Below are 113,383 nucleotides of genomic sequence, written 5' to 3' on the forward strand. Positions count from 1 at the left end.
TGTCGGAGGCGTGGAGCACTCCGTCCAGGACGTGCGGGTCGCTGAAGGCGCTGAAATCGCTCGCCGCGAGGGACCAGCTCTCCTTGCCGTCGGCCGGCGCGAACGCGCCGTCGCCGGTCAGGTCGCTGTTCGCCGCGTTCTGCTGCCACAGCGGCTCGGGTGCGGTGCCCGGCGGCGGAGTCGTGAAGGGGTCACCGTTCTCGCCCCCGCCCGGCGTCGGACTGCCTCCCGGCTAGACCGCCTCCCCCTCGGGACCGCAACCGACGACCCCGGCCAGGCCCGTCCCCGTCCCCGTCCGCCTGAGCAGTACGGAATCGGGACAGGGCCGTGAAGCTCCCGTCGCCCCGTCACAGAACGGCCGCCGGGCCGTCCGCCCAGTGGTCGCCGCGGCCGGTCAGCCAGTTGCCTCAGCCGGTCGCCTCGGCAGCCGCCCGGCCCGCCGCGCGGCCCGAGAAGATGCAGCCGCCGAGGAACGTGCCCTCCAGCGAGCGGTAGCCGTGGACTCCCCCACCGCCGAAGCCGGCCGCCTCTCCCGCCGCGTACACACCGGACAGCGGGGTACCGTCCGCCGTCAGGACGCGGGAGGACAGATCCGTCTCCAGGCCCCCCAGGGACTTGCGGGTGAGGATGTTGAGCCGGACGGCGATCAGCGGCCCCGCCCCGGGGTCGAGGATGCGGTGCGGCTTGGCCGTACGGATGAGCCTGTCGCCCAGGTAGGCGCGGGCGCCGTTGATCGCCGTGATCTGGAGGTCCTTGGTGAAGGGGTTGGCGACCTCTCGGTCGCGGGCGGTGATCTCGCGGCGCAGGTCGTCCTCGTCGATCAGCGGCTCGTCGGTCAGTGCGTTCATCCCGCGGACCAGCGCGCCGAGGTCCTTCTCGACGACGAAGTCGACGCCCTTGTCCATGAACGCCCTGACCGGTGCGGGGATGTCGGCGCGCGCCCTGCCGATCACGTCCCGGACCGACTTTCCGGTCAGGTCGGGGTTCTGCTCGGAGCCGGAGAGCGCGAACTCCTTCCCGATGATCTTCTGGTCGAGGACGAACCAGGTGTACCCGTACCCGGACTTCATGATGTGTTCGAGGGTGCCCAGCGTGTCGAAGCCGGGAAAGAGCGGGACCGGCAGCCGCTTCCCGCGGGCGTCCAGCCAGAGCGAGGACGGGCCGGGCAGGATGCGGATGCCGTGCTTGGCCCAGATCGGGTTCCAGTTCTCGATGCCCTCGGTGTAGTGCCACATCCGGTCGCGGTTGATGTGATGGGCGCCGGCCTCCTCGGTGATGCCCAGCATCAGCCCGTCGACATGGGCGGGCACCCCGGAGAGCAGCTTCTCGGGCGGGGTGCCGAGCCGCTCGGGCCACTGGGCGCGTACGAGGTCGTGGTTGCCGCCGATGCCGCCCGAGGTGACGATCACTGCCTGCGCCTTCAGCTCGAAGGCTCCCGTGACCTCGCGGCTGCTGGCCGTGCCCCGCTCGGCGCCGCTCGCGTCGAGGAGTTCGCCGGTGACCGTGTCGATGGCCCCGGCCGAGCCCCCGAGGCCGGTGACCCGGTGGCGGAACCGCAGCTGGACGAGGCCCTTCGCGACGCCTTCGCGCACCCGCCGCTCGAAGGGGGCGACGACACCGGGCCCGGTGCCCCAGGTGATGTGGAAGCGCGGGACGGAGTTGCCGTGGCCGTTCGCGTCGTACCCGCCCCGTTCGGCCCAGCCGACGACGGGGAAGAACCGCATCCCCTGAGCGTGCAGCCAGGACCGCTTCTCACCGGCCGCGAAGTCGACGTACGCCTCGGCCCACTTGCGCGGCCAGTGGTCCTCCTTGCGGTCGAAGCCCGCCGTGCCGTACCAGTCCTGGAGGGCCAGCTCGTGGCTGTCCTTGATGCGCAGTCGGCGCTGCTCGGGCGAGTCGACGAGGAAGAGGCCGCCGAAGGACCAGTGCGCCTGGCCGCCTATGGACTGTTCGGGCTCCTGGTCCAGCAGGATCACCGTCCGGCCCGCCTCGACGAGCTCGGCGGTGGCCACCAGGCCCGCGAGTCCGGCCCCGATCACGATCACATCAGCGTCGTACGCCATGGTTCCATCCTTCGGGGCGATGCCGTGCGGTGCACGAAGTTACTTGTGCGTCAGATCTTCGGTACCGGCCGCTTCCACGTCAACCGCCCGGTCGGCGCCGCCCTCACCGCTCCCGCGGGTCCGCGGGGCTATCGTCGGATCCGTGTCGGTGCTGGTTCTCCTGCTCTCCGTGGGCGCCGCGTGCTGTCTGGGCTTCGGGTTCGTCCTCCAGCAGGACGCCGCCCGACGTGCGCCCCTGAGCGACTTCCTGTCGCCCCGGCTGCTGCTCGACCTGATGCGGGTGCCGAGCTGGCTCGCCGGGATCGGCCTGATGGTCTGCGGCATGGTCCTCGGCGCGCTCGCGCTCGGCCAGGGCGAGGTGTCGCTCGTCGAGCCGCTGCTGGCGACGAATCTGGTCTTCGCGATGGCACTGTCGCGCCACCGCACCGGTCAGTCACTCGGCCGGCAGGGCTGGGGCGGGCTCTGTCTGCTGGCGGGCGGCGTCACCGCGTTCCTGCTGGCCGGCCAGCCGGAAGGCGGGGAGGCGACCGCGGATCCGCTGCGGCAGTGGCTGGTGATCGGCACGGTCGCGGGGCTCGCGGTGGTCCTGACCGCCTCTGCCAGGCACCCGCGGACCCCCGGAACCCCCGTGCTGCTCGGGCTGGCGGCGGGGCTGCTGTACGGACTGCAGGATGCCCTGACCAGACTCTGCGGGGAGCGGCTGGACGACGGCGGCTGGGCGGCACTGATGACGGGCTGGCATCCGTACGCGGTCGTCGTGATCGGGGTGACCGGTCTGATCCTGGTCCAGAGCGCGTTCGAGGCGGGGCCGCTGCGGATGTCGCTGCCCGCGCTGACGGCCGCGCAGCCGCTGGCCGGGATCGCGTGCGGAATCGGGTTCCTGGGCGACCAGGTGCGCACCGACACGGGTGCCCTGGCCTGGCAGGCTGCCGGACTCGCGGCGATCGTGGCGGGGATCGTGCTGCTCGGGCTCCATCCGGCGATGCCGGAGGGGAAGGACAGGCACGGGTCCACTGCTGCCGACCGGGTGATGTTGGATGAGCAGCATGACTCCGGATGACGAGATCCTGGACATCGTCGATGAGAACGACAAGGTCGTCGGGCAGGCGCCGCGTGGCGAGGCGACCGCGCGGAACCTGCGCCACCGCTGTGTCTTCATCGAGGCCAGGGACGCCGGGGGGCGGCTCTTCGTGCACCGCAGGACGGCGACGAAGCTGGTCTTCCCCTCGCACTACGACATGTTCGTCGGCGGGGTCGTGGGCGCGGGCGAGTCCTACGACGAGGCTGCGCTGCGGGAGGCCGGTGAGGAGCTGGGGGTGCCGGACCTGCCCCGCCCCGAGCCCCTGTTCAAGTTCCTCTACACGAGCGCCGAGCACAGCTGGTGGTCCTACGTGTACCGGGTGCGGTGCGAGCTGCCGGTGAATCCGCAGGTGGAGGAGGTCGCCTGGCACACGTTCCTGACCGATGCGGAACTGGAGCGGCGGCTCGGCGACCGGCTGTGGGTTCCGGACGGGCTGGAGACCTACCACCGCCTGCGGGAGTTCAGGGCCGGGGAAGCGGGGTTCACCTCGTGAGCCGGCGCGGCGACGTCATGCAGAGCCTGCGGCTGTGGTTCGCGCCGCAGCAGATCCGCGCGGAGGGCGACACCCCGGACTACCGCTTCTCGCTCGCCAACGAGCGCACGTTCCTCGCGTGGCTCCGGACGGCTCTCGCGCTGATCGGCGGTGGTTTCGCCGTCGACCAGTTCCTGCCCGGTCTGAGCTGGGGCCTCCGGGCGGGCCTGGCCCTCGGCCTGCTCGTGGCCGGTGTCCTGTGTGCCCTGCGCGCGGTGAATCACTGGGTGCGGTGCGAGCGGGCGATGCGGCGCGGTGAGGATCTGCCGGTGTCCCGCTTCCCGGCGATCCTGAGCATGGTCGTCGCCGTGGTCGCCCTCGCGATGGTGGTGGTGGTCCTGTTCGGCTGGGAGGGCCGGTGACCACGGCGGAGCGCGATCCGGGTCTGCAGCCGGAACGGACGAGGCTGGCCTGGCGGCGTACGACGTTGTCCTGCACGGTGGTGGCCCTGCTCGCGGTCAGGCAGGCCCTGCACGGCGGGGCCGACGCGGCGGGGGTGGTCGCCGTGGCGCTGAGCCTGCTGGCCTGGCTGGGATTCCTGCGGGTGACGCACCGCCGGGTGGTGGGCCTGGGATCCTCCGCGCCGCCGGCGCTGTCGCCGCGCGACGCGGCGACGGCAGCGGCGTGCACGGTCGCGATCGCGGCGTTCGCCGCAGCCATGCTGTTCTGAGCCGACAGCCGGTCTCAGTTCTCCCAGTCCACGGTGACGACGATCTTGCCGCGGGTGCGCCCCTGCTCGTTGAGGCGGTAGGCGTCCGCTGCCTGCTCCAGGGTGAAGACCTGGTCGACGTGGACGGTGAGGACGCCCTGCTCGGCCAGCTCCGCGATCTGTGCGAGGTCCTGGGCGTCGGGGCGCACGAAGGCGTAGCGGCCGCCGTAGGAGAAGACCTCCGCGTCCGCGATGGAGGCGAGCCTGCCGTCGGGGGCGAGCGTCTCCGCGGAGACCTGCAGGGCTTCCCCGCCGACGGTGTCGAACGCGGCGTCGATGCCCTCGGGGGCCAGGGCCCTCAGCCGGTCGGCGAGCCCCTCGCCGTACTCCACGGGCTCGGCGCCCAGCTGACGCACGTACTCGTGGTTGTGGGGGCCCGCCGTGCCGATGACCCGGCAGCCCGCGTGCCGGGCGAGCTGGACGGCGAACGAGCCGACTCCTCCGGCGGCGGCGTGGACGAGGACCGTCTCGCCGTCCCGGACCTCCAGGGTGCGGTGGAGCACCTGGTAGGCGGTGAGTCCGCACAGGGGGAGGCCCGCGGCCTCCTCGAAGCTCAGGTTCAGGGGCTTGCGGGCGAGGGTCCGCACGGGCGCGGCGACGTATTCGGCGAGGGTCCCGCGCGAGAGGAAGTCCTCGCGCACGTAGCCGATGACCTCGTCGCCCACGGAGAACTCGTCGACGGCGGCACCGGGTTGGACGACGACCCCGGAGACGTCCCAGCCGGGAATGACCGGGAAGACGGCTTCCAGCGCCGACTGGAGGTAGCCCTCGCGCGCCTTCCAGTCGACGGGGTTGACGGCCGCGGCCCGCACCTTCACCAGGACCGAGTCCGGGCCGACCTTGGGGTCGGGCCGGTCGCCGTACTCCAGGACATCGGCCGGACCGTAGCTGCTGTAGCTGATCGCCTTCATCCTCCGACGATCGGCGCAGGTCAGGGTCCCCGCAACTCAGGCTGTGGCGGCGTGGAAGGGCGGCAGCAGTGTGCGCGGGTCATGACCGCGGTGCCGGAGCCCGATGAGAAAGGCGGTCGCCGTCTCGAGATACCCGGCCCGGTCGAGCCCGCCCACGGCCAGCGGTACGCATCCCAGGGCCCGCACCAGGACCCGTACCGCCTCCAGGGCCTGCTCGTCGTCCCCGCGCAGCGGGACGGTGACCGGCCCGTCGACGAAGGCGGGCGGGGTGCGCCGCCACACGGAGTCCGGGAGGTGGTTGAACACCTTGACGACCCGTGCGCCGGTGGAGTCGGCGATCGTACGGGCGGCGCCCGGGCCCCCGTTCGTGGTGAGCCTGAATCCGGGTCCGACGGCGTTGGTGCAGTCGATCAGCAGCCGGTCCCGCAGGGCGCCGTCCGCGGCCCCGAGGCCGCCGAGGACACCGGCCACGGCGTCGTACGGCAGGGCGAGCAGGATCGCGTCGCCGAAGGCCGCCGCCTCGGTGACCGTGCCCGCGCTCTGGCCGTGCGGCCGGCGAGGGCACGGGTGCGGTCGGGTGACCGGCCGCCGAAGAGGACGTCGTGCCCGGCTCTCCCCCACTGGGTGCCGAGGGCTTCCGCTGTGTTGCCCGTACCGATGATGCCGATCCGCATGTCCGTCCCCCGTGGCCGCTGTTCGCGTAGCGTCGTCCTGTCGGAACGCTAGGAGATCCGTTGCGCACCGTTCGGTGCCCGACGGGCCGGGGGGAACCGTGGACCGGCTGCTCGCGGACTGCGGGGCCAGGCTCGGCTTCGATCTGCTGGCGTACGCCTGGAATCCCGTCATCCTGTACGCACTGGCCGAGGGCCCGTGCCGGCCCGGTGAGCCGCGGGCGGAGATCGGTGGCATCAGCGCCGAGGTGCTGACCGAGACGCTGCGCCGACTGGAGGGGTACGGACTGGTCGAGCGGTGCGCGTCCGCCGAGGCGCCGCCGCGCGTGGAGTACGCGCTGACGGCGCCCCGCCGGACGCTGCTCGAACCGATCGAGGCACTGGGCCGCTGGTCGGCCCGTTACGGGGACGCGTTCGTGGCGGCGCAGGGCTGGGAGGAGTAGAGCTCCTCGCCCTGGAGCCTCACCGGCCTCACCGGCCTCACCAGCGCGGGATCGGCGGGGTCACCCACTCCGGGTCGGCCGTGCGCATCGCCGCCGCGTCGTCGCGTGCGCGCATCGTGCCGTCGTCGTCGAGCCAGCGCCGGTGGAGCACGGCCAGCCGGTCGCGGTCGAGTTCGACACCGAGTCCGGGGGCGTCGGAGACGGCGAGGTGTCCGCCCTCGAAGGTGTGGCGTGCCGTGATGACGTCCTCGGTCTGCCAGGGGTAGTGGCTGTCGCAGGCGTAGTCGAGGTTGGGCACCGTGGCGGCGACGTGGGTCATCGCGGCGAGGCTGATGCCGAGGTGGGTGTTGGAGTGCATGGAGAGTCCCACGCCGAAGGTGCGGCAGATCCCGGCCAGTTCACGGGTGCGGTGCAGGCCGCCCCAGTAGTGGTGGTCGGAGAGGATCACCTGGACCGCGTCACGGGCGAAGGCCTCGGGGACTTCCGCGAGGGTGGTGACACACATGTTCGTGGCGAGCGGGAGGTCCGTGCCGGCGGAGACCTCCGCCATCGCCGCTGTGCCGCTCGCCGGGTCCTCCAGGTATTCGAGTACGCCCTTGAGCTGATCGGCGACGTACAGCGAGGTCTCGACGGACCAGGCCCCGTTGGGGTCCAGCCTCAGCGGCTGTCCCGGGAAGGCCTCGGCGAGCGCGCGGACGGCGGCGATCTCCTGGTCGGGCTCGAAGACTCCGCCCTTGAGCTTGAAGGAGGTGAACCCGTGCTCGCGGGAGAAGCGCCGGGCCTGCGCGACGACTCCGGCGGGGTCCAGGGCCGCGCCCCAGTCGTCCTGTTCACCGCCTGCGGGATGGGCTGCCCAGCGGTAGAAGAGGTACGCGCTGTACTCGACGCTGTCGCGGACCTTGCCGCCGAGCAGTGCGTGCACGGGCAGGCCGAGGGTCTTGCCGAGCGCGTCCAGGCAGGCGACCTCGAACCCGGAGACGACGGAGAGCCGCAGCTTGTCGGCGGTCTGCACGCCACGCAGCCCACCCGCGTCGACCCGCCCGTCGGTGGCACGTGAGTCGCCGCACACCTCGTCGGCCAGGGCGAAGAGGCCGTTCAGGTCGCTGACCGAGCGGCCGGGGAGAGCATGGGCCAGCGGTTCGGCCAGTTCGAGGTAGGTGCCGTCGCCGTAGGTCTCCCCGACTCCGGTCACCCCGCCGCGTGTGACGACCTCCACGATGAGCCGCGGGGTGTACGGCTGGTGGACGCCCTGGGTGTTCAGCAACGGCGGATCGGCGATGAGGATCGGGGTCAGCCGGACGTCGTCGATCAACAATGCTGTATCCATACGTGAACCTTATTCAGGGATACGACTGAACGCCAGACCGAGGGCCGAGATCATCCACTTGATTCCGGGAGTTCACTGGACGACATACCGACTGGTCGGCATCATGGTCCCGATCGTTCAACCGTCCCGGAGGTGCGCCCATGAGCCCAGTCCATCCGCCAGGTCTCGACCTCGGCCTGCTGCGTGGGTTCCTCGACCGCGAGCGGCCCGGGCTGGTGAACGGACCGCTCGAAGGCCGGCTGATCGAGGGCGGACGCTCCAACCTGACCTACATCGTCACCGACGGCACGGGCCAGTGGGTCGTCCGCAGACCGCCGCTGGGCCACGTGCTGGCCACCGCGCACGACATGAAGCGCGAGCACCGGGTGATCAGCGCCCTGCATCCGACCGCCGTGCCGGTGCCCGAGCCGGTACTGCTGTGCGAGGACGAGTCGGTCATCGGCGCGTCGTTCTACGTCATGGAGTACGTCGCGGGAACCCCGTACCGCACCGCCGAGCAGCTCGCTCCCCTCGGCCCCGAGCGCACCCGCGCCGCCGTCCTCGGACTCGTCGACACGCTCGTCGATCTGCACGCCGTCGACCCCGAGGCCGTCGGCCTCGGCGACTTCGGGCGTCCCGAGGGCTTCCTGGACCGCCAGCTGCGGCGCTGGGGGAAGCAGCTGGACGCCTCCCGCAACCGTGAGCTGGCCGGCATCGACGAACTGCACGCCGCGCTCGGCCGGGCGCTGCCCGTCTCCCCCGCACCCACCGTCGTGCACGGCGACTACCGCCTGGACAACGTGCTGATCGGGGAGGACGACCGGATCAAGGCCGTCCTGGACTGGGAGATGTCCACGCTGGGCGACCCACTGACCGACCTCGGCCTGCTCGTGATGTACAGCTCCGACCTCGATCTGCCCGCCTCCCCGGTGTCCACCACCAGCGGCGCGGCCGGTCACCCCACTCCCGCCGAGCTGATCGAGCGCTACGCCGCACGCTCCGGCCGGGACACCTCCGGCATCTCCTGGTACACGGCCTTCGCGTGGTTCAAGCTCGCCGTGATCCTCGAGGGCATCCACTACCGCTACACCCTCGGCCAGACCGTCGGCCCGGGCTTCGACCGCATCGGCGACCTCGTCCCCGTCTTCATCGCGCACGGCCTCACCACCCTCCAGGAAGGCTGATCACTTATGGACTTCGCATTCGACGCCCGTACCGAAGAGCTGCGCACCAAGCTGCTGGCCTTCATGGACGAGCACGTGTACCCGGCCGAGGCGGTCGCGGAGGAGCAGCGCGCCCTGCTCGCCTCGCCGTGGGACACCCCGCAGATCGTGGAGGACCTCAAGGCGGAGGCGCGCAGGCAGGGTCTGTGGAACCTCTTCCTCCCGGACGCGGAGTACGGCGCCGGACTGACGAACCTCCAGTACGCCCCGCTCGCCGAGATCACCGGCCGCAGCCCGCATCTGGCGCCGACCGCGCTGAACTGCGCGGCCCCGGACACCGGGAACATGGAGGTGCTCTTCCAGTTCGCCACGGACGAGCAGAAGAAGCAGTGGCTGGAGCCGCTGCTCGCCGGCGAGATCCGCTCGGCGTTCGCGATGACGGAGCCCGAGGTGGCCTCGTCGGACGCGACGAACATCGAGACGCGGATCGTGCGGGACGGCGATGACTACGTCATCAACGGGCGCAAGTGGTACATCTCCGGGGCGATGAACCCGGACTGCGCCGTCTTCATCGTGATGGGCAAGACCGACCCGGACGGCGAGGACATCCGCCGCCAGCAGTCCATGATCCTCGTCCCGCGCGACACCCCCGGCCTGGAGGTGCGCCGTGCGATGCAGGTGTACGGCTACGAGGACCACTCCCACGGCGGCCACGCCGAGGTCGTGTTCACCGATGTGCGGGTGCCCGCCGCGAATCTGATCGGCGAGGAGGGCGGCGGCTTCGCCATCGCCCAGGCGCGGCTGGGCCCGGGCCGGATCCACCACTGCATGCGGCTGATCGGGATGGCCGAGCGTGCGATCGAGCTGATGTGCAGGCGGGCCGTGTCCCGTACGGCCTTCGGCAAGCCGCTCGCCCAGCAGGGTGTCGTGCAGAACTGGATCGCGGACGCCCGGGTGACGGTGGAGCAGCTGAGGCTGCTCGTCCTGAAGACGGCCTGGCTGATGGACACGGTGGGCAACCGCGGGGCGCACACCGAGATCCAGTCGATCAAGATCGCCACGCCGCGCGCGGTCGTCGGCATTCTCGACCAGGCGGTGCAGCTGTACGGCGCCGGCGGCGTGAGCCAGGACTTCCCGCTGGCCGAACTGTGGTCCTCGGCACGGACGCTGCGGCTTGCGGACGGGCCGGACGAGGTGCACCAGCGGTCGCTCGCCCGGCGCGAGATCAAGAAGTACCTCTGAGTTCTGAGTCCTGGGCTCCGGCCTCTGACCGACGACGGTGCGGCCCGCTCCTACTGGCCGCACCGCCGAAGGGGATCAGAAGGTGAGCTTCCAGCTGTCGATGTAGCCGGTGTCCTGCGAGGCCGTGTCCCGCACCTGGAGCTTCCAGGTGCCGTTCGCGGTCTCGCTCGACGCGTTGACGGTGTAGGTCGCGATCACGTTGTCGGCCGAGTCGCTGCTGCTCGCGCTCTTCAGCCGGTACGCGGTGCCGTCCGGCGCGAGCAGATCGACGACGAGGTCACCGCGCCAGGTGTGCTTGATGTCCACGCCCACCTGAAGTGCGGTGGGAGCGTTGCCGGTCCGGCCGGTGACCGCGATGGAGGAGGTCACGGCGGCCCCCGCGTCCGGTACGGCGACATCGGTGGTGCTGGTGAACACGCCCTCGCCCGTGGGCGGTTCGACGGTGCCTGCGGACAGGGTCCAGATCGCGTGGGCCACCGCGTCGCTGTTGCGGTCCAGGGCCGTGTCGTTGATGTTGGCCGTGGTGTCGCAGGACGAGTGGTAGCAGCGGTCGAAGGACTGCCCCGCGGTGCCGCCCCACTTCGTGGCCTGGGCGCTGCTCTTCGTGTTGCTCGCCCCGGTGAACAGGCCGCCGACGGGCACGCCCGCGCTCTTGAACGGGGCGTGGTCGGAGCGGCCGTCGCCCTCGGTCTCTATCTCGGTGGGCACCGAAAGACCGGCGAAGTAGCTCTTGAAGGTCTGCTCGATGACCGGGTCGTCGTCGTAGACGAAGTAGCCGGCGTTGGGCGAGCCGATCATGTCGAAGTTGAGATATCCGTCGAGCTTGGCACGCTCGGTGGTGGCGAGGTTGTTCACGTAGTACTTCGAGCCGACGAGCCCCAGCTCCTCGGCACCCCACCAGGCGAAGCGCAGGTGCTTGTCGGGTGCGAGCTGCGCCCGGGAGACGGCGAGGGCGGTTTCGAGTACGGCCGCCGAGCCGGAGCCGTTGTCGTTGATCCCCGCGCCCGAGGTCACCGAGTCGAGGTGGGAGCCGGCCATGAGTACCTGGTTCGGATCCCCTCCCGGCCAGTCGGCGACGAGGTTGTACCCGGTGGCTCCGCCGGAGGTGAACTGCTGGAGTGCCGTGGTGTATCCGGCCGCGTCCAGCTTGGCCTTCACGTAGTCGATGGACGCCTTGTAGCCGGTCCGGCCGTGGGCCCGGTTGCCGCCGTTGGCGGTGGCGATCGACTGGAGCTGGGTGAGGTGCGCCTTGACGTTGGCGAGGGGTATGTCGGGCGCCGCGGCCACCGCGGTGGAGGTGGCCGGCGCGGAGGAGGCGGGCGCCGCCTGTGCCGCGGGGGCGGCTGTCGCGAGCAGGGCCACGACGGCGAGGGCGGATGCGGACACGGGTCTGTATCTGGTTGGGCTCATCGAAGGCTCCGATTCCGTTCGGGGACTGACGGAACGTGCGGGGGGTACCCGGCCGTGCACGGCCGGGGCCTGGAGCTGGTGGTGCGATATGCGTGACCGATGGTCAGCGAGATGGCCGCGTACCGTCAAGAGCTGAATCCGGACAGCCCCGTTCGCTCAGCGGACAGGGATGGCGGGGACGGCCGTACGGGAGCAGGAGAACACCGTCGCACCGCGCAACGGACCGCAACCACCGCGCACAGGAACGGAGTTGGCGTAGGGGTCGCGGCAATCCCGCTTGCCCGCCCGATGATCACGGGATAAGGTCCCCGGGCACATATGGGGTGATCATGACAGGCGGGGGACATGGCAGACGTAACAGGCGCGCCCACGAAGGGCGCGGGCGCATGGGGGCAGGCCGTCACGGCCGTCGTGATGGTGGGGGCACTGGGGGTCGGACTGTGGACGGTCCAGGAGACGTCGTCCGCGGACAGCGTCCCGCCGCCTGTCAGATGCTCGGGCGGGGAGCCCGAGAAGGCCACGGGAAAGCCCGGGAAGGCACCCTGGCGCGTCTCCGGGGCGCAGCTGTGCGAGGCACTGAACCGTCCCGGCCTGGCCGAAGTGCTGGGTACGCCCGGCGAGACCGTGAAGTCGGCCGGCGGCAACGGCGGCTCCCTGGACTTCTCCGGCGCCGAGGAGATCGACACCCCCTCGGCCCAGGTCGAGTTCGGGACCTACACCGTGACGTTGTCGGCCACCTACGACGGTCTCCCGGTGGACGGGTCCGCGGCGCTCCTGGGCGCCGATGCCCGGCAGGAGACGTTTCTGGGCCGCCCGGCGGTCCTCTACTCGCAGCGCACCATCAGCATCAGCTTCCGCCTCGATGGCAGCGACTCCGACAGCGGTCCCGGTGTTCCGGCCCGCGTCCTGAGCGTGGCCCAGGACGCGAAGGACAGCGGCGGGTCCTACGAGGTGGCCGTGTGGCGTGCGGACGGCATGACGCCGGACGACGGGGTGCTGCTCGGCGTCGCCGAGAAGGTCCTGCCGACGGTCCCGCGGTGGGCCGCCGCCGGCTGACGGCCTCCAGCAGTGTTCTGTCGCACGGCAAGGCGCGTCCGGTGGCTCCGGCCGTCAGGGGCGCAGTGCCCTCAGCAGCAGGTCGGCCAGGTGGTCGGCGACCTCCTGCTGGCTGAGGGGGCCGTCCGGGCTGTACCACGTGGACAGGTGGTGGACCGAACCGAAGTGGTAGTCGACCACCAGGTCGGCCGGGGTCGCCGAGGAGAACACCCCGCTGCGCTGCCCCTCCTCGACGAGCGCCCGGAAGCCCTCGTGGTAGCGGCGCCTCTCCATCCGCACCTGCTTGTTCTTCTCCGGGCTCAGGTGGTGCATCGAGCGGAAGAAGATCGCGGCGTCGTCGAGGTTCTCGATGGTCGTGACGACCACGTCCGCCGCCGCGTCGCGCAGCCGCTGCTCGATCGGCGCCTCGGCGTTCGCGTACGCGTCGAGCCGCTCCTGCTGGAGCCGCAGCACCCTGGCGTAGACCTCCTGGAGGAGGTCCTCCTTGGATCCGAAGTAGTGGTAGAGGGCGCCCTTGGTGACGCCCGCCGCCTCGACGATCTCCTGGACCGAGGTGCGGTCGTAGCCGCGCTCGGCGAAGAGCCGGGTGGCGGCGGCCAGCAGCCGTTGAGGAACGGGCGTACCGTCCCCGTCCGTCGCCTTGGCCATTGCCGCCACCTGCCCTTTCGTCTGTGCGTGAGGTGTTCTACCGGGGGGAACGCAGTTCCCGCCTGAGGATCTTCCCACTTGCGGTCTTCGGGAGTTCCGTCAGGATCTCCACTTCGCGCGGGTACTTGTACGCGGCGAGCCTTTCCTTGCAGTACGCGCTCAGTTCGCCGGGCTCCGTCTCGGCCCCCGGACGCAGGCTGACGTAGGCCCGGACGGTCTCCCCGCGGTAGGTGTCGGGGACGCCCACGACGGCCGCCTCTCGTACCGCGGGGTGGGTGTAGAGGACGTCCTCCACCTCACGGGGCCAGACCTTGAAGCCGGAGGCGTTGATCATGTCCTTCTTGCGGTCGACGACGTAGAGCCAGCCGGCCGCGTCCATGAAGCCGATGTCGCCGGTGCGCAGTTCCCCGCCGGGGAAGGCGGCCTCGGTCGCCTCGGGGAGGTTCCAGTAGCCGGAGACGACCTGCGGCCCGCGTACGGCTATCTCGCCCTGTTCGCCGAGGGGGACGTCGTCGCCGTTCTCGTCGATGATCCTGACCAGCGTGTCGGGTCCGGGAACACCGACGGACAGGGTCCCGGACACCGGATCGACGGGTGCCTCGTGCTCCGGCGGTACGGCGGCGCAGGGCGCCGTGCACTCGGTGAGGCCGTAGCCGTTGCGGATGTACGGGCCGAAGCCGTCGCGGAACTTCTCCACGAGCGCGGGCGGCAGCGGCGCACCGCCCGAGGAGATCACCTTGAAGGAGGCGAAGTGCTCGCGGGTGGCCCCGGGGTGCGCGGCGAGTGCCATGAAGGCGGTCGAGGGGCCGACGGTGTAGGCGGGGCGGTGCTCGGCGAAGGCCTCCAGGACGACGCTCGCCTCGAAGCGGTAGGCGAGGACCAGGGTGCCCGCGTTGGCGACGCAGGCGGCGAGCTGGCACACCATGCCGGTGATGTGGAAGAGCGGAGCCAGCGCGAAGTAGGCGGCGCCCTCGGCGATGGGGTGGCCGGTCCGCTGCCGCTCCGCGTTGACCATGATGTTGCCGTGGGAGTTCATGGCGCCCTTGGGGGTGCCGCTCGTCCCGGAGGTGTAGCTGATCAGCGCCACGTCGGCGGCGGTGAGCTCGCGGCCCTCGGGGGCGGCGAGGCCCCGGCGGGCCACGGCCACCAGGTCCGCCGCCCAGTCGTCGGGGCCGGGGGCGGGGAGCCGCTCGAAGCCGAGCACCCGGGGGTCGTCGGCCGTCTGCAGGTCGCGCTCGCAGGCGGTGACGGCGATCTTCACGTCGGGCGCGGCCTCGGCGGCGTCCCGCAGGTAGGACTCCCAGGCCCGGTCCGAGCAGATCAGCGCGGTCACCGCCGCGTCCTTCAGTACGTGGCCGACCTCGCCGGACTTGTACATCGGGTTCAGCGGGACGACGGTCGCGCCGGCCTTCCAGGCGCCCAGCAGCGCGAGGACGAAGTGCGGGGTGTTCTGCAGCATGATCGCCACACGGTCGCCGCGCCGCAGCCCTTCGGCGGCGAGGTGTCCGGCCACGGAGTCGGAGAGCTCATCGGTCTCGCGGTAGCCGAGCCGGCCGTCGAAGTAGGCGAGGGCCGGGTGCTCCGGAGCCCGCCCGACAGCGGCGCGGAAGGCGTGCACCAGGGTCTCGGCCGGGTGGACGGGGGCCCGCTGGGCCTCGCTGAGCAGGGCGGTCCAGGGCTTTGCCGCGTAGATCGACTCGGTCATGCGCCGGCCTCCTCCCACTTCTGCTGCAGGTGGTTCATGCTGCCGATCCAGTGGTCGGGGTCCTTGGCGCGGGCGCGGTAGTACCCGGCCACCTCCGGGTGCGGCAGGACCAGGAAGCGGTCCTGCTCCATGGCGTCGAACAGGGCCTCGGCGACGGCCTCCGGCTCGATCGCGGTGGGGGCGAGTACGAGATCGCCCGCGGAGCCCGCGGCGGTGAGCATGTCCGTGCGCACGCCCTGCGGGCAGATCGTGTGGACCTTGATGCCGCGGTGGCGGTAGGTGAGCGCGAGCCACTCGGCGAAGGCCACCGCGCCGTGCTTGGTGACGCTGTACGGGGCCGCGCCGATCATCGTGAGCAGACCGGCCGCGGAGGCGGTGGAGACGAAACGGCCGCTGCCGCGCTCCAGCCAGTCCGGCAGCAGCGCCTTTGCCGCGCGGACGTGGGACATCACGTTGACGTCCCAGGCCGCCGCCCAGACGTCCTCGTCGGCGAAGACGTCGCCGCCGGATGCCAGGCCCGCGTTGGCGCAGTAGATGTCCACCGTGCCGTCCAGTGCGTCCCGGGCCGCGTCCACGATCCCCGAGGCGTCACCTGCGACGGCGGTCGCGCCGATCTCTTCGGCGAGCGCCTTGATCCGGTCGATGTCGAGATCGTTGACGACGACCCGTGCACCCTCCGCGGCGAATCTGCGGGCCAGAGCGGCTCCGATGCCGCCTCCGGCTCCGGTCACCACTACGCCAGCGCCCTGCACCGTACTCATCGGTCCCGCCTCTCTCAGCCGTCTTCCCCGGCAGACTAACCAGTCGGTATGTGATCAGGGAAGGGGTCCCGGGCAGGACTGGGAATCTGCCCAGTCAGAGCCGTTCCGAGCGGCCCGCGCCCGCGCTAGCGTGCGTGGCCATGACAGTCGGCGCGATCATGGAGGTAGCGGAATGACCCTGTCCAGACGTGGTTTGCTCGCCGTCGGCGGAGCGATGGGTGCCGTCGCGGCCACCGCGGCGGGGCCCGGCACGGCCTCGGCCGCAGGCCGGGGGCACGGTGCCGGGCGCGCCGGGGTCCGTACCGGCTTCGAACGGCTGGCCGCCGACGGGTACCGGCTTCTGGCGGGCGAGAAGGTCGGTGTCGTCACCAATCCGACCGGGATCACAGCGGACGTACGGCACATCGTCGATGTGATGCACCCGGACGAGCGGGTGAATCTGACCGCTGTCTTCGGACCGGAGCACGGCTTCCGGGGGACCGCGCAGGCCGGTGGCTCCGAGGGACGCTACGACGACCCGGCGACGGGGCTGCCGGTCTACGACACCTACCTCAAGAGCGGGCAACCGCTCGCGGACGTCTTCACGGCTTCCGGCGTGGACACGGTCGTCTTCGACATCCAGGACGCGGGCGCCCGCTTCTACACCTACATCTGGACCCTGTACGACTGCATGGAGGCGGCGGCCCTCGCCGGCAAGCGGTTCGTGGTCCTCGACCGGCCGAACCCGGTGACCGGGCGGGCGGCGCTGGGGCCTGTGCTCGACCCGGCCTTCGCGACGTTCGTGGGGCGCAGGGAGATCTCGCAGGCGCACGGGATGACGGTCGCCGAGCTGGCGCTGCTCTTCAACGGGGAGTTCCTGGCGGCGCGGCCGGCGGAGCTGGACATCGTGAAGATGTCGGGGTGGCGGCGTTCGGACTTCTTCGACGTGACGGGGCTGCCGTGGGTGCCGCCGAGCCCCAACATGCCGACGCCGGAGACGGCGCTGGTCTACTCGGGGACGTGCCTGTTCGAGGGCACGAACCTGTCCGAGGGCCGCGGCACGACCCGGCCGTTCGAACTGCTCGGGGCGGAGGGGATCGACTACCGGTGGGCGGCGGCGGCGAACGCGCTGGAGCTGCCCGGGGTGGCCTTCCGTGAGGCCTACTTCGCGCCGACGTTCTCCAAGTTCCAGGGGAAGACGGTGGGCGGGGTCCAGGTGCACGTCCAGGACCGGGAGGTCTTCGACCCGGTGCGTACCGGCATCGCGCTGCTGGTGACGGCGAAGCGGACGTGGAGCGGGTTCGCGTGGCGCCCGGACAACTGGATCGACAAGCTCACGGGCAACACCCGGGTCCGCACGATGATCGACGCCGGTGCGGACACCGATGAGGTGGTGGGGGCGTGGAACGCCGATCTGGCGGCGTTCCGGGCCAAGCGCAAGAGGTACCTCCAGTACCGGTGAGTGCCGAAGGCACCTGCCTCGTCCTCGACCGCCGGACGGGCTCGACATGCCCGTCCGGCGTTCGAGGAGTCCAGGTCAGCGGTGGGAGGGGAACTCCACGACCTGCTGGTACGTCGGCCGGTTCTGCCAGTGGATCGTCTTGTGCGTGATCCCGCCGAGCGCGCGGTGGACGATCGCGTCGGTGCACCACTGCTCGCCCGCCCCGCAGCTGTCGTCCCCGGGGTAGACCGCCGTCGCGGGCTCGGCAGCCGCCTGCTTCAGCGTGGCGAGCAGCGCCTGGCGGCAGGTGCTCAGGTCGCCGTTGCCGCAGTACGTCTTCGCCAGCGGTCCCTTGACGGGCTGTCCGAGGACCTGTCGCAGGTCCTTGTCGGCGAAGCCCCACCAGCCGTACTGGAACGCGGAACCGCTGTGCGCCCCGCTCGGCCCGTGGCTCGCGGCCGGCGACTCGTCCGTGGCCAGGTTCGCGGTGAGCGCCGTGTAGAGGCCGTCACCCAGACCGGGCCGGAATTCCGCCTCGATGAGTTTCGGCCACCAGGCATCCATGATCCGTACCGCGTCCGCGTGCGTGTAGGTGTGCGATCCCGGACCGGTCTCCTTGCGCTGCGATCCCGCCGCGCGCCATGAGTCCAGCTGCTGCACCACCGCGTTGAGCGCGGGATCGGTGACCGGCTGGGAGCGCAGCACCTTCAGGAGCTCGGGCAGCAGCTGCTCGCCCCGCAGGTCCGTGACGGCGGCCTCCGCCATGGCGCGGGTGAGGGAGGCGCGGGTCACTCCGCCGTCGTCGACCAGTTCCGCCACCCGGTCGTCGAGCAGGTCGCCCCGGTGCACCGCGCCGAAGCCGAACGCGGCGGTGGCGTAGTCCTTGGCCTGGCGGTTGTTCCAGGAGATGTAGTAGTCCTGGCCGCTGGACTGCGGGTGCTCGGCGAACGGCGTGTAGTCGGTGGTGTTGGCGGCCGGGTCGTAGCCCTGCCACTCGTACGCCTTCTCGGCCTTGACCGGCAGCGCCGGGTCGACTCCGGCCGCGCGCACGGGGTTCATACCGCTGTTGTAGAAGGCCGCGGTGCGCGAGTCCGCGTAGAACCAGTTGAAGGCGTAGTCGATGTGACTGGCCGCCTGCTGGAACGAGGCCGCGTCGGTGATGTACGCCGGGTCGTTGAAGAGCTGGAAGCCGATGATCGAGTCGGCTTCGTGGCGGTAGGTGGTGCGCAGCGAGGTGTACGCGACCGGTTTTCCGCCCACCGTGGCGCGGTGGGTGACGATGCCGTAGTCCGTGCGCCACACCTGCATCCGGTAGGAGCCCTTGGCGGTGGAGTCGGCGACCGTGGGCTTCCAGGAGTTGGTGCGCTCCAGCTTCTCCATGGGGGTGCAGGCGCCGTCGTTGCGGTAGTGCGTGGAGTCCTTGGAGGGCGTGGAGCCGTCCGGTTCGCAGAGCTCGACGGCGTACGTGTCGGTGATGTCCTGGGCGGCCGATGTGGCGCTCCAGGCGTAGTCCTGGCCGCGGCCCATCTGGATGTACATGCCGACGCCGGCGAACGAGACGCCGCGGGCGCTGATGCCGGGCCCCTGGAGCTCCTGGAGCATCATCAGCTGGGGGGCGAAGTAGCCGGTCTGGGGGCCCATGACGGCGATCGGGTTGCCGCTCGCGGTGTGCTTGCCGGACACGAGGAGGGCGTTGGACATGCCGCGCTTCTGGGCGCCGCCGCCGGTTCCGGGGAGCGATCCCTCCGGGATGACGCCGTCGTCGTACATGCCCTGCAGCGGCTTGAGGGCGGCCGGCGCCTTGACCGGGGCCTTCGCGCCGGTGCCCGCCGAGCCCGTGCGGTCGTGGATCAGGGGTTCGGGTGTGACGGAGCCCGCATCGGGAAGGGCGGCGCCGCGGGCCTGGTCGGGCTTGCCCGCGTACGGGAACGAGGTGCCGTCGTGGACGGTGAGGACGGCCTCGGGGTCGTTGCGCTGGCGGAACGACTCCCAGACCCTGGTCCCCTCCTCGACGCCGTACTTCTGCTGGGCGGCGAGCAGCGAGAGCGCGGCCTGCACCTCGCCGCCTCCTCCCCCGCCGAACTGTCCGCCGACGACCGACGCGATGGAGATCAGGTCGGTCAGTTTGAACGGCTGGATCTCGCCTATGTTGGTGATCGAGTCGATCTTTCCGGTGAGGACGTACTCGCCCGGGAAGTAGCGGCCGTTCTTCGACTTCACCCGGTAGGCGTTGATGCCGTCGACGTAGGCCTGGGCATCGGCCATCGCCTGCTCACCGTGTGGGCCCTCGGTGGTCCTGATCCATTCGACCTGGGCTTCGAGGTCCGCTTCGGTGTACGGGGCCTGCGGCCAGAACTGCTGTTCCAGGCCCTGGTTGGCGAGCGCTCCCCCGGCGAACGAGGTCAGCTCACCGCGCCCGATGTGCCGGAAGAGGTCCATCAGCCAGAGGCGGTCCTGCCCCGCCGCGAACCCGGCGCCGAACTCGGTGCCGTAGCGGGTGGTTCCCTTGATGTGCGGAACGCCGCTCTTCTTGTCGCGGGTGATGGTGACGTCCTCGCGCGGCTTCGTGACGGACTCGACCTGGTCCGCGGCGACCCCGAAGGAGGCGTCGTTGAAGAAGTCGGTCAGTTTCTGGTCGGTGAGGCTCGTATGCCCCGCCACCAGGCCGTCGTAGCGGTCGAGCTGGTCGTCGCTGTGAGCCGGGTGGGTGCCGAACGCCTTGTTGCCGAGGATCTCGACGAGGGTGGCGTTGCCGTTCTCGCCGGGTGGCAGGATGTCCGCGCACTGTCCCTGGCAGTGATCGGTGACAGCGACGGGTTCCGGCTGGGCCGCGCCGGCCTGGGGGGCCGAGGCGAGCAGGGACGTACCGAGGGCGAGAACGGCCGCGACTGTGGCGGCTCTGAGCGTGCGGGTGCGTGGGGGCATGCGTGCTCCTCCGGATGGCCGATGCGCCGGAGGTTACTGGCGGTACACCCCGTCAGTAAGATGAACATCAGTCACTTTTTCCGAATCACCACACCCGTCGCCACGCCGCCCCACATGGGCCATCTCAGGTAGTGGACACTTTTCACCTTTCGATGGAGCCGAAACGGGCAGTCGTACGTCCATCCCTTGACGCCGAAGTACGACCGACGGAGGTGGCAGTGTCATGGCCGGTTTCCGGAGTCTTGCGAGACAGGTCCGCGATCCGCGGGGCGATCTGGCATTGCGGAGGTACTCGCTGCGCAAATGCCTGGAGCGATTCGCCCCTTACGGCCACCGGGCCACCTGGGATCACCTGTGTGCCCGGCACGGGATCGAACCCGAGGACCGGGCTCCCGACCCGGTGCGCCTGATCGGTGCGCTGGAGGAGCTGGAGGAGGCGCGGGACGTCTGGCTCGCGTACGAGACGGGGTTCGCCGAACGGCGGCGACGTGAGAAGCACGACGGACTGCGTCGGCCGGGCGCGTTCGACGACTGGCACCGCAGGACCTGGGGCGGCAACGGCATCGCCCCGTGCGACAACCCGGGGGTCCATCCCGCCGCACCGCTCGCCGACGTACTGGGGCGCCTGATCGCCGCCCTGAGCGCGGAGCCGGGCGTGGCCTGCCCGGTCTGCACGGCGACCGGCATCGTCTGGCGGCAGGACCTGGACCGGGAACCCTGGTCGGGCCCGGTCTGCACGGGGTGCGGCATCGTCGTCCCCCGCCCCGTCCTGACCCCGGGAGCACTGGCCAGGGCCAGGGGGATGCGGCCGAGGGATCTGGCGTCGGTGGCCTGAAGCGCGCGGGGGGGCGCTCGCCTGCGCGCACCCCGCGTCGTCCGTGTCCGGAGCCGGCAGGGCCAGGGTCTTTCGTTTGGATCAGGCCGGATCAGGGAGCGGGGTCCGGCCTGATCCGAACGAGAGGCACTAGGACGCCTTGGAGCCGTCCGCCGCCTTGCGCTCGGGCATCAGGCGCGACCCCGTGATCCGTTCGCCGGACACGTCGTCGGGGTTGGACAGCACACACGTCTCCAGCGACAGGCATCCGCAGCCGATGCAGTCGGTGAGATGGTCCCGCAGCCGCCCCAGCTGCTTGATGCGTTCATCCAGCTCCGAGCGCCACGCCTCGGACAGCCGCGCCCAGTCCTCCCGGTTCGGCGTGCGCTCCTGCGGGAGCTCGGCGAGCGCCTGCCTGATGGTGGCGAGCGGGATACCGACCCGCTGCGCCGCGCGTACGAACGCGACCCGGCGCAGGGCGTCCCTGGTGTAGCGACGCTGGTTGCCGCTGGTACGACTGCTGGTGATCAGGCCCTTGGACTCGTAGAAGTGCAGGGCCGATACGGCGGCGCCGCTGCGTGCGGAAAGCTGGCCGACCGTGAGTTCGTGAAGTGTCTGCGGGATCTGTGGCACTCCCCGAACCCTACTGGTCCCGCCTCGAACCCTGCCGCCCGCTTCGAAAACCTGGCCGGTCCGTCGTTGACAGGGACGCACCGCCCAACCATGCTGAGCAAGCGCTTAGACATTCGTTCGGGGACGACGGCAGACAGCCGGAAGGCAGGGACCAGGAACATGGCAGAGCCGAAGATCTTCACGTCCGCACAGGAGCTGCGGGACGGGGTGGGCGAGGAGCTCGGGCACAGCGAGTGGCTGGAGATCGAGCAGAAGAGGATCGACCAGTTCGCCGAGGCCACCGGCGACCACCAGTGGATCCATGTGGATCCGGAGCGCGCCGCCGCCGGCCCCTTCGGCACGACGATCGCCCACGGCTATCTGACGCTCTCGCTGCTGCCCGCATTCGTACCGCAGATCATGCGGGTCGAGGGAGTGAAGATGGGCATCAACTACGGCAGCAACAAGGTCCGCTTCCCTTCGACCGTTCCGGTGGGCTCGCGGCTGCGCGCCACGGGTGTGCTCAAGAACGTCGAGGAGGTGGGCGGCGGTGTGCAGGTGACCACCCTCGTCACCATCGAGCGCGAGGGCGGCGACAAGCCGGCCTGTGTCGCCGAAGCGGTTTCGCGCTTCTACTTCTGAGCCGTGCGCACGTGTGCGGGGCTGGCCCGAGGCCCGCCCCGCACACGTGCGCTACTTCTGCGCCCCGACCATCCGCAGGACGAGGTCGGCGTAGAGCGTGCCGACCTCGTCGGGCGTCCGGCTCCCCTGCGCGTTGAACCAGCGGGCCACATCGATGCAGAGCGAGAGCACGGCCAGCGTGGTGCCCGGGACGTCGGGGACGTCGAACTCCCCCGCCCGAACGCCCTCGCTGATGATCCGGCGCACCGCGGCGTCGCTCTTCCTGCGCAGCTCGACGATCTCCACGCGGTGCTCGTCGCCGAGGGCCTCGAGTTCGTACTGGACGACCCGGGCCGTGGTGTGCCGCTCGGCGTGCCAGCGGACGAAGGCCTGTACGGCGCCGGCGAGCCTCTCGGTCGCCGTGCCGTCCCTGTCGGCGGCCGTCTCCAGGAGGAGCAGGGCCCGGTCGTGACCGATCCTGCTGATCCGGTGGAGCAGCTCTTCCTTCGTCTTGTAGTGGATGTACAGCGCGGCCGGACTCATCCCGGCCCGCCCCGCGATGTCCCGGGTGGTGGTCGCGTGATACCCACGTTCGGCGAAGGCCTCGACGGCGGCGACGAGCAGTCGCCGGGCCGCCTCGGGCGTGACCTCACTCCACGGCGTCTCGTCACCGTCGGTCTGCTCCGCCGTGCTCATGGTCACGTGCCCCTCTCCCTCTGCAGGACGAACACCATACCGCGATCCTGAGCAAGCGCTTAGGGGTCGCCGGTGACCGAGACCGTCAGAGCTTCTGGAAGGGGTCGTGCTCGGCGAGGATCTTCTCCAGCCTGGCCTGGTCGACGCGGCTGATGATCTGCCCCGCCTCCTGACGGTCCCTGATGACCTTGGCCAGAGTGAAGCACGAAGTGACGAGGTAGAGGACGCCGATGGCGAGGAAGGCCCGCACCCAGGCGTCGGCGTCGAGGAAGAAGATGCCGAGGGCCACCGCGCCCATGGCCACTCCGAAGGAGAGGACGGCCTGGCCGTAGAAGGCGGCGGTGCTCTGCTGCTTGACCGATGTTGTCTCACTCATGTCGCACAGCATCCGGCGCGGCGGCGTCCGGCACATCCGTCCTCGTACTCAGTCCGGCACTCAGAAGGCGGAGACCCCCGTCAGCGCGCGGCCGATGATCAGCTTCTGGATCTGGCTGGTGCCCTCGTAGAGGGTCATCACGCGGGCGTCCCTGACCAGCTTGCCGACCGGGTACTCGTCGATGTACCCGTAGCCGCCGAACACCTGGAGGGCGTTGTTGGCTGCGCGGACGGCCGCCTCGGAGGCGAAGAGCTTCGCCGTGGACGCGGCCGTGGCGAAGTCCTGGCCGCGGTCGACGAGGTCGGCCACGCGCCAGGTCAGCATGCGCGCCGCGTCGACGTCCACGGAGATGTCGCTGATCAGCTCCTGGACGAGCTGGTAGCTCGCGATGGACTTGCCGAACTGCTCGCGCTCGCCCGCGTACCGTACGGCGGCGTCGAGGGCGGCCTGCGCGATGCCGACACAGCCGGCCGCGACCGACATCCGGCCCTTCGCGAGGGCGGACATGGCGATGGAGAAGCCCTTGCCCTCCGGCCCCAGGAGCGTGTCGGCGGGAACGCGGACGTCCTCCAGCACGATCTCGGCCGTCGCCTGGCCGCGCAGGCCGAGTTTGCCGTGGACGGTGCGCCGGGTCAGGCCGGGGCTGTCGGCCGGCACCAGGAAGGCGGAGACGCCCCGGTGGCCGGGGGCGTCCCCGGTACGGGCGAAGAGCAGCACCACATCGGCCCAGGTGCCGTTGGTGATGAACATCTTGGAGCCGTTGACGACGTAGTCGCCCCCGTCGCGCACGGCCTTCGTCGTGAGGTTCCCCGCGTCGGATCCGGTGCCCGGCTCGGTGAGGCCGAAGCATCCGACGGCCTCGCCGGCGGTGAGCCTCGGCAGCCACTGCCGCTTCTGCTCCTCGCTGCCCCAGGAGGCGATGGTCTTGGCCACCAGGCCGAGCGAGACGGACACGATGCCGCGCACGGACGAGTCGCCGCGCCCGAGCTCCTCGGTCACCAGGCAGTACGCGAGGTGGTCACCGCCCGAGCCGCCGTACTCCTCGGGAACGGTCAGTCCGAGGAAGCCGAGGGAGCCCAGCTTCTTCACGATCGACTTGTCGACGCTCTCGGCACGGTCCCACTCGACGACATGCGGGGTGATCTCCCGTGCGACGAAGTTCTCGGCGAGCTCCCGGACGGCTGCCTGCTCCTCGCTCAGCTCCAGGTTCATCCTGCGACACCCCACTTTTAATTAGCACTGCTAGTTTTATGTTTGCAGGCCTACTATGTGCCGCATGGCCCGACCGCGCAAGCCCCTCCTGAGTAGAGACCGCATCGTCGAGGCGGCGAGCGCGCTCGTGGACGCCGAGGGACTCGACGCCGTCTCGACCCGTCGGCTCGCGGCGGAGCTGGGGGTCAGCGGGCCCTCGCTCTACAACCACTTCCGCAACAAGGACGAGATCCTCGACGCGGTGGCCGACGCCGTGTCCGCGAAGGTCGACCTGTCGATGTTCGAGGAGGCCGACCCCCGCGACTGGCCGGCCGCCCTGCACGACTGGGCCGTCTCCTACCGTGCGGCACTCGCCGCGCACCCGCACATCGTCCCCGTGCTGGCCCAGGGCCCCGGGCGCAGACCGGCCGGCCTGCGGGTCGCCGACGCCGTCTTCGGCGCGATGGTCCGGGCCGGCTGGCCCCCCGCCCAGGCGACCTACATCGGCGCGCTGATGCGCTACTTCATCACCGGCTCGGCGCTCGGCTCCTTCGCCCGCGGATTCGTCGACGACGAAACGGCGTACGACCCCGCCGACTACCCCCACCTCGGTCAGGCCCACCTGCTGGCCGACCGTCGCCAGCAGGTCGACGAGGGAGCCTTCGAGACAGGCCTGCGGGCCCTGCTGGACGGGCTCGCGCTGCAGTACGAGCAGACCGCGCCGAGCGGCACTCTTCGGCACTCGCCGAACGGTCGCTGACGCATCCTGGACCGTATGGCTCGCAAGACCCCGCACGGTCCGGCCGCGTCCCACCTCGCCGCCCTGGCCTCGCTGCTCGCCGACGAGACCCGCGCCGCCTTCTGTCTCGTCCTGCTCGACGGCCGCGCCTGGACGGCGGGCGAGCCGACCCGGCATGCCGCAGTGGCCCCTTCGACGGCGAGCGAGCACCTGGGGAAGCTGGTCGCGGGCGGTCTGCTGACGCAGGAGCGCCAAGGCCGCCACCGCTACGTGCGGCTCGCCGGCAGCCGCAACGCTCGCCTCGTCGAGGAGCTGGCCGCCCACTCCCTTCCCGAGCGTGACGAGGAGCGTCCACGCACCCTGCGCGCGGCAGGCATCAGCAGCGCCCTGGCCAGGGGACGCACCTGCTACGACCATCTCGCGGGGCGGCTCGGCATCACGGTCACGGACGCGATGACCGCACGGGGGCCGCTGCGCCAGGACACCGGGTTCGCCCTCACCGACGACGGACTCGACTGGTTCGCGGCGCCGGGAATCGTCCTGGAACCCGACGGACGACGGCCGCTCGTACGGGGGTGCCTGGACTGGACGGAGCGCCGCCCGCACCTCGCGGGGGCCGCCGGGGCCGTGCTGTGCGGTCACGCAACGGAGGCGGGATGGTGCGTTCGCATCGGGTCCGGCCGCGCGGTGAAGGCGACGCCGGCCGGGGAGCGCGCCCTGTCGGAACTGCTCGGAATCGAAGCGGAAACCATTCGGTAGGTTGCCGAAGCGTCCCCGGGCTCAATGGCAGGCCCCGGGCGGAGCCGGTGGCCCCGGTTCCCTGACCCGGGCCACCGGCCGGGAGCTCCTAGAAGACGACGAGCGCGCGGCCGCCCTTGCCCGCGATCATGTTCTCGAAGGCCGCCGGAATGCCGTCCAGCGCGATCCGCTCCGTCACCAGCATGGAGAGGTCGAACCGTCCGGCGCGGATGTGTTCGGCGAGCACCGGAAGGTCTCGGGCCGGGTCACTGTTCCCGTACACACAGCCCGTGAGCGAGCGGCCCCAGTGGAAGATCTCCAGGGCGTTGAAGGACACCACCTGGTCCTTGCCGCCGATACCGACGACCGTGGTGCGGCCGCCGCGGCGGGTGGACTCCCAGGCCCCGCGGATCGTGGCGGGCCGCCCCACGCACTCCACGGCTACGTCCGCGCCCTGGCCGCCGGTGAGCTTGCGGATCTCGCGCGGGGTGGTGTCGGAGGCGATGACGTAGTCGGTGGCACCCGCCTTGCGGGCGAGCTCCTCCTTCTGCGGTGAGACATCGACCGCGATGATCTTCGATGCCCCGGCGATCCGCGCGGCCTGCAGGACGGCGAGGCCGACCCCGCCGACCCCGAAGACGACGACGCTCTCGCCCTCACGGACCCGGGCGGAGTGGTGCACCGCGCCGTATCCGGTCAGGACCGCGCAGCCGAGCAGCGCGGCGTCGGTGAGCGGGATGCCGGCCGGGGCGGGCAGCACGCAGTTCGCGGCGACGACGGTCTCCTGCGCGAACGCCGCGACGTTCAGCCCCGGGTGGAGCTCCGTGCCGTCGGCCGTGCGGGCGTGGACGTTGGCCGCGCCCTTCAGCGCGTCGGCGCAGAGCCAGACCTCACCGATGCCGCAGTGGAAGCAGTTCCCGCAGGACGGCGCCCAGTTGAGGACGACCGCGTCACCGGGGGCGATGTCGGTCACCCCTTCACCGACGGACAGGACGGTACCGGCGCCCTCGTGGCCGAGGACGGCGGGGACGGGCAGCCGCATGGTGCCGTTCGTCAGGGACAGGTCCGAGTGGCAGACGCCTGCGGCGGCGAGCGAGATGTTCACCTGGCCGGGGCCGGGCTCGGGGAGTTCGATGTCGGTGATCTCCAGGGGAGCTCCGACGGCGGGCAGTACAGCGGCGCGGACCACGAACAGACTCCTTGACGGTCGGTGGGGCGGTGCGTGTCCTGGAAGCAGTCCCGCCCGCGGGCGGTGCAGGCGGGACGTGCAGGACACGCCCTAGAACTGGAGGGACTTGGTCTGCAGGTACTCGGCGAGGCCGTGCGGGCCGAGCTCGCGCCCCACTCCGGACTGCTTGTAACCGCCGAACGGCGCCAGCGGGTTGAAGCGGCCGCCGTTGATGTCCACCTGCCCGGTGTCCATGCGGCGGGCGAAGGCGACGGCCTCGGCGTCGTCGGCGGCCCAGACCGCCCCGGCCAGCCCGTACACGGTGTCGTTGGCGATCCGCAGGGCGTCGTCCACGTCCTCGTACCGCAGGATCGAGAGCACCGGGCCGAAGATCTCCTCGCGCGCGATGGTCATACCGGGGGTGACGTCGGCGAACACGGTGGGGCTGACGTAGTACCCCCGCTCCTTGGGCGCCTCGGGTCCTCCTGCGACGAGGCGGGCGCCTTCCTCGATGCCCTTCTCGATGTATCCGCGCACCCGGGCCTGCTGCTTGGCGTTGACGACGGGGCCGACCCGCTCCCCGGGTACGTACTTCGCCACGGCCGCCACGGCGAGAGCCACGGCCTCCTCGTACCGCTCGCCGTCGACCAGCATCCGGGTCCACGCGCTGCACGTCTGGCCCGAGTTGGACATCACGTTGGCGACGCCGACGTTGACCGCCTTGGCGAGATCGGCGCCGGGGAGGATGACGTTGGCGGACTTGCCGCCGAGTTCCAGGGCGACGCGCTTGACCGCCGCTCCCGCCGTGGCGCCGATCCGCCTGCCGACGGCCGTGGACCCGGTGAAGGAGACGAGGTCGACGTCCGCGTGCTCGGCGAGTGCCTGTCCTGCGACCGGGCCGAGACCGGTGACCAGGTTGAAGACGCCTGCGGGCAGTCCCGCCTCCTGGGTGACCTCGGCGAAGAGCTGGGCGGTGAGCGGGGTGTCCTCGGCCGGCTTGAGCACGACGGTGCAGCCGGCCGCGAGCGCGGGGGCCACCTTGGCGACGATCTGGTGGAGCGGGTAGTTCCAGGGGGTGATCGCCCCGACCACGCCGACGGGCTCCAGCAGGACGGTGGAGTTGCCCAGCTTATCCTCGAAGGAGTAGGAGGCGGCCAGTTCGGCGTACGAGCCGGCGACCAGCACCGGTACGCCCGCGTGCACCATCTGGGACAGCGGCAGCGGCGAGCCCAGTTCCGCGGTGACGGTCTCGGCGATCTCGTCCTTGCGGGCGGCCAGCGCGTCGCGCAGGGCGGCGATCCGTGCGGCGCGCTCGGCGGGCGGGGTGGCCGCCCAGCCGGGGAACGCGGCGCGTGCGGCGCGTACCGCGGCGTCGACGTCCTCGGCGGTGCCCGCCGGGACGTGACCGATGACCTGCTCGTCCGCCGGATTCACGACCGCGATCGTGTCCCGGCCCGCGGCGGGCCGCCACTCCCCGCCGATGTACATCCCGTCATGCGCCTTCATGGCTGTTCCTCCCGGGCTTGCTGTGCCTGCCGCCGTAGCCGTGCGTCGTACGGACGGATGCCGTCCCGGCCCCAAACTAGCGCTGTTAGTTTTTCGGCGCCAGGGAACGGCTGGAGACACAGGTCACGCACGGCCGCGGCCGGCAGTCACACGTCGAGCCCCGGAATGACCTTGGGCAGGGGGCAGATCCGGCGCCCCGAGTGGTCGAAGACGTACAGATGCGCCAGGTCGACGAGGAGCGGAACCTGCCCGCCGGCCCGCAGCCGCATGTCGGGGCCGGTGCGCACCACGAGGTCGCTCGCCGTGACGGCCGGCCGGTCGGGGCTGCGCACGGCGTACGGTTCCGCGTCCGGCTCGTCGAGTACGGCGACGGATCCCGTGGCGCGCTGCTTCAGGCGTTCCAGTACTCCGATCCCGCCACCGGGTGCGCGACGGCGGCGTTGCGGCGCCTGCCGGCTGGCCGACTCCAGGTCGGGCACGACCGCGGGCTGTGAACCCGTGTTGAGGTGGACGAGCGCCTCGTGCCCCTGGTACTCGACGTGCTCGACGATGCCGCTGAGCGCGACCTCGCCGCGGCGGGCATGGCTGGGCGGGGCGATCCGGACGGCCTCGGAGCGCAGGCCGACGATGATCCGGCGTCCCTGCTGGATGCGGAGCAGCTGGTGGTCGGGGCTGAGCGGTTCGGCCAGCGGCAGGCGCTGGCGCCCGAGGTCGATGGACATGCGCCCATCGAGCGGGGCGTGCACGACGGCCTGGAGCAGATTGATCCTGGGGGTGCCGATGAACGCGGCGACGAACACGTTCTCGGGTGTCGCGTAGACCTCACGCGGCGTGCTGACCTGCTGGAGCACCCCGCCGCGCATCACCGCAACCCGGTCGCCGAGCGACATCGCCTCGGCCTGGTCGTGCGTGACGTACACGGTGGTGACGCCCAGCTCCCGGGTGAGCTGGGAGATCTCGGCCCGCAGGTGGTTGCGTAGCTTCGCGTCCAGGTTGGACAGGGGCTCGTCCATCAGGAAGGCGGAGGGATGGCGCGAGATGGCCCGGCCCATCGCGACCCGCTGACGTTCGCCGCCGGAGAGCTGGCCCGGATAGCGGTCGAGCACGCTTTCGATGCCGAGCATCCTGGCCGTGGCCTCGACGCGCTCGCTGTTGTCCCTGCGCGGGTTCTCCAGCTTCAGCGGGAAGCCGATGTTGGCGCGATTGGTCATGTTCGGGTAGAGCGCGAAGTTCTGGAAGACCATCGCCATGCCGCGTTCGCGCGGCGACACGTGGTTCGCGGGCTCGCCGTCGAGCAGCAGCTCCCCCTCGGAGATCTCCTCCAGGCCCGCGATCATGCGGAGCACGGTCGACTTGCCGCAGCCGGAGGGCCCCAGCAGCACGACGAACTCGCCCGGGTCGACGGACAGCGAGAAGTTGTCGACGGCACGCGGAGCCCGTCCGTACGTCTTACTGACGCTGTGCAAGGAGATGGCACGAGTCATGGTTCCGCCCGGGGAGGTGGGTGGGCTGCACGTGGGGAGCGGCTGCGTGGCCGAAGTTAGCCCACCGGGCGGGGTGTGGGAATGACTCGTGCGCAGGTTAAGCAGTTAAGTCGGCGAAGTTGCGGAGCAGGCCGGATGTGTCAGGTGGGGTTCCGGTTTGCGCAGGGGTGTCCGGTCACTGGGACGGGTGGGACAGGTGAGGTGGAAGGGACGGGAGGTACGTCTGACGCCTGCGTCCGGCCGCCGCGCAGACCGAGCCCCGCGGCCCCGACGAGCAGCACGCCCAGCATCACGAACGGTGCGGCGCTGCCCGCGACTCCCGCGGTGAGGCCCGCCGTCGCGGGGGCGGCCACCTGGCCGAGGCGGTTCCCGGTCAGCCGGAGGGCCAGCGCGGTGGAGCGCGCCTTCGCAGGCGCGGCGCGGACGACGGTGGTCATCGACAGGGGCTGGCCCACTCCCAGGCAGAAGCCGAGCAGGGCGAGCATCACGGCGAGCACCGGAACGGGCACGGGCAGCGCGATGCCCGCGCAGATCAGGCCCCCGAGCAGGCAGGTCGTGGTGAGCAGCGCGTTCCGGCCGAGGATCCGCAGCATCGGTGTCATCGCCAGCCGACAGGCGATGGTCGCGGCGGCCCGGAGACTCAGCAGCAGTCCGACCGTGGCGGGTGCGATGCCGCGTTGTTCGCCGACGACCGGCAGGTAGGCGGTGAGGATGTCGGTGGCGGAGAGCACGGCAAGGCTGATGAAGATGCCGGCCGGGACGCCACGGGTGCGCAGGATCCGGCCGACCGGCACCTTCTGTGCCGCCTCCGAGGGGGAGTCGACGGCCGTCCGGTGCTCGATGCGCCACAGCGCGGTGAAGGACAGGACCGCGACGGCTGCGGAGACGAGGAGGGCGAGGGCGCTGGTACGGGCCAGGGCGCCGTCCCGCTCCGAGATGAGGTAGCCGGCGACGATCGGGCCGATGAGCTGGCCGAGGGAGGCGCCGATCGTGAAGTGGCCGAAGTTGCGGTCCTGTTCGGCGGGCGCCGACTGCCGTGCGACGAGTGACTGCGCGCCGATCACGAAGCAGAGGTGTCCGAGGCCCATGAGTCCGCTCCAGGCCGCCAGGGCCGGGAGGGAGCCGGCCGTGCCGCTGAGTGCGCAACCCCCGCCGATCAGTACGACCCCGAGCGGCAGCAGGGGGCCGCAGCGGCCGTGGTCGGTCCTGCGGCCCAGCGGTACGGCGGCGAAGAGCGGCAGGAGCGCGTACACACCGGCGATGACGCCGATCGCGCTCTCGTCCGCGCCGAGCGAGAGGGCCCGGTAGGAGACGGCGGGCCGCGCCATCGACACCGCTCCCTGGGCGAAGGCGAAGGCGATGACGAGGCGCAGCAGCCAGCCCCTGCCGGGCCGTGGTTCCGCAGGCATCAGATGATGCCGAAGAGGATTCCGGCGCCGAGGACCACCAGCGAGGTGAGCACGGCCCACTTGACGGTGAACCTGGTGTGGTCGCCGAACTCGACCTTCGCCATGCCGACCAGGACGTAGACCGCGGGCACGAGCGGGGACGACATGTGCAGGGGCTGGCCCACCAGGGAGGCCCGGGCGATCTCCAGCGAGGAGACGCCGTGGGCGGCACCGGCCTCGGCGAGCACGGGCAGGACGCCGAAGTAGAAGCCGTCGTTGGACATGAAGTAGGTGAGAGGGAGGCTCAGTACGCCGGTGACGACGGCCATGTGCGGGCCCATCGCCTCGGGGATGGCCCCGACCAGCCAGTCGGCCATGTGATCGACCATGCCGGTGCCGGTGAGCACCCCGGTGAAGACGGCGGCCGCGAAGACCATGCCGGAGACGTTGAGCACGTTGTCGGCGTGGGCGGCGATGCGGGCCCGCTGGTCGGGCATGTGGGGGAAGTTGACCGTGAGGGCGAGGGCCGCGCCGAGGAGGAAGAGCACCGGGATCGGCATCATTTCCAGGATCATCGACGCCAGCAGGGCGACGGTGAGGCCAGCGTTGAACCAGTAGAGCCTGGGGCGCAGGGTCGGCCTGTCGGGGTCGAGCCCCTTGAGGTCCTGGTCGCTGTCACCGGCCGCGTGGTCCTCGGCGCCGTCACCGCCGCCCGCGGAGGGCGTGCCCTTCACCGGCCGGTCGTCGCTGCCGCCCGCGCCGACGAGAACGGTCTCGGGTTCCCGCACGAGCACCTCGTCGAGAGTGAGTGTGCCGAGGCGCTTGCGCTCTCGACGGCCCAGGACGCACGCCAGGAGGATGACGGCGAGCAGTCCGACGGCGAGGGCCGGGATCATCGGGACGAAGATGTCGGCCGCGTCCAGCTTGAGCGCGGTGGCCGCGCGGGCGGTGGGACCGCCCCAGGGCAGGGTGTTCATGACACCGTTCGCCGTGGCGGCGACACCGGTCATCACGACCAGGCTCATCTTCAGCCGCTTGTAGAGCGGGTACATGGCCGAGACGGTGATCATGAAGGTGGTGGAGCCGTCGCCGTCCAGCGAGACGATCGCGGCGAGCACCGCCGTGCCGATGACGATCCGCATCGGGTCGGCCTTGCAGAAGCGCAGGATGCCCCGGACGACGGGATCGAAGAGACCGACGTCGATCATCACGCCGAAGTAGACGATGGCGAACATCAGCATCGCCGCGGTCGGCGCGAGGGTGCCGACGCCTTCGATGACGAAGTCGCCGAGCTTCGCGCCCTGCCCGACGGCTACGCAGAAGAGTGCGGGGATCAGGACCAGCGCCGCGATCGGCGACATCTTCTTCATCATGATCAGGACCAGGAAGGTCGCGATCATGGCAAATCCGAGGATTGTCAGCATGGGGGTTACCTAACGTTCACCTTTGAACTCTCACCGGTCTCGGCGGTTCGGATGACGTTAGGTGTCCCGTCGGGCTGTTAACAAGACGTTGACGTGTGAGCAATACGAGCAAAACCCCAGGTCAGAGCGTTGGCGTTACGGAGACCGGGACGGCGTTGAGCACAGCGGTGCCGGACAGCGGGTCCAGGAGGGTGCCGTCGAGCAGCTGGTTCACGTTGACTCCCGGCCCGGTCTCGGCGACGGACATGCGCGTGCCCGGACGGCTGTGCCCCCAGCCGTGCGGAAGGCTCACGACTCCGGTCCGTACCGCGTCGGTGACCTCGGCGGGCGCCTCGACCTCGCCGCCCGCCGCGGTGATGCGTGCCGTGGCACCGTCGGCGAGCCCGATGCGGGCGGCGTCGTCGGGGTGGATCTGCAGGGTGCAGACGTTCGAGCCGCCGCGGAGGGAGGAGACGTTGTGCATCCAGCTGTTGTTGGAGCGCAGATGGCGGCGGCCGACGAGGACGAGGCCCGTGGGCCGTTCGTCCAGCGCCTCCCGCAGCCGTGGCAGGTCGGCGGCGATGGGGGCCGGCAACAGCTCGATGCGGCCGCTGCGGGTCCTGAGCAACTGCGGGACGCGGGGCTTCAGCGGACCGAGGTCGATGCCGTGCGGGTGCGCGAGGAGCCCTTCCAGCGTGAGGTCGTACGGGCCGAGGCGCAGCATCAGGTCGAGGCGACGCTCCGCGCCGGTACGGCCCGTGAGCTCGGCGGCGAACTCCTCCGGGAGGCCGGCCCGGGTGAGGGCGGCGGCGATGGCCATGTCGTCGACCGTCTCGGGCGGTGCGCCGTGCATACCGCCGACGGCGAGGACGAGCCGGGCGAGGATCTCGCTCTCGGCCATGCGGTCGTCCTCCAGCGGGACGGCCGCGCGGGTGTAGCGGACCTGGTTGTGCACGGCGAGGGAGTTGAGGGCGAAGTCGAAGTGGGCGCTCTGCGAGGGCGGTGGCGGCGGCAGCACGACGTCCGCGTGGCGTGAGGTCTCGTTGAGGTACGGGTCGACGCTGACCATGAAGTCGAGGCCCTCGGCGAGCGCCCGGTCGAGCCGGTCACCGTCGGGCGCGGAGAGCACCGGGTTGCCCGCGACGACGATGAGTGCACGGATCCGCCCCTCCCCCGGGGTCTCGATCTCCTCGGCGAGCGCGACGACGGGGAGTTCACCCTTGGCCTCGGGGTGCCCGGAGACACGGCTCGCCCAGCGGCCGAGCGCGAAGCCCTTGCCGGGGGCGGCGGCACGGGGTGCGCGGGCGGTGGCGGAGAGCGGGAAGAGTGCGCCGCCCGGGCGGTCGAGATTCCCCGTGAGGATGTTGAGCACGTCGACCAGCCAGCTCGCCAGGGTGCCGTGTTCGACGGTGCAGCTGCCGATGCGCCCGTAGACGGCCGCGGCGGGGGCGGCTGCCAGTTCGCGGGCGATCGCACGAATGGTGCCGGCGTCGATGTCGCAGGCGGCTGCCACCGCTTCGGGCGTGAAGTCCTCGATGGCCTCCGCGAGTTCGTCGTAGCCGTCGAGATGCTCGGCCAGCGCGCCGGGGTCCGCGAGCTTCTCCTCGAGCAGGACCTGAGTGAGCGCGGCGAGCAGCAGGGCGTCGGCCCCGGGGCGGATCGCGACGTGCCGGTCCGCGAGGCGGGCGGTGCGGGTGCGGCGCGGGTCGATGACGGTGAGGGTGCCGCCGCGTTTGCGCAGCGCCTTGAGCTTGCCCGGGAAGTCGGGGGCGGTGCACAGGCTCCCGTTGGACTCGAGCGGATTGGCGCCGATCAGCAGCAGATGCGCGGTGCGGTCCAGGTCGGGTACGGCGATGGCGTTGGCATCGCCGAAGAGCAGGCCGCTGGAGACGTGCTTGGGCATCTGGTCGAGGGTGCTCGCGGTGAAGACGTTGCGGGTGCCGAGCGTGGAGAGCAGCAGTTGCGGATAGAGCCCGCCGGCCATCGTGTGCACGTTGGGGTTGCCGAGGACGACACCGACCGACTGCTTGCCGTGCTCCTCGGTCAGGGCCGGGATCCTCGCGGCGATCATGTCGAAGGCCTCGCTCCAGGTCGCCTCCCGCAGGACGCCGTCCGTGCGCACGAGTGGGGTGCGCAGCCGGTCGGGGTCGGCGTCCAGACCTCCGAAGGACGCGCCCTTGGGGCAGATGAAGCCCTGACTCAGGACGTCGTCACGGTCGCCGCGGGCGCCGGTGACCGTCGTTCCCTCGATGGTGAGGGTGAGTCCGCAGGTGGCTTCGCAGAGCGGGCAGATACGCAGAGCGGTGCGGGAATCGTGGGACATGGGCCCTCCCCGGGGCGGCGACAGCGGTGGCGCACGGGCATGCGCCGTCGGGCCGCGGACCGCACATCGGGTGCGAGCTCCCGGCCGGATCGAGCATACCGACCGGTACGGATGCTGGCGAGGTGTTGGCGCCACCTGTCATTCGAGGACCCGCGCGAGATAGGCCTGGATCAGCACGCGGGTCTCCTTTATCAGGGCCGGGTCGCCCGACGGATCGGCGTGGAAGGCGAGTTGGAGCACCGCGTCGGCGGCCTCGACGCAGACCAGTACCGTCCGTAGCAGATCGGTGTCGGGGTCGCGGCCGAGGTGGCCGGAGAGCAGGGTGGCCAGCCGGCCCGCGACCCTGCGGTTCGATTCGCCGAGCGGGTCGCCGGCCGGCGCGGGGGGGCCGAAGTCGACGAGGGCGAAGCCGGGGACCGAGCGCTTCATCGCCAGGTACTCGTCGAGTACGGCGTCGATGGCGCTCCGCCAGTCCTCGGTGGGGATGTCCGCGAGGCGCGCCACGATGCGCTCGGCGTAGAGGTCCAGATTGCGCTCGGCCAGTGCGTCGACCAGCCCCCGCTTGTTGGAGAAGAACCGGTAGACGGATCCGATGGGCACACCGGCACGGTCGGCCACCGCCCGGGTGGAGAGCTGTTCGTAGCCGGTCTCGTCGAGGAGCCCGGCGCAGGCGTCGAGGATCCGGGCGAGGCGGTCGGCACTGCGCTGCTGCACGGGGACGCGCCGGAGGTTCGTGTTCGCATGGGGCACGGCTCCATGATGCCGTGGGTCCGGCCGGGTGTTCATCCACCGTGCGTGCCCCCGGGGACCCGCCGAGCCGGTCCCGCCCGGCCGCAGCACCCTGGCCGCACCCGGTCCCACCGCGTCGCCGCGTCGGCCGTCACGGACACGGCACAGCGGTCCCCGTATGCCGTTGACGGGCGGCGTTTCGATTCCTACGGTTGTCCATAGGATTCTTCGTCAGGGGATCCATGGGATTCCTCTTCCAACGGGAGCGCATGATGAGTGGCACCGAACAGGCCAGGAAGACGGCGGAGACTCTCACGTACAGCGCCGGTTTCGGCAACGAGCACGGCTCGGAGGCCGTCCCGGGAGCGCTTCCGCACGGCCGGAACTCACCGCAGCGCGCACCCCTCGGGCTGTACGCGGAGCAGCTGAGCGGCTCGGCCTTCACCGAACCCCGCGCACACAACCGCCGCTCCTGGCTCTACCGGATCCGCCCCTCGGCGGCCCATCCCCCGTTCGTCCGCGTCGACAACGGCGCCGTGCGCACCGCTCCCTTCGCCGAAGCGGTTCCCGACCCCAACCGGCTGCGCTGGGACCCGCTCCCCGAGCCGGCGCCGGGTACGGACTTCCTGGCCGGCCTGTGGACGCTGGGCGGCAACGGCGACGCGACGCAGCGCACCGGAATGGCCATTCACCTCTACAGTGCGAACTCCTCCATGACGGACAGGGTGTTCAGCGACTCCGACGGCGAGCTCCTGATCGTGCCCGAGCGCGGCGGCCTCATGGTCCGTACCGAACTGGGACTGCTGCGCGCCGAACCCGGCCAGGTGGTGCTCGTCCCGCGCGGCGTCCGCTTCCGCGTCGAGCTCCTGGACACCACCGCCCGCGGGTACGTCTGCGAGAACTACGGTCAGCCGTTCGTCCTCCCCGACCTGGGCCCGATCGGCGCCAACGGCCTGGCGGCCGCGCGGGACTTCCTCGCACCCGTCGCGGCGTTCGAGGACCGTGAGGGACCGGTCGAGGTCGTCAACAAGTTCTGCGGGAACCTCTGGTCGGCGACGTACGACCACTCCCCGCTCGACGTCGTCGCCTGGCACGGCAACCACACCCCGTACGTCTACGACCTGCGCCGCTTCAACGTCCTCGGCAGCATCAGCTTCGACCACCCGGATCCGTCGATCTTCACCGTGCTGACCTCGCCGTCCGACACCCCGGGGCTGGCCGGAGTCGACTTCGTCGTCTTCGCCCCGCGCTGGCTGGTCGGCGAGGACACCTTCCGTCCGCCGTACTTCCACCGCAACGTGATGAGCGAGTACATGGGACTCATCGAGGGCGCGTACGACGCGAAGGCCGGCGGTTTCGTGCCCGGCGGCGGCTCGCTCCACAACATGATGTCGGCGCACGGACCGGACCGTGAGACCTTCGACCGGGCGAGTGCCGCAGAGCTGAAGCCGCAGAAGATCGACGACGGGCTGGCGTTCATGTTCGAGACCCGCTGGCCGGTCACGGCGACCGCGCAGGCCGCTGCCGCGGACCATCTGCAGCACGGGTACGACGACGTGTGGCAGGGTCTGAGCCGCAACTTCCGGCCGTGAAACCCCGAAGCCGGCCACTGCCCAGAGAGTCCAGGTGAACCGGATGAACCAGGTGAACGAGGTGAATCACACCCCCGCCTTCGCCCCCGACTCCCTCGTGCTGAACCGGAAGCTGCCCCTGTGGTACCAGGTCTCGCAGTCGCTGCGGGCCTCGATACTGGGCCGCCCCCAGGACGCCTCACCGCGGCTGCCCACCGAGGAGCAGCTCGCCGCGCACTACGGCGTCAGCGTCCTGACCATGCGCCAGGCCCTCAAGGAGCTGGAGACCGAGGGCCTGATCAGCAGGCACCGGAGGCGCGGAACGTTCATCGAGCCGCGCGCCCGGCGGGTGTCGCCGGTCCGGCTGCTGGGTTCGATCGACGCCATCGTCGCCCAGCAGTCGGGTGAGCGGACCACCGTCCTCGGCCATGGCGCCACCCCCGTCCCGGGCGATCTCGCCGAGTTCTTCCCCGACTGCTCCGAGGTGGTCGACTACCGGCGGCTGCGCTGCGACGACGGGACGGGCGAGCCCACCAACTGGGCGGAGAACGCGGTGCGTCCCGACATCGCGGCCGGGATCGACGTGGCCGATCTCGAGCGCTGGCCGATGACGAAGGTGCTGCGCGACGCGATCGGCGTGCGGATCTCCCGGATCACGGACACGGTCGAGGCCCGTCTCGCCGACCCGGCGACGGCGGAACTGCTCCAGGTCCCGCTGCTCAGCCCGATCCTGCACTACACGGGCGTGACGTACGACGACGACGGGCGGGTGGTGGACGTGGCGCGGATCCGGTACCGGGGGGACCGCTTCTCCTTCTCCGTGACGGTGGAAGCGCACTGACCACCCCGCCCCGACCGCCCGCCGTTACGATGCCCTGGGCGGCGGACGTGGCGACGGGGAGGACGACACGGTGGCAGCACGGGTGGCGGCCGGAGCCGGCGGGGCCGAGGGGATCCCGCTGCTCGACGACCTCATGCCCTGGTCGGTGCGGCCCCTGAGGACGGGGCGCCCCTGGGTGACCGCGCCGGACGCGGCCTCCCTCAGGGCCCGCTGGAATCTGCTCGTACAGGCCGAGGGCGCCGAGCAGGAACGGCTGTTCCGGTCCAGCCGCTCGCGCAGCCCCCTGACCCCGGCCGCGGCGCTGCCGGGCCGCACCACCGCGACGGGCCGGTTCGCCCGGGACCCGGGCCCGTACCCCGAACCGGTACGGATCCTGCACGGCCCCTTCGACGAGCAGTGGCTGATCCCCGACCAGCGGCTGCTCGACGCGGCCCGTCCCGAGCTGTGGCGGGTCGCCGACGGGCACCAGGTCTTCGCCGTCGAGCACGGATACGTACCGCAGGACACCGGGCCCGCCCTGTCCGTGACGGCGCTGCTGCCGGACGGGCACTCCCCCGCAGGCCGCCCGGGCCGGATCCGGCCGCTCTACCGGCGTCCCGGCGGCCGGGAGCCCAATCTCGCGCCGGGCCTGCCCGCTCTGCTGGGCGCCAGGTACGGGGCCCCGGTCTGCCCGGAGTCCGTCCTTGCCTGGGCCCTTGCCGCCGCCCGCCCCTCCCCCGCCGGATGTCTCGTGCCGCTGCCCGCCGACGGCACCCTGTGGGCCGAGGGTGTGGAGCTCGGCCGGGAGCTGTTGCGCCTGCAGCTGCGCGGGGCGCGCGGCGGGCAGCGTCCCCGGCTGCCGGGCGGGCGCCGGCCCTATGTGCGGGCCTCGATACCGCCCCGGCCGTCCGCGCTGCGCTACGACCCCGAGGACGAGGTGCTCACGCTCGGCGAAGGGCCGGGCGAGGGGCGCGTCTCACCCGTTCCGGCCGGGGCGTGGGAGTTCCGGGTGAGCGGCGTGCGGATGCTGGAGCTCTGGTTCGAGCGCCGCACGGACCGGGACGGGCGGGACGGCCTGGAGGCACTGCGCCCGCGCGACTGGCCGCAGGAGTGGACGTCCGAACTGCTCGAACTGATCACCGTGCTCGCCCTGTTGGGTGAACTGCGGTCCGCGCAGGAGGCGTTGCGGAAGCGGCTCTCGGCGCAGCCCGCTCTCACCCGCGACGCGCTACGCGCGGCCGGGGTGGTCCCGGCGCCCGCGACGGCTCGGCGGCCCGCCTCGGTCCTCGACCACCACGAGGAGGGCCCGGAGGGGCAGTTCGCGCTGCTGTGACCCCGGCCCCGGCAGGCGGCTACCGCTCGAACGAGTCCAGCACCCGGCCCAGCGCCCGGTCGAAGACCCCCTCCAGATCGATCGGCCCGGAGTCCTCGGCGAACCCGGCCGCCAGGCGCGGGTACGTGCCGGTCGCGATCTGGCTGATCAGGTACGTGGTGCGGGCCGCGTGCTCCTGCTCCTCGGTCCAGGGCAGCGAGCGGCTGCGTTCGGCCGTGGCGATCTCGTTGGCCGTGTAGGTGGTGACCACGCCGTTGACCATGGCGATGAGTTCCATCTTCTCGCCGAACCGGGCATCGAGCCCGTCCAGGATGCTCAGGGAGTACTCCATGTAGGCCAGCACGTTCGGGCTGAACCCGTAGACCGGTGACATCAGCCGCGGCACCCAGGTGTGGCGGTGCATCATCGCGCGGGCCTGGCGCGCGAGCGCCGTCATGTCGGCACGCCAGTCGCCGGACGGCTTCTCCGGCAGGTCGTAGCCGCCACTGACCGCGTCGAGCATCAGTTCGTACAGGTCCTCCTTGCGCGGCACGTAGTTGTAGAGCGACATCGTGCCGCAGCCCAGCTCCGCGGCCACCTTGCGCATCGACACCGCGTCCAGGCCCTCGGCGTCGGCGATACGCACGGCGGCTGCCGCGATGTCCGCACGGCTGAAAGCGGGCTTGGGCCCGCGGCCCGCCCGCTCGGGGCGCGCCCAGATCACTTCGGGTACAGGGGGTCGCCCCGCCATCGGTCATCACCTCGCTCACCATCGTAGTTACGTACACCGTACGTAGTGCGCTACGGTAGGCCCATGACAACTACGTACGCTGTACTTAGTGAAGGTCTGGAGAAGCACTACGGAGACGTCCACGCCCTGCGCGGGCTCGACCTCGCCGTCGCCGAGGGCTCCGTCTGCGGTGTGCTGGGGCCGAACGGCGCCGGAAAGAGCACCGCCGTCCGGCTGCTCACCACGCTGACGAGCCCGGACGGCGGCAGCGCGCGGGTCGCCGGCCACGACGTGGTCCGCGAGGCCGCCGCCGTGCGCGCGGCCATCGGGGTCACCGGGCAGAGCACCTCGATCGACGGCGAGCTCTCCGGGCGGCAGAATCTCCGCCTCTTCGCGCGGCTGCTCCGCCTCCGGGGCCGGGGGCCGCTCGCGCGCCGACGAGCTCCTCGAACGCTTCGGGCTGACCGAGGCGGCCGACCGCCCCGCCCGCACCTACTCGGGTGGCATGCGCCGCCGCCTCGACCTCGCCGCCGGACTCCTCACCCGCCCGCAGGTGCTCTTCCTGGACGAGCCGACGACCGGCCTCGACCCGCACAGCCGCAACCAGATCTGGGAGGCGGTACGCGAACTGGCGGGGCGCGGCACCACCGTCCTGCTGACCACGCAGTACCTGGAGGAGGCCGATCAGCTCGCCGACGACATCGTGCTGATCGACCGGGGCCGCGCCGCCCACCGGGGCACTCCGGCCGAACTCAAGTCCCTCATCGGCAGTTACGCGGAGGTCGTCGTCGCACACGAGTCGGCGCTCTGGGCCGCGGCGGCGGTGCTCGACCAGCTGACCGGCGCCGAACCGACGCTCGACCACGAGCACCGCACCATCGGCGTCGTCGCGTCCGACGCCACGCTCACGCTGCCGCGCATCGTCCGCGAACTGGACGCCGCGGGTGTCCCGGTGATCGATGCGAGCCTGCGCCCGCCCACCCTCGACGAGGCCTTTCTCCGACTGACCGACCGCGGCGACGTCCGCGCCCCGAAGGAGCCGGCAGCATGAGCACGACGACCCCGGTCCACGAGCGGATCCCTGCACCCGCCCCCGCACACGCCCCCACGGGCTCCCTGGCGGCCGACGGCCTGGCCATGGTGGGACGCCACCTGCAGAAGATCAAGGCCGCGCCCGGCGTGCTGATCCTGACGCAGACCATGCCGATCACGATGCTGCTGTTCTTCGGCTACGTGTTCGGCAGCGCGCTGGCGGTCCCGGGGCAGGAGTACCGCTCCTTCCTGGTGCCGGGCCTCCTCGCCGCAACGGCGGCCAACGGCCTCATGACCGGAATGTTCCAGGCGGCCCAGGACTGCGACCGCGGGGTGATGGACCGCTTCCGTACGCTGCCGATGAGCCGGGCCGCCGTGCCGCTCGGCTCCACCGCCGCCGAGGTGCTGACCACGGCCGTCGGCATGATCCCGCTGATGCTCGTCGGACTCGCGGCGGGCTGGCGGATCGAGGGAGGCCCGGCCGCCGCGCTCGGGGCGTACGGGCTGCTGCTGCTGTTCCGGTTCGCCACGTCCTGGGCGGGCTACTGGCTGGGCCTGGTCATCCGCAACGAGGAGGCCGCGGGGCAGCTGGGCAGCGCCACCTTCATCCTGCCGCTGCTCTCCAGCGCGTACATCCCGACGGACAACATGCCGGGCTGGCTGCGCACCGTCGCCGAGTGGAACCCGATCAGCGCCCTCGCCTCGGCCACCCGCGACCTCTTCGGCAACGCGGCCCCGGCCGAGGGCGCCGCCTGGCCGGTCGCGCACCCGGTGGCGGGCACGCTGGCCTGGGCGGCCGTCCTGCTCGCCGTGTTCGTCCCGCTGACCGTGCGCAGGTACGCACGGGGCACGCACTGAACCACCAGCGCCCGTGAGCGTGGGCGGACGGGATGACAGAAGTGCCGCGTACAAGGTAGGCACGGTGCTCATGAGCACTCAGCCCCTCCCCCTGGACGGCATCACCGTGGTCGCGGTCGAGCAGGCCGTCGCCGCCCCCTTCGCCACCCGCCAGCTCGCCGACCTCGGCGCCAGGGTCATCAAGATCGAGCGTCCCGACGGCGGGGACTTCGCCCGCGGCTACGACACCGCTGCGCGCGGACTCGCCTCCCACTTCGTCTGGTGTAACCGCGGCAAGGAGTCCGTCGCGATCGATCTCAAGGACCCACGCGGGCTGGCCGTGGTGCGCCGCCTCGTCGCGGACGCCGATGTGTTCGTCCAGAACCTGGCGCAGGGAGCGGCCGCTCGGCTCGGGCTGGACGCCGCCGCCCTCTGTGCCGCACATCCGCGTCTGGTGGCCGTGGACATCTCCGGGTACGGCGCCGAGGGGCCGTACGCGCACAAGCGCGCCTACGACATGCTCGTCCAGTGCGAGGCCGGCCTGGTGTCCGTCACGGGAACCCCCGGGCAGCCGGTGAAGGCGGGGATTCCCGCCGCCGACATCGCGGCCGGGATGTACGCCTTCTCCGGTGTGCTGGCGGCGCTGCTGCGGCGCGCCACCACGGGACGCGGCGGTCCGGTGGAGATCTCGATGCTGGACTCGCTGGCCGAGTGGATGGGGCATCCGCTGCACCACGGGATGTACGGGGGTGATACCCCGGCGCGCACGGGGCTCGCGCATGCCATCATCGCCCCGTACGACGCCTACAGCACCGCGGACGGGGAACAGGTGCTGCTCTCCGTACAGAACGACCGGGAGTGGCGCCGCCTCGCCGAACAGGTGCTGGAGCAGCCGGAGCTCGCGGACGATCCGGACTTCGCGACGAACACCGCCCGGACGGCGAACCGGGAGCGGACCGACGCGGTCGTGGGGCAGGCTCTCGCGCGGCTGACCGGCGCGGAGGCGCTCGCCGGGCTGGACACGGCGGGTATCGCCTGCGCACGGCTGAACACCGTCGCGGACGTGGCGGCCCACCCCCAGCTGGCCGCACGGGACCGGTGGCGGGAAGTGGCCTCACCGGTCGGCGCGTTGCGCACGCTGCTGCCGCCGATCACACTGCCGGGCGGGGCGGAGACGCCGATGGGTGCCGTACCGGCGCTGGGGGAACACACCGACGCAACGCTGCGGGCCCTGGGAATGACGGACGAGCAGACAGCAGCACTGCGCCGGGACGGAGTGATCGTGGGCACGGCCCTGAGCGGTGGGCCGGACCGGTCGTGAGAGGCCGTCGGTCAGCGGCGGCTGCCGAAGAGCGAACGGCGCAGTCGCCGCAGCGGCGCGAAGAGCGAGACACGCGCGCTCCTGCTCCTGCGGGTGTGCGCGGCGTCGCGCGAGGTGAGCTCGAGCATCAGCAGCGTCGCTTCCGCGGACTCACGCTGCGGAACGGCGGGGCCGCCCAGCACTGCGAGATGGCGGTCGAGGCGCGAACTGGTCGCACTGCTCCCACATGTAATGGCAGGTACACGCGCCCTGCTGCGCACCGTTATCTGTTCCATGTCACTCCCCACCCGTACGAGGGCACCCGGCCCGGGCAGGTTAACCCTATCGCCCCGCGATGACACTCGCGTATCCCGGTTGCGGGATTACGTACATGCATACGGAGGTTGACGGGCGGTCACCGAGTGCCGCGGATGGAGGAGACCCCGAAGGGCGGGGTCTCCTCCCCGGCGGACGGCCGGGCCGGTTGAGCTGCGCGACTACGGGCGGTGTCAGGCCGTCGAGTTGAAGACCGGCAGATAGCCGCCCGACTGCCCGGCGGCGGTGGGGTGGTAGGACTCGCCGATGTTGAGCCAGTTCACACTGTGCAGCCAGGCACTGCCCGAGCAGATCTCGTGGTTGGTGAAGGTGGAGGTGACGTCACCGAAGGTGAAGCCGTGGTCGGCGGCCCGCTTGGCGGTGGCCGCGTTGAGGTAGTCGGCAGCGCTGTTGATGGCGGCGCGTTCCTTCTCGCTGAGACCTGCGAGGCAGCTGCCGCCGAGCTTGTAGAAGCGGGGATAGCCGAGGACGACGACACGGGCGGCGGGTGCCTTGGCGCTGATCGCCGAGTACACGGAGTCGAGCCGGCCGGGCAGGGTCGAGTCGACGAAGGAACGGGCGGTGGCGATCCGGCTCAGGCAGGTGGACTCCGACTGCAGGACGCAGGTGGTCATGACGTCGGCGAAGCCCGCGTCATTGCCCCCGATGGAGATCGAGACGAGGTCGGTCGAGGAGTTGACGGGCCCGAGCTGACCGGCCGTGACATCGGCCGTACGCGCTCCCGAGCACGCGGTGAAGGAGAACGAGGCGGGCGCGTTGGCGGCGGCCCAGAGGGCCGGGTAGGCCCGGGTGCTGCGCTTGCAGTTGCCGCTCGCGCCGTCGTAGCTGCCGGCGCCCACGCCGGAGGAGTACGAGTCGCCGAGAGCCACGTAGTCGACCGCGGCTGCGGATTCATCGGCGTTGGCGACACCGGCCCCTGCCAGAGCGAGAAGGGTGCCGAGCAGGAGAGAGGACGAGAACGCCACGAGTCTGGACATTTTCATGGAACCTCCTTGGGCAGGATCTCTGCCTACTCCGTGGTAGCAGTCACGGCCGCGATTCCGGAAGTGTCCATGCCAAGACCATTCAGCAAGTGCTTCTTGACGCCCTCCTGGCGTTACGTCACATTGAAATCCGGCATCCGGCGCACAGGGGGCAAAGTCGCCAATGCGGATCATCAGTAGTGAGACAGGGTCAGTTCGGACAGATGTGCCGCCTGTTGCGACAGGTGCCGCCGTGGCGGTGGCGGGGGTGGGCGCCGTGCTGGCACTCAGCGACTTCGGCTCGGCATTGCGCGCCCCTTTCGCGCTCTATCACCTCTTCGCAACCCCGGCCGCCGCGCTCTCCGCGTGGCTGCCCGGCATGGACCGCACGAGCCGGCTGGTCGTCTCGGTCTCGGGGTCCCTCGCCGTCAATCTCCTGGCGGCGCAGGCGCTGACCGCACTGGACAGCAGGTCAGCGCGGAATTCCGTTCTGATCATTTCCGTCGCTGCGCTGATCATTTTTCTGTCGTCCCGGATTCCGAAGACCCGGAAAGGCCGAAGCAATAGGAAGTCCCAATTCCGCGCGCGAGCGTGACAGTCGGGCAAAAAACCGGAAAAAGCGAGACCTCATGGGAGGTCTTGCCATATAGTTCCACTCGTTAATACCGTCGTACATCCACCCGCAACGGTCCATCACGCAAGGCGGCTCCAGGGGAGGGCTCAGGCAGCCGCGGTGGATACCGGGCGGGGCGCGGTAGGGGGGTGCCGTGCCCAGCGGCCGTACTCAGTCGAGTCGGCCGCCGTGCGGCCAGTTGCGCCAGCTCATCCAGCCGGCTCGGCGTGCCATGCCGTCATGGCCGGGGTGAGAACCCCCCTTTCGAACCGGACCTTTATCCGGACTGCCCGGGGGCGGGCCGTCCACCGGACGAGAGGGAAAAGACTCATGAGTTCAGTTCTGCCTTCCTCGATCAGATCGACCGCCGAAGAGACCGAAGTCGCTCGAATGGAGAGCGAATACCGACCGATCTCTTCGCATCTCGCGATAGCGCCGCCGGTAAGTGTCGTGATCCCCGCCATGAACGAGGCGGAGAATCTTCCCTATGTGTTCAAGACCCTGCCCGACTGGATTCATGAGGTCGTGCTCGTGGACGGGAATTCCACCGACGACACGATCAGGGTGGCCCGTGAGCTGCGCCCTGACGTCGTGGTCGTCAAGCAGGTCGGCAAGGGCAAGGGTGACGCCCTGATCAGCGGCTTCGCCGCCTGCACCGGTGAGATCATCGTGATGGTCGACGCGGACGGTTCGGCGGACGGCGAGGAGATCGTCAGCTACGTCTCGGCCCTGGTCGGCGGCGCCGACTTCGCCAAGGGCTCCCGCTTCGCCAACGGGGGCGGAACGGACGACATGACGCCGGTCCGCAAGTTCGGCAACTGGGCGCTGTGCACCGTCGTCAACCGCAAGTTCGGGGCCCGCTACACCGACCTCTGCTACGGCTACAACGCCTTCTGGAAGCACTGCCTGGACAGGATCACCCTGGACTGCACGGGCTTCGAGATCGAGACGCTGATGAACATCCGGGTGGTCAAGGCCGGGCTCAGGGTCCAGGAGGTCCCGAGTCACGAGTACAACCGGATCCACGGCGTGAGCAACCTCAGTGCCGTGCGCGACGGGATCCGGGTGCTCAAGGTGATCCTCACGGAGAAGCGCGTGCGCCGCGGCGGGCGCCGGGCGGCCGCCGTGCCCGCGGTCATCGGCCGGGGACGGGTGCTGTGAACCTGCGCGACTTCTCCGTGGTCATCTGCGTGTACACCGAGGACCGCTGGGAGGACATCCTCGCGGCCGTCGGCTCGGTACGTGCGCAGTCCCTGCCGGCCCGGGAGATCCTGCTGGTGGTGGACCACAACCCGGCGCTGCTGGAGCGGCTGGGCAAGGAGTACGGGCAGCCGGGGCGGTCCGGGGCGGTGCGGGTGCTCGCGAACGCGGGCCCCCGCGGCCTCTCGGCCGGCCGCAACACCGGCATCGCCGCGGCCCGCGGGGAGATCGTCGCGTTCCTCGACGACGACGCCGTGGCCGAGGAGGACTGGCTGCGCCACTTCGACAAGGGCTACGACGATCCGCGGGTGATGGCCGTCGGCGGGCGGACCGTGCCCGCCTGGTCGTCGGGCCGCAGGCCTGCCTGGTTTCCCGAGGAGTTCGACTGGGTCGTCGGGTGTACGTACAGGGGGCTGCCGCCCGGCACGGTCCGGGTCCGCAACGTCCTCGGGGGCAACGCGTCGTTCCGGCGCACGGCGTTCGACGCCGCGGGCGGCTTCGCCACCGGCATCGGGCGGGACGGAGACAAGCGGCCGCTGGGCGGTGAGGAGACGGAACTCTGCATCCGGCTGGCCCGTGCGCTGCCCCGCGCGGTCCTGCTGATCGACGACCGCGCGGTGATCCACCACAAGGTCCCCGCGGTACGGGAGCGGTTCCGCTACTTCCGTACCCGCTGCTACGCCGAGGGGCTCTCCAAGGCACTCGTGTCCCGGAGCGTCGGCGCGGGCAAGGGCCTCGAGTCCGAGCGCCGCTACACCACCCGGGTGCTTCCGGCCGGGGTGGTGCGGGGTGTGCGGGACGCGTTGCTCGGCAGGTCGGGAGGCGCCGGCCGGGCGGGCGCCGTCGTGACCGGTGTGCTGGCAGCCGCGGGCGGCTACGCCGTGGGGAGCGTCCGGTCGCGGGGCAGCGGGGCGGCGTTCTCCGTACCGGCCGTCGAACGGCACCCGGACGCGGAGGACGCCTGCGCCCCGGGCCGCGACGTGCGGGGTGAGCCGTCGTGAGCGTGGCCGTACCGATCCTCATGTACCACGCCGTGGGTCACCGTCCGGCCGCCGCCGCGTACGGACTCTCCGTGTCGCCCGGCGCGTTCCGGGCGCAGATGGAGACCCTCGCCGGGCGAGGCTTCACCCCGCTCACCACGGCGGCACTCGGCGAGGGCTGGCGCTCCGGGCGGCCCCTGCCGTCCCGGCCCGTGCTGATCACCTTCGACGACGGTTACGAGGGGGTGCACCGGCACGCCCTGCCGGTGCTGGCCGAACACGGCTTCGCCGCCACCGTCTTCGTCTCCACCGGATGGCTGCGCGGTGCGTACGACGAGGGCGGCGCCCCGGACACCATGCTCGACTGGGGCCAGGTACGGGAACTCACGGCGGCGGGTGTGGAGATCGGCGGCCACAGCCACACCCATCCCCAGCTCGACCAGCTCGACGACGCGCGGCTGCGGGCCGAGACCGTGCGCTGCCGGGAGATCATCGCCGGTGAACTGGGCGCTCGCCCGGCCTCCTTCGCCTATCCCTACGGCTACTCCAGCCGCCGGGTGCGACAGGCGGTTCGGGCGGCGGGCTTCGCGCAGTCACTCGCCGTGGGCAACGCCCTGGCACACCGCCGGCAGGGGCCGTACGCCCTGGAACGGGTGACGGTCCGCCGCAGCACCGGTACCGCCGAGTTCGCACGACTGGTCGAGGGCCGGGCGGTCACCCGCACCTTCGCCGTGGACCGGACGCTCACGAAGGGGTTCGCGGTCGTACGCGGCGTGCGCCGGGTGCGCCGCCGGTTCGGCGGCTCGGCCGGATGAGCGCGGCCCCGGTCGGCGCGTCCTCGCGGGGCTCGCGCTGACCGGTGGCTTCCTCGTGGTGCCGGGCGGCGATGCCCCGTTCGAACGGATCACTCGCGGTGAGGCCGAAGCTGTCGCGTACGTGGAGGGGCTTCCCGGCGGACCGGGGCGGCTGTTGTGGCTGAGCGACGGCAGCGGGGCCGGGGCCGGGCCCGCACTCTCCCCCGGCATCCTGCGTCCGACGGCCGCGCCCCGCGATCCGGTCCTGGTGGGCGGACTGGTCGCCGCGCTGCGGGAGGCGGGCCCGCAGGCGTATCTGATGGCCGGTCACCGTCAGGCGGAGTACCTGCGGCTCACCGCGGGGCACTCCGCGTCGTGGGAGCGGCGGCTGGTCCGCAGTCTCGACGCCCGGCCCGATCCGGTGCGCGTCCTGTCGAACGACGACGCGCATCTGTACGCGCTGCGCGGGACGGGTGGCGGCCCGCCCCGGTCCCGGTCGCGACGGGTGACTTCGAGGGGCGCGCGCCGCGCTGACCTCGGGGGAGGCCGCGCCGGGGTGCCGTGTGCACCGGCCGGGAGCAGCTCGCGAAACCTGGGTGCACGGGGTGCCGCCGTGCCGGATCATGGGCGCCATGTCTGCCAACCCTGAGTCCGCTCTGCCGATCCGGCTCACCGTCGACGACAGCGATTCGCCGTCCGACGTCGTCGACGCGCTGTTCCTCGGGCGCTTCGCGACGGGCGAGCAGCCGTACTCGCACAGTTCCTCCCTCGATCGTGTGAAGTCGGGGGCGACCCTGCTGCCGCCGGCGGCCACGGTGCTGCGGGCCGCCCGGGACGACGACCGCAGTGCCACGCTCGCCGAGGGTGACGGATGGACCCTGCTGATCTCGCGGTGGAACCGGGGCGCGGACGTGACTGTCACGGCCACCAGCCCCGAGCTCGCGGAGAAGGTACTGGGGCAGGCGACGGACGGTGCGAAGGACGAACCGGAGCCCCAGCCCGAGAACGTGACGATGGGGTTCTGGTACGTGTCCCCGCGTCGCGGCCCGCACCGCACCACCCGGCAGATCGCCGCCGGGACGTGGGACGAGGTGCGCACCAACTACACGGCTCCGGTGGCCGATGCCATGGACCGGCTGATGAAGGTCACTCCGGACGACATCTCCGGCCGACTGCTCCTGCTGCACGGCCCTCCGGGCACGGGCAAGACCTCCGCGCTGCGCACGCTGGCCCGGTCGTGGCGCGACTGGTGCCAGGTCGACTGCGTGCTGGATCCGGAGCGGCTCTTCAACGACGTCGGCTATCTGATGGACATCGCGATCGGTGAGGACGACGGCTCGGCGAAGGGCCGGTGGCGGCTGCTGCTCCTGGAGGACTGCGACGAGCTGATCCGCGGCGAGGCCAAGCACACGGCGGGCCAGGCGCTGTCCCGGCTGCTGAACCTGACGGACGGTCTGCTGGGCCAGGGGCGCAACGTCCTGGTGGGGGTGACGACCAACGAGGACCTGGAGCGGCTGCACCCCGCGGTCGTCAGGCCGGGCCGCTGCCTGGCCCGGATCGAGGTGGGCTCGCTGACCCGGGCGGAGTCGGTGTCCTGGCTGGGTACGGAGGAGGGCCTGGGCCGGGAGGGTGCGACGCTCGCCGAGCTGTACTCGCTGCGGCGTGGCAGCGTTCCCCCCTCCGTGCCGAAGCAGGACGCGAGGGCGGACGAGGGCCTGTACCTCTGAGCACCCCACGTCTCCGGGCCTCCGCGGCTCAGGGTTCCTGCGTCTCCAGGCCCTCGCGGCTCAGGGCTCCTGGGTTCACTGACCGTAGGCGGCCCGCACGGCGTCCTCGGCCAGCGAGAGTGCCTCGGCCCGCGACAGACCGAGGCGCCTGGCCCGGTCGGCGTACTCCTGCGCCGCCGTCGCGGCCTTCCGCGCCGCAGCGTCACCCGCGGCGGCGATGAACGTGCCGTTGCGGCCGCGGGTCTCGATCACTCCGTCGGCCTCCAGCGCCCGGTAGGCCTTGGCGACGGTGTTGGCGGCGAGGCCCAGTTCCTCGGCGAGGCCGCGTACGGTCGGCAGCCGGTAGCCGACGGGCAGGGCGCCGGACCTGGCCTGCTCGGACAGCTGGGTGCGCAGCTGCTCGTACGGGGCGGTGGCGGAATCCGGATCAATGGCGATCGTCAGGGTCACGGGCCGATTCTCCCGCACCGGCCGCCCGCCGCCGCCAACCAGGTGACCGGTCCGGGGGTGCCCCCCCGGAAATTCGGAGGCGGGGTGCCTCGGGCTCCGCGTACCGTCCGGCCCATGACGGTGATCGTTCGTGACTTCCGGCCGGCCGACGCGGGGACCTGGGTGCAGGTGCGGCGGGCGGCCCTGCCCTACATGGTGACGACTCCGGAGCAGGTCCTGCGTGACCTGGCCGACGCCCATCCCGACAAGCACTTCCGGCTGCTGGTCGCCGAGGAGGACGGCGAGCTGATCGGGACCGCGCAGGTCGGTATCGCCTACGAGACCCCGGAACCGGGCCAGGGGTTCTGCAATCCGTACACCCGTCCGGACAGGATGGGGCGCGGGGCGGGTTCGCTCCTGGTGCGGACCGCCGAGGAGTATCTGGCCGGCGTCGGTGCGGTCGCCGTCCACACGTGGGTGCTCGACGCACCGGCCAACCGGGCGTTCGCGGAGAAGCGCGGCTACGTGGCGGGCCGTCCGGCCCACTTCCTCCATCTCGATCTGGCGAACCGCACACTGCCTCCGCTCGGGAAGGCCTCGACAGGCGTGGAGTTGCTCACCGCCGCCGACTTCGAGGACGACCCGCGCCCGCTGTTCGAGGCGGACGCCGAGACGACCGCGGACGAGCCGAGCGACACCCCGTCCGAACTCACCGACTACGAGGACTGGCTGAGGACGACCTGGCACCGGCCCGGCTTCGACCACGACCTCACTTCGGTGGTGGTGGCGGACGGTGCGGTGGCGGCGTTCAGCGTGGCGGAGACCGACGGTCTGACCCGCTACTGGTCGGGCATGACCGGCACCCGGCGCGCCTTCCGCGGCCGGGGTCTGGCGAAGCTCGCGAAGAACGACTCGCTGCACCGGGCGCGGGCCGCCGGGTACACGGACGCCTACACCGGCAACGACGCCGGGAACGGCCCGATGCTGGCGATCAACACATGGTTCGGCTACGAGATCTGCGCCACGGAGGTACGGCATGTCCACCGTCTCACCTGAGAACGCCCTGTTCGTCACCTTGGTCAAGGCGGGCAGCACCAAGATCCGGTACCCGGCGGACCTCGTCCGGGACGACAGCACCCGCATCACGGTCCGGGCCCCCTGGGCGGCCCCGCACACCCGGGACTTCGGCTTCGTACGGTTCGAGCCGGGCGACGTCTTCACCGAGCACTACTGGCGCGACCGGTGGTTCGCGGTGAAGGAGGTCCGCACCGGCGGCGGGGAGCTCAAGGGCTGGTACTGCGACATCACCAGGCCTGCCGTACTGCGGGACGCCGAACTCCTGGTCGAGGACCTGGATCTCGACCTGTGGGTGTCGGCGGACGGCTCGTCCGTGCTGCGGCTGGACGAGGACGAGTTCGAGGAGAGCGGCCTGGCCGACCGGGACCCGGTGGCGGCCGAGGCCGCCGTGCGGGCGCTGGACGACTTGGAACAGCTGGCCCGCACCGGAGGCCTGGCGGAACTCCTGAGCTAGAACCCTTCGGATCGGGCCGGATCAGGGAGCGACCAGCTCGACCTCGTACCCCGCGGCGTTCTCCAGGTACGCCGCGTAGTGCCCGCTGCCGCCCGCGTACGGATGGCGGTCCGGGAAGAGCAGCCGCCAGCCGTGCCCGGGTGCGCGTGCCACCAGCGCGTCGAGCGTGGCACGGTCCCGGACGTGGAAGGCCAGGTGGTTCAGGCCGGGGCGCAGCCTGTCGTGCGTGTCGCCGGACAGGTCCGGTGACTGCGCGACCACCAGGTAGCTCCCGCCGCGCCGCCAGCTGAGGCCCTGCGCCCAGCGCTGGTACGGGACATGGCCCAGCTCGCCCAGCAGCCAGCCCCACTCCGCCTCGGCCGCCGCCAGGTCGGGCACCCACAGCTCGATGTGGTGGACACGGCCGGTGGGGGCCACGGAGACCGGCAGCGGTACGGCGCGCCGTTCCGCGTCCGGCGCGTACCCGATCGGGTCACCGTCCTCGTGCCAGTGGACCAGGAAGCGCTCCTCGGCCAGGTACCCGTCGAGGCCGGCACGGCAGTACGCCACCATGTCGTCCGGCAGCGAGTCCAGCGGGTACCAGCCGAGCTCGGAGCACTTCTCCGGTTCGGCGTTGCGGGGCGGCCTGGCCGGGTCGTACTCCGCCTCGAAGAACCAGCCCATCCTGGGACTGCCTCCGGGCCCCCGGTGCTGCATGACCAGGGCCACCCGCAGCTCGTCCGGATCCAGGACGACGCCGATCTCCTCGGCCGTCTCCCTGATCATCGCCTCCCGGACGTCCTCCCCGTCCTCCGCATGGCCGGAGGGGGCGTGGAGCAGCCCGTCCGCGTATCCCGTGCCCGCCCGCCGGGCGAGCAGTACATCGGGTCCGCGGCGCAGGATCAGATGGACGTCGACGACCTCCGTGTGCCGGTGTGCCGGCTCGGCGCGGGCCACCAGGGCGTACCTCTCGTCGTCGACCACCCTGCCCCAGAGCCGGGCGTCGCCGGAGAGCGGCTCGTGGTGGATGCGCTCCGTGTGCGGGGCGAGCAGTCCGGTGAGACGGGCCGCGGAGAGTCCCACGCCGCCCCACACGCCTTCGATCAGCACCAGCCGGCCGCCCGGCTTCAGCAGCGTGAACCAGTGCCGCAGTGCCGCTGCGGGGTCGGGCAGCAGCCACACCGTGTGCCGGGCCAGGATCACGTCGAACCGCTGCTTGCCGACGGGGGGTTGCCCCGCGTCGCCCACGAGCACCTCGGTGCCGGTACCGGCGAGCTTGGCCCGCGCCTGCTCGGCCATGCGCGGCGAGCGGTCGACGGCGGTGACCCGGTGCCCCTGCCCGGCGACGAGGAGCGCCAGGCTTCCCGTACCGCACCCGAGATCGAGCACCTCGGAGCGCGCCGTGGGCAGCCAGCTCTCCAGCCGCTGCGCCCAGGCGTGGCGTATCGCGGGATCGAGGAGCCCGTGGTCGGGCTCCTCGTCGAAGGAGTCGGCAGCGGCGTCCCAGTCGATCGTGGTCATACCCGCGATCCTCTCAGCCGCCGCCGACAGCACCCGCTACTTCTGCGCCTGCCCTGCGCCTCACCAGCAGCCTCGTCACCGGCTTCCTCACCAGCGGCCACACCAGGACGAGCAGGACAATCGCGTACACCGTCACGGCGAACGGGGTGTTGACCAGACCGGTGGCACTGCCGTCGCTGATCTGCAGTGCGCGGCGCACCTGCTGTTCGGCGGCCGGGCCGAGGATGACGGCGATGATCGCGGGGAGCACCGGCAGTCCGTACCTCCGCATTCCGAAGTACTTCGCGGAGACGGGGCGGGCCGAGGTGTCGTTGCGGTACGGGGGACGGGGCGGCCGGAGCGGCGCTACCGGGCGGTGTCCTGAGCCGCTCGACGTACAGGTGTCCTGAGCCGCTCGCCGTACAGGTGTCCTGAGTCGCTCGACGTATAGGTGTCCTGTTCACGCATCGCTCGGCCCCCGGCCATACGTTGCGCGTGAGCATGACATCAACTCCCGGCAGCGTGTCCGAGGTTGGCGCAGAGCAACCGAGGAGGACCCGTGGTCGCGATGTCCGTGTCCCGCAGGCAGATGTTCGGATTCGGCGGGGCCGCAGCCGCCGCGGTGATGCTCGGGACGGGGGCGTGGGACGCGCAGTCCGCGTTCGCCGCGCCCGCCCTGAAGGGTGACCCGTTCACCCTGGGTGTCGCGTCGGGCGAACCCACGTCGGACGGGGTCGTTCTCTGGACGCGTCTCGCTCCCGACCCGTTCGCCCAGGACGGCCTCGGCGGCATGCCTGCCACACCCGTCCGTGTTCAGTACGAGGTGGCGCTCGACGAGCGGTTCCGCCGGGTCGTACGGCGCGGCAGCGTGATCGCGACTCCTGAACTGGCGCACTCCGTCCACCCCGAGGTCGACGGCCTCGCCCCCGACCGCGTGTACTGGTTCCGCTTCCGGGCCGGCACCGCCGTCTCCCCCGTCGGACGTACGCGCACCGCTCCGGCGCCCTGGGACTCCCCCCGTCGGCTGAAGTTCGCCTTCGCGTCCTGCCAGGCGTGGCAGGACGGCTACTTCACCGCGTACCACCACATGGCGCAGGAGGACCTGGACCTGGTGGTGCACCTCGGTGACTACCTGTACGAGTCCGGCGTCAGGACGAACAGGCGCGGCGTTACCACCGACCCCAGGTTCCACACGGAGACCCTCGACCTGGCGCGCTACCGGCTGCAGTACGGCCTCTACAAGTCCGAGGCCCCGCTGCGCGAGGCGCACGCCAACTTCCCCTGGATCATGACCTTCGACGACCACGAGGTGGAGAACAACTGGGCCGACGAGGTCTCCGAGAACAACGAGAACCCCGAGACCTTCCTGAAGCGCCGGGCCGACGCGTTCCAGGCCCTGTACGAGCACGCGCCGCTGCGCCGCACCCAGCTGCCGAACGGCCCGGACGTACAGATGTACCGCAGGCTCTCCTACGGGCGGCTCGCCGACTTCACCATGCTCGACACCCGCCAGTACCGTGACGACCAGCCGTGCGGTGACGGTACGTCCGCGGACTGCGCCGAGCGCTTCGACCCGGCCCGGACCCTGCTCGGTGCCCGGCAGCGGGACTGGGTCCTCAAGGGCTTCAGCCGCTCGTCCGCCCGCTGGCAGATCCTCGGCAACCAGGCCCCGATGGGCCAGACCGACCAGGACCCGGGTCCCGGCACGACGGTCTGGATGGACCCGTGGGACGGCTATGTCACCGAGCGCAACCGGCTGCTGGCCGAGGCCGACACCCGCGGGGTGCGCAACCTGGTCGTCATCACGGGCGACCGGCACCAGAACTACGCGTGGGACCTGAAGCGCGACTACGCCGATCCGGCCTCGGCGACCGTCGGTTCGGAGTTCGTGGGCACTTCGGTCACCAGCGGCGGCGACGGCGCGGACATGACGCCGCAGGGCGAGACGTTCCTCGCGGCGAACCCGCACATGAAGTTCTTCAACAGCCAGCGCGGCTACGTGCGGGTCACGGTGGACCGTGAGCGGTGGACGAGCGACTTCCGCGTCCTGCCCTTCGTGACGAAGCCGGACGCGCCGATCAGTACGCGTGCGAGCGTGGTCGTGGAGGACAAGGTGCCCGGCGTGCAGATCTGACCGAAGGTCATCGGTACTGTCGCACACCCCCGTTACGGCACCGTTGAGGCCCGGCCGGTCCGTCCGACACCACAGGACGGACCGGTCGGGAGTCGGTTACGGCGTCACAGCATTTCCGCCGAAGGTCACGGCGAGGCTGCCGTCCGTGGCGAACGACCAGTCCAGGGCACCGGCGTAGTCGGAGCACCGGGACCCGTTGGTACCGGTCCAGAACTGGTTCGAACCGTCGACGTCACCGATGGTCCGGTCGTTCGTCCCGTCGCCGCTACGGCAGGACACGTTGTCCTGGAACACCGAAGTGCCGTCGTCGAACTGGAAGTTGCGCTCGGCGTTGTCGATGCTGACGTTGCCCGACACCGACATGTGCCCGGGGTTGCTGTTGTAGGTGAACCCGTGCTTGCCGTTGTCGTAGGCGATACTGCGCCGGACGACGTGGTCGACCTCGATGTCGTCGCCGCCGAGCTTGTAGCCGTTCCGGTCGCCGTTCGAGTCCTGACTGCCGTCACTCAGGGTGCCGTTGCCGTAGGCGAGGGAGTCCTCGATGGTCACCGCGCCGATCGGCCCCGTCTCCGACTTGGTGTAGAGGTCCCAGCCGTCGTCGATGTTGTTGTGGGACACGGCGTAGCGGAAGACGTTTCCGGGGCCGACGGTGAGCTTCGCGGCGAAGCCGTCGGCGTCCTCACCGTCGGAGTCCGCGTTGTCGTGCGACTCCGCGCTCAGGATGAGGTTGTTGGACGGCCACTCGTCGCTGGGGGTGGTGGAGAGGATCCGTGAGAGCTGCAGACCCGTGTCGCGGTTGAACCGCGTCACGGTGCGCTCGATGATGTTGTTGCTGCCACCGACGAAGATCCCGTTGTCACCGGCGTGCTCGACGACGATTCCGTTCACGTGCCAGAACGACCCGTTCACGGCGAGCCCGCGGTTCGTCGTCTCCTCGGCCATGGCCGAGAAGTTCAGGACCGGGGTCTCACCCGGGTAGGCGGACAGCTCCGTGCGGTCGCCCGAGGTGCCGTCGTTGCCCTGCGGGATGGTGACCGTCTGCGAGTACTCGTAGGTCCCACCGCGCAGGTAGACCGTCCCGCCGGGAGTGACGCGGCTGATGGCCGAGGTGAGCGTCGTGGGGTCCGACTCGGTTCCGGCGGCGCTGTCGGTGCCGTGGGGCGACACATACAGCTCGGTGCCCGCGGCGTGCACCGCGTTGCCGGACAGCGCGACAAGCATGCCGGCCAGCAGGCTGACGCATGCGATGACAGGTCTCAGATGCATCGTGTCTCCAGGTTGGTCGACTCGTCCGACCATGGGGGGAAGGAGGAGAGCGCGAGACGAAAGCGCTTTCTGCTGACGCTAGAGTGTTTGCCGTGGACGCGTCAACGGTCTCGTCCTTGTTTCTTGTTCACGAACATGAACGAAACTTCGGTCCGTACGGTGCGGCGCCCTCACCGCTCCCCCGCCCCCGAAGCACCTCGCCCGCCCGCTTCCTGAGGCCTCTCTTAGCGGTCCCTTAAGCCCGCCATAACGATGGCCACCTGCGGCTTTCCACGGCTGGATCCGCCCTGGACGGCGGCTAGTTTGCTGATCACCGGGACGGGGTCCGTTCCGTCGGTGCGGCATTCGTACGGGGGGCCGCACCGGCGTTCGGCCCTGTGCCGTCCCCTCACAGACGCGTCCGTCGAAGGAGAACCGCCACCATGGCCGCCATCAAGACCGCTCGCCGCAGGCTCGCCCCGATCGTCGCGCTCGGCATCGCTCCGCTCGCGCTGACCGGGCTGTCCGCCGCCCCGGCGGCCGCCCACGGTTCGCTGACCGACCCGGTGAGCCGGGTCTCGGCCTGTTTCGCGGAGGGGCCGGAGAGCCCGAAGTCCGCGGCGTGCCAGGCTGCGGTCGCGGCGGGCGGCACCCAGGCGCTGTACGACTGGAACGGTGTGAACATCGCCAACGCGGCGGGCAAGCACCGTGAGCTGATCCCGGACGGCAAGCTGTGCAGCGCGGGCAACGACAAGTTCAAGGGGCTCGACCTGCCGCGCGCGGACTGGCCGTCCACTCCGATGAAGGCGGGCAGCCACACCTTCCGGTTCCGGGCGACCGCGCCGCACAAGGGTTCCTTCGAGCTGTACCTCACCAAGGCCGGCTACGACCCCTCACAGCCGCTGAAGTGGTCGGACCTCCAGGAGAAGCCGTTCGCCGAGGCGACCGACCCGAAGCTGGAGAACGGTTCGTACGTCTTCGACGGCACCGTGCCGCAGGCCTCGGGGCGGCAGTTGGTCTACACCGTCTGGCAGCGTTCGGACTCCCCCGAGGCGTTCTACGCCTGCTCCGACGTGGTCTTCGGTGGCGAGGGGACCGGCAGCGGTTCCGTTGCCGCCGTCCCGGCCCCTGCCGCCTCCGCCCCGTCGGACCAGGACATCGACGAGGGCGCCGACAAGTCGTCCGTCGAGCACAACGGGCATGGTGACAGCGACGCCGCGACGGGCGCGAAGGTCACCGAGGCGGCCCCGGCCGACGGGGGCAGGAGCGAGGACGCGAACGAGGACGGGGCCAACGCTCCGGAGCCGAACAGCGCCGCCGCTCCGGCCGGCGCCGCGGACGAGACTCTCGCCGAGACCGGTGGCAGCGGCAGCACCACGTACCTGGCGATCGGCGGAGCCGCCGCGCTGGCGATCGGCGCGAGCGCCCTGTTCGCCTCGGTCCGCCGCCGGGCAGCCACCGGCTCGCACCGGGGCTGACCGCTCACGGCCGGGTCCCCCGCGCGGCGCTGCCGCGCGGGGGACCCGGCAGGCTCAGCCGATCACCGACAGGCAGTCCGTCGGGGTGGCGTGCGCCGGGTCGAGCGCGTTCTCGACCTCGTGGAAGGCGATGCGGTCGATGGTCCCGATCGCGACGTGTTCGGACAGGTCGACGGCGCACAGGTTCTGGAGCAGGACGTTGCGTACGTTCGGGCCGCTCAGGTACTGCGTGCGGTACGGGGTCACCACCTCGTCGTACTGGGTCGCGATGACGGTGTAGCGGACACCGGGCACGGTGTCGCCGCCCGCGTTGAGCTTGGTGATGAAGGCGGATCCGGCGACCTGGTCGGCGAGGCCGGGGGTGTTCATGGTGAGCAGGTCCTCGATGCCGGGGAAGTACGGCAGGAGCTTGGTCAGGCCGAGGAGCGTGGTGCCGTGGTTGTCGGGGGCGATCCCGACCAGGGCGTTCACCTTGGCGGCGCCGCCGAGGAACTTCAGGTAGTAGTTGGGCATCATGCCGCCCTGGGAGTGGCCGACGATGTCGGCCTTGGGTGCGCCGGTGGCGCCGAGCACCTTGTCGACGAACACCTTGAGCTGCTCGGCCGACTTGTCGATGGGGCCGAGGCCGTTGAAGAACGGCACGCCCGGGAGTTGCCCGTAGTCGAGCGAGAAGACGCAGTAGCCCCGGTTGACGAGGTACGGCGCGAGGACGAGCCAGTTGTCGATCGAGTTCCCGAAGGTCCCGTGGACCAGGACGACGGGGCGGGGATGGGCGGCGGAGGGCTTGCAGGAGTAGTCGTTCCAGCCACGGGAGGACGCGGCGGACGTGGCGGCGGCTTCCGTGGGGGTGGCTGCGGTCGCGGTCGCCATGGGGGTGGCGAGTACGGCGACGGCGAGGAAGAGTGCGGTGAGGGGTCGGCGTGCGCGTGGGGTACGCAGGGCACGGGTCCAGGGCAGCATCGAGCGATCTCCTTGCGGCTCAAGGGAGTTGCGATGTCTGTGCGCCCTGTGGCCCGGACCACAAGCTGAATGTGCTGGCATTTCTATGTGCTCATGCCAAATTACGCGCGAGTAAGGTAGCGGGGGAAGTTACGCGTCGGTAAAGAAATGCCGGTAGCCCACACGGTCAGTCGGCGAGGGCCGCCGGCCGCACGGCCCCCGCCCCGAAGCGCCGGCGTGCCCGGTCCGCGGCGGCTTCGGCGGCGCGGGCCCTGGCGTCCCCGTGGTCCAGGGAGAGCTGGCGGTAGGCACCGTCGGCCGGCAGCAGGTCGTCGGCGCGGACGGCGAAGGCGCGGACTCGTGCGCGCTGCAGCCCGAGGGCGGTCAGCAGGCCCAGAGCTGCTGCGACGAGGGCGGGCGAGTGGTTGGTGGGTTCCGGCAGCTTGTGCATGCGGGTGGTGGAACTGCGGTCGGCGTACCGCACCGTGAGGGTGATTCGGGCGGCGACCTGACCTTCACCGCGCAGGCGCTGGCCGATCCGGTCGGCGAGTCCCAGGACGGATCGGTGGTGCCGTGCCGGATCGAGGCAGTCCCGGTCGAGCACGAGATCGTCGACCAGGTACGCCGCCGGCTCCATGGGGATGACCGGACGGGGGTCGTGACCGCGGGCACGTTCGGCCAGCAGCCGTGCCTGACCGGCGCCGAGAAGGCGCTGCAGAGTCGCCGGAGGTACGTCGGCGACCTGGCCGACGGTGTGCAAGCCGTATCTGCTGAGCGTCGACGCCGTGGCGCGGCCGATCCCCGGCAGTGCGGTGACCGGGCGGGGGTACAGCCATTCGGCGGCCCGCTCGGCAGGGACCCAGGTGGTGTGCCCGGGCGCGGACGCGTCGGCCGCCATGGCCGCCAGCATGCGGTTGCCCGCGAGGCCGGCGCTGCTGTCGATGCCGTACAGGGCCTTCATCCTGATCTTCGCCAACTGGACCACGTCGTAGGGAGACATGTCGAAGTACCGGAGCGCCGAGGCAAGGTCCAGTTGAACGGCGTCGGGCGGAACAGCCTGGACGTGAGGCGTGATACCGGACACCAGTTCGATTACGTCGGCGTACTGGGTCTCGGTGAGCGCGTCGTGCAGATGGAGGTGGGCGATGTGCCGCTGACGAGTGGTCATCCCGCGCTCCCCGGGCTCGTGTAGCCGAACTTCTTCAGGTCGGCCGTGCGACTGCCGGCGGGTTGCAGGTCGGCGTACGGGTGCAGCCGGGCGCCCGTGGTGCCGTTGACCAGGGCGCGCTGCGGCTGTGCGGGAGTCGGTTGCGGATGGTCGGCGCCGAGCAGGGCGAGCGCGGCCTCGGGGCCGTTGTCGCGGCGGGCCGCGGCGATCTCGTCCAGGTCCCAGGCCATGGTGCCGACGACGGTGCGGCGGGTGCCGCGCACCTGGACCGTGCCGCGGACCAGCAGCAGTCCGCTGTGGAAGACGGTGTGCGCGCAGGCCGGGTGGGAGTCCTCGAAGAACGCCAGGTCCACCAGTCCCGCACCGTCCTCCAGGGTGACGAAGATGATGCGCTTGCCGCTGGCGATGGGCGGGGTCTGGGTGGAGGCCCGTACACCGGCGACGAGGACCTGCTGACCGGCGCGCAGTCCGGCCAGGTGGGCCGCGTCGGTCGCGCCGATCTCGCGCAGCAGGCGGTGGTGGTGCTCCATCAGGTGCCTGGAGACATCGATGCCGAGTGTGCCCAGCTCCGCGCTCAGGGCCTCGCGCCCGGTCATCTCCGGAAGGCCGCTCGGCTCCGCTCCGCCGGCCACGTCAGCGTCGAAGGGCAGCTGGCCCTTGCCCGCGGACCGGGTGCGGGAGGCCCGGTGGAGTTCGGCGATCTGCAGCAGCAGGTCGCGCCGCGTGAGGCGGCCGTCGTGGAGGCAGGTCAGGGCACCGATCTCCGCGAGGCGTTCGGCGACCGGCCGGCCGGGGCGGGCCCGCTGCCAGAAGTCCGACAGTGATCCGTACGGCTGCCCTTCCTCGATCCGTACGCACTCCTCCTTGCTGATGCCGTGCACCGCGGACAGTGCGAGACGTACCCCCCACTGCTCCGTGTCGGTCCGCTCCACGATGTGCTCCACCTTGGAGTGGTTGATGTCGACGGACAGGACCGGCACTCCGCGGCGGCGGGCGTCGGCGACGAGGACGCGCTTGGGCCACATCCCGGGATCGTGTTCGAGGAGGCCCGCCAGCAGGAACGCCGGGTAGTGCGCCTTGAGCCAGGCGCTCTGCAGGGCCGGTACGGCGAAGGCGACCGCATGGGCCCGGCAGAAGCCGTAGGCGCCGAAGGCCTCGACGGTCCCCCACACCTCGTCGAGGACCTCCGCGCGGTAACCGCGAGCGCGTGCCTGGCGATGGAACCAGTCCTTGATCCCGGGCAGCCGGTTCTTGTCGCCGAGTGCCCGCCGGGCGATCTCGGCCAGTGCGCGGTCGCAGCCCGTCAGCACGGACAGCGTCTCGATGATCTGCTCGTGCCAGATGGTCACGCCGTAGGTGTCGGCGAGTACGGGTTCGAGGTCCGGGTGGGCGTAGTGCGGTGTACCGCCGTGACGTGCGGCGATGTACCGCTCGGGCATGCCGCCGGCGACCGGTCCGGGACGGAAGAGGCTGATGTCGGCGATGACGTCCTGCGGGTCGCGGGGCTGCAGCCTGGACAGCAGGTCCTGCTGGCCGGGTGACTCGAGCTGGAACAGGCCCAGGGTCTGGCTCTCCTGGATGAGCTTGAACGCGAAGACGTCGTCGAGCGGCACCTGCTGCGGGTCGTCCAGGTCGATGTGGTTGCCGGTCGCTCCTTCGATCTGGGTGACGGCGTGGGCCATCGCGGACTGCATCCGCACGCCCAGGACGTCGAGCTTGATGTTGCCCAGCGCCTCGATCTCCTCCTTCGCCGCCATCGCCATCGGGTAGTCGCCCTGCGGGGTCGGCTGCACCGGCAGCCGGTCCAGGAGTGTCGCGTTGCTGATGACCACACCGCAGGGGTGCATGGCCATGCCGTGGACCAGGGAGTCGAGGCCCTCGGCGAGCTCCCACAGCGGTCCGTACCGGTTCGCCTCGGCCGCCAGTTGCCGCAGTTCGGGCAGCTCGGCAAGCGCACCGGTGATGTCACAGGCCCGCAGGTGCGGAAAGCTCTTGGCGATCCGGTCGACTTCTGCGGGCGCGATCCCCAGGGCCAGGCCGGTGTCGCGCAGGGCGCGGCGGGCCCGGTAGGTCTCGGGCATCGCGGTGACCGCCACCCGTTCCCTGCCGAACCGGTCGAAGATCGCGTCGTAGCACTCCAGCCTCCTGGCGGACTCCACGTCGATGTCGATGTCCGGCAGGGACGCCCGTCGCACGCTGAGGAAGCGTTCGAACAGCAGGTGGTGGTCGAGCGGGTTGGCGGTGGCGATGCCGAGCGCGTGGCAGACCATCGACCCGGCGCCCGAGCCGCGGGCGGCGACTCGGATGCCCTTGGCCCGGATGTCGGTGACGACCTGGCCGACGGCGAGGAAGTACGAGTCGTACGTCAGCTCCGCGATCACGCCGAGTTCTTCGTCCAGCCGGTCGAGCGCCGCCCGGTCCCGGTCCAGGCCGCGTCGGGCCATACCCGTCTCGCACTGCCTGCGCAGCAACTGCGACGCTCCGCCCGTCCGGTTCCCGGCGCCGAGCACCTCCGGTTCCGGGAAGTGCGGCGTTCCCAGCCCGAGGTCCGCCACGGGGTCGACGGCGCAGGAGGCGGCGGTGGCGGCGGTGTCCGCTAGCAGGCGGGCGGCCCGCCGGGGGTCGGCTCCGGCGCACTCGGCGATCATCCGTGCGATGCCCGCCATCGCGCCCTCGTCCTTGAGCCAGCGCTGCCCGCTGTCCAGGCGGCGCCGGTCGATCGGCCGCAGCAGCCGCGCGGCGTCCAGGACGTCGGCGAGCCGGTGCTGGTCCGGGTCGGCGTAGCGGACGGCGTTCGACAGCACGGCGGTGGTGCGGGTGCGGTCGGCCAGCGCCAGGGTGCGGGCGGCCAGGCGGAGCGATCCGGGGCCGAGGCCGGAACGCTTCTGCGCGACGGCCTCCAGCCGGACGCCGTCCCCGAAGATCTCCTGCCACGGCGCCAGCAGTTTCACGGCGACGTCCTCCCGGCCTGCCGCCAGTGCCCGTACCGGCTCCGAGAGCGGCCCGAGCAGCACGATCAGACCGGGGCCGCCGTGCTCGCGCAGCGCCTCCCACGGCACCGTCACCGGTGCCGCGCCGGACGCGGTACCTGCGTGCGCGGCCGACGTGATGCGGCACAGCCGCGCCCATCCGGCCCGGTTCTGCGCGAGCAGCACGAACCGCAGCGGCGGCTCGACGACGTGCGCGCCGCCGCGTGCCGGGGTGCGACGCCGCTGTGCCGGGGGCGGTGGTGCGATGGCCTCGACCGCCAGATCGACGCCGAAGACCGGCCGGACGCCGGATTTCGCGCAGGCCCGCGCGAACCGTACGGCCCCGGTGACCGTGTCCCGGTCGGTGAGCGCGACCGCCGCCATACCGCGCTCGGCGGTCCGCCGGACGAGGTGCTCGGGATGGGCTGCGCCGTAGCGGACGGAGTAACCGGACGCGACGTGCAGATGGGCGAAGCCCGCCATGTCGCACCTCCATCACTTCACCCCACTTAACCCATTCACCCGATACGTCTATCGTACGCTCGTTCGATTACCTTAGCTCCATCACCGCAGGTCGGCGACATGATTCGAACGCGTGAACGGATTACGGAATGTCGTTGGCATGGCCGGAACAGCTGTCTCACCGTCACCTCCTTTGCTCGGCAGGAGGGTTGGTCCAGATCGGCCTCCGAACCGCACACATCCCTTCGCGGCGAGAGCTTCGTCACCTCCGGCGCCCGTGTCGGCCCCTCTGTCCCCCCTGGGCCATTCGGCCCCGCCCCGCCTGCGTGAACGGCGGACCGCCCGGACCGTGGGGGCATGACTTTCGCCGGTGAAGTGAAGAACGCCGTCACCACCCGGGCCGCACTGCTCGTCATCGGCGTGCTCGGGCTGCAGCTGCTGTTCATCGCGTCGTACGTCGGGGCGCTGCACAAGCCCGACCCGACGGACGTCCCCTTCGGTGTCGTAGCCCCGCAGCAGATGTCCGGGCAGCTCGTCACCCAGCTGGACGACCTCCCGGGCGGCCCGCTGGACCCGCGCGCCGTCAGTGACGCGGCCGAGGCCCGCAGGCAGATCATGAACCGCGACATCGACGGTGCCCTGGTCGTCAGCCCCACCGGGAGGACGGACACCGTCCTCGTCGCCTCCGGCGGCGGCACCGTACTGGCGGACAGCCTGGTCAGGATCATCGCCAGGGCGGAGGAGCCCCGGCAGCGCACGGTGCGAGCCGTGGACGTGGCCCCGGCCTCCCCGGAGGACTTCGACGGCCTGTCGTCCTTCTACCTGGTCGTGGGCTGGTGTGTCGGCGGCTACCTCTGCGCCTCGATCCTGGCGATCAGCGCGGGCACCAGGCCCGCCAACCGGCAGCGCGCGCTCATCCGCACCGGAGTCATGGCGCTGTACTCGATCGCGGGCGGGATCGGCGGCGCGGTCATCGTCGGACCGGTGCTCGGCGCACTCCCGGGCAGCGTGTGGGCCCTGTCCGGGCTCGGCGCCCTGGTCGTCTTCTCGGTCGGCATGATCACACTCGCCCTGGAGGCGCTCACCGGCATCGTCGGCATCGGCCTGGCCGTGCTGATCATCGTGATCGCGGGCAACCCGAGCGCCGGCGGCGCCTTCCCGCTGCCGATGCTGCCGGACTTCTGGCGCGCGATCGGCCCCGCCCTGCCGCCGGGCGCGGGAACCTGGGTGGCCCGCTCGATCGCGTACTTCAAGGGCAACGCGGTCACCGGACCCCTGCTGGTGCTCTCGGCCTGGGCGGTCGCCGGCACGGTCGTCACCCTGCTGACCGCGATGCGGCGCAAGCCGGACGAGGCGACGAGAGCGGCGACGGGCCACGGCGGCTCGAACGGCGCCTGAGGCTGTGAGCGATCACGTCCGGAGCGGCCGGAGCACTCCTCTGCGCCGGGCTCCCGCACGCGCCCGGTAGTCCCCGTGACTGCTGCCCGACCAGTGCGCCAACTCTTGGCGTCCGGTCGGCCAAACAGCTAGGCATGGCAGGTACATGGCGGCATTCTGGAGCGGCCTCGTGCGACCCGCGAGGAGCACGGCCACCACAGCTCTCTTTCATCCCACGGAGGTTGCTCATGCGTCGCCGCTTCGCCACCCTGATCGCCGCAGTCGCCCTGTCGCTCCCGCTCGCCCTGATACCCGCCGCATCCGCCTCGGCCGCACCCGCGGACAAGCCCCAGGTCCTCAGCTCCTGGACCCAGACGAGCGTCTCCAGCTACAACGCCTGGAACTCCGCCCGCAACAACCAGGGCGCATGGGCCGCGTACGGCTTCGACTGGGGGACGGACTACTGCAGCACCTCCCCCGACAACCCGTTCGGCTTCCCCTTCCGAACGGCGTGCGCCCGCCACGACTTCGGCTACCGGAACTACAAGGCAGCCGGCACCTTCTCCGCCAACAAAGCACGCATCGACTCCGCGTTCTATTCGGACCTCAAGCGCGTATGCGCCGCCTACTCCGGCGCAACACTGACGTCGTGCAACGCCACGGCCTGGACGTACTACCACGCCGTGGACATCCTCGGCGTCGCACCGGCCGAGGCGGGCTCCGACAGATCGCTTCAAACCGCCTGACCGTCGCCGATCCGGACCGGGCGCGCGCATTGCGGCCCGGCCCGGATCGGGTCGGCGCTCGAAGCGGTCACCGGACGCAGCGGATCAACTCCTTTGCATATAGGGCACGTCCGTGCGACGGCAGAACACGCCCTCCCCTATCCTGCGACCGTGATCCAATCGGGGGACGGAACATGACAGGTCACAGCGACGGTTACGCGGTCAGCGGCGCTTCCATCAATGGCAACTCCAACCTGCCGGTAGAGCTTGCCGGACTGCTCTACCAAGGTCGTCCCGACGGGGAGCTGACCGTGACGGCCCGGGTACCACGCACCCACCACGAAGTGTCCGAGGCACTCGGCTCATGTGCACGGTGATCGGCCGGCTCTGATGCGACAGGCGGATCGAAGGGGTAAGCGGGCACGCTGTCGCGAGCGCTGTTGGTGCGGTCCGGATCCAGTCGGACCCACCCGCGCGGGTCACGGACCGAGCGGTGCGGTACCGCCGGCACGTCGTGCGCCCAGCACTCGTGCGAGCGAGGCCCTGTGGCCACGAAGACGTACGGGTCGCCGAGCAGCCGGACGGCCGCCACGTTCCAAGGGCACAGCCGCGTGCGGAACTCCTCCGCCGACTTCCTGCGTGAAGACGTCCCCGGGCTGCCGCGAAAAGCCCTTGAGCCGGTCGAGAGCCCGGTGAACGGGGTCGCCCGCCTCATCGACGGCGTGACCGTCGAGTCCATCCGGCAGCAGCGGAAGATCCGCTCCGTCCCGGAGGTCTTCCAGATGGGCGTCGAGGAGGTCGAGGGCAGTCCTGCCGGAAAACGGCGTCATCTTGTCACCCTGCGTTCCGGATCGTCGGGACGAGAATCGCCCTGCTGCGCATCATTGGACTCCCGCTCCCTCCCAGGAGCTCGCTTCGGGGGTAAGGCGGGGCGGCAGCTCTCTAGGCGGGTTCCCGTAGGCGGCGTGGGCCCGTTCCTGCTCGCGACGCCATACTCTGCGCAACGCCTCATCGGTCGAGGGAACCGCAAGACCCGCAGCACCGAGTACGTCGCGGAAGAAGGGGACGGGCCCGCCGTCCGCTCCCAGCACGAGCGCCGAGAGCACCGGCACGTCGTGCGGAAGCTGACTGTCCAGCGATTCCATCCGCTGCCGCAGATCGGGTCGGCGCACGCCCCCGTCCAGGTGCAGGGCCGGAATGGTCTGCCCCAGGGCCGCCACACCGATAAGTTGTCTGGTCAGCCACTCCACCGGGTCTCCCGCAGCCGCCTTCGCCTGCTCGGCAGACCGGTGCGGAGCTGCGGGAGCTGTCGCACGCCGCTGTCCCTGCACCCCTGCGGACTCGCGCCCCCGCTCGGCTTCCCGAAGCGTGTACTCCAGCAGACTGACGACGAACTCCGGGGTCTCACACGCCACCTTTTTCTGCTGCTGCCCCTGGGGCCGCCTCTCACCTTCCCGGTAGGCGAGCCAGGCTTCCGCACGACCGAGAGCCCTGATCGCCGGTCTGCGGGCGTCCTTACCCAGCCCGGGTATCAACGCGTCGAGTCGCGTGACGAGCGCCCGTACGCGCCGTGTGTCATCTGGGTTCTGGACCTTCGGCTCCGCCCTGGGCTCTTTCACGGCCGGGGCGGTCCGGGTCTTGGTGGGTTGCTGCGGTGCGGTCTCCTGCTCCCGCTGCTGCGGCACGCGCCGCTCGGGCCTGAGCGACAGCCGAGGCCTCATCAGGCGTGCGGGCTTCGCGTAGGCGGCGAAGGCCCGGTCGGCCTCCACATCGGCCCAACGTGTGATCTGCGACGAGCGCTCGGAGTCAGCAACGCCCAGCCGGGAAAGAAGCCGCGGCAGATACGACGGGGGCGCCCCGTTCTCCCTGACGAGCGCGGATAGCACCGGCACGTTCTCCCACAGCGGCTGATCCACGTCCAGGAGCAGGGAGATCCGGTCCTCGGTCGTGCAGGTGTCGAGTGCGCGACCGACGGTCCGGGCGAGCTCTTCCCACGTTGTGGTACGGCCCCGGCGGGCGCTCTGCCTGAGAGCCTCGCGCAGGGCGTTCACCTGCTTGGGCCGGGTGCTGGGGCCGCGAGGGGCCTGCGCCTTCTCCGAGACCTTCTCCGAGAGCTTCTTCGCTGCCCTCTTCAATGCCTTCTTCGAGGGCTGAGCCACCGTGGGCGCTCCTGCGGAATTCCTGCCCGCCGGCTGCTCGCGGCGAGGTGCCGTCGCGGCCACCGGCTCGGTGCTGCCCCCGGGAGGCGGGGTCCACAGTCCCGTGCGCTGGGCTTCGTGTGCGTTGAGCCTTTGGTAACGGTCCGCCTTGACGGCCCAGCCGCCGCCGTCCTCGGCCATCAGGACGCGAGCACCTTCGGAGACGCGGTAGACGTGTTCGGCGGGTGGGCTGTCGGTGTCGCCCGGCAGGGAGACAACGGTCCGGACGATGGGGCCGTCCACCGGCTTCACGTCCGCGAGGAGGAGTCGTCTGCCGTTCTCCTCGAAGGGCGAACGCTCGGGCGTCATGGCTCCCGGAACGGGTGCGAACACCACCGAACCCTGGACGGGGAAAGCGATCGGCCTGGGCAGCGGCCGGGACAGGCGGATCTCCTCGACATGAGGCGTGACGATGCCGGAGGGCGTCAGGGTGCAGTCCTCGAGCGGGGTCCAGGCGACCGTACGGTCCCGGGCCTCGGCGCCGATGTCCACGCGCCGCTCCCCTCCGACCGTTTCGCAGCGCACGCGGAGGCAGTAGCCCTGCCGGCCGAGGAACTGCTGGGTGACAGGCCCTTCGGTGCCGAAGATCCAATCGATGTCACCGCCCTGCGCGCCGAGGTCCTCGGCGCTGCTGCGCCAGGTCCGGTAGTCCACGGCGCTGAGCTGGAAGCGCAGTCGACGGCGGCTGTCGGCGAGATACACATCGACGGCGTCTCCGGGGCCGGTCCCGAGATCATATGTCTGCACCTTGCCCTTGAGCTTCCGCACCTCCATCAGGCGCCGGACGCCCTGCTTGATGAAGAGATGGTCCGCACTGGATTCGCCGGTGGCCTTGCGACGGCAGACGGGGGCGTCCGGTTGGTGGGCGAAGTGGCACACCTTGTTGGTGTACCGGCGGTCGCTCAGCTCACCGCCGCAGCCACCGAGTTGCAGTCCGCACCAGTACGTGTAGTCCGGGTGCCTCTTGCGCCAGATGTCCAGCTCGAATGCGTCCATGGGCAGGATGATCGGGAGGTCGGAGTTCTTCTGACCGATCACGGCAGTCTGGACCAGGCGGTGGTCGTGCAAGGCGGGCACCCTCCCCGTGAGAAGCATCCCGGTAAGCATGGCAATCATTGACTCAGTTCACAAGTATCTACGCCTCCTACGCTTGGCGGCGCAGCCGGCTGCACACGTACCTGATGGCCGGTGCCCGCTCAGCCTTTCCCGTCGGGCTCTTCATCGCGTCCGCGCCGACGGCGTACTCGCTCGGCGATCCCACTGGAGAGCTTCTCCGTCACCGAACCGGCCCGGTCGAGGGTGTCGCTGCCGAGGCTTCTGGCGGTATCGACACCCTTGACTCCTGCCTCAAGCGCCTTGTCCCTCACCTCCGCAGCCGCATGCGCCCATCGCCTCTCCTCCGACGACTGCCCACCGGCCTCGATCCCGAGCAGCGCGTGGAAGTCGGAAACGCAGGTCGCGACATGGTTGCTCGACTGCACCACGGCCGGGGACTTGGCCGGGTGCAGCAGCACCTTCGCGTTGGCCGTATCGGCAGCCGCGTTCATCCTGGCCAGCAGACGCTCGGTGGTCCGCAGGATGAGTTCCAGGCGGTCCTGACGGGCGGCCTTCAACCCGAGGCGATGCTCGTTCAGCTCCTCCGGTGACACGTCCAGCACTCGGTCGAGTTCGAGCACAGCCATCGCGTCCTGCAGCTGGAAGCAGCGAGCCAGAACAGCGAGCCACTCGCGGACGGCGGACTCGGCTTCCTTGGCCGTCGTGGCGAGACCACCGATCTTGTCCTTGCGCTCCATCTTCTCGGCGACTGCGTCGAGCTGACGCAACGCGTACACCTGGGTCTCCGCGATCGCCGTCGGCGCGGCCTGGACTTTCGACCAGGTGATCTCGTCGACTCCCCGCCTCTTCTCGCGGATGGTCATGACCTCCTCGACGACGAAGCCCACTCCGATCATGCGGGCCAACACAGCGTCCTTCTGGGCACGCAGCACGTCGTCGACCTTCGCGTCGATCGTCGCGAGATAGTCGGTGATCTCGTCCATGGTCTGCTGCATCGCGACCTGCGACATGAGCTTCGCGGCATTGGCGAGAACCGCCGGGTTACTCAGCAGCGAGCGGGGGCCCTTCACGAACTCGACGAATCCCCTGATCTGCCCCTTCTGCCCCTTCACCACACCTGTACCGAGACCCGTCTTCGAACTCTCCCTCAGCCCGTACTTCTTGACGAGCCGTGCCGACTTCGGGGTCAGCTTCACCCAGCGACCGGAGTTGGCGGCAATGTCCGAACCCACCTGTGCGGCTACAGCGCCGATGCCGACGGCGGACTTGAGCCGCTGCACTCCGAGGTCCTTCGACGACAGCCCTTCCGAGACGAGGAAGCGTTCGACGTCGGCCTCGTTCCCGAGGACCGCCAGTCCGTCACCGTCACTGATCAGCTGGATCTCGTTGTCCATCGTGGGCTCCTGAAGTGGCTTCTCACAGTTGAGGGTGCGCGCGGTGATCGCCGGTCGAAGCCGTCTTGTCCCGTCCGGGCCGGCACGTCGATCCTTCACATCGGAACGCCTCGTCGGGACGCCCCCCCCTCGACGACAAGACTGTCACTCGTTAACTGAGTTCACAAGATGCATGGATGCCACTTCCGCCCGGACCGTCTTGGTGGAGGAGTCACGAGCTGTGCAGCCCCATCGATCCGCGTACGCGTCAATGAAAAGAGCCCCGTCCCGCGGCGCCCTCAGGGAGGGCGAGCGAGGGGTTCGGCAGCAGGCGTTCGGGGCGGGTGTCCGTCACTGCGATGCGCACGGCAGGGCAGGAACCCGAGAGCCAGGCGGAAATCACGGCCGGGGCGGCCATGCCGCGGCCCGACACGGAAGACGAGGCGATGGGGCACCAGGGGAACACCCCCTGGCGGCCTTGACTGCACACCCTGGACGTCTGAGTGTGTTCCGACAGCGAAAGGCCAACGCGATGGGTGACGGGTCGCGTGCCATCGAATCGTGGGGCAGGAGCCGGTGACGCAATGCGGCGGCTGACCTGGACCACGCCGTGCCAGGGGGCAAGAATGAGCACTGGACTCATAGCGTTACTGGTTGCCGTGGTGGGTGTGGCCGGCACCTTGCTCGCTCCGATCACCACCGCTTGGGTGAGCTCACGGTCGCGCCGCCAGGACTTCGAGCTCCAGCAGCGATCGGAGCGGACCAAGCGGCACCTCGACGACGCCCAGGCCAACCTGGAGCGTCGACGCGACATCTACGTCGCGCTGAACTCCGGTGCCCGACGGTATCGGTTCCACATGATGGAAGACCTCTACGCGATGCGTTCCGAGGCAGACCCGAACCCCGCGACAGAGGTGGTCCGGGCCGAGTTCCAGGACACCTATGCCCAGGCTCAAATGCTCGTCCCCGATAACGTCCTGCAGCCCTGCCAAGCCGTCCGTGTGGCGCTCGCAGAGGCCAAGAAGCTCATGGAGTCGCTGACCGAGGACGGTGCACACGACCAGCAGAAGTGGCAGGAAACCCACACCTTTCTGATCCAGATGTGGGACGCGATCACGGCGATGCAGCTCGCCATGCACCAGGACCTCGGCATCTCGACACCACCCCACCCGTGAACCGGGGCGTTCGCCACTGACGCCTCACCTTGCCGACGCGCGCTTCCCGCCCGACCATGCGCGGGCCGCCGGTAGCCGGAAAGGCTCGGGGAGCGAGCGCGGTGGTACCCATGTTTCCCGTTCTCCCCCTCCTGGGGTTGCGGGGTCTCTAAGATGCAGGAATCGGTCGGACCATCTGATAACCGGAATCCAGTACGAAGGACGGGACAAGGTGACTGTCGAGGCCTACTGGGATAAATCCGACGAAGAGCTCTACTCCCTGCTCGGGGCGGAGCTGCTGGGCGAGGGCTTGGGGCTCTCCCCCGAGGATCAGGAGAACCACCGTCGCTTCGGGAAACAGTGGTTCGGCAACAAGCACAGTGAACTGCAGCGGAAGATCTGCCATCACGAGAAGACGCAAGGCCTGTTGGGGACCACGGGATCGGACAGGCTGATCGACGCGTTCACCATCCACGAGCTCCTCACCGACCTGGATGACGACCCCACCACAGCCGCACTGATCGCCGTCCTGGTTGCGCGGGTAGGTCTCGGCGCCTTCTGCCGCACGTCACCGGCTCCGTCGTGACGCGCAAGACGATGGCGGACCGCAAGTACGAGCTGCTCCGGGCCGACCGCGACGTGCAGCTCGGCGAAATGAGGAAGCGGCTGCGTGAGCTCGGGGACGAGGAGGGCCTCCGACAGCTCGAAGCCGCCACAGCCGCCTGGCAGCGGAGCGAGTGGGCCGACAAGTACGGGGACATGATGACCGCGCCCGAGGAGTTGGTGACAGAGCAGCTGAAAGCCGCCATGGCCGATCTCGGTGCGAGTACGGAGCGCCTCGCCTCCGTCCGCGTCGTGAAGACCCTCAGGGAAGACGTCTCGGCACAGATGACCCCGTTCTCCGACGGTTCAGGGCTGGTCAATGTCGCCGACGCGACCCTCACCCTGTGCTCCCACTACGCCCGGTACATCTCGATCTCCCTGACCCAGCTTGCCTCCGGGTCCTTTCCCGCGAGCGTACGGGCGGCCGGAGCAGGAAACATGGGCGGGGACCCGGCCGTGCTCACCGGCCTGCTGCGCTACTACAGCACGAACCAGCGGGTGTACGCGTTGGCGGCGAAACTGGGCCTGCGGCTGGACATCGAGGCCGAGAAGAACGCCGCGTTCCTCTACCTCCAGGCCAGCCAGTTCATCATCGGGCACGAAATAGCCCACCACGCACTGGGGCATCAGTCCGCCGTGAGCGGCTTCTCACCTGACGAACACATTCCGGTCTGTTCGGACAACCAGGCCAGGGAACTGGAGGCGGATCTGTTCGCTTACCGTGCGGGCAAGCGGCTGATCGAGCAGGAACTCACCGGCCATGCCGAGGCTGCCCACGCTGCGACCTTCTCCCTCCTGGGGGCCTTGATCGCCATGCTGGCCGTGCACCTGACGGAGCGAGCGCTGTTCATCCGCCGAGGCTGCACTCACCCGTCCGCCCGTGTCCGGTCCGCGCTGCTTCTCGACCAGGTCGGCGAGCGGGAGCAGCAGTTCGCCAGAATCTTCCTCAGCACGCCGTTGGCTGCGACGGAAGCGGCCTCGACCATCTCCGAAGAAGCCCAGCTCTTCTCCTGGGAGTTGGCCGGAACAGCGCCGGTCTACACGTCGTTGCCTCATACGGACGTGCTCAACGTTGCCCAGCTCGACGCGTTGCAGTGCCGCTCGGAGTCCTGGCTTCTGGCTCTGCTGGAGAGCGAGAGCCGGCACTCCGGCGCCTGGCTTGGCGAGGCGGCACGCCTTGCCGTCGGCGGAAACCCTGCGGAGGCGCTGCGCCTCTGGGGCGTACGCAAGAGCGGCATCGCCCCGCTCTGCGACCTGGGGAGGCCGCTCCTGTTCTTCACGCTTCTGGACAGCCTGAGGGAGGGCTTCAAGGCACGAGGGGTGGAGAGCATGCGCACGAATGGGTATGCCCTGGCTGCGGCGACATTGGCTGCCCGACACCTGACCTGATTGAGGTCCCTGGTGACGAAGAGGACGTCCGTGCCGCGCGCTGCCACCTCCGCGGAGAGCTGTCTCCACACGATGCAGCCGCCCGCCGCAGCCTGATCGGGCTTTCCTTCCTCCAAGTCGCGAAAGCCTGGCGGCTGCCTGTGCTGTGACCGCTCCTTGGCTTCCGAGCGCCATCGCGTGAGCCGGCCATCCGTCGGCCGGGCCCCGGCCTTCCCCTGGAGCAGCACCTCCAGCTTCCCGATCACCGGGTCCGCCGACGTGTCCGGTGCACCCGGCACCTGGTCGTCCGTGGCCTGCCGTTCGAGCACCCCCGCCACACCTGGCCCATCACGCCACGCCCCCGTACGGAGTCGAGCCGGTACCGGTCGCGCAGCACTACTCCCGGAGCAAATGCACCCCTATTCCCAAGCCTCCACATTTCCTGCACGCCGACATCACGGGTCAGACCTGTGAACAAAGTCAATGATCGTAGTAGCCTGCCATCACTGAGGCCGCTGGGACGCCGACCCCGCCCGGCCCGCCTAGGACCCGGAGAGCCTCGAATGCGTACTACCGACGCCGTACCGGTCAGTCTGGCCGAGATCGCCCGGATCGCGGGTGTGGGACGTGCGGCGGTCAGCAACTGGCGCCGGCGCCACGACTCGTTCCCTTCCCGCATCGGCGGGACGGACGTGAGCCCTCAGTTCTCGCTGGCCGAAGTCGAGCAATGGCTGCGCAGCAACGGCAAACTGCACGACGTCGCCGGCCGCGAATTCCTGTGGCCCCGGTTCGAAGCGCTCGGCAGCAGGGACGAATCAGGGCTCGCCGTGGCCGAGGCTGCCCGCCGGATGCGCTCCCCGCGAGCCCGTTCCCACTCCTCGGACCTCTCCGAGGAGGCACGGGACCTGGCAGGCGAGGCCGCCCGGCTGGGGCGGAGCGAGGGACCGCGCGAGACGTTCGAGTTCCTGTTGCAGCGGTGGCTGGACACCCACGTCCGCCAGCTCAGCTCCACGCCCGCTCAACTGGCGTCGCTGATGGCCCGTATCGCGCTCGACGCCCGGCTCGGCGAGGGCACCGGCGGCCTCACGGTCTTCGATCCGGCGTGCGGCACAGGGCATCTGCCGGTGGCGGCCGCACAGGAGTACACCGGCCCGGGCTTGGCGCTGCTGGGAAGCGAACGCGATCCGGCGCTTGCCGCACTCGCCACGGCTCGCCTCGGATTCGCCACAGAGACCCGGACCGAGGTGCGTACGGAGATCGTCACAGCCGATGCCCTGCGCGCCGATCCGTTTGCGGGTCTGCGGGCCGACATCGCCCTGTGCAACCCACCGTTCAACGAGCGCGACTGGGGTTACGAGGAGCTGGCCACGGACCAGCGCTGGACCCACGGACTGCCGCCCCGTACCGAACCCGAGCTGGCCTGGGTCCAACACCTGCTGGCTCACCTCCGGCCCGGCGGCACCGCCGTGGTCGTCCTTCCCCCGGCCGTCGCCTCACGCAAGGCTGGCCGCCGCATCCGCGGGTCCCTGCTGCGCACGGGAACCCTGCGGGCGGTCGTCGCCCTGCCGCCGGGCTGCGCCCAGCCGCACAGCGTCTCGCTCCAGCTGTGGGTTCTGCGAGCTGCCCCCGACGGTCCTGCCTCAGCAGTCTCGGGCGCCCAGGATGCCCTCCTGGTCGACGCGACCAGACTCGCGAAGCCCGGTGCGCGTGAGCAGGGCCCCGACTGGGCCCCATTGACGGAGTTCGTGCTGTCCGCCGTATCTCAGCTCGACGCGCCGGAAGGGGAGCTCCCGGACGGTGCCGTAAGGATTCCCCTCCTCGATCTGCTGGACGACGAGGTGGATGTGACCCCGGGGCGCTACGCCCCTGCGGGCAATGACCCATCGGGCGTGGAACTCGCCGCGTCGTGGGAGGAGTTGACCGGCTCTCTCGGCCGGCTGACCGAACTGGTACAGAACCTGTCCAGGCTCGGCCTCTCCTCCGGGGAGTCCCGCACGACGGCCACGGTCGGCGACCTCGTCAAAGCCGGCGCCCTCACCCTGCGCGCCGGGCAGCAACCGGGGAATACCGCGACACCGCTGCCCCGTGACACAGGTTTGCCGCTTCTCACCGTCGCCGACCTGCTGATGGATGGGACCCCGCGCACCGAGGTCGCTCCCGGAGCCTCCGTGACCGTGGCCGAGGAGGGCGATGTCGTGGTCGCCGGGGTAGTTCGCGCCTTCCGGGCCTGGGTGCACGAAGGGCCACCGATCGCTCTGGGCCCCCAGCTCCACGTCCTGCGCGTGGACCCCGAAAAGCTGAGCACCCATTTCCTGGCAGGGTGCCTGCGCGCCCCGTCCAACGGCCGCCAGGCCGGCACGCACGCCTCCAGCTCGTCCCGCGTCGACATCAGACGCCTGCAGGTACTGCAACTACCTCTGCAGGAGCAGGCCGCATACGCGGAGGCGTTCCTCCACCTCACGTCCTTCACACGGCTGCTGACACGTGCAGACGCCTTGGGCGAGCAGCTCGCGGGCGACATCGGTGACCGGCTCGCAGCGGGCGGACTGACGCCCGGGAGGTGATGCGGGCAGGCCCGAGCCCGGCCGGCGCGACCGGATGATCGCCCGACCCGCCCGAAACCCGGACACGGCAACGGGCCCGCTCGCCTCACACGAAGTGAGCGAGCGGGCCCGCAACTGACGAACCGAAGGTCAGCCGATCTCGGCTCCGAAGGCGGACAGCGCCTCCGGGACCGGCTGGAAGAAGGTCTCGCCGCCCGAGGAGCAGTCGCCGCTGCCGCCCGAGGTCAGGCCGATGGCGGTGTCGCCCGAGAAGAGCGAGCCGCCGCTGTCGCCCGGCTCGGCGCAGACCGTCGTCCGGATGAGCCCGTTGACGATGTCGCCGTTGCCGTAGTTGACCGTGGCGTCCAGTGCGGTGACCTCACCGTCGTGCACCTGGGTGGTGGAGCCGCTGCGGGTCACCGACATGCCGACGGTGGCCTCGCCCGCCTTGGTGATCGGCTGGGTGGAGCCGTTGTAGAGGTTCACCTCGCTGGGGTGCGGCACGTCCGCGGTGTACTTGACCAGGCCGTAGTCGTTGTCCGGGAAGCTGGAGCCCTCGTTGGCACCGATCTCGGCGCCGCCCTGCGAGTCGGACCAGCTGGTGATCCCCTCGGTGCAGTGTCCGGCGGTCAGGAAGTACGGCTCGCCGTCCTTGACCACGTTGAAGCCGAGCGAGCAGCGTCCGCTGCCACCGAAGATGGCGTCGCCGCCCGCGATGAGGGGCTTGAACTCCCCTGCGGACTTGTTGAGTTCCGCCTTGTCGCCGAGGCCCTCGACCACGGCGCTGAGCTTGTCCCACGCCGCGCCCTCGACGGTACGGTCGGCGGTGACGACCACCTTGTTGCTGACGGGGTCGACCGCCCAGGAGGTGCCGGGGATGGTGGCCTCGGCGGTGAGGGTCTGCCGGGCCGACGTCAGCTCGGTGAGCGAGTTCTGTACGACTCTGGCCTTGCCGCCCGCCTGGCGCACCTGCTCCGCGGCGGCGTCGTCGAGGACGTTCACGACCAGGTTCTTCGCCTTGGCGTCGTAGTACGCGCCGGCCGTGTCGCCGCCCAGGGTCCTGTCCAGGGTCGTGGCGAGATTTCCGGCCGCGTTCGCCGTCAGTGTCCGTGCCGTGAACTGGGGCACGTCATCACTGGCGTTCGCAGTCTGGAAGGTGACTCCTGCTGCAACCAGGGCGACGACGGCCGATCCCGCAATGGCCGCGCGCTTCCTGGATATGCGTCGGTGCTTCAACTTCGACCTCCTGTGGGGCCGTGGTACGGACCAGTGGGGGGTCCGGAACACGGAGGATGGGGCGCCCACTATTCCGATGCGGGCGATAGCACACAAGGTCGACTTCAGGACGCACACACGACAACGACGCCTCACTCCTGACCCGTTCACAACCGGGAGGTCGGACCACGTCGGTTCCATGTGCGAACACCGCGTGCAATCGATTGTCGGCAGCGGGTGAGGACTAGTCCTGTCCTGTTTTCGCTCTCGTGAGTCCGGATGCTGGGGTCGCCCGTCCGGATGCGGTGCGAGCCGGAACCGGGCAAACACGGGTTCCTTCCGACAAGGAGTCCCGGTGGTGCCCTTGATGGGTCATCATCGAACTGGCAGCACACACCGGGCACTTGATGTCCGGACCGGGCGGGGTGACCGAGCGGAGGCGGCGGGGTGCGCAGTCGGGTGCGCGTGGCGGACGGGCGGCATCTGATGGTCGAGCGTCAGGGGGATCCGCGCGGCAGACCGGTCTTCCTCCTGCACGGAATGCCGGGCAGCCGGCTCGGCCCCGCTCCCCGCGGGATGATCCTCTACCAGCGCAAGATGCAGCTGATCGCCTACGACCGACCGGGGTACGGCGGTTCCGACCGGCTGGCGGGACGCCGGGTGGTGGATGTCGTCGAGGACGTACGGGCGATCGCCGACTCGCTCGGCCTGGAGCGCTTCGCCGTGGTCGGCCGGTCCGGCGGCGCGCCGCACGCCCTGGCGTGCGCGGCGATGATGCCCGAGCGGGTCACCCGTACCGCCGCACTGGTCGGTCTGGCTCCCTGGGATGCCGAGGGGCTCGACTGGTTCGAGGGGATGGCCGCGTCGAACGTCCTCGCCTACTCCGCGGCCGCCGCCGATCCCGACGGGCTCGCGGAGTCCTTCATCAGCCGCTCGGCGGAGATCCGGCAGGACCCGGTCCGGCTCCTGGACGACCTGCGTCGGGAGCTGACCGACTCCGACCGGATCGTGGTCAACGACGCCGGGATCCGTACGATGCTGCTCGCCAACTACCGCGAAGGGCTGCGCACATCGGCGTACGGCTGGATCGACGACGCGATCGCGTTCTGCCGGCCGTGGGGTTTCGACCCGGCCGACATCAAGGGACCCGTGATGCTGTGGCACGGCGAGAAGGACGTGTTCTCACCCGTCGGCCACTCCCGCTGGCTCGCGGAACAGATCCCGGGCGTCACCGCCGTGATGGAACCCGCGGCGGCACACTTCGACGCGCTGTCCGTGCTCCCCGAGGTGCTCAACTGGCTGCTGGACGACCGGGAGGCACCGGTCTGCTGACCCGCGGCCCGGGGTGCGGTGTCCGTATGGACACCGCACCCCGGGCCCGCGGCAGGCACGGTCACACCGACATCGGTTCCAGTTCGCGCAGGAACCTGGTCTCGTCCCGCGCTATCCGGGTCAGCGGGTGATCGTCGCCGAGCTGGCGTGCCAGCTCGTCGCCCGTCTCCGCCCGCAGCCCCAGTGCCTCGTCCTTGCGCCCCATCGCATCGAGGGTGACCGCGAGGTTGGAGGTCATGGCCAGGGTCTCCGGGTGGTGCGCCCCGAGGACCTCCCTGAGCTGACCGGAGACCTTGCGCTCCGTCTCCAGCACGAGCTCGAGATCGCCGCGCTCGGCCGTCGCGTTGGCCAGGTTCATGACGCAGAACAGGGTGTTCGGGTGTTGGCGGCCGAACACGTCGCGCATCGAGGCGACCACCCGCGTCAGCAACGTTTCCGACTCCTCCGACGCACCGGACCCCAAGAGGTACACACCGAGGTTGTTCTGTGCGGCCAAGGTGTACGGGTGCTGCTCCCCCGGCACCTTCATGTACTGGTCGACGACCTCCTGGGCGGTGTTCCTGGCCTCGGCCGCCTCGCCTGCCGCGAACAGGTCCGCCGCCAGGTTCAGGTCGCAGGCCAGCGATTCGGGGTTGGCCGAGGTGTACTTGCCCCGGTACCTGGCGCGGGTGGCCACCGTCAGCCTGCGGGCGTCCTCCAGCTGCCCGGCCCTGCGCAGCGAGACCGCGAGGCTCTTCGCGACGCTCAGAGTGGTCGGATAGGTCCGGCCGAGCGTGGACTTGAAGCTGTCGTAGGTGCGGCTGAGCAGACTGACGGAGTCCTCGTACCGTCCGACCTCGCGCAGGTCGCGTGCCAGGTTCATGGCGGAGGACAGGCTGTGCGGGTGCTCCTGTCCCAGCACCTCGGAACGCAGGTCGTAGCAGTCCTGGTCGATCTCCCTGGCCCGGGCGTACTGCCCGATGCTCCGCAGGTTCAGTGCCAGGTTGTTGGCCGCCGCCAGCGTCCTGGGATGCCGTTCGTGGAAGATCTGCCCGAAGCCCTCGTGGGCCTTGGTCGCCAGTTCGATCGCCTTGCCGTAGTCACCGAGCAGTCCCAGGTCGATGGCCAGACTGCTGGTGGTCATGTACGTGTGCGGGTGCTCCGGCCCCAGCACCTCCCGCTGCTGCTGGAGGGTGAACTCGTCGAGCTCCTTCGCCTCCACGTACCGGCCGCGGGTGCGCAGGATGTTGGAGATGTGGAAGCAGAGGTACAGGTACTGCAGATCCTGTTCCCCCAGCATCTCCAGCCAGGTCTCGCGCAGTTCGTCGCCGAGCGTGGCCGCGGTCCTGACGTCTCCGCGCTTCCACAGGTAGCGCACCCGGTCGATCAGCAGCCTGCGGGTCTCCGGCTCCTTGCAGTTGCGCGCGTCGGACGGGCCGAGGTGCGGCCAGATCGAGGCGAAGCGGGACCAGGTCTCCGGGTTGTCGATCGGCTCGTCGCTGTCGGGCCGGGCCCCGGCCAGGATCCGGTGCACGACATGCCGGGCCTCGCGCTGCTCCTCCTCGCTGAGCTGGGCCTTGATGACGGCCTGTACGAGGCGGTGGACCTGGATCGAGTTGGAGACCTGGTCGACCTTGGCGAGGGCGAACCGGCCGATCTCCCGGATGACCCGGCCCAGGACCAGCTTCTCCTGGAGCGAGGAGTCGTACGGCTTCAGCGCCTCGATCATCTCCTTGCTGTAGAGGAGGTCCGCGGAGATCGGCTCCGGGGCGAAGAAGGCACAGAGCTGGAGCAGCCGCACCGCCGCGGGCGAACGCTCCTTGAGACGTTCGATGGAGATGTTCCAGGTGGCCGCGACGGGCTCCGGGTAGCCCGCGGGCTGGTTGAGGGCCAGTACCTGGGGGGCCTGGCGGGCCAGCTGCTCCAGGTAGGTCCCGATGGGGGTGGCGGTCTCCGCGATCCAGGCCGCGGCCTGTTCGACGGCCAGCGGCAGGTCACCGACGGCGGTGGCCACCTGGGCGGCGTCCTCCACGCTCAGCCCCGGGGCGCGGCGCTGGAGGTGTTCGATCGACTCCTCCCGCAGGAAGACGTCGACGGGCAGCGCGTCACCGTGCTGGGACCACGCCTGGTTCCTCGAGGTGACCAGGATGTGGCCGGAGCCGCCCTGCGGGAAGTAGCGCCTGAGCCGCTCGGGGTCGTCCGCGTTGTCGAAGACCAGCAGCCAGCGGTCCGAGGGCACACCCCGCCGCAGCAGGTCCACGGCCTCCAGCGAGGCCGTGGCCATGTCGTCGCCGCCCTGGGCACCGAGCCGGACGGCGAGTTCGGCGAGGCTGGCCACCACGTCGTCGGACTGTTCGGACGATATCCACCACACCAGGTCGTAGTCCGCCATGAAGCGGTGCACGTACTCCAGTGCCACCTGCGTCTTGCCGACGCCGCCGAGCCCGTACAGCGTCTGCGGCTGCGGCAGCACGACGGCCATGCCGCCGCCGAGCTGGTCCCGCATCCGCTCCAGGACCAGTGAGCGGCCGGTGAAGCCGGGGTTGCGGGGCGGTGCGTTCCAGATCCTCGGCACGGTACCGGGGAAGCGGGGTCCGGGCGACACTCCGTCGCCGAGCTGGACCGGCCTGTCCAGGGCGCGCATCAGGGCGGTGGTGGCGTGGACCTCGTCCAGCCGGAACAGGTCGACCGGGTTGCGGTCGATGTACGGCGCCGAGAGGCGCACATCGGTGACCCTGAGCGGCAGCAGCTGACGCCGCCCGCCGCCGGGATCCTCGGAGACCGCCCGGGTCCACAGGTCGACGGCCCGCTGGGACTTGAGGTAGGCGCTGGAGAGCAGCACGACGGTACGGGCCGCGGCCTCGGGCGCGCTGTGCGGGGCGTCCACGGTGGCGGGGTCGGCGGAGACGTCACGCGGGACCACCCGGAATCCGGCCCGGGTGAGGACCGATTCGATCCAGTCGGCCCACATCCGGTTCTCCGCCACGTAACTGAGGAAGAGATCGGCCGGCATGGCGGGGCGGCGCCGGGTGAAGGCGTCGCGGATGCGCAGCCGTACCTCCTCGCCCACCGGCGGCATCGAGGTGATCTCCTGGGCGGTGACGACCGCGGTCAGCCGTTCGAAGGCGGACAGGAGCGAGTTGCTGAGGCCGGCCTCGTCGCCGAAGGTGGCGAGGGTCTCCTCGTACGCGTAGTAGGGGCGGTAGGGAATCTCCACCGCACCCCAGTAGGCGGTGAGTTCGTCGCCGGAGAGGTCCCGGGGCAGCCGGTCGAACTTCAGCCGGGCCAGGGCCCTGCCCGCGTCGGCCTTCTCCTTCTCGCCCTCGTCGATGCGCATCGGGACGGGGAAGATGGAGATAGGGCGGCCGGTGTAGCGCTCGGCGATCTGCCGGGCGACGGAGGCCGCGCCGTCGATGGACTGGTCGCTGAGGGTGAAGCAGTCGACGAGCACGTCCGGGAGGTGGACGGTGCAGATGTCGGCGATGTCGCTGAGGCCGGTACGGCTGTCGATGAGGACGTAGTCGTAGTTGGCCTTCATGTCGTCGCGCAGGGCGTCGAAGAAGTGCCCGCCGCCCAGCCGGTCGTAGAAGTTGTCCCAGTCGAAGGTGGAGACGGTCGCGGAGTACTCGCGGTTCTGGCGTCCGGCGGAGACGAAGTCGAGCGTGCCGCCCTGCGGGAACTCCCAGCCGAGCGCCTCGGGGTTGAGCGAGACGGCGTGCGGCTGGATGCGGGCGTAGTCGCGGTGCCAGTCGTCCGCGCGCTGGGCGGGGTTGGTCGCGGCCCAGGCGTACTCGGTGATCAGGTCGATCACACCGGTGGTGGCACCGAGCGTCGACGGGTCGAGGAAGGGGTGGAAGAACCGGTGGAGCCCGGGGGCTTCCAGGTCCCAGTCGACGGCCAGCACCCGCTTGCCGTTGGCGGCGAGGATCCAGGCGGTGTTGGCCAGGGCCATGGTGCGCCCCGTGCCGCCCTTGTACGAGTAGAAAGTGACGATGCGCCCGTCACGACCGGCTGTCATACGTCCTCCGCATCCGTCGCAGGGTCGTGCATGTCGGGTATGAACTGCGTGTTACCCATGGGCCCCATCAGTCGCGTCCGTTCGGTGTGCCGTCCGCCGGTCGCGGGCGGATAGACCGTGGCATGCCTCAGATACTGCTGAGCGGCCACCTCGACCACCTGGGGAAGGATCTGTCCGAACGCCTCCATGGTGGGTACCCCTTTGGCCGCCACCCGGCAGAAGGCCCGCCCCTGCCGCATCTTGGCGGGCATCGTCTGCTCGAGCTTCTCGGTGAGTTCGGCTTCGGCGGCTCTGCTCTGGTGGTCGTCGCGGCACCACGGCACGACCATGGTCACCCAGGGCCGGTTCTCCGCGTCGAAGGCCGCGAGCCGGCGCCGCCGGTCCTCGTCCTGCAGGGCCCAGCGGTCGACCAGGAGTATCTCCGGGGTGCTGGGCGGCTGTTTTCCCTCCAGCTGCCCGGACTCCTCGTCGAACGAGGTGATGACTGCCTGGTAGTTGAGGGAACGGACCAGTTCCTCGGCGACGTAGGCCAGCGGTTTCGCGGCGGCCGGATGGTACGGGTTCCAGTCGTGCGGGTTGTCCCCGTAGTAGTCGGGGTTGCGTCCCGCCGGCAGGTCGTGGCGTGTGGGAGCGGCGATGGTGATCTGCATCGGCCGGGGTGCTCCGACTCCGCTGCTCGGTGATCCGAAGGCGCTGGGAGCGAGGCGGTAGTCGACCGGCCTTCCGGTGTCGATCTGGACCGTGTCGGCGACGCTGACGATGCGTTTGGCCAGTTCGTAGACGGCCCGCTCGTATTCCTGGGCGAAGAGCCTGAGTTTGATCAGCCCGTAGAGCCCGTCGCTGACGTAACGGTCCCCGAAATCGCGGTGGTTGAACTGTAACCGCTCGGCTGATCCGGGCAGTTGGTTGGGCGGCACCGGAACCCAGAGCGCCGGAACGATCGCTTCGGCGGGCTGGTTCGAGCGGGCGCGGTGGTGGATGGCACGCTGTTCGAAGGCGTACCACTCCTTGCCGCACATCTCGCTGGCGAAGTAGCGCGGCGAGAACAGCGGTACGAAGACACGGCAGGTGGCGAGCACCCCGCCCAGGCGCTCCGACCAGCCCTCACCGGAACGTATCTCCCGGTCCATGAACCCCGCGGGCGCGCCCGCGGGCAGATCGGTCATGGCCATCACATGACCACAAAGATCTTGGAAAAGCCGTTCGACCCACATATCGGGGTCTGTTCCACCGCCGTACCCCGGTGTGTGCGCGTAACTCAGAAAGAAGTACGGCCGATGGTCCGCCGCTCGCTGCTGCGTCGATGCGTGCACACGACCCCCGTCCTGTGTGAGCACCCGCATCCCAGGACTGTGGAGAGGGTGCGAGCGAATTCATCATTCCGGAGCGGACCTTGCTCCACCCCCATGGCGTTCGGTCAATCAACGCCGCTTTTCAGTCATCCATACCCAGGTTCATCCGGTGCCTTCGTGATTCACAGAAATCCTGTGGCTATTCGGCCCACTTGTCCCGTGTTTCCTTCATCTCCTCCGTGAGCACTCCGACGAGTCGCCTTCCCGCGACCGTGGGCTCGGCCGCTGTCCCGATCATGTCGAGTGCCTGTTCCACACCCTCCATGTAACGGGGATCAAGAGCGGCGATTGCCACCCGTTCATAGGTGTCGGCCAGCAGCCGTGAAAACGGAACCAATTCCTCCGTCCATGGCAGGCGATGTTCCCAGGCACCGTCCGACGCATAAAGCTCTGTGATGTCGAGAATGGCCCGCAACGTGGTCCGCCGGAACCCGCTCATCAGTCCCAGCGCCAGTTCCGTCGCGTCCCCCGCCACGGGGAGGCCGATCGCGCCGTGGCCGTGGCGCCGCTCCTCGCTCCGCCCCGTGGTGAGCGGGGTCAGCGTCGTCGGACCGCCCCCAGCAGCCGCGACCGCGGCGGGCGCCGACGCCTCCAGCAGCTCCCATGCCTCCGCGAGGCCGGCGCCCCACGCCTCGGCCTCGGCCTGTTCGAGCCGGGGTGCGGCCGGAGCGCCGAAGCAGTCCCGGTACGGGTCGAGGTCGTCGAGTACGAAGCGGGGCATGCGGTCCTGGCCGAGGAGGCGTACCGGGAGCCAGTCGGGTTCGTCACCCTGCCTGTCCGTCACGATCCGCCACTCGGCCCAGCCGCTGTCCGGCCGCACCACGAACCCGCCGTCCGTGGCGCAGACCCGGACCGTGCCGGCCTGCCCGGCCCCACCGGTCCGCAGCTCGCCGAGCGTGGGCAGATAGAGCCTGCCGTCCCGGTACGGAACCTCCGCCGCCAGGGGGAGACCCGCCCGTACGGCGGCTGCCGCCGCATAGGCCGGGAACCTCAGGGCGTCGTCGACCGCTCCGGGCCGTCCTGCGTGCAGGCCCTCGAGCGTGTCCAGCAGCCAGGTCCGCGTGTACGGATGCGCCAGTACCCGGTCGAGCGCCGAGGCGCCCTCCTCGGACGACTCGAGCACCGCTGCCAGCTCCCAGGCCTCGTCCCAGCGCTCCCCACCCCGGCCGTCCAGCTCGGAATGGAGCCCGGCAAGCAGGGTGCGGGTCAGGTCCTGCTGCTCGGCGGCCAGTTCCTGCGGGTCGGTCACCGCCGGGGGGACCGTGAGGTGAGCGGTACGCGCCTCGATGCCACGCACCAGCGCTTCCAGGTCATGGCAGTACACGGACGGGTTGTCGAAGTCGGTGGCCGAGCTGTAGCGGTGCGTATAAAGGCCTCCACCGCACGAACGTACGACGGGGCACCGGCGGCACGTCTCGCTGACACCCGCCAGCCCGAGCTGCCTCGCCCGCACGCCGGGGTGGGCGGCGACGTCGTCGAAGGAGTGTGAGAAGACATCGAATCCGGTGGCCGCCGCACCCTCGTACGCACTCTTGAGCGAATCCACCTGCTCCAGCTGGCCATCGGTCTCGACGACCACCAGATCGGTGGGTGCGAGGCCCAGGGACTCGGTGAGGCTGGGGCCGCCGCTCAGGGTGGAGAGCACCGAGGAGAAGAGGCGCACCGGCAGCCGGTGTTCCGGATCCTGCTCCTGCCGGCGGTCGAAGACCGCGAGGAGCCAGTCGGCGTAGGCGGTGGGCGAGCCGTCCGGCCGCAGCGGGGGATCGTCCCAGGTGGCATGCGGCAGAAGGAAGTCGACACGAGGCGGTTCGAGCTCCGCGAGCGCGTCGAACACGGCGACCGGGTCGTTCCGGATGTCGATGGTGCACAGGAGCCCGAGGTCCAGGTGGCGGTAGCGCTCCTGACGGAGCAGATCCACGGCTCTGAGAACCTGCGGATGGCTGGTACGCCCGTTGGCGAAGCGGCGGTGCCGGTCGTTCGCCGTGCGATCGCCGTCGAGCGAGATGCCGACCCTGACGTGGAACTCGTCGAAGAGGTCGAGGTAGCGGGGGCTGAGCTGGACACCGTTGGTGTGGATCCTGAGGTCCAGCTCAGCGACACCGTTCATCGCCGATGTGAGCTCCTCGCAGACACGACGCAGTTGCGCGGGTCCGGCCAGGAGCGGCTCTCCTCCATGCAGGATCACTGACATCGAATCGAGCGCATGCGCCGAGGCATGCTCGGCCAGTCGTCGAGCTGTCCATGAAATGGCTTCGTCAGAGATCGTTCTCGGGCGGGTACGCCAGCTCTGATCTGCGTGTTCATAGATATAGCAATGGTCACACGCGAGATCGCACCTGCTGTGCACCTTGAGTACGATCTCGCGAAAAGGGACCAGGGGTCCTGTCATTCTCCCAGTCTAGCCACGCCAGGACCCCTCTCGGAGCTCGGAGCGGAAGCTTGGCTCAGAGCGCAGAGCTGAAGCTCGACGTCTGGACAGGACGACCCACGGGCGTGCCGAATACCCGGCCGAGCTTCCTGGATGCCTCGATGCTCCGTGCATCGATCTCGGCAAGCGCCACACGACTCTTCTTCGCGTGGTCGGAAGCGGAGGAGGGGGAGGTTTCGTAGGTCTTCACGGCCGTCCTTGAGGGTCCTTGGAGGGGGTGTTTTCGGACAACGACTCGGACGTCGGAGTCCGCATATTCAGCACGACTTTACTCCCAACCGGCCTCTCTCACACGCCGCCCTGACGTGAAACCTTGCGGCAATGGAGCATTTCGGAGAAGGAAATGCCGGCCGGGGTTCGCCCACCTGGGTGATGAATGAATCCGCAGGCCAAAGCACCTGCGGCGGGGACCGCTCCGGCGGACGCCGCGGAGGCCACCGCTCCGCGGATCCCGCTCGGACCGGGAACACTCCCGGCGTCGGCTTCGGGACACTCCCAGGACAACAGGTGTTCACTTCCGGCCCGTTCACCCGTCCGGTGGTCCGGGGTGACCGATCCTGCGCGTGAACGGTCTGCCCGGCCTCTCGCGGCGGGGACGAAAGTCAGTCGAGCGGGGCGTGGACAACCCCTCGCGCACTCTTCATGCAGTCGCCGATGCGCTCATGGCTGTCGCCCACCACGTCGGTCACACGGACGCGTACGTACAGCGCGTCGACCTTCTCGACGAACCTCTTCGAGAAGGCACCCACCAGCACCGTCTCGTAGCTTCCGGTCCCCACCAGGGGGAAGCCCCTGCCGAACTCGACGAGCTGGAAGTCCTCGGCCACGACCAGTCCGGCCGCGGTCAGTTCGGCCACGGCCCCGGAGACGTCGACCCACGAGGCGGCACCGGACTCGGTATCCCCCGCCAGCACCACCCGGCAGTCGAAGGCCTCGATCGCCGCGATGTGCTGACCGCCGTTGAGTACGCCCACCCGCCACGCCTGCGCGTCCGCCTTGAGGAGACCCTTGGCCCAGGCTCCCCGCCAGCCCAGATAGGGCCGGACGGTGCGGGCGTACTGGGCCCTGGCCAGTACGGCGCCGACCGCGACGGCCAGCAGGCTCCCCAGCGCCTCCATCTCGAGCAGCTGGAGACGCCACGGCCATTGGGTGCGCGCATCGGCCGTCACATTGGCACGGACCGCCTCCCAGAACAGGACGACGACCAGCAGCCCCAGCAGCACCAGCGGCGCGGTGAAGAGCAGGGGGCTCCTGCGGACCCTGCGCTGCGCCTCGGACGGCGGAACCATAGGGCCAGGGCCTGCGTTGTTCACACTGTCTCCCCCCGTGGCAGGCGAGACCCTGTTTCCATTGCTGCGGGTCAACTCACCTGTATACATACTCAGTTGTCAGACCCTCTCATGGGGCGACGGATCGCACGAGAGCGCCCTTCGGGCACGGTCCGGCCGGGAGGCACCATTGCAGTCTGCGGGGAGGCGACCCTACTCTCATGGCCCCGGCAGGCCTCGGCCCACGCGTCCTCCTGAGCCCCGGGCAGCACACACGGTCTGACCGGCCGTATGACCGACGGAGCATGCCCACAACTGCACACGGGGGTGAACATGACCGCGATTCCCGGGCCACTTCAGTCCATGGTCTTCCGGAGCGAGGACCTTCCGGCGCTCTTCCACCACACGGACGCCATCGCCATCGCACGCCAGCGGGAGGCGGTCAACACCACCCGCGGGCAGCTGATCCTGCTCGTCCTCGGCACCGTTCCCGGCGCTCTGCCCTGGCACGTCGAGGTCGGCGACTCGTTCCAACTCCTCGACTCCGTGGCCGTACTGGCGTATCTAGGCGTCCTGGTCACCACGTATGTCGCCTCACGGCGCAAGGCCAAGTCGCACTGGCAGCTCAACCGGTCGGCAGCGGAGTACATCAAGTCCAACTGCTGGCGCTACGCGGTCCACGGCTCGCCGTTCGACACCGGCACGCACCATCCGGAGGCCGTGTTCGCCAACCGGCTGGAGGACGGCCTCCAGGAGCTGAGGAAGGTGGGGTGGGACGACCCCCGGGAGGAGATGACGGACGCGGGCGGCGGACTCATCACCGAGTCCATGCGCGAGTTACGGGACAAGGCGTTCACGGTGCGCAAGGAGACGTACATCCGGGACCGGCTGATCGAGCAGCGGCGCTGGTACCGCAGGCGCCGGCAGGTCTCCCGGCGCGGTGCGTTCGTCTGGTCGAGCACGATCGCCGCACTGACACTGCCCGCCCTGGTCCTCGCCCTGCTGCAGGCGTTCGGCACCGCAGGGTCCTTCGCGCTGACGGGATCGCTGTCCGCCGCCGCTGCCGCCTGTCTCGCCTGGAACGAGATGCGCCGCCACCACCCGCTGGTCTCCGCGCACTCCCTGGTGGAGGACGATCTGGAGAACATGCAGGCGGCGATGGAGACCACTCTGACGGAGCGGCAGTGGGCGGCCGCCGTGTTCGAGACCGAGCGGATCGTCTCCCCCGAGCACACGGACTGGCTGGTCCGTCACCGGATGTGAGCGCGCGTCGTCAGGCCCGCTCCACGCCGGCGCGCCAGATGACCGTGACCGGCCGGCCGAGGCTCCGGGCGTACGTCACGATGTCGCCGGTACCGCCCAGGCCGCGTGCGGGCCGGCCGTCCCACACCGCGAGCAGCCGGTCGCAGTGGTCGGCGATGTAGGCGCCCGCCGCGTAGTAGGCCTCGTCGGTGGAGTGTGGGTAGTCCAGCCGGACCTCGCGGGCCGCCCGGGCCTTGAGCATCCGGTAGCGCGCGAGGTCGGCCTCGTCGGCGAAGCCCGCCTCGTAGTCCCCGCTGGGGATCACCACGGTCAGCTCCGCCCCGCAGGCCAGTGCGAGGTCGGCGAAGAGCTGGTCGGCTCCGACCGCCAGGCTGGAGAGGGCTTCCGTGGAGCCTTCGAGGCCGCACAGTGCCGCCCGCATCCCTTCCAGGACGTGCGCGTAGGCCTCCTGGGGGATGGATCGGTGACCGGTCACTCCGATGCGTTTCACGGACCTGGAACCCCCTGGGAGTCTGTGGGGGCCCGGAGGGCATCCCTCCGGACAGGTGCAGCGTCCGCCCCCGTGGTGCCTCTGCGACCGACCGTCCTGACATCCTCTCAAAAGCCGCGGACCGAAGGGGAGCCCCCGCCGGGAATCGACGGGGGCTCACGGGGGTACGGCCGCGCCCGGCCTTGTCAGAACACGCTGACGCCGTAGGCGCTCAGCGCTTCGGTGACCGGCTGGAAGAAGGTCGTTCCGCCGGAGCTGCAGTTGCCGCTGCCGCCCGAGGTGAGACCGATCGCCCGGGTCCCCGAGTAGAGCGGGCCGCCGGAGTCGCCGGGCTCGGCGCACACGTTGGTGCGGATCATGCCGTAGACGATGTCCCCGCCGCCGTAGTTGACCGTGGCGTTGAGGCCGGTGACGGAGCCGCTGTGGGTGCCGGTGGTGGAGCCGCGGCGGGTGACGGACATGCCGACCGTGGCGTTGGCGGCACTGGTGATGTCCTGGCTGCCCACGGTGCCCGACTTGGTGACCGAGGTGTTGGTGTACCGCACGATGCCGTAGTCGTTGGTCGGGAAGCTGGAGCCCGAGGTGGTGCCGAGGACGGTGGTGCGCCCCGAGTTGGACCACCAGGTTCCGGCGCCGTCGGTGCAGTGCCCGGCCGTCAGGAAGTAGTAGGTACTGCCACTGCGGACGTTGAAGCCGAGGGAGCAGCGCCAGCTGGAGGCGTAGATGGCGTCGCCGCCGGAGATCAGCTTGCTGAACGTTCCGGGAGTGCGTTCGATGTCCAGGGCGCCCGCGTTGGCTCCGGCGGACTTCTTGATCCGGTTGATCTCCGCCTGCGAGACGGTGCTGTCCACCGTGACGACGAGGCGCTTGGTCGCGGGGTCGATGTTCCAGGCGGTACCGGCGACGTCGGCGCCGAGTACGGCGTCCTGGGCGGCGGTGAGCTGGTCGGCGCCGAACGTCCCGGTCGAGTTGGCGTCGGCCGCGGGGACGGCGAGTGCAGCGACGGCGACGAGGCCTGCGGAGACGGCGATGATCCTGCTGCGTCTCGCTGTGCCGCTGCGGGGGGTGGTGCGCTTGATCCTCACTTTTCGTTCCTCCCGAGGGGAATCGGGGGCCCGCCTGTGGGGTGGCCGGACCCGTGAGGCGCAGTCAGCGGGCGCGTCCGCATCCCGAAGGCGTTCGAATTCCGGATGCCATGTGCCCCTGACAAGCGCTGCTCGGGAGTATCGGGTGCGTCAACTCGCCGCGCAAGGGCGCCTTTCGGCCGCGGCGGACGCGCAGCGGGGACGGCCCCGTCGGCTCTGTGGCTGACGGGGCCGGATGGCCGGGCGCTGCGTCGCCGGTGGGACGGATCAGGCGTCGATGCGGTTCCGCTCCCCCGCCGGGACCGCGACCGCGAGCGTGTTGCCGGGCGGCGGGAAGGGGCAGATGAAGTGGTCGGCGAAGGCGCAGGGCGGCAGCAGCGCGCGGTTGAGGTCGACCCTGACCTTGCCGGCCGCGTCCGGGGCCTCGGGCCGCAGGAAGCGGAAGCGGTAGCTGCTGTCTCCGCTGGTGGCATCGGCGAAGACGGCCCAGAGCGAGCCGTCGGGCTCGACGGCGACCTGGAGCGTGTGCTCCGCGCCGTCCAGCCGGAAGGCGATCTCGCCGCCGAGACCCAGCCCCCGCTCGCGCCCGTCGGCGTTCGCCACCCGGACGGTCCGGTCGGAGCCGTACGGGCGGAAGGTGCCCCCCAGCGACCAGCGCACGTCGTAGGGGGTGGCGTCGATGGTGCGGAAGGAGTGCCGTGCGGGTGACTGCGGGTCGAAGTCCCTCACTGCCCAGAGGCCTTCGCGGCTCAGTACGACCAGCCGGCGCTCACCCTGCGCCACCCGGGACGCGTCGATCGGCCCGCGGTCGGCGCCCAGGCGGACCTCGCCGTCCAGCGCCTTCCCGTCGACGGTCAGCCCGTCCTCGGCGGCGGCGGTGAGCACCACCTCGTCCCCGTCCTCACGCCACTGCCCCGGCACGGCCGGAATTCGACCGTCCGGGTGGTCGGAGAGCCAGTGGGTGCCCGTGAGGGAGAGCGGCCCGTGCGGCGCCGCCACCGCGACGATGCGCGCCTCGTGCCACCGCTGCCAGTCCTGGAAGTCCTGGCTGCCCTGCTGTACGTCCGTGCTCATGTGATCAACCTTTCCATACCGGCTCGGCCAGACCGAGGTGCGACCGCAGGGTGGAGCCGGTGTACTCGGAGCGAAACGCTCCCCGTTCCTGGAGGAGCGGGACGACCCGGTCGACGAAGTCGTCGAGGCCGCCCGGTGTGAGTTGCGGTACGAGGATGAAGCCGTCGGCCGCGTCGGTGGCGACGAACCTCTCCAGTTCGGCGGCCACCGACTGCGGTGAGCCGATGAATGACTGGCGGGCCGTGGATTCGATGACCGTCCGGCGGATGGACAGCCCCTTGGCTGCCGACAGGGCACGCCACTTGGCCACCACGGCCAGCGGATCGGCGACCCGGACCCTGCCCTTCACCAGCCCGGACTCGGGGTCCGGCTCGATGTCGGGCAGGGGGCCGTCCGGGTCGTACGAGGAGAGGTCGCGGCCCCAGACCTGTTCGAGGGCGAGAATGGCGTTCTGCGGGGAGACCTGCTGCCGGCGGATCTCGGCGGCGTTCTCCTGCGCCTCGGCGTCGGTGTCGCCGAGGACGACGGTGACTCCGGGCATGATCTTCAGGTCGTCGGGCTGCCTGCCGTACTTCGCGAGCCGTTCCTTGACGTCGGCGTAGAAGATCCGCCCCGCTTCCAGGGTGCCGTGCCGGGTGAAGATGACATCGGCGGCCGATGCGGCGAACTCCCGGCCTTCGTCGGAGTCCCCGGCCTGGATGACCACGGGGTGCCCCTGTGGGGAGCGGGGGACGGTGAACTCTCCGGAGACCTCGAAGTGCTGTCCGGAGTGCGCGAACGGCCGGGAGGTCCCGTCCGGAGTCCAGGCGTCCCACAACTCCCGTGCGGTGGCGACGAATTCGGCGGCGCGGGTGTAGCGGTCCGCGCGGTCGAGGTAGCCGCCGCGGCGGAAGTTCTCCCCGGTGAAGGCGTCGGAGGAGGTCACGACGTTCCAGGCGGCACGCCCGTCACTGAGGTGGTCGAGCGTGGCGAGGCGGCGGGCGAGTTCGTACGGCTCGTTGAAGGTGGCGTTGACGGTGGCCGCGAGCCCCAGGCGGTCGGTGACGGCGGCCAGGGCGTTCAGGACGGTGAGGGACTCCGGGCGGCCGACCACGTCCAGGTCGTGGATCCGGCCGTTGTGCTCGCGCAGCCGCAGCCCTTCGGCGAGGAAGAAGAAGTCGAACCGGCCGCGTTCCGCGGTTCTGGCCAGGTGCTCGAAGGAGGCGAAGTCGATCTGGCTGCGGGAGCGGGGGTCCGCCCACACGGTGGTGCTGTTGACGCCGGGGAAGTGGGCGGCGAGGTGCATCTGCTTCATGAGGTCGCCCCCGAAGTCCTTGCGTGCGCGTAGCGGTTGGCCGGGCGGGCCAGGCCGAGGTGCTCGCGCAGTGTGCCCCCCGGATAGAAGGTGCGGAAGAGGCTGCGGTGCTGGAGCAGGGCCACGGTGCCGTTGACGATCCTTTCGAGGTCTCGCTCGGGGGTGATGGGGGTGAGGTGGAATCCGTCGACGGCCCCGCCCCGGTGCCACTGGGTGATGAGTTCGGCGAGGTCGACCGGGCCGCCCCGGAAGTAGGTGCCCCGCCCGGCGAGCTGCGGACCGTTCGCCAGCCCCGGTTCCGGTGCCGTCTCCGCGTCCCCGAGGTCGACGGTGAGGGAGACCAGCACCCGCAGGGTGTCGGGATCGCGGCCGTGCGCAGCAGCGATGCGGCGCACATCCGTGCGAAGGGAGGCCGCCTGCTCGGGCGAGGTGGCCCGTACGTACACCACGTCGGCGTACCGCCCCGCGGATTCCCGGGCCGGGCCGCCCGTGCCGTCGAAGACGGTGACGGGCCTGCCCTGCGGCGGCCGGGGCACGATGGCCGGGCCCCGTACGGAGAAGGTGCTGCCCTCGAAGTCGACGTAGTGCAGTTTGTCGCGGTCGATGAACCGGCCGGTGGCGGCGTCCCGGATCTCCGCGTCGTCCTCCCAGCTGTCCCACAGCCGGGCTCCGACGTCGGCCGTCTCCCCGGCCTCCTGCCACAGGGCGGCGGCGGGTGCGGCACCGCGGCGGCCGAACAGCCGGGCCTCGGCCTCGGTCGTCGACACGTCGGCGTGCCAGCCGGCCCGGCCTCCGCTGACCCAGTCGAGAGTGGCGACGGCGGACGAGACGTGGAAGGGCTCGGTGTGTGTGGTGGTGACGGTCGGTACGAGACCGATCCGGGTGGTGGCGGGGGCGACCCGGGCGAGCACGGCGAGCGCGTCCGGGCCCGGCGGGGCGAAGGAGTCGCCGAGGGTGACGAAGTCGAGCGCGCCCTGCTCGGCGAGGCGGGCGAGCGCGACGTGGGAGGCGGCGTCGTAGCGCGGCGGACCGCCGATCTCGGCGGCCAGATGGAGTGGCCTGGTGGCAGACATTGCGGGGACCTCTCGGGGTCAGTTCTTGGTCTTGGGGAGGCCGGGCGGGTTGATCTCCGACTTCTCGACGGCCTCGTTGGACAGCCCCCAGCGCTTCAGCACCTCGGCGTAGGAGCCGTCCTGGACGATGTGGTCGATCGCCGCGCCGTAGGCCTCGACCAGGCCGCTGTCCTTCTTCGTGGTGACGGCGATCTTCCCCTGGACGCCGTCACCGCCGCCGGAGAGCGTGCCGATGATCTCGGACTGCCCGGCCGCGGCGACGTGGTAGTTGGCCGAGGGGCTCGGGCCGAGGTGGGCGTCGATCCGGCCCGACTGCAGGGCCAGGTAGTAGTCGGTGTCCTTCTGGAAATACTTGATCTCCACCGGCTTCCGGCCGGCCTTGACGTTCTGCTCGCTCCAGTCGACGAGGATCTTCTCCTGGTTGGTGCCCGAGGAGACGGAGATCGTCTTCCCCGCCACGTCCTCGGGGCCCTTCACCTTCCAGCCGGAGCCCTTCTTGGCCTCGAAGGCGATGTTGTCGAGCCGGTAGGTGGCGAAGTCGTACTTCTCCTTGCGCTCCTCGGTCACGGTGACGTTGGACAGGACGCCGTCGAACTTGGAGCTGTCGAGGCCGACGAAGAGGTTCTCCCAGGAGACCTCTTCGAACTGCGGCTTCAGCCCGAGCGTGTCGGCGATCAGGGTCGCTATGTCGATCTCGCTGCCGATCCGGGTCTTGTCGTCGGTCGCGTAGAAGCCGAGCGGGGGTGATGCGTCGGCGCTCGCACCGAGCCGGAGCGTGCCGCGCTCACGGACGGCGGCGGGCACCTTGGCGGCGATGGCGTCGACCTTCTCGCCCCTGATCCGCTTCTGGTCGGGCCCGATGTTGATCCCTGTGTCCTTCTCCCCTGCGGGACGGACCACGTCGGTGGCGGCGTCGCTGCTGCCGCAGGCGGTGAGCAGACCGGCGGCTGTGAGAGTGGCGAGGGCGACGGCGAGGGTGCGGCGGACGGACACGTGACTGCTCCTTGACTGCGGGGACACGGACTTCGGGGACAGGGACTGCGGGGCCATGGCTCAGAGGACCTTGGAGAGGAAGGCGCGGGTGCGCTCCTGGACGGGGCGGTCGAGTACGTCGGCGGGCGTCCCCTGCTCGACGATCCGCCCCCCGTCCATGAACACGACGGTGTCGGCGACCTCACGGGCGAAGCCGATCTCGTGTGTGACGACGATCATCGTGGTGCCCTGGTGCGCCAGGTCCTTGATGACGTCGAGGACCTCGCCGACGAGTTCGGGGTCGAGCGCGGAGGTCGGCTCGTCGAAGAGCAGCAGCTTCGGTTCGAGAGCGAGCGCGCGGGCGATGGCGACGCGCTGCTGCTGGCCGCCGGAGAGCTGCTTGGGGTACGCCCCCGACTTGTCGGCGAGCCCGACCCGGGCGAGGAGGGTCTCCGCAGCGGCGACGGCGTCCTTGCGGGTGCGGCCGAGTGCTGCGACCGGGGCCTCGATGATGTTCTCCAGGACGGTCAGGTGCGGGAAGAGGTTGAAGTTCTGGAAGACGAAGCCGATCTGGGTGCGCTGGCGCAGGACCTCGCGTTCGCGGAGCTCGTACAGCTTGTTGCCGGACCGGCGGTAGCCGACGAGGGTGCCGTCGACGCTGATCCAGCCCTGGTCGACCTTCTCCAGGTGGTTGATGGTGCGCAGCAGGGTGGACTTCCCCGAGCCGGAGGGGCCGAGGACGACGGTCACCTCTCCCGCCCGTACGGACAGGTCGATGCCGCGGAGCACTTCGAGGGAGCCGAAGCTCTTGTGCACGGCGCGGATCTCGACCATGGCGTCCGCGGTGTTCGCCGGTGCGTCGGTGGATGCATCTGTGGGTGCGCTCATCGCACTGTCCCCTTGGCGTAGTGGCGTTCGACGTAGTACTGGAGGACGGAGAGCACGGTGGTCAGGAGGATGTACCAGACCGTGGCGACCATCAGCAGGGGCACGACCCTGCCGTTGCGGCCGTAGACGACCTGGACCTGGTAGAAGAGTTCGCCGATCGCCATCACGGAGACGATCGAGGTGCCCTTGAAGAGGGAGATGATCTCGTTGGCGGCGTTCGGCAGGATGGAGCGCATCGCCTGCGGCAGCACGATCCGCCGCAGCTGCCGCAGCCGGGGGATCCCGAGGGCGGCGGCGGCCTCCAACTGGCCGCTGTCCACGGCCAGTACGCCGCCCCGGACGATCTCCGCGGCGTACGCCGCCTGGTGCAGCGCGAGCCCGAGGACGGCCGCGCTCATCGCTCCGACGAGGTTCATCGTGTCGAAGGAGAGGAAGCCGGGTCCGAACGGGATGCCGAACTGCAGCTCCTTGTAGAGGTAGGCGAGGTTGAACCAGAACAGCAGCTGGACGATGAGCGGGATCGAACGGAACGCCCAGATGTAGGCGTACGCGACGGCCCTGAGGAAGGGGCTGGCCGACAGCCGCATGAAGGCGAGGACGATGCCGAGCGCGAAGCCGAGGACCGTTCCGTAGAAGGTCAGCTGGAGGGTGACCCAGACCGCCTTGAGGATGGTCTCGGTGGTGAAGAACTGGGCGAAGACGTCCCATTCCCAGCCGGGGTTGGTGATCAGCCCGTTCAGGAACTGGGCGAGCAGGACCGCGGTGGCCGCGACGGCGACCCAGCGCAAGGGGTGGCGCAGTGGGACGACGGTCAGCTCGGCGAAGCCGGGCCCGTCGTGCGGGGGTGTTCGTACGGTCTCTTTTTCGATGGGTGGATCACTGGTCAGCGGCATTCGGATTCCTTCGGCGACGTGTACGGGAGGAGGTGCCGCACTCACGCGGTGCGGCGGTCACGACAGGAGAGGTCGCGCAGGAACGCGAGCGCCGTGCGGGCGGTGGCGTCGTTCTGCCGGAACGCGGGGCCGCCGGTGCGCGGCCTGGTGAAGGCGCCGCTCGACCGTGCGGTGGTGTACGGGCCGAGGGCGAAGCGGCGCGGGTGCGGCCGGCCGTCGACGCCCAGGATCCGGCTGTCGCGGGCGTCCACGGAGAGCAGTCCCGTGTCGGTGCCGGCGGCCCCGTCCTCGTACAGTCCGCGCAGCAGCCGGCTGCGGGTGCGGTGCAGGGACGGGTCGGGGAGTCTGGCCTCGACCAGTGCCCGCGCCTCGGTGAACTCTCCGGGCACGGTCGTGCCGGAGGCCCTGAAGACTCCCCGCTCCTCGTCGGCCTCGACGGTGAGCCCGGCTCCGAGGAAGCGGACGACTCCGGCGCGGGACAGGGCGAGGAGCTGGCGCAGCCGGGGGCCGGGTGGTCCGGAGGCGAGGTAGCTGAAGAAGCTGTGCCACTTCTCGCCGATGTCGCCGAAGTGGATCAGCTGCCCGTAGACGGACAGCAGTCCGAGGAAGACCGCGAGATCGGAACTGTTGGCCGGGTCGTGGCGGCGTGCCAGGTCGGCGGTGATGTAGTCGCGCAGCCCGTCCTGCAGGGTGTCGTACGAGGCGTGGCGCACCCCGTCCAGCGGGTGGTCGAGCGCCTCCAGGTCGAGCCGGTCGGCGGGGTCGGGTACGGCCGAGGAGACGAGGGCCCGCAGTTCGGCGCTGCCGGGCTCCGCGACGGCGTACTTCTCCTCGAAGTCGCCCCATTCGACGGTGGTGCGCTCGGGGTGGGTGGTGAAGAGCCGGTGGTAGTGGGCGTGGCCGAGCTCCTTGCCGACCAGCGGCCACAGTTCGCGCCGGAAGTCCACGGGGCCGGGGCCGCTCAGCAGTTCCTCCACCCGGTCGGGTCCGAAGTGCCGCGGCAGGGGCGGCCGTTCACCCGTCCAGGGGTAGCCGATCTTCGAGTGGTACGGAACGCCGCGCCGCGATCCGACGTACAGGACGGGTTCCTGGCCCGAGGCGACGTAGACGCCGTTCTCGTACCGTCCGCCCCGGCCCTCGGTGAGCAGGACCATGAGATCGATGAAGGCGAGCCCGAAGCCGCGGACGATGACCGGCTCGCCCGCGGTCAGGGCCGTCAGGTCGGTGTCGGCGGTGAAGTCGGGTGGCAGGTGGACCAGCCCGTGCCGTGCCGCGAAGTCGCCCAGTTCCCGCTGTGCGGGGTCGAGTTCGGCGTCGAGGTGACCGACGGTGAGGACGACGAGGTCGGCGACGACGGGCTCGGTGCGCCCGTCGAGCCAGACGCGCTGCCGGCCGTCGCGGGGACCGGTGATCTGCCGTGCGCGGCCCAGGTGTTCGTGGACGGTGATGCCCGGCGGGAGTGAGGCGAGCGCCTGCTCGTACACCCAGCGCAGATAGGCGCTCTGCAGTCGGCGGCTCGGGAAGTCCTGGGCGCCGAGCCCTCGTATCTCCTCCAGTATCGCGGGGGCGGCGCCGGTCGTGGTCCGCCCCTCGCGGATGTCGGCGGCCCAGGTGTGCAGGGCGGGGCCGGGGCGTACGGGGCCGTCCTGCTGCACCGTGTCGTCGGTGAACATGGTGACGTCCTCGGCCATGGAGTTCATCCAGAGCAGCGGGGACTGTTCCTGCCGCCAGATCCGGCCGCCGCCGGGCGGATACGGGTCGACGAGGTGGACGTCCAGGCGCAGGCCCTCGTACAGGTCCTCCGCGTTGGCGGCGATGCGTTCGATGACGCCGGTGCCGCGGGGTCCGCCGCCGATGATGACCAGGGTCGGTACGCCGCTCATCGGGCGTCTGCCGTGCCGCGCGCGTAGTGGCGTTCGACGTAGTACTGCCCGAGGGACAGGAGGGAGGTGACGGCGATGTACCAGAGGGTGGCGACCAGCAGCAGCGGGATGACTTCGTACGTGCGGTGGTAGACGAGCTGCACCGAGTAGAGCAGGTCCTGCACGGCGATGATGCTGACGATCGAGGTGCCCTTGAGCGTGCCGATCAGCATGTTCCCGGCGGGCGGGACGATGGAGCGCATGGCCTGCGGCAGCACGATCCGCCGGAGCCGGCGCCAGGGTCCGAGGCCGAGCGACTGGGCGGCCTCCAGCTGTCCGCGCTCGACGGAGAGGATGCCGCCGCGGACCACTTCGGCGGCGTACGCGGCCTCGTGGAGGGTGAGTCCGATGACGGCCACGGCGAGGGGGCCGAGGATGTTCACCGTGCTGACGCCGAGGACCTCCGGGTACAGCGCGCCGATGTTGAACCAGAAGAGCAGCTGGACCAGGATCGGGGTGGACCTGAACAGCCAGATGTATCCCCAGCTGACGGCCTGCAGCACACGGTTGCCGGAGAGCCTGAGCACGGCGAGGAGCGTCCCGAGGGCGAAGCCGAGCACCATCACGAGGGCGGTGAGCCACAGGGTGAGCCCGAGGCCGCGCAGTACGGAGGCGGTGGTGAGGTAGTCGCCGACGACGTCCCACTGGAACGCGTCGTTGCGGATGACCGAGCTCAAGGCCCCCGCGAGAAGCAGCAGGACGGCAACGGCCGCTGCCCACTGCCCTGTTCGTCGTACCGGGACGATGCGTGGGGCGGAGGCTTCGTCGTGCTGTGCGGGCGGGGCCGGAAGCGGTGGCGGGAGGGTATCTGTCTGCGCAGACATGCGAAGGCTCCGTGGATGCAGAGATCGAACACGGGATGTGCCTTCAGCAGAAACACAACGTGGACCGGGCCCCTCAGCGCCGGTCCGGTTCCGAGACAACCGCTGTCCGGGGCCGGTTGTCAAGCTTGTCCACACTGTGAGCCTTACGTCTCAGGCCAGTTGACGTGCAACCGGATGCCTGCTCCACTTGGGCCATGTATTCGCAGCAGTGGCTGGTCACCCGCTCCCACATCGACTTCGGTCGCGTGTGGTCCTCTTCCTGTTGAGCTGACCCCCCTGCTTTTCCGCTGTTCCCCGCTCGCGCCCCTGCCGGCGCTCGAGCTGATCTTCCACGTGCCTTCCCGTACACGACGCCGCTCCACCCTCCCCTCGTACAGCTGATCTCCCGCCCCGTGGCTCCGTGCGCCCACGCACCGGAGCGCGGTCGACGAACCCGGAGAGTTTCCGTCATGCCCCGAACCCGGCACACCGCTGCCTTCGCCCTGATCACCGTTGCCGCACTCACGCTCACCGCCTGCGGATCGGGTGACCCGGCGGCCTCCTCGGCCGGCACCGGCCCCGCGGGCAAGGGGAAGTTCTCCACGGTCGATGTCGTCTCGTCGGTGAAGAAGAACGAGGCTGCGGCGAAGCTGCTGCCCGCCGATGTACGCGACTCGGGCACCCTCACCATCGCCTCCGGCGTCGGCACCCCGCCCGGAGCGTTCTACCTGGAGGACGGCAAGACCCTGAGCGGCGCGGACATAGAGTTCGCGGACGCGGCGGCCAAGGCCCTCGGACTGGAACTGAAGCGTGAGGTCGCCTCCTTCGAGGCGATCCTCCCGGCGCTCGGCAGCGGGAAGTACGACCTGGGCACCGGCAACTTCGGGGTGACCGACGAGCGCCTGAAGACGATCGACTTCGTGACGTACATCAACGACGGCCAGGGCTTCGCCGTCCGCGACGACAGCAAGCTGAAGGACGTCACCGACCTCACCCAGCTCTGCGGCCTGACCGTGGGCACCAGCGCCGGGACCACGTTCGAGGCGACGCTGGAGGAGAACAAGCACGTGTGCGCCGACGCGGGCAAGGAGGCGTACGACGTGAAGACGTACGCCGACCAGGCCGCCGTCTGGATCTCGCTCCAGCAGGGCCGCAGCGATGTCGTCATGTCGACGATCAACGGGCTGCGCTACGCCGTGACCCAGCAGAAGGGGCTGCGCTTCCTGAGCGAGTTCAAGCGGCTCGATGTCGGCTTCGCCTTCAAGAAGGGCACCCCGCTCGCGCCCGCCTTCCAGGCGGCGGTCAACGGCCTCAAGACGGACGGGACCTACGACCGCATCCTGCAGAAGTGGGGCACGAAGGGTTCGGCGATCGAGGCGTCGCAGATCTCGCCGCCCGAGATCGGGTGAGGGCGGGCGACCGCCTCACGTACGACCGCCCCCCGCGTTGCCCGGGTGCGGCGGCCCGACCGGCCGGTTCAGCAGTCGCACCCGCAGTCGCAGCAGCCGCCGTCCTCCCCGCCGCAGCTGCAGCAGTTGCTGCAGCAGTCGCAGGCGTCGCAGCAGTCACTGCAGTCGCACTTCTGGCAGAGGCCTTCGCGTTCCTGCCCCGACCAGGGGTCGTGGAAGCTTCCGCAGCACATCTGGCAGGTGCAGGCGAGTCCCGCCCAGACCAGGCAGCCGGCGATCAGACCGCGCCGGTTGCGGGGCGGCTCGGGCGGGAGCGGCGGGCCGTACGGACCACCGGGTGTCGGCGCGTACGGGTTGCCGGGTGCCGGGCCGAAGGATCCCGACGGCAGGTCCGGCTGATGCGAGCAGGACGCCGAGCCGAAGGCCCGGTCCACCGAGCGCCGCAGCTCGTGCACCAGCAGCACATGCGCCAGCTTGCCGTCGGTGAACTCCGCGTCGCGCATCGCGAGGCGCACCCCGTGGAGTGCGTCGTCGCACAGCCGCCGGGCCTCGGAGAGCGGCGTGCCGGTGGCGGTGAGCGGGTTCCAGGCACCCGACGCCGCGTCAGTTTCCTGGTCCTCCACGGCGTCCAGCAGGTGGGCCAGCCGTCCGAAGAGCCGCCCGGCCTCGGCGAGCGGCGCGGCGTTCTGCGGCTTGCCCGCGAGTACGGCGGTGTGCGCGAAGGCCGCGGCCGTCGCCGTCTCGGTGGGTTCGGTGACCGTCAGCAGGGGTGTACCCGGTCCGGCGAGTGATTCGATCCCGGTCTGCCGGTCGACGGCGTCGACCAGTACCGCCGTGTCGAATCCGAGCTCGGCGCCGGTCCGCGCGCCGGCCCTGTCCCAGCCTGCGGCCACCCGGCGCGCCGCGGCGGCGACCGGACGCCGCTTCAACAGCCCGTCCCTGTCGGCCACGTGGTCGCGCACCTTCGCCGACGCCAGCACGAGCGAGACGGCGGCGGCGAGTCTGGCCCCTTCACCGTGGGCGACCGGAGCCGTCCGCATCGAGCGCAACGGGCAGGGGCCCGCGGTGCGCCGCTGTCCCGTGACCCGTTCGCTCTGAGCCTCCGTCAGGACCGAGACGATCAGGCCGTCGTAGTTGGTGACGATCCGGGCGAACTGGCCGTGGTCCGCGCGAAGGGCGAGACACAGCCCGCAGAGATGGGCCATCCACTCCGTCTTGAGCCTCTCGGAGAGCCGATGGGTACAGGGCCTCACTATTCCGAACACGACGATCCCCCGGGAGCCGTTCACCTGATGTGCCGCGCTCGTGCACATGCGCGGCGTGCATCGTATCGAGTGACCCGTTCACCCGTACGTCCCCCATGTCACCCGTACGGACCGGAGGATCGTATTTTCTTTCCGTGAGCGGCCCTACACAGGAGGAACCTTGACGAAACGCCACATCTTCTGCACCAGTACCGTCACGAATCCCCTGCGCGCCGACTATCCCCTTGGCGCAGTATCCGCATCATGGACGACGATGGGGACAGGAAAGAGATGCGGACAGCAAGGAACCGCGGTGAGAGGAGGCGTCCATGGGATCGGTGCGCAAGGCGAGTGCCTGGCTGGGCCTCGTAGAGGACAACGACGAGCGGTACTACGACGACGAGTACTCCGAGGATGCTGAGACCGGCACGAACCAGGCCTGGACGACCGACCCCCGCGTGCAGGTGGCTGTCGAGACGGCCGAGGACAGAGGCCGCCGGATCGCCACCGTCACCCCGGACAGCTTCCGGGACGCGCGCGGCATCGGCGAGCTCTTCCGGGACGGTGTACCGGTGATCGTCAACCTCACGGCCATGGACCCCGCCGACGCCAAGCGCGTCGTGGACTTCGCCGCAGGTCTGACGTTCGGGCTGCGCGGCTCGATCGAGCGCGTGGCCACACGGGTCTTCCTCCTGACCCCCGCCGACACCCAGGTGGTGACCGGCGAAGCCGCCGGCCGGAAGGCCGACGGCTTCTTCAACCAGAGCTGAGCAGGGCGCTCGCCGGACAGATCCGGTTCACCGTCCGCCTTCTACCGGAAGGCGTCCAGACCGGTGAGCGCCTTGCCCAGCACCAGCTGGTGCATCTCCACGGTGCCCTCGTAGGTGAGCACCGACTCCAGATTCGTGGCGTGCCGCATCACCGGGTACTCCAGCGAGATCCCGTTCGCGCCGAGAATCGTGCGCGAGGTGCGGCAGATCTCGATGGCTTCCCGCACGTTGTTGAGCTTGCCGAAACTGACCTGCTCGGGACGGAGCCTGCCCGCGTCCATCCGCCGGCCCAGGTGGTGGGCGAGCAGGATTCCCTTGTGCAGTTCGACGGCCATGTCGGCGAGCTTGGCCTGGGTCAGCTGGAAGCCGCCGATCGGCTTGCCGAACTGCTCCCGGGTCTTCGCGTAGTCCACGGCCGACTCGAAGCTGGCGCGCGCCGCGCCCATGGCCCCCCAGACGATGCCGTAACGGGCATGGCTGAGACAGCTGAGCGGGCCGCGCAGACCGGTGACGCCGGGAAGTACGGCATCGGCGGGCAGCCGCACCCCGTCGAGGACGAGCTCGCTGGTGACCGAGGCACGCAGTGACCACTTGTGCCGGATCTCCGGCGCGGAGAATCCCGGGCTGTCCGTGGGCACGACGAAGCCGCGGATGCCGGAGCCGCCGTCGGCCCCGTCGGTCTGCGCCCAGACGACGGCGACCCCGGCGACCGATCCGTTGGTGATCCACATCTTGCGGCCGGTGAGGATCCAGTCGTCGCCGTCACGCTCGGCGTACGTCCGCATCCCGGCCGGGTCCGAACCGTGGTCCGGCTCGGTGAGGCCGAAGCAGCCGATGATCTCGCCGGCCGCCATGCCGGGCAGCCACTGCTGCTTCTGCTCCTCGGAGCCGAAGCGGTGGATCGCGTACATGGCGAGAGAGCCCTGGACGGAGACGAGGGAGCGGATGCCGGAGTCGGCCGCCTCCAGCTCCAGACAGGCCAGGCCGTACTGGACCGCGGTGGCGCCGGCACAGCCGTATCCCTGCAGGGACATGCCCAGGGCGCCGAGGGAGCCGAGTTCGCGGGCCAGCTCGCGGATTCCGGGGAGCTCGCCGTTCTCGTACCACTCGGCGATGTGCGGCAGGACGCGGTCGGTGGCCCAGGTGCGCACGGTGTCGCGGATCGCGAGGTCCTCCGGCTCGAGGAGATCGTCGATGCCGATGGGGTCGGCCGGGTCGAACGGCGGGAGTTTCGACGGCTTGACGGACATGGAAGTGCCTCCGGCGGCTCGCACGGTACTAAAACTAGCAGTGATAGTTATGGCGTCGTGCCGACGTTACGGCTCAGCGCGGCGCCCGTCCAGAGCCCGTGGCCTCGGCGGGTTCGCGCCGCGCGGGCAGTGCGAGCCGGCGGCCCGGCCGCTTCTGCACCGGCAGTGCACGCGGCTCGGAGCGTTGCCCCGAGGCCGCCTGTTCGGCCGCGCGCGGTCGGCAGGTCTCCCTGGCCGGAGCACAGTCCATGACCTTCGGCAGCCGCAGCGCCGCCAGTGCCCCGAGCAGCAGCAGTCCGGCGCTGACCAGCAGGGTGACATGCAGACCCTGGACGAACGCGTGCCGGGCCGTGTTCCGGAGCAGATCACCCATCGGTCCGCCCAGCCGGCCCGCCACCTGGTACGCCTCGCCGAGCGAGTTCGAGGCGGCCGAGCCGGCCGCGGCGGGCACACCCTCCTCGTGGAGCCGTGCCAGTCCGGGCGCGTAGGCCGCGTTCATGACACTGCCGAGCAGGGCGATACCCAGTCCGGCGCCCAGCTGGTACGAGGTCTCGCCGATCGCCGCCGCGCCGCCGGCGCGTTCGGCGGGCGCCTCGCTCAGCATCGATTCGTACGCCCCGAAGAGCGTGGACTGCAGCCCGAAGCCCAGCAGCACGAAGCCCGCGGTGAGCAGCACCGGCCGGTCGTGCTGCCCCATCAGGGTCAGCAGGAGCACCGAGGCCGCCGTGAGGACGAAGCCCCAGCCAACCATGCGGCGGGGGCCGATCCGGCTCAGGGTGTACGAACCGGTGGCGCCGGCCGCCATCGCGGCGAAGGTCAGCGGGAGGAGCCGCAGACCGGTTTCCAGTGGGCTGAGGTCCAGCACCAGCTGGAGGTACTGGACGGCGATCAGCTCCAGTCCGACCAGGGCCAGCATCGCGAGGACGATGCAGCCGACGGCGGTGGTGAAGGCGGGCCGGGAGAACATCGCGATGTCGATCAGCGGATGCGTACGGCGTTTCTGTCTGCGCACGAAGAACACCAGCAGCGCGGCTCCCGCGAGCAGCGGGGCGACACCGGCGAGGTCCAGCCCTCCACCACCCATCCGCTTGACCCCGAGGACGACTCCGAGCACGCCTGCCGCGGCCACCAGGGCGCCGACCACGTCCCAGGGGCCGTCTCCGGTGCCGCGGGACTCGGGCAGCAGGAAGCGTCCGAGCGGAAGGATCATGGCCATGAGCGGGATGTTGATGAGGAAGACCGAACCCCACCAGTAGTGCTCGACGAGGAATCCGCCGATGACCGGTCCGGCGGCGGCGCCCACGGCGGCGACCGCGGTCCATATGCCGATGGCCAGGGCGCGCTCGCGCCGGTCGGGGAAGACCTGGCGCAGTATCGACAGCGTCGCGGGCATGATCATCGCGCCGCCGACACCGAGCAGGGCACGGGCAGCTATCAGCAGGGCGGGAGTATCGGCTGCCGCCGCCAGCGCGGAGGCGATCCCGAAGAGCGCGTAGCCGAACAGCAGGACACGCCGTCTGCCGATCCGGTCACCGAGCGTGCCGAAGAGGATCAGCAGCGAGGCACAGACCAGCGGATAGGCGTCCACGATCCACAGCAGGCCGACGGCGCTGGGCCGCAGGTCCTCGGTGACGGCGGGGACGGCGACGTGCAGCACGGTCGCGTCGAGCGCGACCAGCAGCAGACTGAGGCAGAGGACGACCAGGACGACCCAGCGGTTGGCACCGCCGGCTGCTGCGCGCAGCCGGGTCACAGCCGTGGACGTCCCGCTCATATACGTACCTCCCAATGAGTCCCTCGCGCTCGGCAGACCTACCGGGGCCCCGGCTTTCGGCGTCCCTCAGGTCCGGCATCGACGGGCGAGTGAGCCGTCAGCGTACGCGAGTTCCACGTGGTCACACGTGGTCCAGCTCATACCTTCGCCCGGCCCCGAGTGTGTCGTACGCCACTTCCGACCCATCGGCGGGGCCGTATCCGAGGCCCCCCGCACCGGTGTGGGGGCGGCCCGGAGGGCTCCCGGGGCGGCGCTCCGGGCGCCGCATCGCGTCTCCTCCGAATGGCCGGGTGAATACATACGAAAGATGCGTCACACCATTACGTCGATGATCAAACATTCCCACGAATTGCCATCGGAGCGAATAGGCCGCACGGCGGATCGGATTCTTCGCGGCACCCGTAATGGATACCGGTCTGAGACAAAGTCCACATCACATCGTCATCACAAAGAGCCGGGATCGACCGGATCGCACACTCACTCGCTGTAACGTCCTTTGCGTGCGTACCGACATCTTTGCCCGGCTGGACCGGGAGCCGGAACCGCCGAAGATAGAGATCCCGCGGATGAGTCGTCACCGCATCGCTCTCTTCGGCGGGACTTTGGCGTTCTATCTCGCCATCGTCGTTGCCGTGCTGGTCTCGTCCTGGCTGGTGGCTCTCGACTGGAAGGTCATGCTGTTCCGGCCTTACCAGCAGTGGCCCGGACTCCATGCCTTCCTCGACTACTACGTCGTGCTCGGCCAGCGTGGCCCGACGGCCGTGATGGTCGCCTCCTGGCTCGGCTGGCGCTCCTGGCGCCAGCACACGCTGCGCCCCCTGCTCACGCTGGGTGCCTCGCTGCTGCTGCTCAACGTGACGGTCGGGGCGGTCAAGCTCGGCCTGGGGCGGCTCGGCCCGCACTACGCCACCCAGATCGGCTCCGCGGAGCTCTTCGCGGGCGGCGATATATTTCCTTCGGGACACACCGCCAACGCCGTGGTGACCTGGGGAATCCTTGCCTATCTGGCCACCACGCCGCGCGCCAGGCGCTACCTGTCGGCCCTGTCCGCGTTCGTCTCGCTGGGCGTGGGGCTGACCACCGTCTACATCGGCACGCACTGGCTCAGCGACGTCCTGCTGGGCTGGGCCGCCGGTCTGCTGATCCTGCTGGCCCTGCCCTGGTTCGAGCCGCTGATCACCCGTACGGAGGTCTGGATCCTGTCCGTGCGCGAGCAGTGGCGCGCTCGGCGCAGGGCGCAGGCCGCCGCCCCGGTGGCCGCGGACGGCCCCGCGCCGGTGCTCCTGCCCCAGTCGCTGAGCACGCTCGGCACCGAGCGGGCCGAAAGCCGTGACTCCGCGCCGGACGCACCGACGGCCGGTGGCCATACCGGCACGGGCACCCGGGCGAGGGCCCACCCCGCGCACGGGGCCCGCTCGGAACGGACGCCGATCACCCCGGCCGGCTCGCGGCGCCCGCCGCACGCGGACCGCACCCCCCGGGGCGGCACGACTCCGGCCCACCCGGTGACGGGCGGATCGGTCGCCCCCTGAGCTGCCCGGACGGTAAGCACAGCCGCTTCCCTGCATGAGTGAAGGCCCCGACTCCGGTCGGGGCCTTCACTCGTACGGAGGGGGTTCAGCCCACCCAGCAGCGGGTCACGGTGGAGGCGTCGACCTCGAAGTTGATCCGCCCGCCGACGAACTCCATGGTGATGAAGGTGCCGGGCGCAAGAGCCCTCACCGTGCTCCAGCCACGCGCTCTGGCCTGCCGTTCGGCGGTTTCGGCGTCGAGGCCGACGTACGACTGGGGGGTGTCGTCCGGCTGGGCGGGAGGGGTCGGTATAGGTGCCATACCTCTCACCGTAGGCGGCACCGCACCGTGACGGAAGCCTGGGCGGTAACAAGCGGCGATGCATCCCCACGTACCTCACCGGTCACGCTTGTGTCACAGGATCCCCACACCCGTTTACTTCGAACCGCTTCACCCGAACGAGCCATCCGGGCGCACACAGTAAGAATGCGGACTGTCCGGAGAATGACTATCCGGTGCCCACGAAGGGAATTGCGGGAGAGATACGGCACGAGGTCCGCATTCCCCCCGGCTCACGAAGGCGGGCGTAAACAGTTTCGCCACCCTGAATGTGCGCGGCCTTATGCGGGTCTTATGAAACCGCGATCCCCGCAGTGCCCCTCACCCGGGCCCCGTCCGTCCGTCCGCACTATCCGGAATGAAACGATCCGGGATGTCGTGGCCAGAGCTCACCCGGCACGCCCCTTGCGCACCGCGTCGGCCGCCTTGTAGCGCAGCGCGTACGCCCCGTCCAGGACAGTGCCCCTGGAGCGGTGGAGCACGGTGCGCAGTGCGCTCCGGGAACGGCCCCGCGGACCTTGCGCGACCAGCTCGGTGAAGAGCTTCTCGTGCCGTTCCGCGATCGGTGCCGGGTCGAACCGCGCGGAGGAGGCCCGCGCGGCGCGTCCCATCCGACGCCTCAGCTCGTCGTCGTCGATCAGGGCGAGAAGGGCCCGCGCGAACGCGTCGGTGTCACCCACCGGCACGAGCCGCCCGTCCGTGCCGTCGTCGATGATCTCGGCCGGACCGTGCGGGCAGTCGGTGGCGACGACCGGCAGTCCGCAGCGCATCGCCTCGACGATGGTCATGCCGAACGACTCGCGCTCCGAGGTGACAGCGGCGATGGAGCCCTTGGGCCACTCCGCCTCCATCGGATGGACCGAGCCCATGAGGCGCACCCGGTCCTGGAGGCCGAGTGCGTCGATGAGTCCGCGCAGTGTCTTCTGCTCGTTGCCGGTCGCGTCGCCACCTCCGTAGATCCGCAGTCGCCAGCCGGGGCGGGCAGCCGCCACCTCGGCGAAGGCGCGCACCAGTAAGTCGTACCGCTTGACCCGGTGCAGCCGGCCCGCCGCGATGACCCACTTGGCGTCGGACTCCGCGGGCGGGCCCGCGGGCTCCGGCACGCTGTTCGGGATGGACTCGATCCGTACGCCGGGCAGCCGCAGTCTGTTCCGGTAGTCGCGGGCGTCCGCCCGGGTGACGGTGGTGACCGCGTCGAGCAGTCCGTACCGGTGGCTTATCTCCCGCCGCAGCCGGTAGCTGTGGCTGTCGAGGGTGAGGTGCTCCTGGCCGATGCGCACGGGCCCGCGCCGCGCCTGTGCGCTGATGTGGACGTTGAGGCCGGGGCGCGTACCGATGACGACATCCGCTTCGAGCGCGCCCAGATGCGCCGCGATCCGGGTGTCGGTGAGCCTGCTGTACTGCCGGTGCCTGGTGTCGCCGCGCGGGAACACCGCGGCAGGCCTGGCATGCTCACCGTCGCCGCCCTCGTAGTACGGACTCGCCTTGCGCAGATCGACGAGGTGGCTCATCCGTACGCCGCCGGGCGCACCCAGCGCGGGTTCGTCACGGTGCCGGAAGACCGACACGATGTCGACGTCGTGCTGCTCGGCCAAGGTCTGCGCGAGCGTGAAGGTGGTACGGATCGTTCCCCCGATGCCGTACGCGTTGTGGAGCAGAAATGAAAGGTGCATTACGTAGTCGTTTCCCCTGGTCGACTGGTCTGCAACGGACATTACGCGGCGTCAGGAACGGTCCCAGGGTTCGCACAGGAGTCGTACAGAGTCGTAACAATTCGAACGAACGCCCGTGCATGGAGGATTCATCCGCGGAATACCCGACTCCGCATCAGTTTCCCGATCTGTCGATGTATCGGCCTGCCGACTCTCCCGCTTTTCTCCTCACGATTCGCGCGTGACCCCGGCCCCGGATCGCCCGTTGTCTCTTCATGAGCCGGGAACCGCCCGGCCCACGCACCGAGTTCGAGGAGCCACCCGTGCCGCGCATGCTCGACGTCAGCGAGGACGTACGCGCCGAGATCGGCGACGCCGAAGCCGACCGGCTGCTCGTCGGCGACAACGCCCCAGGCAGTTACGACTGCACCTCCTGCCGCACTCCCGGCGACTCCGACCAGGAGCGCACCAGCACGGTGCTGTTCATCGGCGAGGAGACCGCCGTGCTCGCGTTCGCCCACGCGACCTGCATCCCGTCGCAGGTCGTCCAGGTCACCGAGAACCAGCTGCAGGGCGCCGTGCGATCCATCACCGGCAGCGAGCCACAGAACGCGGAGAGCCTCATGCCCCAGCAGGCCGTCCTCGGCATCACCAGCGGTCTCGTCCTCATCGAGGATGATCTCCGCCCGGCCCTGGTCGTCGAACCGACCGGCCCGATCGCCCGGCCGGGCACGGACGGCCTCGCGGGCGACCAGTTCCTCCAGCTGCTGCAGGAACAGGGTTTCCTGCACACGCCCGATCTGAACCGTCTGCCGGCCGTGCTCCCCGGCTGGTCGGTCCTCCTCGCCATGGGGCAGCTGCACGCAGTGCTGCAGCCGGGCGCCGGAGGCGGCAACCCGGTCGCCTGGTGGCAGGCCCATCAGCCGCTCCAGGTCACCGAGGGCTGGCGGGCTGCGGTGAACAAGTCGCAGACCGTGCTCGTCTTCGCCGCCCCGGCGGGCTCGATCGGCCAGCAGCCGCGCGAGGACCTGCTCCGCGACGCGCTGGACAAGGCCGCGGTCAACGGGCTCCTGGTCGCCGCGTCGATGCCGCTGGCCGGAACCTGACCGTGTCCGTGCTGCCTTCCCACACCCGCCGAACAGCGTTTTCTCCGCCGGGCCCGCATCCGACGGGCGGTGAGGTCGTTGGCACCTACGTGCACTCATACGACCCTCCGCGCCAGCAGCAGACCCCGATCCCTGCCATGCGCCCGTCGCAGGAACCCTCGGACGGCAAGTCCCCCACCCCGATCTACGACGCGCTGTACTCCGAGTACCGGCGGTCGTTCCGGGCGCTGCCTGGGGACCGGAACGGTGAGGAGAATCTCGGCTTCAGAACGTTCGGCACCGGGATGTTCGGCAGTCGTGCGCCGCTGGGCGGCCGCGCGGCGAACGGGCAGGGCAGCCAGAGCGCCCACACCGGGAACCTCGGATCCTGGCAGCGGGTCGGACGACATGCCGGGCACGCCCGGCCCGCGGCGCTGCCGCCCGGGTCCTCGGACGCCTGACGGCACGACGAAGCCCCGGACCACTCGCTCCGTGCGAGCGGTCCGGGGCTTTCCGTCGTGCCGTTACTTCTTGCGGCCGCGCTTCTCGCGCACGCGGACCGAGATGTGGAGCGGAGTCCCCTCGAAGCCGAACTCCTCGCGCAGGCGGCGCTCGACGAAGCGACGGTAGCCGTGCTCCAGGAAGCCGGAGGCGAAGAGCACGAACCGCGGCGGCTTCACGCCGGCCTGCGTCCCGAAGAGGATGCGGGGCTGCTTGCCGCCGCGGACCGGGTGCGGGTGGGAGGCGACGATCTCACCGAGGAAGGCGTTCAGCCGACCGGTGGGGATACGGGTCTCCCAGCCCTCGATCGCGGTCTCGATCGCCGGGACCAGCCGCTCCATGTGACGGCCGGTGACGGCCGAGACGTTGACGCGGGGAGCCCAGGCGACCTGCGCGAGCTCCGTCTCGATCTCGCGCTCGAGGTAGTAGCGACGCTCCTCGTCGAGGGTGTCCCACTTGTTGAAGGCGAGCACGATCGCGCGGCCCGCCTCGACGGCCATGGTGACGATCCGCTGGTCCTGGACGCTGATGGACTCGCTCGAGTCGATCAGGATGACGGCGACCTCGGACTTCTCCACGGCGGCCGCGGTGCGCAGGGAGGCGTAGTAGTCCGCGCCCTCCTGGAGGTGGACCTTGCGACGGATGCCGGCCGTGTCGATGAACTTCCAGGTGATGCCGCCGAGCTCGATCAGTTCGTCGACCGGGTCACGGGTGGTGCCGGCGAGTTCGTTGACGACGACCCGGTCCTCGTTGGCGACCTTGTTCAGGAGCGAGGACTTGCCGACGTTCGGGCGGCCGATGAGCGCGATGCGGCGCGGGCCTCCGAGGGCGGTGCCGAACGTCTGGGCCGGCGCCTCGGGCAGCGCCTCCAGCACGGCGTCGAGCATGTCGCCGGTGCCGCGGCCGTGCAGCGAGGAGACCGGGTGGGGCTGGCCGAGACCGAGCGACCAGAGCGCGGTCGCGTCCGCCTCGCCGCTCTGTCCGTCGACCTTGTTCGCGCACAGGACGACAGGCTTCTTCGCCTTGCGCAGCAGCCTGACGACGGCCTCGTCGGTGTCGGTCGCGCCGACCGTCGCGTCGACGACGAAGACGACCGCGTCGGCCGTCGAGATCGCGTACTCGGCCTGGGCGGCGACGGAGGCGTCGAGGCCCAGCACGTCCTGCTCCCAGCCGCCGGTGTCGACGAGCCTGAAGCGGCGGCCGGCCCATTCGGCCTCGTAGTTCACCCGGTCGCGGGTGACGCCCGGCTTGTCCTGCACGACGGCCTCGCGGCGGCCGAGGATGCGGTTCACCAAGGTCGACTTGCCGACATTGGGACGGCCGACGACGGCGAGGACGGGAAGCGGGCCGTGACCGGCCTCACCGATCGCGCCCTCGACCTCTTCGGGGTCGAACCCCTCCTGCGCGGCGAGCTCCATGAACTCCGCGTACTCGGCATCGCCAAGCGCTCCGTGCTCGTGGTCCGAGCCGTCGGAGTGAATCTGGTCGTTCATGAAGTCCGTTCCCTCTTTGCATCATCATCGATGGGCCACGATCGCGCGGCCCACTACTCAAGTCTCGCAGGCCCTGCCGTCAAACCGCTGACGGCCGGGCCTGGCGCCCGGTGAGGCGCCTGGCGTGCTCCAGGTGAGCGGTCAGCTTTCCCTGGATACGGAGCGTCGCCTCGTCCAGCGCCTTCCTGGTGCGCCGTCCGCTGCCGTCGCCGGCCTGGAAGGCGTCGCCGAAGACGACGTCGACCCGGCTGCGCAGCGGGGGCAGTGCCGGTATCAGCCGTCCGCGGCTCTCGGTGCTTCCCAGGACCGCCACGGGGACGATCGGTGCCCCGCCGCGTACCGCGAAGTACGCGAGTCCTGCCCGCAGGGAGGCGAAGTCCCCCTCGCCCCTGGTGCCCTCGGGGAAGATCCCGAGGACCCCGCCGTCGTCCAGCACACCGAGTGCCCGGGTGATGGCGGTGCGGTCGACGGTCGCACGGTCCACCTTCAGCTGACCGATTCCGCGCAGGAACGGGTCGAGGGGGCCGACGAACGCCTCTTTCTTGATCAGGAAGTGGACGGGCCGGGGCGCGGTGCCCATCAGCATCGGTCCGTCGATGTTGTGCGCATGGTTCACGGCGAGTATGACGGGTCCGGCGGCAGGTACCCGCCACGCACCGAGGACTCGTGGCTTGAACAGCCCGTACATGAGCCCGATGCCGATGCCCCGTCCGACGGCCGCTCCAC

General features: G+C 70.5%; 98 protein-coding genes and 3 pseudogenes (2 of these 101 running past the window's edge). 44 read left to right on the forward strand and 57 right to left on the reverse strand.

The features are described 5' to 3' along the window. On the forward strand, positions 1-236 hold the 3' portion of the coding sequence (locus OG844_RS07300) for a hypothetical protein (protein WP_406388933.1). The gene continues 1 nt to the left of window position 1, outside the view; the window shows 236 of its 237 coding nt (coding positions 2-237); its start codon straddles the left edge of the window (only 2 of its three bases are visible, at positions 1-2); its stop codon occupies positions 234-236. Positions 237-407: 171 nt separating this feature from the next. Here the strand turns inward: OG844_RS07300 and OG844_RS07305 are convergent, their stop codons facing one another. Next, complete coding sequence (locus OG844_RS07305; protein ID WP_406388934.1) at positions 408-2,063, reverse strand: FAD-binding dehydrogenase; 1,656 nt, start codon at positions 2,061-2,063, stop codon at positions 408-410. Positions 2,064-2,205: 142 nt separating this feature from the next. Here OG844_RS07305 and OG844_RS07310 point away from each other — a divergent pair, with 142 nt between their 5' ends. The 4 genes from OG844_RS07310 to OG844_RS07325 are packed head-to-tail and all read left to right on the forward strand — an operon-like array spanning position 2,206 to position 4,346. Further along, positions 2,206-3,123 (forward strand): DMT family transporter, encoded by a 918-nt coding sequence (locus OG844_RS07310; protein WP_406388936.1) that lies wholly within the window; start codon positions 2,206-2,208, stop codon positions 3,121-3,123. After that, a complete protein-coding gene (locus tag OG844_RS07315; RefSeq protein WP_406396033.1) occupies positions 3,110-3,637 on the forward strand; it encodes an NUDIX hydrolase in 528 nt (175 codons plus the stop codon). The genes OG844_RS07310 and OG844_RS07315 overlap by 14 nt, the downstream gene beginning before the upstream one ends. A 17-nt stretch (positions 3,638-3,654) precedes the next feature. After that, positions 3,655-4,038 (forward strand): YidH family protein, encoded by a 384-nt coding sequence (locus tag OG844_RS07320; protein WP_406396034.1) that lies wholly within the window; start codon positions 3,655-3,657, stop codon positions 4,036-4,038. Continuing rightward, the gene (locus tag OG844_RS07325; RefSeq protein ID WP_406388938.1) at positions 4,035-4,346 is read left to right on the forward strand and encodes a DUF202 domain-containing protein; all 312 of its coding nucleotides are present in this window, start codon (positions 4,035-4,037) and stop codon (positions 4,344-4,346) included. Before OG844_RS07320 ends, OG844_RS07325 begins: the two co-directional genes overlap by 4 nt. Before the next feature lie 14 nt (positions 4,347-4,360). Here the strand turns inward: OG844_RS07325 and OG844_RS07330 are convergent, their stop codons facing one another. The 3 genes from OG844_RS07330 to OG844_RS07340 are packed head-to-tail and all read right to left on the reverse strand — an operon-like array spanning position 4,361 to position 5,970. Next, positions 4,361-5,296 (reverse strand): NADP-dependent oxidoreductase, encoded by a 936-nt coding sequence (locus OG844_RS07330; RefSeq protein WP_406388939.1) that lies wholly within the window; start codon positions 5,294-5,296, stop codon positions 4,361-4,363. Between the two features lie 36 nt (positions 5,297-5,332). Then, positions 5,333-5,767, reverse strand: a complete 435-nt coding sequence (locus OG844_RS07335; protein WP_406388940.1) for an NADPH-dependent F420 reductase — start codon at positions 5,765-5,767, stop codon at positions 5,333-5,335. Then, complete coding sequence (locus OG844_RS07340) at positions 5,707-5,970, reverse strand: NAD(P)-binding domain-containing protein (RefSeq protein WP_406388941.1); 264 nt, start codon at positions 5,968-5,970, stop codon at positions 5,707-5,709. Before OG844_RS07340 ends, OG844_RS07335 begins: the two co-directional genes overlap by 61 nt. A 98-nt stretch (positions 5,971-6,068) precedes the next feature. Here OG844_RS07340 and OG844_RS07345 point away from each other — a divergent pair, with 98 nt between their 5' ends. Then, positions 6,069-6,410 carry a winged helix-turn-helix transcriptional regulator gene (locus OG844_RS07345; RefSeq protein WP_406388942.1) on the forward strand — a complete coding sequence of 114 codons (342 nt, stop codon included), beginning with the start codon at positions 6,069-6,071 and terminating at the stop codon, positions 6,408-6,410. A 37-nt stretch (positions 6,411-6,447) separates the two neighbouring features. Here the strand turns inward: OG844_RS07345 and OG844_RS07350 are convergent, their stop codons facing one another. Further along, positions 6,448-7,737, reverse strand: a complete 1,290-nt coding sequence (locus OG844_RS07350; RefSeq protein WP_406388944.1) for a glucarate dehydratase family protein — start codon at positions 7,735-7,737, stop codon at positions 6,448-6,450. Positions 7,738-7,877: 140 nt separating this feature from the next. Here OG844_RS07350 and OG844_RS07355 point away from each other — a divergent pair, with 140 nt between their 5' ends. Beyond that, a complete protein-coding gene (locus OG844_RS07355; protein WP_406388946.1) occupies positions 7,878-8,900 on the forward strand; it encodes a phosphotransferase family protein in 1,023 nt (340 codons plus the stop codon). Between the two features lie 6 nt (positions 8,901-8,906). Beyond that, positions 8,907-10,121 carry an acyl-CoA dehydrogenase family protein gene (locus OG844_RS07360; RefSeq protein WP_406388948.1) on the forward strand — a complete coding sequence of 405 codons (1,215 nt, stop codon included), beginning with the start codon at positions 8,907-8,909 and terminating at the stop codon, positions 10,119-10,121. A gap of 75 nt (positions 10,122-10,196) precedes the next feature. Here OG844_RS07360 and OG844_RS07365 read toward each other — a convergent pair whose 3' ends face one another. Then, on the reverse strand, positions 10,197-11,531 hold the full coding sequence (locus OG844_RS07365) for a M28 family metallopeptidase (RefSeq protein WP_406388949.1): 1,335 nt from the start codon (positions 11,529-11,531) through the stop codon (positions 10,197-10,199). Between the two features lie 345 nt (positions 11,532-11,876). Between OG844_RS07365 and OG844_RS07370 the strand changes: the two genes are divergently transcribed. Beyond that, positions 11,877-12,587 (forward strand): DUF6215 domain-containing protein, encoded by a 711-nt coding sequence (locus tag OG844_RS07370; protein WP_406388951.1) that lies wholly within the window; start codon positions 11,877-11,879, stop codon positions 12,585-12,587. Positions 12,588-12,641: 54 nt separating this feature from the next. Here OG844_RS07370 and OG844_RS07375 read toward each other — a convergent pair whose 3' ends face one another. From OG844_RS07375 to OG844_RS07385, 3 genes are read right to left on the reverse strand one after another with little or no spacing between them, the layout of a single operon-like run. Continuing rightward, positions 12,642-13,235 carry a TetR/AcrR family transcriptional regulator gene (locus OG844_RS07375; protein WP_406388953.1) on the reverse strand — a complete coding sequence of 198 codons (594 nt, stop codon included), beginning with the start codon at positions 13,233-13,235 and terminating at the stop codon, positions 12,642-12,644. Positions 13,236-13,272: 37 nt separating this feature from the next. Next, positions 13,273-14,940 (reverse strand): AMP-binding protein, encoded by a 1,668-nt coding sequence (locus OG844_RS07380; protein ID WP_406388954.1) that lies wholly within the window; start codon positions 14,938-14,940, stop codon positions 13,273-13,275. Further along, positions 14,937-15,701 (reverse strand): SDR family oxidoreductase, encoded by a 765-nt coding sequence (locus OG844_RS07385; protein ID WP_406388955.1) that lies wholly within the window; start codon positions 15,699-15,701, stop codon positions 14,937-14,939. The genes OG844_RS07380 and OG844_RS07385 overlap by 4 nt, the downstream gene beginning before the upstream one ends. 172 nt (positions 15,702-15,873) lie before the next feature. On the opposite strand from OG844_RS07385, the gene OG844_RS07390 reads away from it, so the two are divergent. After that, positions 15,874-17,142 (forward strand): exo-beta-N-acetylmuramidase NamZ domain-containing protein, encoded by a 1,269-nt coding sequence (locus OG844_RS07390; RefSeq protein WP_406388956.1) that lies wholly within the window; start codon positions 15,874-15,876, stop codon positions 17,140-17,142. Between the two features lie 75 nt (positions 17,143-17,217). Here OG844_RS07390 and OG844_RS07395 read toward each other — a convergent pair whose 3' ends face one another. After that, positions 17,218-20,046: a penicillin acylase family protein gene (locus OG844_RS07395; RefSeq protein WP_406388958.1), complete on the reverse strand. Its 2,829-nt coding sequence runs from the start codon at positions 20,044-20,046 to the stop codon at positions 17,218-17,220. Between the two features lie 223 nt (positions 20,047-20,269). Here OG844_RS07395 and OG844_RS07400 point away from each other — a divergent pair, with 223 nt between their 5' ends. Beyond that, entirely contained in the window at positions 20,270-20,881 is a 612-nt protein-coding gene (locus OG844_RS07400) for a hypothetical protein (RefSeq protein WP_406388959.1), read from the forward strand. A 129-nt stretch (positions 20,882-21,010) separates the two neighbouring features. Here the strand turns inward: OG844_RS07400 and soxR are convergent, their stop codons facing one another. After that, a complete protein-coding gene (gene soxR, locus OG844_RS07405; protein WP_406388960.1) occupies positions 21,011-21,493 on the reverse strand; it encodes a redox-sensitive transcriptional activator SoxR in 483 nt (160 codons plus the stop codon). A gap of 159 nt (positions 21,494-21,652) precedes the next feature. Between soxR and OG844_RS07410 the strand changes: the two genes are divergently transcribed. Next, entirely contained in the window at positions 21,653-22,114 is a 462-nt protein-coding gene (locus OG844_RS07410) for a MaoC family dehydratase (protein WP_406388962.1), read from the forward strand. Positions 22,115-22,165: 51 nt separating this feature from the next. Here OG844_RS07410 and OG844_RS07415 read toward each other — a convergent pair whose 3' ends face one another. The 3 genes from OG844_RS07415 to OG844_RS07425 form a co-directional block, all read right to left on the reverse strand. Next, positions 22,166-22,789 carry a TetR/AcrR family transcriptional regulator gene (locus OG844_RS07415; RefSeq protein ID WP_356416091.1) on the reverse strand — a complete coding sequence of 208 codons (624 nt, stop codon included), beginning with the start codon at positions 22,787-22,789 and terminating at the stop codon, positions 22,166-22,168. A gap of 85 nt (positions 22,790-22,874) precedes the next feature. Then, positions 22,875-23,165: a YiaA/YiaB family inner membrane protein gene (locus OG844_RS07420; protein WP_329212709.1), complete on the reverse strand. Its 291-nt coding sequence runs from the start codon at positions 23,163-23,165 to the stop codon at positions 22,875-22,877. A 60-nt stretch (positions 23,166-23,225) separates the two neighbouring features. After that, positions 23,226-24,377, reverse strand: coding sequence for an acyl-CoA dehydrogenase family protein (locus OG844_RS07425; protein ID WP_406388965.1), 1,152 nt, complete (start codon positions 24,375-24,377; stop codon positions 23,226-23,228). A 64-nt stretch (positions 24,378-24,441) separates the two neighbouring features. On the opposite strand from OG844_RS07425, the gene OG844_RS07430 reads away from it, so the two are divergent. Continuing rightward, on the forward strand, positions 24,442-25,116 hold the full coding sequence (locus OG844_RS07430) for a TetR/AcrR family transcriptional regulator (RefSeq protein ID WP_406388967.1): 675 nt from the start codon (positions 24,442-24,444) through the stop codon (positions 25,114-25,116). A 15-nt stretch (positions 25,117-25,131) separates the two neighbouring features. Continuing rightward, entirely contained in the window at positions 25,132-25,854 is a 723-nt protein-coding gene (locus OG844_RS07435; protein WP_406388969.1) for an ArsR/SmtB family transcription factor, read from the forward strand. Between the two features lie 88 nt (positions 25,855-25,942). Here the strand turns inward: OG844_RS07435 and OG844_RS07440 are convergent, their stop codons facing one another. The 7 genes from OG844_RS07440 to OG844_RS07470 all read right to left on the reverse strand — a co-directional run bounded on the left by OG844_RS07440 (position 25,943) and on the right by OG844_RS07470 (position 35,891). Then, positions 25,943-27,022 (reverse strand): Zn-dependent alcohol dehydrogenase, encoded by a 1,080-nt coding sequence (locus tag OG844_RS07440; protein WP_406388971.1) that lies wholly within the window; start codon positions 27,020-27,022, stop codon positions 25,943-25,945. A gap of 90 nt (positions 27,023-27,112) precedes the next feature. Further along, the gene (locus OG844_RS07445) at positions 27,113-28,507 is read right to left on the reverse strand and encodes an aldehyde dehydrogenase family protein (RefSeq protein WP_406388973.1); all 1,395 of its coding nucleotides are present in this window, start codon (positions 28,505-28,507) and stop codon (positions 27,113-27,115) included. 146 nt (positions 28,508-28,653) lie between these two features. Continuing rightward, positions 28,654-29,991, reverse strand: coding sequence for an ABC transporter ATP-binding protein (locus tag OG844_RS07450; RefSeq protein WP_406388975.1), 1,338 nt, complete (start codon positions 29,989-29,991; stop codon positions 28,654-28,656). Between the two features lie 140 nt (positions 29,992-30,131). Next, positions 30,132-31,400 (reverse strand): MFS transporter, encoded by a 1,269-nt coding sequence (locus OG844_RS07455; protein ID WP_406388977.1) that lies wholly within the window; start codon positions 31,398-31,400, stop codon positions 30,132-30,134. Further along, positions 31,400-32,803, reverse strand: a complete 1,404-nt coding sequence (locus OG844_RS07460) for a CitMHS family transporter (RefSeq protein ID WP_406388979.1) — start codon at positions 32,801-32,803, stop codon at positions 31,400-31,402. The genes OG844_RS07455 and OG844_RS07460 overlap by 1 nt, the downstream gene beginning before the upstream one ends. Positions 32,804-32,924: 121 nt before the next feature. Next, positions 32,925-35,105 (reverse strand): molybdopterin oxidoreductase family protein, encoded by a 2,181-nt coding sequence (locus OG844_RS07465; RefSeq protein WP_406388981.1) that lies wholly within the window; start codon positions 35,103-35,105, stop codon positions 32,925-32,927. A 138-nt stretch (positions 35,106-35,243) separates the two neighbouring features. Continuing rightward, positions 35,244-35,891 carry a TetR/AcrR family transcriptional regulator gene (locus OG844_RS07470; protein ID WP_406388982.1) on the reverse strand — a complete coding sequence of 216 codons (648 nt, stop codon included), beginning with the start codon at positions 35,889-35,891 and terminating at the stop codon, positions 35,244-35,246. Between the two features lie 215 nt (positions 35,892-36,106). Here OG844_RS07470 and hmgA point away from each other — a divergent pair, with 215 nt between their 5' ends. From hmgA to OG844_RS07485, 3 genes are all read left to right on the forward strand, one after another. Next, positions 36,107-37,426 carry a homogentisate 1,2-dioxygenase gene (gene hmgA, locus OG844_RS07475; protein ID WP_406388984.1) on the forward strand — a complete coding sequence of 440 codons (1,320 nt, stop codon included), beginning with the start codon at positions 36,107-36,109 and terminating at the stop codon, positions 37,424-37,426. 43 nt (positions 37,427-37,469) lie between these two features. Further along, on the forward strand, positions 37,470-38,246 hold the full coding sequence (locus OG844_RS07480) for a GntR family transcriptional regulator (RefSeq protein WP_406388985.1): 777 nt from the start codon (positions 37,470-37,472) through the stop codon (positions 38,244-38,246). 70 nt (positions 38,247-38,316) lie between these two features. Then, positions 38,317-39,558 (forward strand): type ISP restriction/modification enzyme, encoded by a 1,242-nt coding sequence (locus OG844_RS07485; RefSeq protein WP_406388986.1) that lies wholly within the window; start codon positions 38,317-38,319, stop codon positions 39,556-39,558. Between the two features lie 19 nt (positions 39,559-39,577). On the opposite strand, the gene OG844_RS07490 is transcribed toward OG844_RS07485, so the two are convergent. Then, positions 39,578-40,288 (reverse strand): TetR/AcrR family transcriptional regulator C-terminal domain-containing protein, encoded by a 711-nt coding sequence (locus tag OG844_RS07490; RefSeq protein WP_406388988.1) that lies wholly within the window; start codon positions 40,286-40,288, stop codon positions 39,578-39,580. 63 nt (positions 40,289-40,351) lie between these two features. On the opposite strand from OG844_RS07490, the pseudogene OG844_RS07495 reads away from it, so the two are divergent. The 3 genes and pseudogenes from OG844_RS07495 to OG844_RS07505 all read left to right on the forward strand — a co-directional run bounded on the left by OG844_RS07495 (position 40,352) and on the right by OG844_RS07505 (position 43,457). Next, positions 40,352-41,318, forward strand: a pseudogene (locus OG844_RS07495) (ATP-binding cassette domain-containing protein). Between the two features lie 86 nt (positions 41,319-41,404). After that, a complete protein-coding gene (locus tag OG844_RS07500) occupies positions 41,405-42,157 on the forward strand; it encodes an ABC transporter permease (RefSeq protein ID WP_406396036.1) in 753 nt (250 codons plus the stop codon). A 70-nt stretch (positions 42,158-42,227) separates the two neighbouring features. Beyond that, positions 42,228-43,457, forward strand: a complete 1,230-nt coding sequence (locus tag OG844_RS07505; RefSeq protein WP_406388990.1) for a CaiB/BaiF CoA transferase family protein — start codon at positions 42,228-42,230, stop codon at positions 43,455-43,457. Between the two features lie 11 nt (positions 43,458-43,468). On the opposite strand, the gene OG844_RS07510 is transcribed toward OG844_RS07505, so the two are convergent. Together OG844_RS07510 and OG844_RS07515 are read right to left on the reverse strand one after the other, a co-directional pair. Further along, positions 43,469-43,732 (reverse strand): hypothetical protein, encoded by a 264-nt coding sequence (locus OG844_RS07510; RefSeq protein ID WP_329212691.1) that lies wholly within the window; start codon positions 43,730-43,732, stop codon positions 43,469-43,471. 213 nt (positions 43,733-43,945) lie between these two features. Beyond that, entirely contained in the window at positions 43,946-44,755 is an 810-nt protein-coding gene (locus OG844_RS07515) for an SGNH/GDSL hydrolase family protein (RefSeq protein WP_406388992.1), read from the reverse strand. Positions 44,756-44,987: 232 nt separating this feature from the next. On the opposite strand from OG844_RS07515, the gene OG844_RS07520 reads away from it, so the two are divergent. The 6 genes from OG844_RS07520 (at position 44,988) to OG844_RS07545 (ending at position 50,048) form a co-directional block, all read left to right on the forward strand. Then, a complete protein-coding gene (locus tag OG844_RS07520; protein ID WP_406388994.1) occupies positions 44,988-45,329 on the forward strand; it encodes a hypothetical protein in 342 nt (113 codons plus the stop codon). A 408-nt stretch (positions 45,330-45,737) separates the two neighbouring features. Continuing rightward, positions 45,738-46,508, forward strand: coding sequence for a glycosyltransferase family 2 protein (locus OG844_RS07525; RefSeq protein WP_406396038.1), 771 nt, complete (start codon positions 45,738-45,740; stop codon positions 46,506-46,508). Beyond that, on the forward strand, positions 46,505-47,548 hold the full coding sequence (locus OG844_RS07530) for a glycosyltransferase (protein WP_406388996.1): 1,044 nt from the start codon (positions 46,505-46,507) through the stop codon (positions 47,546-47,548). The genes OG844_RS07525 and OG844_RS07530 overlap by 4 nt, the downstream gene beginning before the upstream one ends. Before the next feature lie 20 nt (positions 47,549-47,568). After that, positions 47,569-48,342, forward strand: a complete 774-nt coding sequence (locus OG844_RS07535) for a polysaccharide deacetylase family protein (protein WP_406396039.1) — start codon at positions 47,569-47,571, stop codon at positions 48,340-48,342. 58 nt (positions 48,343-48,400) lie between these two features. Continuing rightward, on the forward strand, positions 48,401-48,970 hold the full coding sequence (locus OG844_RS07540; protein ID WP_406388998.1) for a hypothetical protein: 570 nt from the start codon (positions 48,401-48,403) through the stop codon (positions 48,968-48,970). After that, complete coding sequence (locus OG844_RS07545; RefSeq protein ID WP_406389000.1) at positions 48,954-50,048, forward strand: DUF5925 domain-containing protein; 1,095 nt, start codon at positions 48,954-48,956, stop codon at positions 50,046-50,048. Before OG844_RS07540 ends, OG844_RS07545 begins: the two co-directional genes overlap by 17 nt. A 75-nt stretch (positions 50,049-50,123) precedes the next feature. Here OG844_RS07545 and OG844_RS07550 read toward each other — a convergent pair whose 3' ends face one another. After that, entirely contained in the window at positions 50,124-50,498 is a 375-nt protein-coding gene (locus OG844_RS07550) for a GntR family transcriptional regulator (RefSeq protein ID WP_351179308.1), read from the reverse strand. 114 nt (positions 50,499-50,612) lie between these two features. On the opposite strand from OG844_RS07550, the gene OG844_RS07555 reads away from it, so the two are divergent. After that, positions 50,613-51,533: a GNAT family N-acetyltransferase gene (locus tag OG844_RS07555; RefSeq protein WP_406389002.1), complete on the forward strand. Its 921-nt coding sequence runs from the start codon at positions 50,613-50,615 to the stop codon at positions 51,531-51,533. Beyond that, complete coding sequence (locus OG844_RS07560) at positions 51,514-52,008, forward strand: DUF402 domain-containing protein (RefSeq protein ID WP_406389004.1); 495 nt, start codon at positions 51,514-51,516, stop codon at positions 52,006-52,008. The genes OG844_RS07555 and OG844_RS07560 overlap by 20 nt, the downstream gene beginning before the upstream one ends. A gap of 21 nt (positions 52,009-52,029) precedes the next feature. Here OG844_RS07560 and OG844_RS07565 read toward each other — a convergent pair whose 3' ends face one another. Next, positions 52,030-53,508, reverse strand: a complete 1,479-nt coding sequence (locus OG844_RS07565; protein WP_406389006.1) for a trifunctional class I SAM-dependent methyltransferase/NUDIX hydrolase/VOC family protein — start codon at positions 53,506-53,508, stop codon at positions 52,030-52,032. A 13-nt stretch (positions 53,509-53,521) separates the two neighbouring features. Then, positions 53,522-53,785, reverse strand: a pseudogene (locus OG844_RS07570) (tripartite tricarboxylate transporter permease); the annotation flags it as partial. 261 nt (positions 53,786-54,046) lie between these two features. Here OG844_RS07570 and OG844_RS07575 point away from each other — a divergent pair. Beyond that, positions 54,047-55,621: an alkaline phosphatase D family protein gene (locus OG844_RS07575; RefSeq protein ID WP_406389008.1), complete on the forward strand. Its 1,575-nt coding sequence runs from the start codon at positions 54,047-54,049 to the stop codon at positions 55,619-55,621. Between the two features lie 96 nt (positions 55,622-55,717). On the opposite strand, the gene OG844_RS07580 is transcribed toward OG844_RS07575, so the two are convergent. Further along, positions 55,718-56,887 (reverse strand): right-handed parallel beta-helix repeat-containing protein, encoded by a 1,170-nt coding sequence (locus tag OG844_RS07580; protein WP_406389010.1) that lies wholly within the window; start codon positions 56,885-56,887, stop codon positions 55,718-55,720. A 422-nt stretch (positions 56,888-57,309) separates the two neighbouring features. Between OG844_RS07580 and OG844_RS07585 the strand changes: the two genes are divergently transcribed. Continuing rightward, positions 57,310-58,344, forward strand: a complete 1,035-nt coding sequence (locus OG844_RS07585; RefSeq protein ID WP_406389012.1) for a lytic polysaccharide monooxygenase — start codon at positions 57,310-57,312, stop codon at positions 58,342-58,344. Positions 58,345-58,398: 54 nt separating this feature from the next. On the opposite strand, the gene OG844_RS07590 is transcribed toward OG844_RS07585, so the two are convergent. The 3 genes from OG844_RS07590 to OG844_RS07600 all read right to left on the reverse strand — a co-directional run bounded on the left by OG844_RS07590 (position 58,399) and on the right by OG844_RS07600 (position 63,903). Next, positions 58,399-59,304 (reverse strand): esterase/lipase family protein, encoded by a 906-nt coding sequence (locus OG844_RS07590; protein WP_406389014.1) that lies wholly within the window; start codon positions 59,302-59,304, stop codon positions 58,399-58,401. Between the two features lie 166 nt (positions 59,305-59,470). Then, the gene (locus OG844_RS07595) at positions 59,471-60,451 is read right to left on the reverse strand and encodes a DNA polymerase thumb domain-containing protein (protein WP_406389016.1); all 981 of its coding nucleotides are present in this window, start codon (positions 60,449-60,451) and stop codon (positions 59,471-59,473) included. Next, positions 60,448-63,903 carry a DNA polymerase III subunit alpha gene (locus OG844_RS07600; protein ID WP_406389018.1) on the reverse strand — a complete coding sequence of 1,152 codons (3,456 nt, stop codon included), beginning with the start codon at positions 63,901-63,903 and terminating at the stop codon, positions 60,448-60,450. The genes OG844_RS07595 and OG844_RS07600 overlap by 4 nt, the downstream gene beginning before the upstream one ends. A gap of 336 nt (positions 63,904-64,239) precedes the next feature. On the opposite strand from OG844_RS07600, the gene OG844_RS07605 reads away from it, so the two are divergent. The 3 genes from OG844_RS07605 to OG844_RS07615 all read left to right on the forward strand — a co-directional run bounded on the left by OG844_RS07605 (position 64,240) and on the right by OG844_RS07615 (position 66,361). Continuing rightward, positions 64,240-65,280: a DUF3533 domain-containing protein gene (locus OG844_RS07605; RefSeq protein WP_406389020.1), complete on the forward strand. Its 1,041-nt coding sequence runs from the start codon at positions 64,240-64,242 to the stop codon at positions 65,278-65,280. Between the two features lie 227 nt (positions 65,281-65,507). Then, on the forward strand, positions 65,508-66,005 hold the full coding sequence (locus OG844_RS07610; RefSeq protein WP_406389022.1) for a phospholipase: 498 nt from the start codon (positions 65,508-65,510) through the stop codon (positions 66,003-66,005). A 173-nt stretch (positions 66,006-66,178) separates the two neighbouring features. Beyond that, entirely contained in the window at positions 66,179-66,361 is a 183-nt protein-coding gene (locus OG844_RS07615) for a hypothetical protein (RefSeq protein WP_406389024.1), read from the forward strand. A 504-nt stretch (positions 66,362-66,865) separates the two neighbouring features. Here the strand turns inward: OG844_RS07615 and OG844_RS07620 are convergent. Continuing rightward, positions 66,866-69,277, reverse strand: coding sequence for a hypothetical protein (locus OG844_RS07620; protein WP_406389026.1), 2,412 nt, complete (start codon positions 69,275-69,277; stop codon positions 66,866-66,868). 101 nt (positions 69,278-69,378) lie between these two features. Next, the gene (locus OG844_RS07625) at positions 69,379-70,632 is read right to left on the reverse strand and encodes a hypothetical protein (protein ID WP_406389028.1); all 1,254 of its coding nucleotides are present in this window, start codon (positions 70,630-70,632) and stop codon (positions 69,379-69,381) included. A 605-nt stretch (positions 70,633-71,237) separates the two neighbouring features. On the opposite strand from OG844_RS07625, the gene OG844_RS07630 reads away from it, so the two are divergent. The 3 genes from OG844_RS07630 to OG844_RS07640 all read left to right on the forward strand — a co-directional run bounded on the left by OG844_RS07630 (position 71,238) and on the right by OG844_RS07640 (position 73,757). Next, the gene (locus OG844_RS07630) at positions 71,238-71,786 is read left to right on the forward strand and encodes a hypothetical protein (RefSeq protein ID WP_406389030.1); all 549 of its coding nucleotides are present in this window, start codon (positions 71,238-71,240) and stop codon (positions 71,784-71,786) included. A 211-nt stretch (positions 71,787-71,997) separates the two neighbouring features. Further along, a complete protein-coding gene (locus OG844_RS07635) occupies positions 71,998-72,351 on the forward strand; it encodes a hypothetical protein (RefSeq protein WP_329212645.1) in 354 nt (117 codons plus the stop codon). Further along, positions 72,348-73,757: a hypothetical protein gene (locus OG844_RS07640; RefSeq protein WP_406389031.1), complete on the forward strand. Its 1,410-nt coding sequence runs from the start codon at positions 72,348-72,350 to the stop codon at positions 73,755-73,757. The genes OG844_RS07635 and OG844_RS07640 overlap by 4 nt, the downstream gene beginning before the upstream one ends. 11 nt (positions 73,758-73,768) lie before the next feature. Here OG844_RS07640 and OG844_RS07645 read toward each other — a convergent pair. Continuing rightward, positions 73,769-74,074 (reverse strand): annotated as a pseudogene (locus OG844_RS07645) (PIN-like domain-containing protein); the annotation flags it as partial. A 225-nt stretch (positions 74,075-74,299) separates the two neighbouring features. Between OG844_RS07645 and OG844_RS07650 the strand changes: the two are divergent. Further along, on the forward strand, positions 74,300-76,300 hold the full coding sequence (locus OG844_RS07650; protein WP_406389033.1) for an N-6 DNA methylase: 2,001 nt from the start codon (positions 74,300-74,302) through the stop codon (positions 76,298-76,300). A 129-nt stretch (positions 76,301-76,429) separates the two neighbouring features. On the opposite strand, the gene OG844_RS07655 is transcribed toward OG844_RS07650, so the two are convergent. Then, positions 76,430-77,515 carry a S1 family peptidase gene (locus OG844_RS07655; RefSeq protein WP_406389035.1) on the reverse strand — a complete coding sequence of 362 codons (1,086 nt, stop codon included), beginning with the start codon at positions 77,513-77,515 and terminating at the stop codon, positions 76,430-76,432. A 426-nt stretch (positions 77,516-77,941) separates the two neighbouring features. Here OG844_RS07655 and OG844_RS07660 point away from each other — a divergent pair, with 426 nt between their 5' ends. Next, complete coding sequence (locus tag OG844_RS07660) at positions 77,942-78,826, forward strand: alpha/beta fold hydrolase (protein ID WP_406389037.1); 885 nt, start codon at positions 77,942-77,944, stop codon at positions 78,824-78,826. Positions 78,827-78,887: 61 nt separating this feature from the next. Here OG844_RS07660 and fxsT read toward each other — a convergent pair whose 3' ends face one another. The 5 genes from fxsT to OG844_RS07685 form a co-directional block, all read right to left on the reverse strand. Next, entirely contained in the window at positions 78,888-82,823 is a 3,936-nt protein-coding gene (gene fxsT / locus OG844_RS07665; protein ID WP_406389039.1) for an FxSxx-COOH system tetratricopeptide repeat protein, read from the reverse strand. Next, positions 82,820-84,166 (reverse strand): FxsC protein, encoded by a 1,347-nt coding sequence (gene fsxC / locus OG844_RS07670; protein ID WP_406389041.1) that lies wholly within the window; start codon positions 84,164-84,166, stop codon positions 82,820-82,822. The genes fxsT and fsxC overlap by 4 nt, the downstream gene beginning before the upstream one ends. Positions 84,167-84,314: 148 nt before the next feature. Next, entirely contained in the window at positions 84,315-86,564 is a 2,250-nt protein-coding gene (gene fxsBH / locus OG844_RS07675) for a radical SAM/SPASM protein FxsBH, inactivated beta-hydroxylase extension form (RefSeq protein WP_406389043.1), read from the reverse strand. A 55-nt stretch (positions 86,565-86,619) separates the two neighbouring features. Beyond that, positions 86,620-86,793, reverse strand: a complete 174-nt coding sequence (locus tag OG844_RS07680; protein ID WP_351171290.1) for an FXSXX-COOH protein — start codon at positions 86,791-86,793, stop codon at positions 86,620-86,622. 412 nt (positions 86,794-87,205) lie between these two features. Beyond that, positions 87,206-87,892 carry a hypothetical protein gene (locus tag OG844_RS07685; protein ID WP_406389045.1) on the reverse strand — a complete coding sequence of 229 codons (687 nt, stop codon included), beginning with the start codon at positions 87,890-87,892 and terminating at the stop codon, positions 87,206-87,208. 312 nt (positions 87,893-88,204) lie between these two features. Here OG844_RS07685 and OG844_RS07690 point away from each other — a divergent pair, with 312 nt between their 5' ends. Continuing rightward, complete coding sequence (locus OG844_RS07690) at positions 88,205-89,134, forward strand: DUF4231 domain-containing protein (protein WP_406389047.1); 930 nt, start codon at positions 88,205-88,207, stop codon at positions 89,132-89,134. 10 nt (positions 89,135-89,144) lie between these two features. On the opposite strand, the gene OG844_RS07695 is transcribed toward OG844_RS07690, so the two are convergent. From OG844_RS07695 to OG844_RS07740, 10 genes are all read right to left on the reverse strand, one after another. Next, complete coding sequence (locus OG844_RS07695) at positions 89,145-89,624, reverse strand: hypothetical protein (RefSeq protein ID WP_406389049.1); 480 nt, start codon at positions 89,622-89,624, stop codon at positions 89,145-89,147. 185 nt (positions 89,625-89,809) lie between these two features. Beyond that, positions 89,810-90,709, reverse strand: a complete 900-nt coding sequence (locus OG844_RS07700) for a S1 family peptidase (RefSeq protein WP_406389051.1) — start codon at positions 90,707-90,709, stop codon at positions 89,810-89,812. A 267-nt stretch (positions 90,710-90,976) separates the two neighbouring features. Next, entirely contained in the window at positions 90,977-91,783 is an 807-nt protein-coding gene (locus tag OG844_RS07705) for a DUF1684 domain-containing protein (protein ID WP_406389053.1), read from the reverse strand. A 4-nt stretch (positions 91,784-91,787) separates the two neighbouring features. Then, on the reverse strand, positions 91,788-93,077 hold the full coding sequence (locus OG844_RS07710) for an NtaA/DmoA family FMN-dependent monooxygenase (protein ID WP_406389055.1): 1,290 nt from the start codon (positions 93,075-93,077) through the stop codon (positions 91,788-91,790). Beyond that, positions 93,074-94,150 (reverse strand): LLM class flavin-dependent oxidoreductase, encoded by a 1,077-nt coding sequence (locus tag OG844_RS07715; protein ID WP_406389057.1) that lies wholly within the window; start codon positions 94,148-94,150, stop codon positions 93,074-93,076. Before OG844_RS07715 ends, OG844_RS07710 begins: the two co-directional genes overlap by 4 nt. A gap of 18 nt (positions 94,151-94,168) precedes the next feature. Then, positions 94,169-95,143 carry an ABC transporter substrate-binding protein gene (locus OG844_RS07720; RefSeq protein WP_406389059.1) on the reverse strand — a complete coding sequence of 325 codons (975 nt, stop codon included), beginning with the start codon at positions 95,141-95,143 and terminating at the stop codon, positions 94,169-94,171. 60 nt (positions 95,144-95,203) lie between these two features. After that, on the reverse strand, positions 95,204-95,956 hold the full coding sequence (locus OG844_RS07725; RefSeq protein ID WP_406396040.1) for an amino acid ABC transporter ATP-binding protein: 753 nt from the start codon (positions 95,954-95,956) through the stop codon (positions 95,204-95,206). A gap of 50 nt (positions 95,957-96,006) precedes the next feature. Beyond that, the gene (locus OG844_RS07730) at positions 96,007-96,903 is read right to left on the reverse strand and encodes an amino acid ABC transporter permease (protein ID WP_406389061.1); all 897 of its coding nucleotides are present in this window, start codon (positions 96,901-96,903) and stop codon (positions 96,007-96,009) included. 41 nt (positions 96,904-96,944) lie between these two features. Then, positions 96,945-98,786: an FAD/NAD(P)-binding protein gene (locus tag OG844_RS07735; RefSeq protein WP_406389063.1), complete on the reverse strand. Its 1,842-nt coding sequence runs from the start codon at positions 98,784-98,786 to the stop codon at positions 96,945-96,947. Further along, positions 98,783-99,649: an amino acid ABC transporter permease gene (locus OG844_RS07740; protein ID WP_406389064.1), complete on the reverse strand. Its 867-nt coding sequence runs from the start codon at positions 99,647-99,649 to the stop codon at positions 98,783-98,785. Before OG844_RS07740 ends, OG844_RS07735 begins: the two co-directional genes overlap by 4 nt. A 449-nt stretch (positions 99,650-100,098) precedes the next feature. Here OG844_RS07740 and OG844_RS07745 point away from each other — a divergent pair, with 449 nt between their 5' ends. Further along, on the forward strand, positions 100,099-101,037 hold the full coding sequence (locus OG844_RS07745; protein WP_406389066.1) for an ABC transporter substrate-binding protein: 939 nt from the start codon (positions 100,099-100,101) through the stop codon (positions 101,035-101,037). A 68-nt stretch (positions 101,038-101,105) separates the two neighbouring features. Here the strand turns inward: OG844_RS07745 and OG844_RS07750 are convergent, their stop codons facing one another. After that, entirely contained in the window at positions 101,106-102,302 is a 1,197-nt protein-coding gene (locus tag OG844_RS07750; RefSeq protein ID WP_406389067.1) for a DUF5685 family protein, read from the reverse strand. A gap of 308 nt (positions 102,303-102,610) precedes the next feature. Between OG844_RS07750 and OG844_RS07755 the strand changes: the two genes are divergently transcribed. Then, positions 102,611-103,051, forward strand: a complete 441-nt coding sequence (locus OG844_RS07755) for a cell division protein SepF (protein WP_406389068.1) — start codon at positions 102,611-102,613, stop codon at positions 103,049-103,051. Between the two features lie 41 nt (positions 103,052-103,092). Here OG844_RS07755 and OG844_RS07760 read toward each other — a convergent pair whose 3' ends face one another. After that, positions 103,093-104,301, reverse strand: coding sequence for an acyl-CoA dehydrogenase family protein (locus OG844_RS07760; RefSeq protein ID WP_406389070.1), 1,209 nt, complete (start codon positions 104,299-104,301; stop codon positions 103,093-103,095). 73 nt (positions 104,302-104,374) lie between these two features. Continuing rightward, positions 104,375-106,075 carry an MFS transporter gene (locus OG844_RS07765; protein ID WP_406389072.1) on the reverse strand — a complete coding sequence of 567 codons (1,701 nt, stop codon included), beginning with the start codon at positions 106,073-106,075 and terminating at the stop codon, positions 104,375-104,377. Between the two features lie 500 nt (positions 106,076-106,575). Between OG844_RS07765 and OG844_RS07770 the strand changes: the two genes are divergently transcribed. Beyond that, entirely contained in the window at positions 106,576-107,607 is a 1,032-nt protein-coding gene (locus tag OG844_RS07770) for a phosphatase PAP2 family protein (protein WP_406389074.1), read from the forward strand. Positions 107,608-107,692: 85 nt separating this feature from the next. Here the strand turns inward: OG844_RS07770 and OG844_RS07775 are convergent, their stop codons facing one another. Both OG844_RS07775 and OG844_RS07780 read right to left on the reverse strand, forming a co-directional pair. Then, positions 107,693-107,908 carry an I78 family peptidase inhibitor gene (locus OG844_RS07775; RefSeq protein ID WP_406389076.1) on the reverse strand — a complete coding sequence of 72 codons (216 nt, stop codon included), beginning with the start codon at positions 107,906-107,908 and terminating at the stop codon, positions 107,693-107,695. 407 nt (positions 107,909-108,315) lie between these two features. Then, positions 108,316-109,599 (reverse strand): glycosyltransferase, encoded by a 1,284-nt coding sequence (locus tag OG844_RS07780; protein WP_406389078.1) that lies wholly within the window; start codon positions 109,597-109,599, stop codon positions 108,316-108,318. A 302-nt stretch (positions 109,600-109,901) separates the two neighbouring features. Here OG844_RS07780 and OG844_RS07785 point away from each other — a divergent pair, with 302 nt between their 5' ends. Both OG844_RS07785 and OG844_RS07790 read left to right on the forward strand, forming a co-directional pair. Then, positions 109,902-110,684 carry a hypothetical protein gene (locus OG844_RS07785; protein ID WP_406389079.1) on the forward strand — a complete coding sequence of 261 codons (783 nt, stop codon included), beginning with the start codon at positions 109,902-109,904 and terminating at the stop codon, positions 110,682-110,684. A gap of 137 nt (positions 110,685-110,821) precedes the next feature. Further along, positions 110,822-111,124, forward strand: a complete 303-nt coding sequence (locus OG844_RS07790) for a hypothetical protein (RefSeq protein WP_406389081.1) — start codon at positions 110,822-110,824, stop codon at positions 111,122-111,124. A 63-nt stretch (positions 111,125-111,187) separates the two neighbouring features. On the opposite strand, the gene der is transcribed toward OG844_RS07790, so the two are convergent. After that, positions 111,188-112,657, reverse strand: coding sequence for a ribosome biogenesis GTPase Der (gene der, locus OG844_RS07795; protein ID WP_406389083.1), 1,470 nt, complete (start codon positions 112,655-112,657; stop codon positions 111,188-111,190). Between the two features lie 79 nt (positions 112,658-112,736). Beyond that, positions 112,737-113,383, reverse strand: partial view of a lysophospholipid acyltransferase family protein gene (locus OG844_RS07800; RefSeq protein ID WP_406389084.1) — the 3' portion only. Its footprint extends 31 nt past the window's final position; 647 of the gene's 678 nt are visible here — the last part of the coding sequence; its start codon lies off the right edge, out of view; its stop codon occupies positions 112,737-112,739.

The organism is Streptomyces sp. NBC_00887, from assembly GCF_045207585.1.

What these genes read in the sequence shown, in the direction of transcription:
- OG844_RS07305 (WP_406388934.1), bottom strand. Translation starts at nt 2,063, where the DNA reads ATGGCGTACGACGCTGATGTGATCGTGATCGGGGCCGGACTCGCGGGC.
- OG844_RS07315 (WP_406396033.1), top strand. Translation starts at nt 3,110, where the DNA reads ATGACTCCGGATGACGAGATCCTGGACATCGTCGATGAGAACGACAAG.
- OG844_RS07320 (WP_406396034.1), top strand. Translation starts at nt 3,655, where the DNA reads ATGCAGAGCCTGCGGCTGTGGTTCGCGCCGCAGCAGATCCGCGCGGAG.
- OG844_RS07330 (WP_406388939.1), bottom strand. Translation starts at nt 5,296, where the DNA reads ATGAAGGCGATCAGCTACAGCAGCTACGGTCCGGCCGATGTCCTGGAG.
- OG844_RS07340 (WP_406388941.1), bottom strand. Translation starts at nt 5,970, where the DNA reads ATGCGGATCGGCATCATCGGTACGGGCAACACAGCGGAAGCCCTCGGC.
- OG844_RS07350 (WP_406388944.1), bottom strand. Translation starts at nt 7,737, where the DNA reads ATGGATACAGCATTGTTGATCGACGACGTCCGGCTGACCCCGATCCTC.
- OG844_RS07355 (WP_406388946.1), top strand. Translation starts at nt 7,878, where the DNA reads ATGAGCCCAGTCCATCCGCCAGGTCTCGACCTCGGCCTGCTGCGTGGG.
- OG844_RS07360 (WP_406388948.1), top strand. Translation starts at nt 8,907, where the DNA reads ATGGACTTCGCATTCGACGCCCGTACCGAAGAGCTGCGCACCAAGCTG.
- OG844_RS07365 (WP_406388949.1), bottom strand. Translation starts at nt 11,531, where the DNA reads ATGAGCCCAACCAGATACAGACCCGTGTCCGCATCCGCCCTCGCCGTC.
- OG844_RS07370 (WP_406388951.1), top strand. Translation starts at nt 11,877, where the DNA reads ATGGCAGACGTAACAGGCGCGCCCACGAAGGGCGCGGGCGCATGGGGG.
- OG844_RS07375 (WP_406388953.1), bottom strand. Translation starts at nt 13,235, where the DNA reads ATGGCCAAGGCGACGGACGGGGACGGTACGCCCGTTCCTCAACGGCTG.
- OG844_RS07380 (WP_406388954.1), bottom strand. Translation starts at nt 14,940, where the DNA reads ATGACCGAGTCGATCTACGCGGCAAAGCCCTGGACCGCCCTGCTCAGC.
- OG844_RS07385 (WP_406388955.1), bottom strand. Translation starts at nt 15,701, where the DNA reads ATGAGTACGGTGCAGGGCGCTGGCGTAGTGGTGACCGGAGCCGGAGGC.
- OG844_RS07390 (WP_406388956.1), top strand. Translation starts at nt 15,874, where the DNA reads ATGACCCTGTCCAGACGTGGTTTGCTCGCCGTCGGCGGAGCGATGGGT.
- OG844_RS07395 (WP_406388958.1), bottom strand. Translation starts at nt 20,046, where the DNA reads ATGCCCCCACGCACCCGCACGCTCAGAGCCGCCACAGTCGCGGCCGTT.
- OG844_RS07400 (WP_406388959.1), top strand. Translation starts at nt 20,270, where the DNA reads ATGGCCGGTTTCCGGAGTCTTGCGAGACAGGTCCGCGATCCGCGGGGC.
- OG844_RS07410 (WP_406388962.1), top strand. Translation starts at nt 21,653, where the DNA reads ATGGCAGAGCCGAAGATCTTCACGTCCGCACAGGAGCTGCGGGACGGG.
- OG844_RS07415 (WP_356416091.1), bottom strand. Translation starts at nt 22,789, where the DNA reads ATGAGCACGGCGGAGCAGACCGACGGTGACGAGACGCCGTGGAGTGAG.
- OG844_RS07420 (WP_329212709.1), bottom strand. Translation starts at nt 23,165, where the DNA reads ATGAGTGAGACAACATCGGTCAAGCAGCAGAGCACCGCCGCCTTCTAC.
- OG844_RS07425 (WP_406388965.1), bottom strand. Translation starts at nt 24,377, where the DNA reads ATGAACCTGGAGCTGAGCGAGGAGCAGGCAGCCGTCCGGGAGCTCGCC.
- OG844_RS07430 (WP_406388967.1), top strand. Translation starts at nt 24,442, where the DNA reads ATGGCCCGACCGCGCAAGCCCCTCCTGAGTAGAGACCGCATCGTCGAG.
- OG844_RS07435 (WP_406388969.1), top strand. Translation starts at nt 25,132, where the DNA reads ATGGCTCGCAAGACCCCGCACGGTCCGGCCGCGTCCCACCTCGCCGCC.
- OG844_RS07445 (WP_406388973.1), bottom strand. Translation starts at nt 28,507, where the DNA reads ATGAAGGCGCATGACGGGATGTACATCGGCGGGGAGTGGCGGCCCGCC.
- OG844_RS07450 (WP_406388975.1), bottom strand. Translation starts at nt 29,991, where the DNA reads ATGACTCGTGCCATCTCCTTGCACAGCGTCAGTAAGACGTACGGACGG.
- OG844_RS07455 (WP_406388977.1), bottom strand. Translation starts at nt 31,400, where the DNA reads ATGCCTGCGGAACCACGGCCCGGCAGGGGCTGGCTGCTGCGCCTCGTC.
- OG844_RS07460 (WP_406388979.1), bottom strand. Translation starts at nt 32,803, where the DNA reads ATGCTGACAATCCTCGGATTTGCCATGATCGCGACCTTCCTGGTCCTG.
- OG844_RS07465 (WP_406388981.1), bottom strand. Translation starts at nt 35,105, where the DNA reads ATGTCCCACGATTCCCGCACCGCTCTGCGTATCTGCCCGCTCTGCGAA.
- OG844_RS07470 (WP_406388982.1), bottom strand. Translation starts at nt 35,891, where the DNA reads ATGAACACCCGGCCGGACCCACGGCATCATGGAGCCGTGCCCCATGCG.
- hmgA (WP_406388984.1), top strand. Translation starts at nt 36,107, where the DNA reads ATGAGTGGCACCGAACAGGCCAGGAAGACGGCGGAGACTCTCACGTAC.
- OG844_RS07480 (WP_406388985.1), top strand. Translation starts at nt 37,470, where the DNA reads ATGAACCAGGTGAACGAGGTGAATCACACCCCCGCCTTCGCCCCCGAC.
- OG844_RS07490 (WP_406388988.1), bottom strand. Translation starts at nt 40,288, where the DNA reads ATGGCGGGGCGACCCCCTGTACCCGAAGTGATCTGGGCGCGCCCCGAG.
- OG844_RS07500 (WP_406396036.1), top strand. Translation starts at nt 41,405, where the DNA reads ATGGTGGGACGCCACCTGCAGAAGATCAAGGCCGCGCCCGGCGTGCTG.
- OG844_RS07505 (WP_406388990.1), top strand. Translation starts at nt 42,228, where the DNA reads ATGAGCACTCAGCCCCTCCCCCTGGACGGCATCACCGTGGTCGCGGTC.
- OG844_RS07510 (WP_329212691.1), bottom strand. Translation starts at nt 43,732, where the DNA reads ATGGAACAGATAACGGTGCGCAGCAGGGCGCGTGTACCTGCCATTACA.
- OG844_RS07515 (WP_406388992.1), bottom strand. Translation starts at nt 44,755, where the DNA reads ATGAAAATGTCCAGACTCGTGGCGTTCTCGTCCTCTCTCCTGCTCGGC.
- OG844_RS07525 (WP_406396038.1), top strand. Translation starts at nt 45,738, where the DNA reads ATGGAGAGCGAATACCGACCGATCTCTTCGCATCTCGCGATAGCGCCG.
- OG844_RS07535 (WP_406396039.1), top strand. Translation starts at nt 47,569, where the DNA reads ATGTACCACGCCGTGGGTCACCGTCCGGCCGCCGCCGCGTACGGACTC.
- OG844_RS07545 (WP_406389000.1), top strand. Translation starts at nt 48,954, where the DNA reads ATGTCTGCCAACCCTGAGTCCGCTCTGCCGATCCGGCTCACCGTCGAC.
- OG844_RS07555 (WP_406389002.1), top strand. Translation starts at nt 50,613, where the DNA reads ATGACGGTGATCGTTCGTGACTTCCGGCCGGCCGACGCGGGGACCTGG.
- OG844_RS07560 (WP_406389004.1), top strand. Translation starts at nt 51,514, where the DNA reads ATGTCCACCGTCTCACCTGAGAACGCCCTGTTCGTCACCTTGGTCAAG.
- OG844_RS07565 (WP_406389006.1), bottom strand. Translation starts at nt 53,508, where the DNA reads ATGACCACGATCGACTGGGACGCCGCTGCCGACTCCTTCGACGAGGAG.
- OG844_RS07580 (WP_406389010.1), bottom strand. Translation starts at nt 56,887, where the DNA reads ATGCATCTGAGACCTGTCATCGCATGCGTCAGCCTGCTGGCCGGCATG.
- OG844_RS07585 (WP_406389012.1), top strand. Translation starts at nt 57,310, where the DNA reads ATGGCCGCCATCAAGACCGCTCGCCGCAGGCTCGCCCCGATCGTCGCG.
- OG844_RS07590 (WP_406389014.1), bottom strand. Translation starts at nt 59,304, where the DNA reads ATGCTGCCCTGGACCCGTGCCCTGCGTACCCCACGCGCACGCCGACCC.
- OG844_RS07595 (WP_406389016.1), bottom strand. Translation starts at nt 60,451, where the DNA reads ATGACCACTCGTCAGCGGCACATCGCCCACCTCCATCTGCACGACGCG.
- OG844_RS07600 (WP_406389018.1), bottom strand. Translation starts at nt 63,903, where the DNA reads ATGGCGGGCTTCGCCCATCTGCACGTCGCGTCCGGTTACTCCGTCCGC.
- OG844_RS07605 (WP_406389020.1), top strand. Translation starts at nt 64,240, where the DNA reads ATGACTTTCGCCGGTGAAGTGAAGAACGCCGTCACCACCCGGGCCGCA.
- OG844_RS07610 (WP_406389022.1), top strand. Translation starts at nt 65,508, where the DNA reads ATGCGTCGCCGCTTCGCCACCCTGATCGCCGCAGTCGCCCTGTCGCTC.
- OG844_RS07615 (WP_406389024.1), top strand. Translation starts at nt 66,179, where the DNA reads ATGACAGGTCACAGCGACGGTTACGCGGTCAGCGGCGCTTCCATCAAT.
- OG844_RS07620 (WP_406389026.1), bottom strand. Translation starts at nt 69,277, where the DNA reads ATGCTTCTCACGGGGAGGGTGCCCGCCTTGCACGACCACCGCCTGGTC.
- OG844_RS07625 (WP_406389028.1), bottom strand. Translation starts at nt 70,632, where the DNA reads ATGGACAACGAGATCCAGCTGATCAGTGACGGTGACGGACTGGCGGTC.
- OG844_RS07630 (WP_406389030.1), top strand. Translation starts at nt 71,238, where the DNA reads ATGAGCACTGGACTCATAGCGTTACTGGTTGCCGTGGTGGGTGTGGCC.
- OG844_RS07650 (WP_406389033.1), top strand. Translation starts at nt 74,300, where the DNA reads ATGCGTACTACCGACGCCGTACCGGTCAGTCTGGCCGAGATCGCCCGG.
- fxsT (WP_406389039.1), bottom strand. Translation starts at nt 82,823, where the DNA reads ATGACAGCCGGTCGTGACGGGCGCATCGTCACTTTCTACTCGTACAAG.
- fsxC (WP_406389041.1), bottom strand. Translation starts at nt 84,166, where the DNA reads ATGCGGGTGCTCACACAGGACGGGGGTCGTGTGCACGCATCGACGCAG.
- fxsBH (WP_406389043.1), bottom strand. Translation starts at nt 86,564, where the DNA reads ATGACAGGACCCCTGGTCCCTTTTCGCGAGATCGTACTCAAGGTGCAC.
- OG844_RS07685 (WP_406389045.1), bottom strand. Translation starts at nt 87,892, where the DNA reads ATGGTTCCGCCGTCCGAGGCGCAGCGCAGGGTCCGCAGGAGCCCCCTG.
- OG844_RS07690 (WP_406389047.1), top strand. Translation starts at nt 88,205, where the DNA reads ATGACCGCGATTCCCGGGCCACTTCAGTCCATGGTCTTCCGGAGCGAG.
- OG844_RS07705 (WP_406389053.1), bottom strand. Translation starts at nt 91,783, where the DNA reads ATGAGCACGGACGTACAGCAGGGCAGCCAGGACTTCCAGGACTGGCAG.
- OG844_RS07710 (WP_406389055.1), bottom strand. Translation starts at nt 93,077, where the DNA reads ATGAAGCAGATGCACCTCGCCGCCCACTTCCCCGGCGTCAACAGCACC.
- OG844_RS07715 (WP_406389057.1), bottom strand. Translation starts at nt 94,150, where the DNA reads ATGTCTGCCACCAGGCCACTCCATCTGGCCGCCGAGATCGGCGGTCCG.
- OG844_RS07725 (WP_406396040.1), bottom strand. Translation starts at nt 95,956, where the DNA reads ATGGTCGAGATCCGCGCCGTGCACAAGAGCTTCGGCTCCCTCGAAGTG.
- OG844_RS07730 (WP_406389061.1), bottom strand. Translation starts at nt 96,903, where the DNA reads ATGCCGCTGACCAGTGATCCACCCATCGAAAAAGAGACCGTACGAACA.
- OG844_RS07735 (WP_406389063.1), bottom strand. Translation starts at nt 98,786, where the DNA reads ATGAGCGGCGTACCGACCCTGGTCATCATCGGCGGCGGACCCCGCGGC.
- OG844_RS07740 (WP_406389064.1), bottom strand. Translation starts at nt 99,649, where the DNA reads ATGTCTGCGCAGACAGATACCCTCCCGCCACCGCTTCCGGCCCCGCCC.
- OG844_RS07745 (WP_406389066.1), top strand. Translation starts at nt 100,099, where the DNA reads ATGCCCCGAACCCGGCACACCGCTGCCTTCGCCCTGATCACCGTTGCC.
- OG844_RS07755 (WP_406389068.1), top strand. Translation starts at nt 102,611, where the DNA reads ATGGGATCGGTGCGCAAGGCGAGTGCCTGGCTGGGCCTCGTAGAGGAC.
- OG844_RS07760 (WP_406389070.1), bottom strand. Translation starts at nt 104,301, where the DNA reads ATGTCCGTCAAGCCGTCGAAACTCCCGCCGTTCGACCCGGCCGACCCC.
- OG844_RS07765 (WP_406389072.1), bottom strand. Translation starts at nt 106,075, where the DNA reads ATGAGCGGGACGTCCACGGCTGTGACCCGGCTGCGCGCAGCAGCCGGC.
- OG844_RS07775 (WP_406389076.1), bottom strand. Translation starts at nt 107,908, where the DNA reads ATGGCACCTATACCGACCCCTCCCGCCCAGCCGGACGACACCCCCCAG.
- OG844_RS07780 (WP_406389078.1), bottom strand. Translation starts at nt 109,599, where the DNA reads ATGCACCTTTCATTTCTGCTCCACAACGCGTACGGCATCGGGGGAACG.
- OG844_RS07790 (WP_406389081.1), top strand. Translation starts at nt 110,822, where the DNA reads ATGCGCCCGTCGCAGGAACCCTCGGACGGCAAGTCCCCCACCCCGATC.
- der (WP_406389083.1), bottom strand. Translation starts at nt 112,657, where the DNA reads ATGAACGACCAGATTCACTCCGACGGCTCGGACCACGAGCACGGAGCG.